112 protein-coding genes, 1 riboswitch and 1 other annotated feature (2 of these 114 only partly in view) are annotated in these 114,032 nt (G+C 51.7%); of the genes, 72 read left to right on the forward strand and 40 right to left on the reverse strand.

What is annotated here, in order from left to right; translation table 11 throughout:
* The 22 genes from ACR9FF_RS08565 to ACR9FF_RS08670 all read left to right on the forward strand — a co-directional run.
* Window positions 1-2,317 carry the 3' portion of a phage tail protein gene (locus ACR9FF_RS08565; protein ID WP_435170350.1) on the forward strand. The gene continues 761 nt to the left of window position 1, outside the view, so only the last 2,317 of its 3,078 coding nucleotides appear in the window; its start codon lies beyond the left edge, outside the window; its stop codon occupies window positions 2,315-2,317.
* The gene (locus ACR9FF_RS08570; protein ID WP_435170352.1) at window positions 2,307-2,957 is read left to right on the forward strand and encodes a LysM peptidoglycan-binding domain-containing protein; all 651 of its coding nucleotides are present in this window, start codon (window positions 2,307-2,309) and stop codon (window positions 2,955-2,957) included. The genes ACR9FF_RS08565 and ACR9FF_RS08570 overlap by 11 nt, the downstream gene beginning before the upstream one ends.
* Complete coding sequence (locus ACR9FF_RS08575) at window positions 2,954-3,916, forward strand: XkdQ/YqbQ family protein (RefSeq protein ID WP_435170354.1); 963 nt, start codon at window positions 2,954-2,956, stop codon at window positions 3,914-3,916. The genes ACR9FF_RS08570 and ACR9FF_RS08575 overlap by 4 nt, the downstream gene beginning before the upstream one ends.
* A 25-nt stretch (window positions 3,917-3,941) precedes the next feature.
* Window positions 3,942-4,430: a DUF2577 family protein gene (locus ACR9FF_RS08580; protein ID WP_435170356.1), complete on the forward strand. Its 489-nt coding sequence runs from the start codon at window positions 3,942-3,944 to the stop codon at window positions 4,428-4,430.
* Window positions 4,431-4,447: 17 nt separating this feature from the next.
* A complete protein-coding gene (locus tag ACR9FF_RS08585) occupies window positions 4,448-4,906 on the forward strand; it encodes a DUF2577 family protein (RefSeq protein WP_127496012.1) in 459 nt (152 codons plus the stop codon).
* 25 nt (window positions 4,907-4,931) lie between these two features.
* The gene (locus ACR9FF_RS08590) at window positions 4,932-5,333 is read left to right on the forward strand and encodes a DUF2634 domain-containing protein (RefSeq protein WP_317979119.1); all 402 of its coding nucleotides are present in this window, start codon (window positions 4,932-4,934) and stop codon (window positions 5,331-5,333) included.
* A gap of 1 nt (window position 5,334) precedes the next feature.
* Window positions 5,335-6,345, forward strand: coding sequence for a baseplate J/gp47 family protein (locus tag ACR9FF_RS08595; RefSeq protein ID WP_127496010.1), 1,011 nt, complete (start codon window positions 5,335-5,337; stop codon window positions 6,343-6,345).
* On the forward strand, window positions 6,342-7,073 hold the full coding sequence (locus ACR9FF_RS08600; RefSeq protein ID WP_317979120.1) for a hypothetical protein: 732 nt from the start codon (window positions 6,342-6,344) through the stop codon (window positions 7,071-7,073). The genes ACR9FF_RS08595 and ACR9FF_RS08600 overlap by 4 nt, the downstream gene beginning before the upstream one ends.
* Window positions 7,074-7,135: 62 nt before the next feature.
* Entirely contained in the window at window positions 7,136-7,651 is a 516-nt protein-coding gene (locus ACR9FF_RS08605; RefSeq protein WP_127496008.1) for a hypothetical protein, read from the forward strand.
* Between the two features lie 11 nt (window positions 7,652-7,662).
* Window positions 7,663-9,723, forward strand: a complete 2,061-nt coding sequence (locus tag ACR9FF_RS08610; RefSeq protein ID WP_435170359.1) for a DUF4815 domain-containing protein — start codon at window positions 7,663-7,665, stop codon at window positions 9,721-9,723.
* 11 nt (window positions 9,724-9,734) lie between these two features.
* Window positions 9,735-10,898: a hypothetical protein gene (locus tag ACR9FF_RS08615; protein ID WP_201004368.1), complete on the forward strand. Its 1,164-nt coding sequence runs from the start codon at window positions 9,735-9,737 to the stop codon at window positions 10,896-10,898.
* A gap of 19 nt (window positions 10,899-10,917) precedes the next feature.
* Complete coding sequence (locus ACR9FF_RS08620) at window positions 10,918-11,091, forward strand: hypothetical protein (protein WP_164775504.1); 174 nt, start codon at window positions 10,918-10,920, stop codon at window positions 11,089-11,091.
* Window positions 11,092-11,094: 3 nt separating this feature from the next.
* On the forward strand, window positions 11,095-11,433 hold the full coding sequence (locus tag ACR9FF_RS08625; RefSeq protein WP_435170362.1) for a hypothetical protein: 339 nt from the start codon (window positions 11,095-11,097) through the stop codon (window positions 11,431-11,433).
* Window positions 11,426-14,212, forward strand: coding sequence for a hypothetical protein (locus ACR9FF_RS08630; protein ID WP_435170364.1), 2,787 nt, complete (start codon window positions 11,426-11,428; stop codon window positions 14,210-14,212). Before ACR9FF_RS08625 ends, ACR9FF_RS08630 begins: the two co-directional genes overlap by 8 nt.
* 35 nt (window positions 14,213-14,247) lie before the next feature.
* Complete coding sequence (locus tag ACR9FF_RS08635; protein WP_164775503.1) at window positions 14,248-14,925, forward strand: glucosaminidase domain-containing protein; 678 nt, start codon at window positions 14,248-14,250, stop codon at window positions 14,923-14,925.
* A 366-nt stretch (window positions 14,926-15,291) separates the two neighbouring features.
* Complete coding sequence (locus ACR9FF_RS08640; RefSeq protein WP_435172068.1) at window positions 15,292-18,843, forward strand: glycosyl hydrolase family 18 protein; 3,552 nt, start codon at window positions 15,292-15,294, stop codon at window positions 18,841-18,843.
* A gap of 201 nt (window positions 18,844-19,044) precedes the next feature.
* Entirely contained in the window at window positions 19,045-20,070 is a 1,026-nt protein-coding gene (locus ACR9FF_RS08645) for an ATP-binding cassette domain-containing protein (protein WP_435170366.1), read from the forward strand.
* The gene (locus ACR9FF_RS08650) at window positions 20,067-20,870 is read left to right on the forward strand and encodes an ABC transporter permease (RefSeq protein ID WP_127496001.1); all 804 of its coding nucleotides are present in this window, start codon (window positions 20,067-20,069) and stop codon (window positions 20,868-20,870) included. The genes ACR9FF_RS08645 and ACR9FF_RS08650 overlap by 4 nt, the downstream gene beginning before the upstream one ends.
* Before the next feature lie 153 nt (window positions 20,871-21,023).
* Window positions 21,024-22,190 (forward strand): FAD-dependent oxidoreductase, encoded by a 1,167-nt coding sequence (locus ACR9FF_RS08655; protein ID WP_435170369.1) that lies wholly within the window; start codon window positions 21,024-21,026, stop codon window positions 22,188-22,190.
* Between the two features lie 168 nt (window positions 22,191-22,358).
* Window positions 22,359-22,559 (forward strand): hypothetical protein, encoded by a 201-nt coding sequence (locus tag ACR9FF_RS08660; RefSeq protein WP_435170371.1) that lies wholly within the window; start codon window positions 22,359-22,361, stop codon window positions 22,557-22,559.
* Between the two features lie 89 nt (window positions 22,560-22,648).
* The gene (locus ACR9FF_RS08665; RefSeq protein ID WP_248757190.1) at window positions 22,649-23,008 is read left to right on the forward strand and encodes a winged helix-turn-helix transcriptional regulator; all 360 of its coding nucleotides are present in this window, start codon (window positions 22,649-22,651) and stop codon (window positions 23,006-23,008) included.
* A gap of 187 nt (window positions 23,009-23,195) precedes the next feature.
* Window positions 23,196-24,362, forward strand: coding sequence for an MFS transporter (locus ACR9FF_RS08670; RefSeq protein ID WP_127495996.1), 1,167 nt, complete (start codon window positions 23,196-23,198; stop codon window positions 24,360-24,362).
* 72 nt (window positions 24,363-24,434) lie between these two features.
* On the opposite strand, the gene pstB is transcribed toward ACR9FF_RS08670, so the two are convergent.
* The 4 genes from pstB to ACR9FF_RS08690 form a co-directional block, all read right to left on the reverse strand.
* Window positions 24,435-25,193: a phosphate ABC transporter ATP-binding protein PstB gene (pstB, locus tag ACR9FF_RS08675; RefSeq protein WP_127495995.1), complete on the reverse strand. Its 759-nt coding sequence runs from the start codon at window positions 25,191-25,193 to the stop codon at window positions 24,435-24,437.
* 14 nt (window positions 25,194-25,207) lie between these two features.
* On the reverse strand, window positions 25,208-26,095 hold the full coding sequence (gene pstA / locus ACR9FF_RS08680; RefSeq protein WP_127495994.1) for a phosphate ABC transporter permease PstA: 888 nt from the start codon (window positions 26,093-26,095) through the stop codon (window positions 25,208-25,210).
* Window positions 26,092-26,994 (reverse strand): phosphate ABC transporter permease subunit PstC, encoded by a 903-nt coding sequence (gene pstC, locus ACR9FF_RS08685; RefSeq protein ID WP_127495993.1) that lies wholly within the window; start codon window positions 26,992-26,994, stop codon window positions 26,092-26,094. Before pstC ends, pstA begins: the two co-directional genes overlap by 4 nt.
* Window positions 26,995-27,087: 93 nt before the next feature.
* Window positions 27,088-28,029 (reverse strand): phosphate ABC transporter substrate-binding protein, encoded by a 942-nt coding sequence (locus tag ACR9FF_RS08690; RefSeq protein WP_127495992.1) that lies wholly within the window; start codon window positions 28,027-28,029, stop codon window positions 27,088-27,090.
* 193 nt (window positions 28,030-28,222) lie between these two features.
* Between ACR9FF_RS08690 and ACR9FF_RS08695 the strand changes: the two genes are divergently transcribed.
* From ACR9FF_RS08695 to ACR9FF_RS08715, 5 genes are all read left to right on the forward strand, one after another.
* Window positions 28,223-29,503 carry an acetylornithine deacetylase gene (locus ACR9FF_RS08695; protein ID WP_435170375.1) on the forward strand — a complete coding sequence of 427 codons (1,281 nt, stop codon included), beginning with the start codon at window positions 28,223-28,225 and terminating at the stop codon, window positions 29,501-29,503.
* A gap of 70 nt (window positions 29,504-29,573) precedes the next feature.
* Window positions 29,574-30,032, forward strand: a complete 459-nt coding sequence (locus tag ACR9FF_RS08700; protein WP_201004394.1) for a DinB family protein — start codon at window positions 29,574-29,576, stop codon at window positions 30,030-30,032.
* Window positions 30,033-30,100: 68 nt separating this feature from the next.
* The gene (locus ACR9FF_RS08705) at window positions 30,101-30,718 is read left to right on the forward strand and encodes a hypothetical protein (RefSeq protein ID WP_127495989.1); all 618 of its coding nucleotides are present in this window, start codon (window positions 30,101-30,103) and stop codon (window positions 30,716-30,718) included.
* Window positions 30,719-30,814: 96 nt separating this feature from the next.
* Window positions 30,815-31,441, forward strand: a complete 627-nt coding sequence (locus ACR9FF_RS08710; protein WP_127495988.1) for a hypothetical protein — start codon at window positions 30,815-30,817, stop codon at window positions 31,439-31,441.
* A gap of 106 nt (window positions 31,442-31,547) precedes the next feature.
* Window positions 31,548-32,321 carry a TetR/AcrR family transcriptional regulator gene (locus ACR9FF_RS08715; protein ID WP_435170378.1) on the forward strand — a complete coding sequence of 258 codons (774 nt, stop codon included), beginning with the start codon at window positions 31,548-31,550 and terminating at the stop codon, window positions 32,319-32,321.
* A 69-nt stretch (window positions 32,322-32,390) separates the two neighbouring features.
* Here the strand turns inward: ACR9FF_RS08715 and ACR9FF_RS08720 are convergent, their stop codons facing one another.
* Entirely contained in the window at window positions 32,391-33,179 is a 789-nt protein-coding gene (locus ACR9FF_RS08720) for an ABC transporter permease (protein WP_127495986.1), read from the reverse strand.
* Entirely contained in the window at window positions 33,176-34,063 is an 888-nt protein-coding gene (locus ACR9FF_RS08725) for an ATP-binding cassette domain-containing protein (protein WP_435170380.1), read from the reverse strand. The genes ACR9FF_RS08720 and ACR9FF_RS08725 overlap by 4 nt, the downstream gene beginning before the upstream one ends.
* A gap of 200 nt (window positions 34,064-34,263) precedes the next feature.
* Between ACR9FF_RS08725 and ACR9FF_RS08730 the strand changes: the two genes are divergently transcribed.
* Window positions 34,264-34,587 (forward strand): YtxH domain-containing protein, encoded by a 324-nt coding sequence (locus ACR9FF_RS08730; RefSeq protein ID WP_127495984.1) that lies wholly within the window; start codon window positions 34,264-34,266, stop codon window positions 34,585-34,587.
* A gap of 104 nt (window positions 34,588-34,691) precedes the next feature.
* On the opposite strand, the gene ACR9FF_RS08735 is transcribed toward ACR9FF_RS08730, so the two are convergent.
* From ACR9FF_RS08735 to ACR9FF_RS08745, 3 genes are read right to left on the reverse strand one after another with little or no spacing between them, the layout of a single operon-like run.
* Entirely contained in the window at window positions 34,692-35,468 is a 777-nt protein-coding gene (locus ACR9FF_RS08735; protein WP_248757181.1) for a sigma-70 family RNA polymerase sigma factor, read from the reverse strand.
* The gene (gene rsbW / locus ACR9FF_RS08740; protein ID WP_127496037.1) at window positions 35,465-35,905 is read right to left on the reverse strand and encodes an anti-sigma B factor RsbW; all 441 of its coding nucleotides are present in this window, start codon (window positions 35,903-35,905) and stop codon (window positions 35,465-35,467) included. Before rsbW ends, ACR9FF_RS08735 begins: the two co-directional genes overlap by 4 nt.
* Before the next feature lie 37 nt (window positions 35,906-35,942).
* A complete protein-coding gene (locus tag ACR9FF_RS08745) occupies window positions 35,943-36,395 on the reverse strand; it encodes a DUF948 domain-containing protein (RefSeq protein ID WP_127495982.1) in 453 nt (150 codons plus the stop codon).
* A gap of 120 nt (window positions 36,396-36,515) precedes the next feature.
* On the opposite strand from ACR9FF_RS08745, the gene ACR9FF_RS08750 reads away from it, so the two are divergent.
* The 8 genes from ACR9FF_RS08750 (at window position 36,516) to ACR9FF_RS08785 (ending at window position 48,362) form a co-directional block, all read left to right on the forward strand.
* Window positions 36,516-39,188, forward strand: a complete 2,673-nt coding sequence (locus tag ACR9FF_RS08750) for a CHASE3 domain-containing protein (protein ID WP_435170383.1) — start codon at window positions 36,516-36,518, stop codon at window positions 39,186-39,188.
* Entirely contained in the window at window positions 39,189-40,058 is an 870-nt protein-coding gene (locus ACR9FF_RS08755) for a CheR family methyltransferase (RefSeq protein WP_127495980.1), read from the forward strand. It abuts the gene before it with no gap.
* A 184-nt stretch (window positions 40,059-40,242) separates the two neighbouring features.
* Window positions 40,243-41,376, forward strand: a complete 1,134-nt coding sequence (locus ACR9FF_RS08760; protein ID WP_435170386.1) for an ROK family transcriptional regulator — start codon at window positions 40,243-40,245, stop codon at window positions 41,374-41,376.
* A gap of 127 nt (window positions 41,377-41,503) precedes the next feature.
* A complete protein-coding gene (gene xylB, locus ACR9FF_RS08765; protein ID WP_435170388.1) occupies window positions 41,504-43,003 on the forward strand; it encodes a xylulokinase in 1,500 nt (499 codons plus the stop codon).
* Between the two features lie 22 nt (window positions 43,004-43,025).
* Window positions 43,026-44,888 (forward strand): glycosyl hydrolase, encoded by a 1,863-nt coding sequence (locus tag ACR9FF_RS08770; RefSeq protein WP_435172070.1) that lies wholly within the window; start codon window positions 43,026-43,028, stop codon window positions 44,886-44,888.
* Window positions 44,881-45,783: an ABC transporter permease gene (locus ACR9FF_RS08775; RefSeq protein ID WP_317979140.1), complete on the forward strand. Its 903-nt coding sequence runs from the start codon at window positions 44,881-44,883 to the stop codon at window positions 45,781-45,783. The genes ACR9FF_RS08770 and ACR9FF_RS08775 overlap by 8 nt, the downstream gene beginning before the upstream one ends.
* Before the next feature lie 12 nt (window positions 45,784-45,795).
* Window positions 45,796-46,680, forward strand: coding sequence for a carbohydrate ABC transporter permease (locus tag ACR9FF_RS08780; protein WP_201004415.1), 885 nt, complete (start codon window positions 45,796-45,798; stop codon window positions 46,678-46,680).
* Window positions 46,681-46,730: 50 nt separating this feature from the next.
* Window positions 46,731-48,362, forward strand: coding sequence for an extracellular solute-binding protein (locus tag ACR9FF_RS08785; RefSeq protein ID WP_435170391.1), 1,632 nt, complete (start codon window positions 46,731-46,733; stop codon window positions 48,360-48,362).
* 57 nt (window positions 48,363-48,419) lie between these two features.
* On the opposite strand, the gene ACR9FF_RS08790 is transcribed toward ACR9FF_RS08785, so the two are convergent.
* From ACR9FF_RS08790 to ACR9FF_RS08820, 7 genes are all read right to left on the reverse strand, one after another.
* Complete coding sequence (locus tag ACR9FF_RS08790; protein WP_201004419.1) at window positions 48,420-48,848, reverse strand: ATP-binding protein; 429 nt, start codon at window positions 48,846-48,848, stop codon at window positions 48,420-48,422.
* Between the two features lie 2 nt (window positions 48,849-48,850).
* Window positions 48,851-49,177 carry an STAS domain-containing protein gene (locus tag ACR9FF_RS08795; protein WP_127495978.1) on the reverse strand — a complete coding sequence of 109 codons (327 nt, stop codon included), beginning with the start codon at window positions 49,175-49,177 and terminating at the stop codon, window positions 48,851-48,853.
* A gap of 38 nt (window positions 49,178-49,215) precedes the next feature.
* The gene (locus ACR9FF_RS08800; RefSeq protein WP_435170393.1) at window positions 49,216-49,761 is read right to left on the reverse strand and encodes a hypothetical protein; all 546 of its coding nucleotides are present in this window, start codon (window positions 49,759-49,761) and stop codon (window positions 49,216-49,218) included.
* Between the two features lie 82 nt (window positions 49,762-49,843).
* Complete coding sequence (locus ACR9FF_RS08805) at window positions 49,844-50,989, reverse strand: SpoIIE family protein phosphatase (RefSeq protein WP_435170395.1); 1,146 nt, start codon at window positions 50,987-50,989, stop codon at window positions 49,844-49,846.
* A gap of 97 nt (window positions 50,990-51,086) precedes the next feature.
* Window positions 51,087-51,488, reverse strand: coding sequence for a general stress protein (locus ACR9FF_RS08810; RefSeq protein ID WP_248757175.1), 402 nt, complete (start codon window positions 51,486-51,488; stop codon window positions 51,087-51,089).
* A gap of 52 nt (window positions 51,489-51,540) precedes the next feature.
* Window positions 51,541-51,702, reverse strand: a complete 162-nt coding sequence (locus tag ACR9FF_RS08815) for a DUF1328 domain-containing protein (RefSeq protein ID WP_127495974.1) — start codon at window positions 51,700-51,702, stop codon at window positions 51,541-51,543.
* A 201-nt stretch (window positions 51,703-51,903) separates the two neighbouring features.
* Window positions 51,904-52,662, reverse strand: a complete 759-nt coding sequence (locus ACR9FF_RS08820) for a glycerophosphodiester phosphodiesterase (protein ID WP_435170398.1) — start codon at window positions 52,660-52,662, stop codon at window positions 51,904-51,906.
* A 271-nt stretch (window positions 52,663-52,933) separates the two neighbouring features.
* Here ACR9FF_RS08820 and ACR9FF_RS08825 point away from each other — a divergent pair, with 271 nt between their 5' ends.
* The 8 genes from ACR9FF_RS08825 (at window position 52,934) to ACR9FF_RS08860 (ending at window position 59,097) form a co-directional block, all read left to right on the forward strand.
* Complete coding sequence (locus ACR9FF_RS08825) at window positions 52,934-53,899, forward strand: carbohydrate ABC transporter permease (protein WP_435170400.1); 966 nt, start codon at window positions 52,934-52,936, stop codon at window positions 53,897-53,899.
* The gene (locus tag ACR9FF_RS08830) at window positions 53,896-54,735 is read left to right on the forward strand and encodes a carbohydrate ABC transporter permease (RefSeq protein ID WP_435170402.1); all 840 of its coding nucleotides are present in this window, start codon (window positions 53,896-53,898) and stop codon (window positions 54,733-54,735) included. Before ACR9FF_RS08825 ends, ACR9FF_RS08830 begins: the two co-directional genes overlap by 4 nt.
* A gap of 71 nt (window positions 54,736-54,806) precedes the next feature.
* Window positions 54,807-56,216, forward strand: a complete 1,410-nt coding sequence (locus ACR9FF_RS08835; protein WP_435170404.1) for an ABC transporter substrate-binding protein — start codon at window positions 54,807-54,809, stop codon at window positions 56,214-56,216.
* Window positions 56,217-56,372: 156 nt separating this feature from the next.
* Window positions 56,373-57,227 (forward strand): alpha/beta fold hydrolase, encoded by an 855-nt coding sequence (locus tag ACR9FF_RS08840; protein ID WP_201004434.1) that lies wholly within the window; start codon window positions 56,373-56,375, stop codon window positions 57,225-57,227.
* 144 nt (window positions 57,228-57,371) lie between these two features.
* Entirely contained in the window at window positions 57,372-57,779 is a 408-nt protein-coding gene (locus ACR9FF_RS08845) for a VOC family protein (protein ID WP_435170406.1), read from the forward strand.
* 99 nt (window positions 57,780-57,878) lie between these two features.
* Complete coding sequence (locus tag ACR9FF_RS08850) at window positions 57,879-58,094, forward strand: cysteine-rich CWC family protein (RefSeq protein WP_435170408.1); 216 nt, start codon at window positions 57,879-57,881, stop codon at window positions 58,092-58,094.
* Window positions 58,091-58,402 (forward strand): DUF1806 family protein, encoded by a 312-nt coding sequence (locus ACR9FF_RS08855; RefSeq protein WP_435170410.1) that lies wholly within the window; start codon window positions 58,091-58,093, stop codon window positions 58,400-58,402. Before ACR9FF_RS08850 ends, ACR9FF_RS08855 begins: the two co-directional genes overlap by 4 nt.
* A complete protein-coding gene (locus ACR9FF_RS08860; RefSeq protein ID WP_435170412.1) occupies window positions 58,399-59,097 on the forward strand; it encodes a PIG-L family deacetylase in 699 nt (232 codons plus the stop codon). The genes ACR9FF_RS08855 and ACR9FF_RS08860 overlap by 4 nt, the downstream gene beginning before the upstream one ends.
* A gap of 16 nt (window positions 59,098-59,113) precedes the next feature.
* Here the strand turns inward: ACR9FF_RS08860 and ACR9FF_RS08865 are convergent, their stop codons facing one another.
* The 4 genes from ACR9FF_RS08865 to ACR9FF_RS08880 all read right to left on the reverse strand — a co-directional run bounded on the left by ACR9FF_RS08865 (window position 59,114) and on the right by ACR9FF_RS08880 (window position 64,471).
* Window positions 59,114-60,271 (reverse strand): acyl-CoA dehydrogenase family protein, encoded by a 1,158-nt coding sequence (locus ACR9FF_RS08865; protein ID WP_435170414.1) that lies wholly within the window; start codon window positions 60,269-60,271, stop codon window positions 59,114-59,116.
* A gap of 99 nt (window positions 60,272-60,370) precedes the next feature.
* Window positions 60,371-62,128 (reverse strand): adenine deaminase, encoded by a 1,758-nt coding sequence (gene ade / locus ACR9FF_RS08870; RefSeq protein WP_435170416.1) that lies wholly within the window; start codon window positions 62,126-62,128, stop codon window positions 60,371-60,373.
* Window positions 62,129-62,184: 56 nt separating this feature from the next.
* Window positions 62,185-62,282: riboswitch (purine riboswitch) on the reverse strand.
* Between the two features lie 85 nt (window positions 62,283-62,367).
* A complete protein-coding gene (gpmA, locus tag ACR9FF_RS08875) occupies window positions 62,368-63,114 on the reverse strand; it encodes a 2,3-diphosphoglycerate-dependent phosphoglycerate mutase (RefSeq protein WP_435170418.1) in 747 nt (248 codons plus the stop codon).
* 112 nt (window positions 63,115-63,226) lie between these two features.
* Window positions 63,227-64,471, reverse strand: a complete 1,245-nt coding sequence (locus tag ACR9FF_RS08880) for an MFS transporter (protein WP_435170420.1) — start codon at window positions 64,469-64,471, stop codon at window positions 63,227-63,229.
* 226 nt (window positions 64,472-64,697) lie between these two features.
* On the opposite strand from ACR9FF_RS08880, the gene ACR9FF_RS08885 reads away from it, so the two are divergent.
* Both ACR9FF_RS08885 and ACR9FF_RS08890 read left to right on the forward strand, forming a co-directional pair.
* Complete coding sequence (locus ACR9FF_RS08885; protein WP_435170422.1) at window positions 64,698-65,885, forward strand: NAD(P)/FAD-dependent oxidoreductase; 1,188 nt, start codon at window positions 64,698-64,700, stop codon at window positions 65,883-65,885.
* Between the two features lie 11 nt (window positions 65,886-65,896).
* Window positions 65,897-66,751, forward strand: a complete 855-nt coding sequence (locus tag ACR9FF_RS08890; RefSeq protein WP_127495959.1) for an RNA polymerase sigma-70 factor — start codon at window positions 65,897-65,899, stop codon at window positions 66,749-66,751.
* Between the two features lie 46 nt (window positions 66,752-66,797).
* Here ACR9FF_RS08890 and ACR9FF_RS08895 read toward each other — a convergent pair whose 3' ends face one another.
* Window positions 66,798-67,898 carry a Gfo/Idh/MocA family protein gene (locus ACR9FF_RS08895; RefSeq protein ID WP_127495958.1) on the reverse strand — a complete coding sequence of 367 codons (1,101 nt, stop codon included), beginning with the start codon at window positions 67,896-67,898 and terminating at the stop codon, window positions 66,798-66,800.
* A 231-nt stretch (window positions 67,899-68,129) separates the two neighbouring features.
* Between ACR9FF_RS08895 and ACR9FF_RS08900 the strand changes: the two genes are divergently transcribed.
* On the forward strand, window positions 68,130-69,122 hold the full coding sequence (locus tag ACR9FF_RS08900) for a Gfo/Idh/MocA family protein (RefSeq protein ID WP_435170424.1): 993 nt from the start codon (window positions 68,130-68,132) through the stop codon (window positions 69,120-69,122).
* On the forward strand, window positions 69,106-70,116 hold the full coding sequence (locus ACR9FF_RS08905) for an AraC family transcriptional regulator (RefSeq protein ID WP_307719640.1): 1,011 nt from the start codon (window positions 69,106-69,108) through the stop codon (window positions 70,114-70,116). The genes ACR9FF_RS08900 and ACR9FF_RS08905 overlap by 17 nt, the downstream gene beginning before the upstream one ends.
* A gap of 43 nt (window positions 70,117-70,159) precedes the next feature.
* On the opposite strand, the gene ACR9FF_RS08910 is transcribed toward ACR9FF_RS08905, so the two are convergent.
* Complete coding sequence (locus tag ACR9FF_RS08910) at window positions 70,160-70,678, reverse strand: helix-turn-helix domain-containing protein (RefSeq protein WP_435170427.1); 519 nt, start codon at window positions 70,676-70,678, stop codon at window positions 70,160-70,162.
* A gap of 328 nt (window positions 70,679-71,006) precedes the next feature.
* On the opposite strand from ACR9FF_RS08910, the gene ACR9FF_RS08915 reads away from it, so the two are divergent.
* Entirely contained in the window at window positions 71,007-72,356 is a 1,350-nt protein-coding gene (locus tag ACR9FF_RS08915) for an MFS transporter (protein ID WP_435170429.1), read from the forward strand.
* A 65-nt stretch (window positions 72,357-72,421) separates the two neighbouring features.
* Here the strand turns inward: ACR9FF_RS08915 and udk are convergent, their stop codons facing one another.
* The 6 genes from udk to ACR9FF_RS08945 form a co-directional block, all read right to left on the reverse strand.
* Complete coding sequence (gene udk / locus ACR9FF_RS08920; protein WP_127495954.1) at window positions 72,422-73,030, reverse strand: uridine kinase; 609 nt, start codon at window positions 73,028-73,030, stop codon at window positions 72,422-72,424.
* 53 nt (window positions 73,031-73,083) lie between these two features.
* The gene (locus ACR9FF_RS08925) at window positions 73,084-74,709 is read right to left on the reverse strand and encodes a xylulokinase (protein WP_435170431.1); all 1,626 of its coding nucleotides are present in this window, start codon (window positions 74,707-74,709) and stop codon (window positions 73,084-73,086) included.
* Between the two features lie 22 nt (window positions 74,710-74,731).
* The gene (locus ACR9FF_RS08930) at window positions 74,732-75,940 is read right to left on the reverse strand and encodes an MFS transporter (protein WP_435170433.1); all 1,209 of its coding nucleotides are present in this window, start codon (window positions 75,938-75,940) and stop codon (window positions 74,732-74,734) included.
* A 36-nt stretch (window positions 75,941-75,976) separates the two neighbouring features.
* On the reverse strand, window positions 75,977-77,161 hold the full coding sequence (locus tag ACR9FF_RS08935; protein ID WP_435170435.1) for a class II aldolase/adducin family protein: 1,185 nt from the start codon (window positions 77,159-77,161) through the stop codon (window positions 75,977-75,979).
* A 5-nt stretch (window positions 77,162-77,166) separates the two neighbouring features.
* A complete protein-coding gene (locus ACR9FF_RS08940) occupies window positions 77,167-78,645 on the reverse strand; it encodes an aspartate aminotransferase family protein (protein ID WP_435170437.1) in 1,479 nt (492 codons plus the stop codon).
* A gap of 287 nt (window positions 78,646-78,932) precedes the next feature.
* Window positions 78,933-79,586, reverse strand: a complete 654-nt coding sequence (locus ACR9FF_RS08945) for a GntR family transcriptional regulator (protein ID WP_435170439.1) — start codon at window positions 79,584-79,586, stop codon at window positions 78,933-78,935.
* Window positions 79,587-79,720: 134 nt separating this feature from the next.
* Between ACR9FF_RS08945 and ACR9FF_RS08950 the strand changes: the two genes are divergently transcribed.
* The 6 genes from ACR9FF_RS08950 to ACR9FF_RS08975 are packed head-to-tail and all read left to right on the forward strand — an operon-like array spanning window position 79,721 to window position 84,172.
* Window positions 79,721-80,101, forward strand: coding sequence for a GntR family transcriptional regulator (locus ACR9FF_RS08950; RefSeq protein ID WP_435170441.1), 381 nt, complete (start codon window positions 79,721-79,723; stop codon window positions 80,099-80,101).
* 52 nt (window positions 80,102-80,153) lie between these two features.
* Window positions 80,154-80,927 (forward strand): hypothetical protein, encoded by a 774-nt coding sequence (locus ACR9FF_RS08955; protein WP_435170443.1) that lies wholly within the window; start codon window positions 80,154-80,156, stop codon window positions 80,925-80,927.
* Complete coding sequence (locus ACR9FF_RS08960) at window positions 80,927-81,775, forward strand: hypothetical protein (protein WP_435170445.1); 849 nt, start codon at window positions 80,927-80,929, stop codon at window positions 81,773-81,775. Before ACR9FF_RS08955 ends, ACR9FF_RS08960 begins: the two co-directional genes overlap by 1 nt.
* 36 nt (window positions 81,776-81,811) lie before the next feature.
* Window positions 81,812-82,207 carry a hypothetical protein gene (locus tag ACR9FF_RS08965; protein ID WP_435170447.1) on the forward strand — a complete coding sequence of 132 codons (396 nt, stop codon included), beginning with the start codon at window positions 81,812-81,814 and terminating at the stop codon, window positions 82,205-82,207.
* 13 nt (window positions 82,208-82,220) lie between these two features.
* Window positions 82,221-83,453, forward strand: coding sequence for a hypothetical protein (locus ACR9FF_RS08970; RefSeq protein WP_435170449.1), 1,233 nt, complete (start codon window positions 82,221-82,223; stop codon window positions 83,451-83,453).
* 2 nt (window positions 83,454-83,455) lie between these two features.
* Complete coding sequence (locus ACR9FF_RS08975) at window positions 83,456-84,172, forward strand: ATP-binding cassette domain-containing protein (protein ID WP_435170451.1); 717 nt, start codon at window positions 83,456-83,458, stop codon at window positions 84,170-84,172.
* A 37-nt stretch (window positions 84,173-84,209) separates the two neighbouring features.
* Here ACR9FF_RS08975 and ACR9FF_RS08980 read toward each other — a convergent pair whose 3' ends face one another.
* Entirely contained in the window at window positions 84,210-84,641 is a 432-nt protein-coding gene (locus ACR9FF_RS08980) for an Lrp/AsnC family transcriptional regulator (protein WP_435170453.1), read from the reverse strand.
* Between the two features lie 122 nt (window positions 84,642-84,763).
* Between ACR9FF_RS08980 and ACR9FF_RS08985 the strand changes: the two genes are divergently transcribed.
* The gene (locus ACR9FF_RS08985; RefSeq protein WP_435170455.1) at window positions 84,764-85,522 is read left to right on the forward strand and encodes an MBL fold metallo-hydrolase; all 759 of its coding nucleotides are present in this window, start codon (window positions 84,764-84,766) and stop codon (window positions 85,520-85,522) included.
* Here ACR9FF_RS08985 and ACR9FF_RS08990 read toward each other — a convergent pair.
* Window positions 85,474-86,301: an alpha/beta fold hydrolase gene (locus ACR9FF_RS08990; RefSeq protein WP_435170457.1), complete on the reverse strand. Its 828-nt coding sequence runs from the start codon at window positions 86,299-86,301 to the stop codon at window positions 85,474-85,476. The two genes, ACR9FF_RS08985 and ACR9FF_RS08990, sit on opposite strands and share 49 nt — an antisense overlap.
* 103 nt (window positions 86,302-86,404) lie before the next feature.
* Here ACR9FF_RS08990 and ACR9FF_RS08995 point away from each other — a divergent pair, with 103 nt between their 5' ends.
* Entirely contained in the window at window positions 86,405-87,142 is a 738-nt protein-coding gene (locus tag ACR9FF_RS08995) for an MBL fold metallo-hydrolase (RefSeq protein WP_435170459.1), read from the forward strand.
* A 120-nt stretch (window positions 87,143-87,262) separates the two neighbouring features.
* On the opposite strand, the gene ACR9FF_RS09000 is transcribed toward ACR9FF_RS08995, so the two are convergent.
* Both ACR9FF_RS09000 and ACR9FF_RS09005 read right to left on the reverse strand, forming a co-directional pair.
* On the reverse strand, window positions 87,263-90,538 hold the full coding sequence (locus ACR9FF_RS09000) for an SNF2 helicase associated domain-containing protein (protein ID WP_435170461.1): 3,276 nt from the start codon (window positions 90,536-90,538) through the stop codon (window positions 87,263-87,265).
* Between the two features lie 19 nt (window positions 90,539-90,557).
* On the reverse strand, window positions 90,558-91,001 hold the full coding sequence (locus tag ACR9FF_RS09005; protein ID WP_435170463.1) for a MarR family winged helix-turn-helix transcriptional regulator: 444 nt from the start codon (window positions 90,999-91,001) through the stop codon (window positions 90,558-90,560).
* A gap of 139 nt (window positions 91,002-91,140) precedes the next feature.
* On the opposite strand from ACR9FF_RS09005, the gene ACR9FF_RS09010 reads away from it, so the two are divergent.
* Window positions 91,141-92,067: an NADP-dependent oxidoreductase gene (locus ACR9FF_RS09010; protein ID WP_435170465.1), complete on the forward strand. Its 927-nt coding sequence runs from the start codon at window positions 91,141-91,143 to the stop codon at window positions 92,065-92,067.
* Window positions 92,068-92,251: 184 nt separating this feature from the next.
* Window positions 92,252-93,226, forward strand: a complete 975-nt coding sequence (locus tag ACR9FF_RS09015) for a glycoside hydrolase family 43 protein (RefSeq protein WP_174806608.1) — start codon at window positions 92,252-92,254, stop codon at window positions 93,224-93,226.
* Between the two features lie 40 nt (window positions 93,227-93,266).
* Here ACR9FF_RS09015 and ACR9FF_RS09020 read toward each other — a convergent pair whose 3' ends face one another.
* Window positions 93,267-95,942: an exosporium glycoprotein BclB-related protein gene (locus ACR9FF_RS09020; RefSeq protein WP_435170468.1), complete on the reverse strand. Its 2,676-nt coding sequence runs from the start codon at window positions 95,940-95,942 to the stop codon at window positions 93,267-93,269.
* A 228-nt stretch (window positions 95,943-96,170) separates the two neighbouring features.
* Here ACR9FF_RS09020 and ACR9FF_RS09025 point away from each other — a divergent pair, with 228 nt between their 5' ends.
* On the forward strand, window positions 96,171-97,292 hold the full coding sequence (locus ACR9FF_RS09025) for a tetratricopeptide repeat-containing glycosyltransferase family 2 protein (protein ID WP_435170470.1): 1,122 nt from the start codon (window positions 96,171-96,173) through the stop codon (window positions 97,290-97,292).
* Here the strand turns inward: ACR9FF_RS09025 and ACR9FF_RS09030 are convergent.
* Window positions 97,266-98,051 carry a helix-turn-helix domain-containing protein gene (locus ACR9FF_RS09030; RefSeq protein WP_435170472.1) on the reverse strand — a complete coding sequence of 262 codons (786 nt, stop codon included), beginning with the start codon at window positions 98,049-98,051 and terminating at the stop codon, window positions 97,266-97,268. The genes ACR9FF_RS09025 and ACR9FF_RS09030 overlap by 27 nt on opposite strands.
* 151 nt (window positions 98,052-98,202) lie before the next feature.
* Here ACR9FF_RS09030 and ACR9FF_RS09035 point away from each other — a divergent pair, with 151 nt between their 5' ends.
* From ACR9FF_RS09035 to ACR9FF_RS09050, 4 genes are all read left to right on the forward strand, one after another.
* Window positions 98,203-98,946: a phytanoyl-CoA dioxygenase family protein gene (locus ACR9FF_RS09035; RefSeq protein ID WP_435170474.1), complete on the forward strand. Its 744-nt coding sequence runs from the start codon at window positions 98,203-98,205 to the stop codon at window positions 98,944-98,946.
* Window positions 98,947-99,043: 97 nt separating this feature from the next.
* Window positions 99,044-99,469 carry a MarR family winged helix-turn-helix transcriptional regulator gene (locus tag ACR9FF_RS09040; protein WP_435170476.1) on the forward strand — a complete coding sequence of 142 codons (426 nt, stop codon included), beginning with the start codon at window positions 99,044-99,046 and terminating at the stop codon, window positions 99,467-99,469.
* Window positions 99,470-99,497: 28 nt separating this feature from the next.
* Window positions 99,498-101,321 carry an ABC transporter ATP-binding protein gene (locus ACR9FF_RS09045; RefSeq protein ID WP_435170478.1) on the forward strand — a complete coding sequence of 608 codons (1,824 nt, stop codon included), beginning with the start codon at window positions 99,498-99,500 and terminating at the stop codon, window positions 101,319-101,321.
* Between the two features lie 3 nt (window positions 101,322-101,324).
* Window positions 101,325-101,900: a DUF1697 domain-containing protein gene (locus tag ACR9FF_RS09050; RefSeq protein WP_435170480.1), complete on the forward strand. Its 576-nt coding sequence runs from the start codon at window positions 101,325-101,327 to the stop codon at window positions 101,898-101,900.
* Here ACR9FF_RS09050 and ACR9FF_RS09055 read toward each other — a convergent pair.
* Window positions 101,884-102,783: an SDR family oxidoreductase gene (locus tag ACR9FF_RS09055; RefSeq protein ID WP_435170482.1), complete on the reverse strand. Its 900-nt coding sequence runs from the start codon at window positions 102,781-102,783 to the stop codon at window positions 101,884-101,886. The genes ACR9FF_RS09050 and ACR9FF_RS09055 overlap by 17 nt on opposite strands.
* 143 nt (window positions 102,784-102,926) lie before the next feature.
* On the opposite strand from ACR9FF_RS09055, the gene ACR9FF_RS09060 reads away from it, so the two are divergent.
* Entirely contained in the window at window positions 102,927-103,253 is a 327-nt protein-coding gene (locus ACR9FF_RS09060) for a hypothetical protein (protein ID WP_435170484.1), read from the forward strand.
* 47 nt (window positions 103,254-103,300) lie between these two features.
* Here the strand turns inward: ACR9FF_RS09060 and cidR are convergent, their stop codons facing one another.
* The gene (cidR, locus tag ACR9FF_RS09065) at window positions 103,301-104,191 is read right to left on the reverse strand and encodes a cidABC operon transcriptional activator CidR (protein ID WP_435170486.1); all 891 of its coding nucleotides are present in this window, start codon (window positions 104,189-104,191) and stop codon (window positions 103,301-103,303) included.
* 109 nt (window positions 104,192-104,300) lie between these two features.
* Here cidR and ACR9FF_RS09070 point away from each other — a divergent pair, with 109 nt between their 5' ends.
* The 3 genes from ACR9FF_RS09070 to ACR9FF_RS09080 are packed head-to-tail and all read left to right on the forward strand — an operon-like array spanning window position 104,301 to window position 106,266.
* On the forward strand, window positions 104,301-104,672 hold the full coding sequence (locus ACR9FF_RS09070) for a CidA/LrgA family protein (protein WP_248757134.1): 372 nt from the start codon (window positions 104,301-104,303) through the stop codon (window positions 104,670-104,672).
* Entirely contained in the window at window positions 104,669-105,343 is a 675-nt protein-coding gene (locus ACR9FF_RS09075) for an LrgB family protein (protein WP_127498272.1), read from the forward strand. Before ACR9FF_RS09070 ends, ACR9FF_RS09075 begins: the two co-directional genes overlap by 4 nt.
* A 26-nt stretch (window positions 105,344-105,369) precedes the next feature.
* Window positions 105,370-106,266 carry a DMT family transporter gene (locus ACR9FF_RS09080; RefSeq protein ID WP_435170489.1) on the forward strand — a complete coding sequence of 299 codons (897 nt, stop codon included), beginning with the start codon at window positions 105,370-105,372 and terminating at the stop codon, window positions 106,264-106,266.
* 34 nt (window positions 106,267-106,300) lie between these two features.
* Here the strand turns inward: ACR9FF_RS09080 and ACR9FF_RS09085 are convergent, their stop codons facing one another.
* A complete protein-coding gene (locus tag ACR9FF_RS09085; protein ID WP_127498266.1) occupies window positions 106,301-106,993 on the reverse strand; it encodes a helix-turn-helix domain-containing protein in 693 nt (230 codons plus the stop codon).
* 123 nt (window positions 106,994-107,116) lie between these two features.
* On the opposite strand from ACR9FF_RS09085, the gene ACR9FF_RS09090 reads away from it, so the two are divergent.
* The 3 genes from ACR9FF_RS09090 (at window position 107,117) to ACR9FF_RS09100 (ending at window position 110,267) form a co-directional block, all read left to right on the forward strand.
* A complete protein-coding gene (locus tag ACR9FF_RS09090; protein ID WP_435170491.1) occupies window positions 107,117-108,013 on the forward strand; it encodes an alpha/beta fold hydrolase in 897 nt (298 codons plus the stop codon).
* A gap of 61 nt (window positions 108,014-108,074) precedes the next feature.
* Window positions 108,075-108,908 (forward strand): nucleotidyltransferase domain-containing protein, encoded by an 834-nt coding sequence (locus ACR9FF_RS09095; protein ID WP_435170493.1) that lies wholly within the window; start codon window positions 108,075-108,077, stop codon window positions 108,906-108,908.
* 55 nt (window positions 108,909-108,963) lie between these two features.
* Window positions 108,964-109,221: a binding site (T-box leader), on the forward strand.
* Between the two features lie 50 nt (window positions 109,222-109,271).
* Complete coding sequence (locus ACR9FF_RS09100; RefSeq protein ID WP_435170495.1) at window positions 109,272-110,267, forward strand: tryptophan--tRNA ligase; 996 nt, start codon at window positions 109,272-109,274, stop codon at window positions 110,265-110,267.
* A gap of 55 nt (window positions 110,268-110,322) precedes the next feature.
* Here the strand turns inward: ACR9FF_RS09100 and ACR9FF_RS09105 are convergent, their stop codons facing one another.
* The 3 genes from ACR9FF_RS09105 to ACR9FF_RS09115 all read right to left on the reverse strand — a co-directional run bounded on the left by ACR9FF_RS09105 (window position 110,323) and on the right by ACR9FF_RS09115 (window position 112,876).
* Entirely contained in the window at window positions 110,323-110,916 is a 594-nt protein-coding gene (locus ACR9FF_RS09105; RefSeq protein WP_435170497.1) for a YdeI/OmpD-associated family protein, read from the reverse strand.
* A 20-nt stretch (window positions 110,917-110,936) separates the two neighbouring features.
* Complete coding sequence (locus ACR9FF_RS09110) at window positions 110,937-111,569, reverse strand: pyridoxamine 5'-phosphate oxidase family protein (RefSeq protein ID WP_435172072.1); 633 nt, start codon at window positions 111,567-111,569, stop codon at window positions 110,937-110,939.
* A gap of 422 nt (window positions 111,570-111,991) precedes the next feature.
* Window positions 111,992-112,876, reverse strand: a complete 885-nt coding sequence (locus ACR9FF_RS09115) for an AraC family transcriptional regulator (protein ID WP_435170499.1) — start codon at window positions 112,874-112,876, stop codon at window positions 111,992-111,994.
* 365 nt (window positions 112,877-113,241) lie between these two features.
* On the opposite strand from ACR9FF_RS09115, the gene yicI reads away from it, so the two are divergent.
* Window positions 113,242-114,032: the start of an alpha-xylosidase gene (yicI, locus tag ACR9FF_RS09120; protein WP_435170501.1), read on the forward strand. It continues 1,525 nt past the right edge of the window; 791 of the gene's 2,316 nt are visible here — the first part of the coding sequence; the start codon lies at window positions 113,242-113,244; its stop codon lies off the right edge, out of view.

Genomic DNA, 114,032 nt, shown 5'->3' on the forward strand with positions numbered 1-114,032 from the left:
GACTGAAGGCCTTAAGGGCTCCCTGCAAAATGCGGGGGTTGCCGCGCTGGATCAGGTGAAGCCGATTATGCAGAAGCTTGTAACCTGGCTTACGAACGGCGGCTTCAAGAAGCTGGAGAATATAGCGGCCAAGACCGTTGATGTCTTGGTGAAAAGCTTCCTATGGCTTGCCGACGTGCTGGGTCCGGTATTTGGCTGGCTGGAAAAGGCACTCGACTGGGTAAGCGCCAACTTTGATTCGCTAAGGCCTGTTCTGAACGGACTTATCGCGGCATTCGCTGCTTTTACGGTTATCTCTACCGTTGCTTCTATCATTTCGGGGATAGGCGTCTTTATTGGCCTCTTATCCAATCCGATCTTCTGGGTGGTTGCCGCCATTGGCCTGCTTACGGCAGCCTGGACGGGCAACTGGGGCGGCATTCAAGACAAGACCAAGGCGGCTATCGCTTGGATTGTATCTGCCTATAACGGCTTTGTTCAATCCATGAAGCAGTTTATCGCGGATACCAAGCAGCTGTTCTCCGACCTTGGCGCCTGGATGAATCACCTATGGTCGAGTGCCGTAACCGGCGTACAGCAGTTTGTGAACCAGCTGGTAACGGGTACGATTACCCGCTGGAACAAGCTCGTCAGCACGGTTACGCAGCTTGGCGCGCAGCTGCAAGCCTGGCTGACCCAAACCTGGAGCAATATCGTATCGGTGACGACGCAGCTGCTCTCGCAGGCCTGGCAGGCGGTCAGCACAGCCTTCCAATCCGTATGGGCAACCGTTTCCGGCGTCATGATGCGAATCTTCCAATTCTACGCGCTTATCTGGAACGGAATGGTGAAGATCGTCGCCGGAGCGGGGTCCTTTATTATCCATACCGTCCGTTCCGCCTTCCAGTCGGTGAGCGGCATCATCACCTCCGCTTTTGACACCATCGTTGGGATCGGGCAGGCGGCGATGGATATGCTGCGGGGCATTTTCAAGGGCGTATGGCAGGGAGCAGCCGGCGATCACCAAGGAGCCGTACAGACGATCCGGAATGCGGTTATGGGAGCAATCGGCAAAGTAGGCAGCCTGCTCGCCGGCTTTGCCTCGAAATCGGTGAATTACGCCAAAGCCTTCGTATACGGTTATGTGTCCGGGCTTGGTCAACTCTATCAGACCGTAAAAAGCGCAGTAATGCCGGTATGGCAAATCGTTACGCAGGTTTGGGGCGCTATCTCGAGCTTTGTCGCATCGGCTGTCCAAACCGCTTGGTCAGCCATTCAAAAGGCATGGGATTCGATATCCGCCTTTGTTGTGAATGCCTTCCATACGGCCACTGATGCGATCCGTCGGGGCTTCTGGAGCATGATCGGCTTTGTGAAGACGGCCGTTCAAGCAATCAAGCAATGGCTGGACACGGCCATTGCGGCGGCTATTGCCTTTGCGATACAAAGCTTTCATTCGTTTGTGGACTTTATGAAAGCCGCGGGGCCGGCAATTGTCGATTTTATCAAACGAACCTTTGAAGCGGTTATCGAAGCCTCCGTCAAAGCTTTCTTTACGGTGGTGGAGACTTTGGGATCGGCTATGCGGGCACTGTGGTCGGTCATTACAAACACGATGACGGCGATTAAAAGCTTTTTTATCGAAACCTGGGGCATTGTCTCCGCGGCTGTCGTGAGCGCCTTTACAACGATGTACAACTGGGCGGCCAGCACGCTCACTGCTCTATGGGGGGTCATATCTCCCGTACTGACAGGCATCGGCGAATTTACCACCTTGATGTGGGGAATCGTTGTTGGCGCCTTTGCGTGGGGAGTGCGAATCGTCTATGACCTGATGACCGGCTTCGTTCAGCAGGCGATGTCCTTCGGGACGCAGTTTATGGAAAGTCTCATTCAAGGCTTCCAATCGATGTGGGGAACGCTTGTCCAGACGGTGCAGCAAATATGGGATTCGGTCAAGTCGATCTTTGGCAGCGCCACGGCAACGGTAAATATGGCGGTTACGCCCATCAACGGCAGCCACCTGAACGGCTTGAACCGGGTACCTTTTAACGGCTACATTGCCGAGCTCCACCAAGGCGAGATGGTGCTCACCTCGGAGCAGGCGAATCAGTACCGCGGCGGTCAGCTTTCGGCCGAACAGCAAAGCGCGATGCTTCAGCCTTACAGCCCTTCCGGCGGAGGCTCGGTGAACAATTCGAAGTCGGTTGAAATTGCGAACCTGGTTGGCGAGATCCATGTGCATGACGAGGCGGACGAGAACCGTTTTATCGACAAGCTGAAACGGATGCTGGAAGAGGATTTATTAACGGAAGGAGAAGGCGTGTATGCCGGTTGAGTTCTGGTTCACCTATAACAACGGAGCGGAATCGCTGTGGCTGCCCGTCAATCCTTCCGAGCTGAAGGTGACGGCAGGCTCCGCGAATGAAACGGTAACCGTTCAGGGACTTGGCCAGGTGACGGTCATTCAGGATCCGGTGCTGAAGACTTACGAATTCTCCTCCCATTTTCCTCAGCATTACGGTCCGTATTGCGCTTACAAGGATATTCCTCCTCCCAAGAAATGCGTCGACCAGCTTGAAACCTGGAAGTTCAGCGGCTTTCCCGTCCAGTTCGTCATTATTAATCCCGAAGGGCAGAAGCTGACCGTGGCGGTAACGATCGAGTCGCTGTCCTACCGAGAGATTGCCGGCGATATCGGCAGCATCTATTATGAACTGTCTCTTCGGGAGTTCAAGTATACAAAGCCTCGTGCGATCGAGACCAAGGAAGAGAACGGGCAAAAGGTAGCGGAGATCAGCAGCAAGGGGCAGCGGCCGAACCAGACCGTAAAGCCTGCCTCCTATACCGTCAAAAAAGGCGATACGTTATGGGCCATCGACCGGATGGTCGGGGTGCCTTACGAGAAGATTGCCGCGGCCAACGGCATTAAACCGCCCTATACCATCTATCCGAACCAAGTGCTGGTGATCCCATGATCCGGGTCATGCTTGTCGACAACGGCAAAACAACGGATGTTACTACTCTGGTAGAAACGGTGGAATGGTCCGGCAGCTCGCAAAAGGCGGTACGGAAGCTGTCGGTCAGTCTGCTTTTTGCCAAGGAAGGCGGGGCCAGCCCTTCGATGGTCCCTAACGGAACCGGCATTATGCTCCACGACGGGGAAGAGGAGCTGTTCCGCGGGATTGTCTTTAACGCCGAATACAAGCCCGGGAAGCTAAGCCTAACCGCCTACGATCAGCTGATTTATCTCTCGAACAACAAGGATTCTTATGTGTTCAAGAGCATGAAAGCTTCGGCAATATTAAGCAAGCTGTGCACGGATTTTTCCATTCCGGCCGGTACCATTGAAGACTCGGAGTATGTCATCCCGTACCTGGTCTGCGATGAAGAGACCTTGTTCGATATGGTGAAAAAAGCGCTTGCGATCACTTACCGGCAGAAAGGCATCCGCTACTCGCTGTATTCCAAGGAAGGGAAAGTGCAGCTCGTGCCTTACAAGAAAAACAGCCGCAACTGGGTCATCGAGACCGGTATCAACCTGATCGATTATTCGTACGGCGAATCCATTGAAGAGACAGTGACGAAGGTAAAGCTTCAGGGCGGCGAAGAGAAGCAGACCATCATTGCTACCGCGGAGAACAAATCCCTGCAGAAGCAATTTGGCGTCCTTCAGCATTACGAGAAGGTGAAGGAAAAGCAGAACCGCGCGCAGCTTCAGGAAGCAGCGGATCACTTGCTCGCTGAGAAGGGGAAAGTCAAGAAATCGCTCAAGCTTGACGAGGTTATCGGGATATCCGAGGTCATCGCCGGTACCGCTATCGTGGTGAAGGTGCCGGAGCTGGGCATTGAGCAGACGTATGCCGTAGAGGAAGACAATCATCAGTTTAACGGGCGTTATCACAAGATGTCCTTGACCTTAACCGAGATGACCTGAGTGGAAGGAAAGCAGGTGAACCGCAGTGTCGCTGGGGGAACTGATCAGGCAGCACAGCATGAAGAGCGCCAGGTCGCTGAAGATGCTGGAGCTCATGGAGGCCGAGGTCACGAAGGCTCCGCCGGAGCTTGCGATCAAGCTGAAAGGCAGCGATAAGCTGATCATTCCGAAAGAGCTGATCGTTGTCGCCGAGCATTTATGCGAGGTGAAGCAGCAAATCAACCTGCATGCGGACGGCCAGACGGAAGTAGGGAAGCAATCTTTTGAAATGACCATTACGGAAGTGCCGCACACGGTGCCGCCTCCTACTCCCGATACATCTCCGCACGGTCATCCAAAGACGATGCTTGAGGTAGCTTTGACGAATAAGAGCTTGGATCTGAAGGAAGGCGAGCTTCACTACATTAATGACGACAAGAAGGATGATCTATTGCAAAAGGGCGACAAAGTTATGGTGATGACCTTTGAGGGCGGGCAGAAGTTTTTCATCATCGACCGGATTGTCCAATATTAACGAAGGCAGGTGCGTCCATGTCGCTTGGGGACTTGATTAAACAGCATAGCGTCAAAAGCATCCAGGCGATGAAGCTGCCGGAGCTGATGGAAGCCGAGGTTGTCTCGGACCCTCCCGATTTGAAGATCAAGCTGAAGGGCAGCGACAAGCTGATTATTCCGAAGGAGCTGATCGTGGTTGCCGAGAGGCTGTGCCGCGTCAAGCGCAAGGTGAATCTGACGAACAGCGGAGCGACAACGATTGGCGCTCAGACCTTTAGCGGTAATACAGAAAATTCGCCTACCTTCGCGCACGTCCATCCCTACTCCGTTGAGGTTAGCCTCAAGGATCGGGATTTCACCTTGAAGGAAGGAGAAATCCATTACATCAATGACGACAAGAAGGATGATCTGCTTAAAAAAGGCGACAAGGTGATGGTGATTACCTTCGAGGGCGGGCAGAAGTTTTTTATTTTCGACCGAATGGTTACCTATTAATCGATGATAGGAAGGCGGAGAGTAAATGGGGCTTACCCCCGATATCGGGTTTCCGGATGTTATCGTGAAGAAAAAGCCGGTCTTGCGCACCTACAGTCTTGATCTGGAGACGGGCGAAATCGGCAGGCAAATCGATGGCCTGGATGCCATTAAGCAGTTTATACATAAAGCGATTCAAACGATCCGCTTTGCTTATCCCATCTATTCGCGGGACTATGGGTGCGAGGTGCAGCTGATGCTGGGCAAGGCTTATACGCAAGGTTTTATTCAAGTAGAGATGAGCCGGATGATAACGGAAGCTCTTATCTATGATGAGCGAATTAACCGCGTCTATGATTTCGAGATTGCCTGGGAGAACGACGAAGTGAAAGCTGCTTTCAAGGTTGATTCAACGTCGGGCTTGATCCGGTACGAAGGAGTGTTGTAGCTTGGTCGGTACAAATACGCTTAGCTTCGAGTCGAAGCTGCAGCAGCTGCTGGACCGGGTGGATAACGGGCTGGACAAAAGCGAAGGCTCCATTATCTACGATGCGCTTGCGCCCATCGCCATGCAGCTATGGATTGAGGAAAGCAAGTTCCGCAGCATACTGGAGCAGGCTTTCGCCGTAACGGCAGAGGGGCGTTTTCTCGATTTAATCGCGAAGGATTACGGTCTTGAACGGACGCCGGCTGCGGCAGCTTGGGTCGAATTGACGTTTACCGGTATCCCGGATGCGGTTATTCCGGAAGGGACAACCGTCGGGATCGAGAACTCGGATATCTCCTTTGCTACGACCGCGGAGGCGGTTATAGGAAGCCAAGGGAAAACAACGGTGACGGCACGGTGCAAGCAGCCCGGTGTAATCGGCAATGTAAAAGCGGATACGATCCGTCTCTTATTCGATCCGGTCAAGGATATTTGGACGGTTAACCATATAGCTCCGGCTGCAGGCGGCTTGAACCAGGAATCGGATGAATCCCTTCGCGGCCGTATTTTGTACCAGAAGCGGAATCCCGAGCATGGCGGTACCGAATCGGATTACAAGCGCTGGGCATTGTCCGTTACCGGCGTAACCTACGCGGAGGCGATCAACTTCGGCCGCGGATTAGGTACGGTGGATGTTGTCGTTGGCGCGGACGGCGATCTGGAGCATGTATGCCTCGAGGTGCGGAAGCTGATCGAGTTGAAAAAACCGCTTGGGGTGGATGTCATCGTGAAGCCGGTTATTCCGGAGCCGATGACCGTAAAAGCGAAGGTAATCGGGCTAAATGAAGCAACGGCGAAAAATGCCGTATACGCCTACTTGAGAACGGTCGACATCGGCGGAACGATTTATCTGTCCAAGATTGTCGCGGCTCTTATTGCGGCGGGGGCGGAGGATGCCTCCATTCTTGAGCCCATTGCCAATCTGGAGCTGCCGATTGACCGGAGCCTTCAGGCGGAGGTGATTATCGTATGACCTCGCCGCTTATTCAATATTTGCCTGATTATTATCACGAGAGCAGGCAGATGAACGCGATTATGGATGCAGCGGCGCCGGATATTCCTGATGTGGAAGGGCGGCTGCTGCATTCGTTGTTTCTGTCCGAATCCCCGGACGAGTGGCTTTATTTGTGGAAGCAGGAGCTGCAGGAGGAAGAACGGGAGGCGCTGCTTGCCAAGCTGCGCTCTTCCGGAACGTTAAACCGGGAGACCATTGATGCGCTTGGCCTGTCGGCGCTCGAGACGTTCCGGTTAAGCCCGGATGACGGGTATACCTTATCGGGCGACGATGCAATGTTTCCGGACGGGGAGTTTTTTGGACCTTTAATAACAGCGATCTATGTCAATCCGGATCAGGTCGAGGTTGTCCGCAAGCTGATTCAGATCAGCGGATTTGCGGGTTTCAAGTATTGGCTCGCCGTTATGCTGAAGCAAACGGTGAAGCTGGACACTGCGAAGGCGGGAACGCTTCGCAGCTTGTATCCGGGGCCGGACCGGGAAACGAAGCTGAACTATGAAGAGGTCAGCGGGTATAAGGTAAGCACGGGATTGGCGACGGCGATTTATGCAGGCAGCAGCAAGGCAGAGGCAGAGCGGGGGGCGTGGTGGTCGCCGGGCGTATTCTTCACCGATGAGCTGTACTTTACGGAAAAGGAGCTGCGGATACAGCAATCCGCTGTTACCATAGCTCCGGCAAATCCATAGGAAATGCTTACGCGTAAGAATTATCGCGGAGAACGCGATATTCTTTTTAGGAGGAATCTAATATGGGAGTCAGTTACACGGCGTCGGTTGCCGGGATGCGGGCGTTTCAGGCGCTTCATCTCGTCCGCACCGACAATATATGGATCGGAATCGGCAGGCAGTCACCGTGGAATGAGACCGACACGGTACCCGAGGTATCGGGCTCCTCGCTGCTTAATGAGCCGATCGGCTACAAAAAGGCGGAGAAGGTACGTTTTGTTATCCCTGACCCTGAGGGGGACATTATCCAATTTGATCAGCGTTGGAAAATAATCTCCGAAGAGGAAGCGGTGTCCGGCCTTGTCCGTTGGGTGTATGTAGCGGCCTGGATTACCGGAACGGAGCTTCCGGCGGTCAGCTATCGGCAAAGCGCTATCGTAACGGATCTGCTGCTGGCGGAAACGACTTTGCCCGGCAAGCTTGCCGTTACCGCGGAGGAAGTCAGCAGCCACGGTTATGCTCTGGTCGTCAATAACCGCTCGCCGATTCACCGGACGGAGGATCAGCGGGAATTTCTCGAATTTATCGTAGAGTTCTAGGAGGAACGTTCATGAGCATATACAACCGTTTCGCCCCGGACAAACGCTGGATCGCTCTGCAGGCGCAAAGCGGCAGACGTTTGCAGTCGGCTGAATTAAACGAGATCCAGTCGCTTTCCCTCTACCGGGATAAGCGGATGGGCGACGTTATTTTTGGCTCGGGCCATATTATCGAAGGCGGACAAATTTATGTCCAGGATGATAAGAAAAAGGTCATTATTTTTCCCGCAACCGTCTATTTCGACGGCGTTATCCACGATATCGGAGAAAGGATCATTCCGCTTACGGGTCATGGGGAAGAGATCATTGGCCTGAAAATTACATACACAACCATCACCTATGAAATGCAGAAAGAGCTGCTGGATCCGGCCGTAGGCTATGCGAATTTTGGTTCCCCGGGGATGGACCGCCTGGTGGCAACACCGGAATGGGTGTTGAACGACGCAGCCGCTATTCCGATGTACCGGCTGGCTGACGGGGAAGTCGTTACGGCCAAGGTCCCCCCGGAGCTGGAAGGCTTTACGCCGGTGCTTGCCAGAAGAACCTACGATGCAAGCGGAAGCTTCCTCGTCTCGGGGATGGACGGGTTTATCGAGCCGGCGGAAGGCGATGATGTAACGCTGGTCATTGAAGCGGGCAAAGCTTATGTGCTGGGCTACGAGATCAATAGACTGGTTCCGACCCGGATTAAGCTGAAGAAGTCGCTCGATTCGCGCAGAGTATCGGATGAGGTGAAAACCTTCGTTGCCGGTACGACCCGTTATTCGCTGAACAGCAAGCCGGTAAAGGCCATTCAGGAAATTACCGCCAGGGTGCAATTGCCGGGTATCGGCATAACGAGAGGCGGTTCATCCCTGCAGGATGCGCTTCCCGCGGATGCCGTCGTTGATATTGTGAGCATCGTGCAAGGGACAAAAACCTATGCGAAAGGCAAAGACTATCAGCTTACCGAGAATAGCGTTGACTGGTCCATAGGCACAGCCCGGCCAGCTATCGGCGAGACGTACCGCGTGACCTTTGAATATATGAAGCAGATGGCGCAGGGCACGGACTACAAGCTGGAGTCCGGTAAAAATGAAGTCACCTGGCTAAGCGGCGATCTTCCGGTTGCCGGCTCGATCTTTAACGTGACCTACGATTACTATTTATCCCGCAAAGACGCCTTCTATTTGACCGCTGACGGGCAGATCCGGATTGTAACCGGGCAATCGGACGTTCACCCGCCTTCGCCGCCTGTTCCGCCGGATGTGCTGGAGCTGGGCGAGCTGCAATATCCGCCGGCAAGCTCCGACGTTGTTGTCGTGAACAACAAGCCGAAACGGCTGACGATGCTTGAGCTTCGCTCCCTGCTGGATCGCCTCGAGAGGGCGGAGTATAACCAGGCGATGCTGGAGCTGGACCGTACGGCGCAAATTTCGGATCCGGCTACGTTTAAGAAAGGCTTTTTTACCGATAACTTCACGAACTTTGAACGTGCTGACCTTGAGAGAGGCTTCGATGCCATGATTGACCCTTCGAATCAAACGCTGCAGCTCCCGGTGAACCAGCTTTTCTTAGAAATGGAAGCCGAAAGTCTCGATTCGGTGCACCAGCATGAACGGCTTTTAACCCTTGAGTATGCGGAGCAGCTCATCATCGATCAGAGCTATGGAACAGAGGCGCTTAACGTCAATCCGTATCAGGTGTTTGGCTCCCAGGCCACGATTCGGCTGACGCCGTCCCAGGATTCCTGGGTGGAGACATCCTACATCTATCAGACCGTTTGGGGCTGGTGGGATGCGTGGTGGACCGGCAACCGTTCGGAGACCCGCGTCATTCTGGATGAGAATATTCCGTTTATCCGTCAGCGGGTTGTAACGGTTTACGGTGAAGGCTTTGAGCCTAACAGCAACAACCTGCAGGCGACCTTTGACGGCGTGGACGTAGCGCTGGTTCCGGCTGCTAGCTATGAAGCGGGAACAAAGCCGGGGACGATAAAAGCCAATGGCGCGGGCAAATTTGCCGCTACCTTTGCCATTCCGCCGAATATCCGGACAGGTACGAGGGAAGTCCGTATTTTTAACTATGTATAGGAGGGGTAGAAGTGGCTCAGATTCAAAATGAATCAAGGACCTCTTATGTCGGCGTCGGCCGCAAGCAGATTATCGAGCAGACCTTCTGGCAGGTGCCCTGGTGGAATCAGATTGATCCGCTCGCGCAAACCTTTTTGCTCCCGGAGGAGCGGTTCGTTACAAGCATAGAGCTTTTTTTCGAAACAAGGGACTTGGATGCATCGGGAGGCAGCGCTTATAAGGCCAAGCCGGTTACAGTACAGCTTCGCAACGTGGTGAACGGCTATCCTGGAACAACTGTCCTCGCCTCCAAAGTGCTGGAAGCCAGCTCGGTAAAAGTATCGCTGAAGGGCGACGTGCCGACCAAGTTTGCGTTCAGCGATCCAGTACTGCTGCAGGCCAATGTGGAATATGCCGTAGTGGTGCTGACGGGCTCAAGCCAATATCGGGTTTTTGTTGCAAAAATGTCCGGGAAGGATCTCGCGAGCGGCAATATCGTCTCGCGCCAGCCGTATACCGTTGGATTGCTCTTCTCTAGCTCCAACGCTACGGCTTGGACCCCTCATCAGGATATGGATTTGAAGTTCCGCCTGTATGCAGCGGAGTTCAAGAAGCCGACCGGAATTCTGAATTTCGGAAAGCTGCCGCTGCCGATTGCCGTCTCCCAGCTGCTGCTCTCGACAAGTCAGGTGGTTCCGCAAGGCAGCAATCTGCAATGGCAGTGGTCGCTCGACCGGGCAAGTTGGTATGCGCTTAACGATGCGGGAGTAACCGCACTTGGAGCGATGACCAAGGATGTTTATGTTCGGGCTTTGCTGTCGGGCAACGCAAAGAGCTCGCCGGTCATCCAGACCGGCGCGATTGGTGCCGGGGCATTGTCCTATAAAGCAAACGGAACGTATGTCAGCAAGGAGTGGTTCACGAACGAGACGTTTACGAAGATAACCGTCTACGTTGACTTTCATACGCCGTCAGGTACTTCGCAAAACGTGGAATACAGCGTTGACGGGGCAGCGACTTGGGTGGCTTTCCCTACGGGGAAGGTAAGCCAGCAGTTAGGCGTCTATACGCAATTTAAATATGAAGCAACGGTTACAGCCTCGCAGAAGGTCCGGATTCGCATTAAACAATCGAATTCGGTAAACAGCCAGGCGGAGACGCCGCGGGCCAAGCGGCTGATGGTGACTTTATCTTAGGAGGAGCGGGGGAGTAGCGATGAGCAAGACGAACCGAATCAATCTGGATCCGGCTGCCCCGGACAGCTTATATGCCGGTGCGCAGAAGGTGAATCAGGCGCTGGATGAGACGGAAGAGCAGCTGGAGCAGCTGAAAAAGGAAATGAACGTTAAAATAAGCAACGCGCTTTGCCTGCATTGGATGGGGGGATAGCATATGGCGTATGAAGTCTATTCCGCGGTGGATTTGTATGCGGGACAGCCGGGCGTAACGTTGACGGATCTTGTAACGCTGCAGCAAAAGACGATTCTGAAAAGCATCGTCATCCATAACACAACAAGCATAGGCGCCAAGCTGAGGCTGTATATTATCCGGCCGGGAAAAACGGCGAATGCCGAGACACAGCGGATCGGTACCAGCATCGGCAGCGAGGATACGGTCAAGTTTTCGTTTGAGACGGTGCTGCCGAAAGGAACAAAGATTGCGGCTTCCCAAGCTATTGCCGGTGCATTGTCGCTCGATATATCCGGAGTAGAGGTGATTCCGGGTGTATAGCTCCTTAAAGGGTTTGACCAGCGGGGGTGGAACGTCCTCCATTAAACGAACCTTCCCTGTTGCGCCGGGAGAGACGATCGAGAAGGATGACGTCGTTACGATTTTTGACAACATGCTTTATAGAAATGCCGAAATGCCTGTTGACGGGCTACCCCGGTTTAGTCCGGATGTGCTTTATTTGAACAGCGAGGAATACAGCAATTCCATTCATCCGATAGGCGGAAACAGCTATCTGTACATCGGGACGACGCAGAAGGTAATTTCTATTTATCGAGTGGAATTGGAAGCAAGCAGGATGTCTGTGTCCGTTGTAAAAAAGCTGCCGATTTATGGAGTAGAGGGGATAAACCAGTTTCAATTCAAACCTCTTTCGGAAGATATGGGTATCCTTTGTTACCTGGAATCCAATACATCGATATGGACGATGCTGACGATCCGGTGGAATGATAGTGGCTTGCAGCTTGGCGAATCATCCCGCATGGAGCTGTACTCGGGTGGTTCGCTTCCGGCGATTGAGAGCTTAAGCGACAATAAATTTCTGCTGGTATGGCATTGCACGAAAGTAGCGCCTTGGAGACTAAAGGCATCCGTATGCCATATTGGCCTTAATGATCTTATAACGCTTGAAGGGTATGCAACCGAGATTGACTCCGCAGCTAATCTGTATTCGGAATTTGCCTTCAGCAAGCTTTCCGCAGGGATGTTTGCGGCCAGCTATTGGGTAAAGGAATCAGATACAAAGGGCTCCTTGGCAACTAAAATGGTCACCTGGAACGGAGAGAGGCTTGCGCTAGGCGAGAAGACTGTTATCCCTACGGCGGGGAGCTGGCAGAGCGAGGTTAAGCATTTGGTGCTGTCATCCGTCCATTTCATTTTAAGCCTTAAACTGGATACTACGTTGACCTTCCATCCGATTACTTTGCGCGAAGCAGCGAATATTCCGGTTAACGGAGGCCCAACCACAGGCAATTTGGCGGATTCCTTTTACGATGCGGTTAAAATATCGGAAAAACGGTTTGTGACAGCCGTCTGCTATAAAGAATCGGGAGCGCTTGTCTTGAATCTCTTTGACACCACGGACGGGAACATTAAGCAGATAGCCGGCAAAGCTGTCTTAACCTCGGTGAAAGGCAGTTCCAATAAGCTGACGCTGACTGCTATCGGGCAATCCTTGTTTGTGCTTGCTTTTAACCATGAGCCTGAACGGGATTATGCTTATACCCAGGCTTTAATGTTTAAGATGGCTCCTGATCAGAATGTAATTGATGATCTCAATTGGAAAGAACAGCTGACAACGATTTGGAGTAGGGACGCTGCTGCTTACGGCTTTATCTTTTGCCCGACTGCAGCAAGCGGTTTTATCGCCGCTGGTCAAGGCAGGCTGAAGCTGTTCCGCTGCGGGTGGTCTCCTACCCGGTTTATCAGCTCAGGAGTTGGCGAATTTAATAGGGTCACCGGCGACCATGACAGAATCTGGAGAACAGTGGCATCGGTCGTATTGTCCAACGGATATGTAGTTATCGCTTATCGGGAGCGGGATACATGGCATGGCAAGCTGTCCGTCTTACAGCCGTTTGAAGGCAGTTATAAGCCGATACAATCGCATACCTTTTCTTACAGTCATGTTGATAATCTATCTATCGTGGAACTGACTCCCGGCGTCATTGCGCTTCAATATAAACAGCGAATTAACCCTTCTTACGACTCCAAGCAGCTTAATAGCGACAATACGTTCGAAGAGTTGAAGTTGCTTACGGGCAGCGTCTCGAGCACGGGACTCAGCGGGAAAATAACGACTGGCTTCAAACCCGAAGAGGCCTATATTAACAGTCAAATTGTGAAGCTGGATAATGGATATTTGCTGCATGTAGGCGTAACTTCGAATTACGTCGTTACAGCCAGAGTAATCCGCTGTGTGATTAATGATGCTAGCGTGACCTTTACGCCTCTCGATCAGGTCGAGTACCTGGATTACCAGCGAATGAATGCTTCAGCCATTCTAATTGGTCCCAACCTGGCTGCAATCCAGACCGATTCTAAAATGATCGTGGTAGAGGTAGGCGAAAACGGCTTATTATGCAAGCTGGCTGATCACTATTTCCAGCTGCAGGATCGGACAACAAGAGGAATCATCGCCGATGGCAGAGGCGGGTTTATCCAGGTGACCACTCATAACATTAATCAGGAATTACTGGAGCTTACCCCGTACCGTTTCGGAAACGACAAGCTCTTTCAATATGCAGACACCAGATCGGTTAACCGGACAACGTTAGATGTTAAAGTCGAAGTTGGCGCTGATGGCAAAGCCGCGTTATTCTATCAGGCCAGATGGCAGAGCGGCAGGAGCTCAAGTCTTGCAGAGCCGCATCAAAACCTGGTGCTTGGTTTACTGGATATGAACGCGGGCTCTAATCCGGAAGACCGCCATTATCCGTTCCCATGCTCGGAAGGCACGTTGCCTGTATTTCTCCCGCTGGACAGTCAGCGTTATTTCTGCATGGGTACCGATCCGGACGGCAATCAGATCTATATGACCGCTTACAGCAATGGTGAACAATTAACCTACGGGAAGCCATGTCTAACCCCGCAGGGGATAGCCGGCTCTAATGGTGCTTCAGGAGAGTATGTAGAGGTAGCGATCCGAGGAATTGCGGAGGTAGAGGTTCCTCTTCGGGCGGGATCAACTTATTACAATGGGCGGGACGGCAAGCTGTCGCTTTATCCGAATGGCAGCAAAGTTGGCCTTGCGATTTCAGAGTATGAGCTCTTACTGGAATAGTCGCTCTCTAAAAGCAGAAGGAGGTGCTTTGCGATATGGCGCAGCAGCTAACGAAACAGGCGTTTTTCGCCTTTCTGTCAGCTACCGTTGTGAAGGTGTGGAAGGAAGGATCGCCGCTCTTGCCAAGCGTGCGAATGGCTCAGAACTGGCTGGAGACCGGCGGGAAAATTCATGAATGGAACAATCTTGGCGGCTATAAGGTTGGCAGCGGAATTCCGAATGCCTATTGGAAAGGCCGGACGGTGTGCACCTCAACCTGGGAGGTCTATAACGGGACCAGGGTGACCCAGAAGGCGGATTGGCGGGCTTACGACTCCATCTATGACTTTTACAAAGACCAAGATCTGTTGTTTACCAAAAACCGTTATGACCGCGTACGGTCAGCCAAGACTCCGGAACAGCAGACGACAGCCCTGTATGCCTGCGGATACGCTACCGATCCCGATTATGCGGCAAAGCTGATGTCGATCATTAGAGCTAATAACCTGACGGCATTTGATGTTATAGAAATAGAGGCCGAAGTAGAAGAGGAAAGAGGGGAAGAGGAAATGGAGCCTATTACCGTCTATGTGAACGGCAAAAAAATAGATGATGGCTTATACGACGATTCCAAAGGCATCACTTACGTGCCAGTCCGTACGTTGGCCGAAGCGCTTGGCGCGAAGGTGCAATGGAACGGGCAGGAGAAGCGGGTTGACCTCACAAAAAAATAGGGCAAAAAAAAGAAGACGTTACTCTCTTTGTTCGAGAGAGTAACGTCTTCTTTTTTTGGATTCAAATAAATTTCTCCCTCTAAAACCTTATAACGTTATAATATCCCCTCATAGTGGAATTTTCCACCTTACCTTAATTCGCTTCCTGTTCCATGATAGATTTACTAGAAATTAACAACTTAATGTCACTAAATACATCGGTGGTGATGAATGGGAGATTGCTTACGTGATGCAGCAAAATGACTTGCAGCGGGGTCTAGCAGCTAGCCGAGGTTAAAATCCAATCCTAATTCAAATCCAATAGAGGTGAAATAATTGAACTTATCGATGATGAGAAGATCTTTATGGAAACTCCCCTTGTTGTTAGTGGTTTCAATCCTCGCCGGAATATTAACTTTTACGCCTAATGCGCATGCGGAGGAGGGGCAGGCTGTACCAGCTGCTCAAACCGGACCTGCTAATTTGCGCATAGCACAAGACGAGAACGGCAAGGATCTCATTACTCATAATACAGCGAAAATTGCATGGGACATGATAGGCGACGAGACCAATAACAATGATATCGACATCTGGAACGCGGATACGAACACTTGGATGACTTGGGGAGACCGAAGCAAACAGGAAATCGGCGGGCTAACGCCGGAAACGACTTACAGGGTCTATATTACCTGGTATGCGGACCGCCCTTCGCTCGACTATAAAAGCAATGTCATCGAGTTTACGACCGCTCCAGATACAAGCGAATATCCCGAGCCGCCGCTTGCTCCTCCGGGACATCTCCGCACCGCCGCGATTACCGATAACAGCATCACCTTGAAATGGACCGGAAGCCCCGGCGCTAACGGTTATGATTTGTATGTTAACGGCGCCTGGAAGCAAGGCATATGGGACGGTTCCAATACGGTAACCTATACGCTTCCCGATGGAGGCAATGCAGCCGGTACCGCGTATAAGTTCGAGGTTGCAGCCCAGAACCTGCCGAAGGTATCGGCAAGCAGCAATGCCGTAACGGTAACATGGGGCGGGCTGGCAGAACCAATTGGCTTGCAGGCGGTTACCGCGACCAGAACGGCGGCTGCGCTTGGCTGGGCGGAGACCCCTGGCGCCACCGGGTACGATATATATGCAAATGGCCAATTTATCGGTTCCAGTCTCGAGAACCGTTATGTGGCTTCCGGTCTTCAAGAAGGAACAAGCTACGTCTTCACGGTTGTAGCGAAAAACGCGGTTTGGCGTTCGGCGGACAGCTCGCCAATTACGGTTGTTCCGGGAGCCGATTACAATATCGTCACGTACTATACGCTTTGGTCTCCGAGCAGTACGGGACGGAACTACCATCCGTCCGACGTGGATGTCTCGCAAATTACCCATGTGAATCTTGCATTTGCGGATCTTTGCTGGAGAGGTTTTGGATCAGGGGCGAAGGCTTGCCAGAATGCCGCTGTTCCAACGCAAACCGATTATGTCTATGACGGCGAAATGATTGTTGGGGATCCGTCGGTGGACTTGGCGCTTTTCCAGGAATGGGCAGCCATTCGGGATGCGAACCCGCATCTGAAGCTTATGATTTCCGTCGGAGGCTGGTCTTGGTCGAACAACTTCTCGAATATGGCCGGCACGGAAGAAACCCGGCGTGCCTTCGCTAATTCGGTTGTAAAATTTCTCCGCGCCTATAAGCTCGACGGAGTCGATATCGACTGGGAATACCCGGTTGAAGGCGGCGAGGACGATAATTCCCGGAGCCCGCTGGATAAGGAAAACTTCGGACTGATGGCGCAAGCCGTAAGGGAAGCGCTGGATGCGGCTGGCTCGGAAGACGGCAAATATTATTTGCAGACGATTGCCTCGGGCCAAGGGGATAATTTTGTAGTCAATTCGAATTTGGGCGAATCCTCGGACAATCTTGATTTTATCAACATTATGACTTACGACTACAGCGGAAACTGGGATACGCTCGCACACCATAACTCCCCGCTTTATTACGATAAGAACCATCCTAAGGATTACGCGAAGCGCAACAACGTGCTTGGCGCCGTGCTTGCCGAGCTGAACGGAGGCGTACCGAACTACAAGGTGAATATAGGCATTCCGTTCTACGGCAAGGGCTGGGTTGGCTGCCAACCGGGCGGTCAATATCAGACCTGCGTGAGCGGAACGCCATTCGGTACTTGGGAAAACGGTATTTTCGATTTTACCGACATACAAGAGAATTACTTGAATGATGAGGGTTACGAGCATCAATGGAATAACGAAGCCAAGGTTTCTTATTTGTACAATGCGGACAACGGCGTATTCCTTACTTACAATGACGAGTCCTCGATGATGTATATTGCTTCGCTCGCGAAGTCTCTTGATTTGTCCGGCGTCATGAGCTGGGATATTAGCGGCGACCGCAACCGGACCCTAACGACAAGGCTCGCCAAGGATCTGCCTATTACAGGAGTACCGGATCCCGATGCGCTGTCCGCGCCAACCGGTCTGCAGGCCGCATCCATCAGCAGCGGAAGCATCAAGGTCAAATGGAACGCTTCCGAGCATGCGACGGCCTACGAGGTTTACCTAGGTAAGGTGTTGGCTGGGACTACGTCGGGTATGGAGTTAGAGTTGACGGGTCTTACTCCGGACACTAATTACGCAATTGAAGTGCTTGCGATTCAGAAAGACAACAGTAAGCTCGTAAACGTATCGGCCTTCAGCAATCCGCTGACAACCAAGACAGCGCCGGTGAAGACAACATCGCCAGAGCCGGTGAAAGGGCAGGAAGGCTTGCATACGCAGGTTGCAAAAGACGGCGATAAGTTAATAGTCAGCCTGCCAAGCGATGCCGCCCTGAAAGAAATTGCTTCGGCTGCGTCCACAACGTTCCCGATTATTGTGGAGGGCGATGGCAAGCAGCTTGAGGTTGCTTTGCCAAAAGAAATTACGGCGGCAATCGCGGCTAAAGGCAGTGATTCGGTTATTGTTATCCGCTGGAGGGGCGCGGCGTTCTCGATTCCGGCAGCCGCTTTGCCGGCGGGCACGGATATCCGGATCTCGATGGAGACCTTGGATACAAAGCTGCTGCAGCAGAGCGGTATCCCGCTTGTGACGGCTCCCCTGTCCTTCAAGATAGAGGGCAAACAGGCGGATGGCGCATTTAAGGAAATAACGAATTTCGGTAATTATTTCTTATCGCATAGTTTTACCGTAAAAGGCTCGGATATCAACAAAGCTCTAACAGCCGGTGTCGTTTATTTGCCTGAGTCGAATGAGCTTCGTCCGGTTCCTGTATGGTTCACGGACAATACCGATGGCACGGTAACCGCGGAATTGAAGAGGAAAGGCAATAGCGTTTACGGTCTGGTGAAGACGACAGTATCCTTTGCTGATACGCTGGCTGCCTGGGCTCAGCAGGAGGTATGGCAGGCAGCTTCCAGGCTGATCGTGAGCGCAGACGCTGACGGCAAGTTTAACGGAGCGCGAGTTCTGAATCGCGGGGAAGTAACTGCTCTTATCGTAAAAGCGTTAGGTATCCTGCCTGACTATTCAAGCGCAGGTACGGCATTTAAAGATGTGGCGGCAAATTCTGCTTTTGCCGCGGATATCGCGGCGGCGAAGAAGGCCGGTCTGGTAAACGGCAAAGGCAACGGCCAATTTGATCCGGCGGCCGCAATCACTCGCGAAGAAACGGCGGTTATTCTCGCGAAAGCATTGGCTTATGCCGGGGTAACAGCGCAGGCGGATTCCGCCGTACTGAACCACTTCGCGGACCGCTCAAAGGTGTCGGGCTACGCGGTGCCTTCACTTGCCCTTCTCGTCGAACGCGGAATTATGAAAGGCGTATCCGCGCATCGTCTTGCTCCGCAAACAACCGTCACCAAAGAGCAGGCAACGGTGTTAATAATGAAGACGCTCCGGTCCGCCGGCTTGTCGAACTAAGCGGTAAACCGCCCGTGAACTCGGGCGGTTTTTTCTTTTTTCCTGCTGCGGGCTATACGTGAATACATCCGCAGACTGATTTACCGGTAAAGGGATTAGCTTAAGATTGAAACATTGATTCGAAATGTAACGATCGTTTAAATTCAGTTTAAAAATGAACGGTAAGATGATGACATCAACAATTCTTGGGAGGAAACAGGAATGGAATATAAGAATGGGAAAAAGCCAAACAACGGCGACTGGGCGGTTGAGGCTAACGGACTAGTCAAAGTGTTTGGAGATAACAAAGCGGTGGACGGCGTCAACTTGAACGTGAAAGCCGGCTCCATTTATGGCGTGCTTGGTCCAAACGGGGCAGGCAAAACAACAACGATCCGCATGCTGGCGACGCTGCTGCGTCCGGATGCGGGCTCGGCCCGGATTTTTGGCCACGATGTGCAGAAGGAATCTCAGATTGTCCGCCAATTGATTGGCGTTACCGGCCAATACGCATCGGTTGACGAATCGCTCAGCGCAACGGAGAACTTGATTATTTTCTCCCGCCTGCTTGGACTGGGACGTGCGGAAGCGCGGAAGAAAGCCGCTGATCTGCTGGAAGAGTTCGGATTGACGGAAGCGGCCAAGCGCCCGCTTAAGAACTTCTCCGGCGGCATGAGACGCCGTCTGGACCTCGCTGCCAGCCTAATCGCGCAGCCGCCGCTTATCTTCCTGGATGAGCCGACAACAGGTCTTGATCCGCGTACCCGCGCTCAAATGTGGGATACGATCCGTCGTCTGGTGAGCACGGGTTCCACGGTTCTGCTCACGACCCAATACCTGGATGAAGCGGACCAGCTGGCTGACCGGATCGCCGTTATCGACCGCGGTCATGTCGTGGCTGAGGGCACCGTAGACGAATTGAAGCAATCGGTAGGAACTTCTTCGTTGCAGCTCAGAGTTCTGGATCCATCCGATATTGAAATGGCTCGCCAAACCGTCGAGCATGTGCTTGGGGTGCAAGCGACCTTATCAAGCGAGGCTGCCAAAATTACGGCCCCTATGGCCAATGCCGACCGGGTTACGGATCTGTTAATCGCGCTTCGCGAGAAGGGCATTACTTTATCCGAAGTCAGCGTTCAGAAGCCAACTCTTGATGAAGTGTTCCTGACTATTACCGGTCATGGCGTTGAAGAGAAAGCGAAAGAAACGGGAACCGAAACAAAAAGAGCGGAGGCTGTAAACGTATGAGTTCATCGGTAAAAACAGGTCATCTGAAAAATCACACGAGTTTTATTCAATCCTTGCGTCATTCGCTTACCATGGCATACCGGGGGATTTTGAAAATCCGCCGCACCCCGGAGCAGCTGTTTGACGTAACGCTGCAGCCGATCATTTTCACCTTGATGTTTACTTACATTTTTGGCGGCGCGATCTCCGGAGACGTGCAAAGCTACCTGCCGGTGATCATCCCGGGTATTCTTGTTCAGACGGTCATCACCACGTCCATCGTAACCGGCGTTCAGCTCCGGGAGGATATGGACAAAGGCGTCTTCGACCGGTTCAAGTCGTTGCCGATTGCCCGGATAGCCCCGCTTGCGGGAGCCTTGTTGGCCGATACGATCCGGTATACGATCGCTACCGTGCTTACGTTTTCCATGGGCTTCATTATGGGGTACCGTCCTGACGGCGGTATCGGCAGCGTTGTTCTTGCGGCTTTGCTCGTTATTTTTGTCTCCTGGGCAATGAGCTGGATCTTTGCGTTCTTTGGCGTTATCTCTCGTACGGCTTCCAGCGTGCAAGGAGTATCGATGCTCGTATTATTCCCGTTAACGTTTATGTCGAATGCGTTCGTGCCTGCCGATACAATGCCTAACTGGCTGCAGTGGTTCGTAAACATCAACCCGGTTTCCCACGTAGTCTCGGCGGTCCGCGAGTTGACCAATTCCGGCACGGTTGGATCGGATATGGTCTGGTCCTTGGTAGGCGCAATAGCTATCGTAGCTGTATTTGCTCCAATTACGGTTCGCGCTTACATGCGCCGGACATAGGAATTGCTTCATTGGAAGAGATGGCATAATCGCCATCTCTTTTTGTCATTATAAGATGGTTAATCCTGAGCGGTTTAAATTCAGTTTAAGTAGCAGCGTTACTATATCTGTGTAAGGAAAAAACAACAAGCATGGGTATGGGAGATGATTAGCATGACAACAAATCATATAAATAACACAAAGAAAATCGCGATTATCGGCGGTGGACCAGGCGGGCTTACACTGGCTCTCATCCTGCAAAGACATGGCATTGCCGCAACGGTCTATGAACGGGAAGCCCAGGATGGGAATGCCCAGCGCGGCGGCTCTCTCGACATACATGAGGATTCGGGGCAGATGGCGCTGAAGGAAGCGGGGCTGCTGGAGCAGTTCAAGGCGATTGCCCGCTATGAGGGAGAAGATTTCCGCCTGTTTGATAAAACCGGAAAAATCTATATGGACGACAGGGCGGAGGATGGAGAGCAAGGCGACCGTCCGGAGATTGACCGCGGCGTATTATGCGATCTTCTGCTGAACGCATTGCAGCCGGGTACGATTCGCTACGGCTATAAGCTGACGGAAGCGGCTGCTATGGAAGGCGGTCGGCATGAGCTTCACTTTGACAACGGCGAGAAAGTAACGGCTGATCTTGTCATAGGGGCGGACGGCGCTTTCTCCAAGCTTCGTCCGCTGCTGACCGATGCGCAAGCCTCATACTCAGGATTAACGATGGTGGAGCTTCATGTGGATGCGGAGGCGCACCCGGATCAGGCGGCTTTTAACGCAAGAGGCAAAGTATTCGCGCTTGATGATAACAAGGGAATACTTGCACAGCTAAATGGGGACGGTAAAATTAAAGTATACCTGACCTTTACGGCCGAGCAGAGCTGGCTGGATACCTGCGGCATCCCGTTTGACCAGCCCAAGGAAGCCAAGCAGCAGCTTCTCGCGTATTTCGCTGATTGGGCAGAGCCGCTCCAGAACTATATTCACAAGTCGGAAGATCTTGTTCTTCCAAGACGTATTTATATGCTTCCGGTTGGACTGAAATGGGAGCATAAACCGGGAATTACGCTTATTGGAGACGCTGCGCATCTGATGTCCCCGTTTGCGGGCGAAGGCGTAAACCTCGCCATGCGCGACGCAGCCGAGCTTGCGCTTGCCATTGCCGGTCATGAGGATACTGATCAGGCCATTCAAGCTTATGAGAAGAAAATGTACGAGTATTCTGTGGAGTCGGCACAATCGTCCGATGATAATTTGAAGCTGATGTTCTCGGGCAATGCCGCTCCGAACCTTAAAGCATTGTTTGACGTGCTCCATGAGCAGTTTGCCCAGTAAAAATAAGTGAGGCTGTGCCGGTTTATCGGCACAGCCTCTTTTTAATCTAACGCGTATATTTCTCAACGAATACGATCTTTTATTTACATGTCCATTTTCTATGCAGGTCTGGATGATTGTGGTAAAGTTTGAGTAGATGCGAATTCCATTGCAAATGGAGAGGATCCATTGAAAAAGATCGTTTGCGTGTTTATCATGCTTATCGTTGTACTGGCGGGGTGCAGTCAATCAACGGCATTGATAAGGGAAGTCGATTCGCATAAGCTGAATCAGAAGGTGAAGTCTTTCGTAGACCGGAATAAGAGCAAGAATGGGATCTATCTGTACTCGGTGGCGGGAGAAAAAGAGTATTTTATCGTGAATGCATGAAGAGGCAAGTAAGATACAGGTTAAGATTAACGGACAAGAGACTCCGATCGATATAGTCGGCAGCTGAGTCAGGTTAGGAGGTTTGTTGCATGGATGGAAGCAATGAGGCAATCAACGAAGAAGATAAAGGCTCGAGCATTTGCGAGGTGCTTCAAATATTGGGGGCGAAATGGGCATTTCTTGTACTGGAGGAGCTGATGAACGGACCGTTAAGATTTAATCAGCTTCAACGGAACGTCTCCATCGTGAAGACCCAATCGTTAACCAATACGGTACGTCATCTGGAGAACAACGGCCTTGTCATGCGCCAGGTATTTCCGACAGTGCCGGTGACCGTAGAGTATTCCCTGACCGAGAAGGGAAAAGATTTTCAGGCTGCGCTTAGAGAGATGGAGAAATGGGTGCAAAAATGGGGCGATTCCCCTAATCCCCGGCTTAGCCGTTCCTAACGGCAATGTTGCAATCGAACCGTAAGAGCTATTAGCTCTTGCGGTTTTTTTGTCCTCCACTTACTTACCGAACGGTTAGTTACTCCAAAAGGATGGATTATGCCAAAATAAATTGCGTTCTTACTAAAAGTAAGCAACCTCGTTATAATCCGAATTAACAAATCGTTTTGGAAAAGGAAGTGTCGTTATGAATCGTGTTGTGATTTACGTCTTGATGATAGCGGTATTTTTTACGGCCACCTCAGAGCTGGTGATTGCCGGAATCTTGAATGTGCTAGCCAATCAAATGAATATATCGGTGAGCTTGGCAGGTCAGTTGATCACGGTTTATTCTTTGGCTTTTGCGATTGGCACGCCGGTTATTATCGCCTTATCCGTCCGAATACCGCGAAAAAGACTTCTGCTCCTCGCCATAGTCGTATTTATAGCCGGCAATTTTTTGTCCATTGCAAGCACGAACTTCATGGTTCTGATGGCAGCGCGGATGCTGCTTGGGGTTAGCTCCGGCGTCTTTATCGTGGCAGCGTTTAGCGCTGCGGCCAAGATGGTGCCGGTTGAAAAAATCGGCAGCGCGATCGGAACGATTATCCTCGGATTCAGCAGCGCGATGATTTTGGGCGTTCCGCTTGGCGTTGCTTTGACGAATATGTACAGCTGGCAGACAATCTTTTTGTTCCTTGGCATAGGAGGCATTGTGATCCTTATCGGTCTTGCTCTCTTGCTTCCGCAAATCGAGGGGGATGCTCCGGTTCCCTTCAAGCAGCAAATGGGGCTGCTGGCTAATCCGGTGATCTTCTACGCCTTGCTGCTTGTGCTGTTCAGAGAAGCGGGCAACTCGGTGATGTTCACGTATATTGCTTCCTTCCTTGGCGACATTCTTCACAGAAGCTCCGCGGAAATCGGCCTAATGATGCTGGTGTTCGGGCTTGCCGGTGCGGTTGGCTCCAGGATCGGAGGCTCTGCCGTAGACAAATGGGGAAGCGCCAAGTTAATACTGATTGGAGTCACGATCCATGTTATTGCCCTGTTACTGCTGCCGTTAGCCGTTCATTCCTTCCCGGTTGCCATCACCTTGTTGTCGTTATGGATCATGTCGATGTTCACCTTAGGACCGGCAACTCAAACGTATTTCATCGAGCGTGCTCCGCAAGCATCGAATCTGATCATCAGCCTGAATATTTCCGTCACTCAGGTCGGCATCGCCGCCGGAGCCAGCGTCGGCGGACTGGTTGTCAATTGGCAGGATACCGTCCTCTACAATCCATTAGCCGCCGGTCTAATCCTCATTTTTGCCCTGACTTCAGCAGCAGTCTCCATCCGAAAAAGCCGGCCATTGAAACTCCCATCGCTCTAAATTCTAAACGATAACAATAAGGGCTAGATGAACCTGACCGGTTCGTCTAGCCCTTATTGTTATGCCGCTTCATTAACCGAAACGGCCCGTAATGTAGTCGTTAGTCCGTTGATGCGCGGGATTGGTGAAGATCGTTTCCGTTTTATCGTATTCAACCACATGACCGTTCAGGAAGAAGGCGGTTTTGTCGGATACGCGCGCTGCCTGATGCATGTTATGGGTTACGATAACGATGCTGTAATCCTGCTTCAGCTCGGAGATCAGCTCTTCGATCTTGGACGTCGAGATCGGGTCAAGCGCGGAAGCGGGTTCGTCCATCAGAATGACATCCGGTCGAACCGCAATCGTACGCGCGATACAGAGACGCTGCTGCTGACCGCCGGATAAAGCCAAAGCGGATTTGTGAAGACGGTCTTTGGTTTCCTCCCAGATCGCGGCTTTCCGCAGGGATTGTTCGACAAGCTCATCCAGCTGCTTCTTGTTCTTAATGCCGTGATAACGCGGACCAAAAGCGATATTCTCGTAGATCGACTTATGAAACGGGTTAGGACGCTGCCATACCATCCCGATTTTTTTGCGAAGCGCTACGACATCCGTTTCCGTGCCGCTGATTTTCTGCTCTTTTAGCCAGATATCGCCGGTAACCCGGCAGGATGGGATCAGGTCGTTCATCCGGTTCAAGCTTCTGAGGAAGGTTGATTTGCCGCAACCGGAAGGACCAATCAAGGCAGTCACTTCTTTTTCGGCGAAATCAAGCGAGACGTCATGAACGGCATGTTTTTCTCCGTAGTGAACATTTAATTGTTTGGCGGCCAATGCGATTTCTGTCATGCTTGTAACCCTCCTTATTTCGAAGCTGTGAATTTATTATGCATGTAACGACCAAGCGCCCGTGCTCCAAGGTTGAAGAGCAGAACCGTAATGACCAGCACGGCCGAAGCGCCTGCCGCGATTTGCGTAGCATCCGGAGCAAGACCTTCCGAGTTGACTTTCCAGATGTGAACGGCGAGAGTCTCGGCCGGACGCATAGGGTTAAGCGGCGAAGCGGAGTGGAGCGGGTTCCAGTCGGAAAAATCAAGACGCGGGCTGCTCATGCCTGCGGTGAACAGAAGCGCTGCAGCTTCGCCGAAGATCCGGCCGGCAGCCAGAATCGAACCGGAAAGCACGATTGGCAGTGCGATCGGGAGCTGAACCGAACGGATAGTTTTCCACTTGGAGATACCAAGCGCAAGACTTGCTTCCTTCTGCTGAAGCGGTACGCTGCGGAGACCTTGCTCGGTAATCCGCACCATCAGCGGCAGGTTGAAGATCGTCAGCGCGATCGCGCCGGATAGCAGGGAGAAGCCCAGGTTGAATTTATTAACGATAACAAGAAGGCCGAACAAACCAACGATAATCGAAGGGAAGGAAGACAATACTTCGACGACCAGACGAATCGCGGAGGTGATTTTGCCGGCTTTTGCGTATTCGCTCATATAAATGCCAGCGCCGATACCAAGCGGCACGGTAATAACCATCGTAAGTACTAGCAGGAACAACGAGTTGAACAGCTGCGGACCGATACCGCCGCCTTTACGAATCGTTTCCGGCGGGGAAGTAAGGAAGTGCCAGCTGATATGGCCAAGACCGCGGAACAAAATGTAGCCCAAAAGTCCGATCAGGGCGAGAGCGATTAAGCCCGTGATGAAAATAATAATGCCGGTTGCGATTTTATCTACTGTTTTGGCACTCATAGCTTCTTCCTTCCTTCCAGCCAGCGAATGATAAAGACGAATACAAAGGTCATCAGCATCAGAATCAATGCAAGCGACCACAGGGCGTTATTTTGAACGGAGCCCATCGCCGTATTGCCCATGCTAAGCGTAATGGCACTGGTGAGCGTTGAAGTCGATTCGAATAGGGAATGCGGAATATGCGGTGCGTTGCCGATAACCATCTGTACGGCTAGGGCCTCGCCAAATGCTCTCGCAATACCAAGCACGATACCTGTCATTTGCGCGGGAAGCGTAGTAGGCAGGACAATGCGATATATCGTTTGCCAACGGGTAGCGCCAAGCGCGTAAGAGCCTTCTTTCAGGCCCGCGGGCAGGGAAGCCAGCGCATCCGTTGCTATAGTCGTAATTGTAGGTAAAATCATAAAGGCAAGTACAAGCGCGCCTGCTGCGATCCCGACGCCTTGGCCAGGGAACAGGTTGCGGAATAATGGAACGATGACGCTTAAACCAACAAATCCGTATACAACGGAAGGAATACCTGCAAGCAGTTCGATAACCGGCTGCATAAATGTCCGGCCCAACTTCGGAGAGAGCTCAATCATAAATACTGCCGCGCAAAACCCGAGTGGAGCAGCAATGATAGCAGCAAGAATCGATGTGCTGAACGAACCAAAAATAAACGGCAAGGCGCCAAACAACGCCGGTTCGCCATCCGGTTTCCATTTGAGTCCTGTTAACAAATCCTTTACGTTTACGCCGTTTACGATAAAGGTGCTAAGTCCTTTTGAAGCGACGAAGTAAACCATCGAAAAAATGGTGATGATAAGAAACAAGATGCAGATGAATGTATATACTTTGCCAACCCATTCCTCCGCAAGATGCGGCGTGGCTACTTCCCGATCATTAGACTTCTTCATCGCGACCACCCTTTACATAATTAACATGTAGGCATGCAGTCAAGAGACGAGCTTGCCCGCCTCTTGACTATGCCTTTATTTATTGGAGATTAATTATTTCGTTACTGCGCCTTGAGCATCGCGTTTAACTTCCATTTTGCTTACCGGAATGTAGCCCATTTCCACTACGTCGCCTTGGTCGCCTTGAACATCTTCGGATACCATGTAGTCGAGGAATGCTTTAGTAGCTGCATCAGGCTCGCCTTTTGTATACATGTGCTCGTAAGCCCATACCGGGTAAGTGCCGTTAGCTACGTTGTCTACATTTGCTTCAACGCCTTCGTACTTAACAGCTGCGATCGAATCGTCCAGGTAAGACAAAGCCAGGTAACCGATAGCGCCAGGAGTTTCGCTTACGAGCTTCTTAACCGTACCGGAAGCATCTTCTTGAATCGAACCTTGAAGGTCTTCTGTTTTAGTGCCAAGCGCGAATTTCTCGAAAGTAGCGCGAGTACCGGAGCTCGAAGGACGGTTAACGATTTGGATTTTCTCGTCTTTACCGCCAACGTCTTTCCAGTTCGTTACTTTACCAGTGAAGATGTCAACCAGTTGTTGCTTAGTCAGGCTGTCAACGCCAACGTCTTTGTTTGTTACGGCAGCCATAGCGACTACGGCTACTTGATGGTCAACCAGCTCAGCTGCTTTGTCGGCATCCAGCTTCTCTTCAGCGAATACGTCGGAGTTGCCGATTTGGGCTTGGCCTTCCGATACTTGAGTCAGACCAGTACCGCTGCCGCCGCCTTGAACTTGAATCGATACGCCGGAGTTTTTGTCCATGAACTCTTTGGATACTTGGTCAACCAGCGGTTGAAGTGCAGTAGAGCCTGCTGCCAGAATCGATCCGGACAGATCAGCGGAAGCTGTGTTATTTGTTGTTGCATTGTTTGTAGCGGCAGCATTGCCATTCTTTGCACCGTTGTTTGTATTGTTATTGCCACAAGCTGCGAGCGATAAAGACAATGTCAGTGCCATAGTGACGATCAGAGATTTTTTCATTTAAGTAGGTTCCCCTTCCAATCTTTTGTTTTTGTTTTGCTTACATGAGTTATTGTAGTTGGGCTACGTAAACGCAAAACGTTATTCATGTTAACGCAATGTAAATTTTTTTGAGAGTTGTTAAGGTTGTCCGCATGATTGTAATCCTCTATAGTAAGGGTGACATTTTCCTTATGAAATGAGGATGTATTAGATGAAGGAAGCAAAACTGAAGCATGTACTCGATCAGGTGGAAAGCCGGCAGGATGAGTTGTTTGCCCTGCTCGCGGAACTGGTTGCTTTCCCGACGGTAAGCCCGCCGGCGCGCAATACGATGCAGGCGCAGCTGTTTATGAAGGATCAGCTGCATGACCTTGGCTTTGAGACGGAACTGTGGGAGGTTTATCCGGGTGATCCGAATGTAACGGCCGTCAGACGGGGAACGGAGAGCGGTTCCTACAAAAGCCTGCTTCTCAACGGGCATATGGACGTAGCGGAGGTGGGCGACAGCACGGAATGGTCCATGCAGCCGTTTCAATTAACGCTTAACGACGGACGGGCATACGGCCGCGGGACAGCCGATATGAAAGGCGGCCTTGCCGCTTTATTGTTTGCCATTAAGCTGCTGACGGAAGCCGGTATCGAGCTTAAGGGAGATTTGCTGTTCCAATCGGTTATCGGGGAGGAGGCCGGAGAGGCTGGCACCAGAGCATGCATGGAACGCGGCTGCGAAGCGGATTTCGCCATTGTCGCGGATACAAGCCATCTCGCGGTTCAAGGACAAGGGGGCGTTATTACCGGCTGGGTTACGGTGCAAAGCCCGGTTACCCATCACGATGCGATGCGCTCCCGGATGATCCACGCGGGAGGCGGGCTGCATGGGGCAAGCGCGATCGAGAAGATGGCGAAGCTTATTGCCGGGCTGCAGGAGCTGGAGAGGCATTGGGCGGTAACGAAGTCCTATCCGGGATTCCCGCCGGGCTCCAATACGATTAATCCGGCTGTTATTGAAGGGGGACGCCATGCCGCGTTTGTTGCCGACCGCTGCGCGCTTTGGATTACGGTTCATTTCTACCCGGATGAAGATTATGAATCGGTAGCCGCGGAAATCGAGGATCATCTGATGCGCGTGGCGCAGGGCGATCCATGGCTTCGGAATCATCCGCCAACGTTCCGATGGGGCGGGAGATCGATGATTGAGGAGCGGGGAGAAATTTTTCCTTCATTAGAAGTTGATCCGGATAATGATGGCGTGAAGACATTGTTAACGAATCACCATGCTGTTCTGAACCGCGAGGCGGAGGTCGGAATGACACCAACGGTTACGGATGCAGGCTGGATCGGGCGGGCAGGAATCCCGACGGTTATTTACGGACCGGGGGAGTTAAGCAAGGCCCATGCCGTAGACGAAAGCCTTGCTATTGAGGAGCTTATTGAATATACGAAGGTGATGGCCGCTTTTATCGCTGACTGGTGCAACCGGGAAAAAGCCTAAAAGATGAAAATGACATTTACAGCCCTTATAATGAATACTGTTAATGACGATTCAGAGGAGAGATCATGAGATGACGAACATCAATGAGTTTATTGCCGGTTGGAAAAGCCATCGTAACGTTCTGCACGACATGCTGACCGATGTAACAACGGAACAACTGTCCTACAAGCCGTGGGAGAAAGGGATGTCGCTTGCCGGGCTTGTCCTGCATATTACGGGCGCGATGGATATGTTCGCGAAGACCGTGCAAAACGGCGTTTACACGCCAGGCGCCAAGCCGGCTGCGCCTGCAACGATTGAAGAACTGAAAAGCGTCGTGGCAACGGCAACGGAACAGACGGAAGCCGTTCTCCGTTCCCTTACGCCGGAACAGCTTGCAGCGCCAATCGATTTCTTCGGCAACTCGCTTCCGGGCGTTGTTTTGCTGCAAAATGCCAAAGACCACGAGATTCATCACAAAGGCCAGCTGTTTGTCTATTTACGCCTGGTTGGCATCGAGAAGCTGCCGTTTTTCGTAAGCAAGGGCTAACGCTGTAAAAGTATAGCACTGGACGGTATAAAGCGCCGGATGGTATGATGCTTGAGGGTGAAAACAATATGAATAATGATATTACGAATGCGAATAATAACGAAACTAACGATAATACCGAGGTCTGGGACGCGCTCATGAAGACGATCTTCCAGAAGGGACTCGCGACTCTAAAGCCGTACTTCCCTCATGTGGAAGGTCTTGTCGTGAACGATGAGAAATTTGGGCAGATCTTTATTTACCGCGTGACGAACGACTTCAAGAAAACGTATGACTGCGGCTTTTTCCTGCGCGAGCTGGCGGAACAGTTCCAGGATGGCGGCCGTGAAGCAGGGGAATGGATGGCTTCCTTCTTCTACGAGCTAATGAAGACGAACAAAGGCGGCAAAGAGCTGCCTCCTCCTCCGGACAGCGAACAGAAGGAAGAACAATTCATCGATGATGTATTGTTCCCGCATTGCCTTAGCGCGGTCAGCGAGGAATTCGCGCCGCTTACGATTACGGGCAACAGAGGGCTTGATGAGAACCATACGCCTGTGCTTGAGCTTGGCTTCAAGGATGTTCCGGAAGAGAAATGCGTTTTCCCGATTCATTATCTGTACAAAATGATGCAATTGAACCGCGACCCTTCGGATACGATTCTCGTCCAATTGGCCAAGCTTCGTCAGAAATACGGCGTAGAGTAAATAGGATTGATGAACCGTCCCTTTGGGGGCGGTTTTTCTTTTGGACTAGACTGATGATTTGTCGGAATGATATGATGATTACGGGTGAAGCGAATAATGAATAATGAGACGACAAACGAAGAGATCCAAGGCAATTCAGAGGAAGAAGCGAAGCAATTCGCTGAGCTTGTCAAGGCGGTCCAGCACAACGGCTTTGTCGCTTTGAGACAGCATTTCGAAGATGTTCAAGGGCAAGTATTGAACCAAGAGCTTTATGGTCCCGTGTTTGTTTACAAAGTGAAGGATGAATCTGGCAGCGATTACGTTTGCGGCTTTTTCCTTCGTGAGTTAATCGCGAATTTCCAAGCGGGCAACGAAGAGGCGACAGAATGGATGGCTTCGTTCTTCTACGAATTGATGAAGACCGAAGGAGGTAAGCCGCTTCCGCAGCCTCCTGCAAGCGAAGATGATGCCAAAGCTTTAATCGATAAAGTTCTCATCCCGCATTGCATCAAGTCTGTTGAAGACGAATTCCCCGAGGAGAAGGTTCATGCAGGCCTTGCCTGGAACGAAGAGCTGAAAGGACCTGTATTCGAAACGGGTTTCCCGGCGATTTCCGACGGCAATAATGTTTGCGCTTTCTCCCTGCATCTCTTGTATACGCATCTTTTGATCAACCGCGATCCTGCGGAATTGCTGCTTCGGGGACTGTACAAGATCCGCGAAGAGCATGGCATGGATTAGAAAAAACAGCTCCTTTATAGGAGCTGTTTTTTTGTTGCCGCATTTTTTGTGATATACTGTTTATTAAGTACACAATTATGGCGTGACCGGTATGGAGGATAATGGGATGGAGCATGGTGACGAGGAAGACGTATTAAAATCCTTGCCGCGGGGAGTTGCATTGGCATGGGGGCTGGTGAAGGAATCGCAGAGAGGGCCCAAGCGCGAGCTGTCTATCGACCAGATTGTGGCTGCAGCGGTTGAGCTGGCGGATAAGGAAGGACTTCAGGCTGTCTCGATGAGCCGGGTTGCGTCATCGCTCGGTTTTACGGCGATGTCGCTGTACCGTTACGTGCAAAGCAAAGACGATTTGCTGCTGCTTATGCAGGAATCGGTCTGTAAGCTACCGGATAGGCTGGAGGACGAAGACGCGGATTGGCGAGAGGGCATGCGGCAGTATGTACGGGATTGCATTCAAGTATTTCTGAAGCATCCCTGGTATGCGGATATCCCGGTATCGGGCGTCCCCCTAACGCCTAATAATCTGTTGTTTGTGGATTTGGCCCTGCGGCCGATGCGGAAGCTTCCGCTTAATGACTTTGAGAAAATGTCTACCGTTCTGTTGTTAAGCAATTACGCGCGCTCCACCGGTCTGATTCAAAGGGACATGGTCCGGGCGATTGAAGGCGGGGCAAGTCCGGGCTCCTTCAGCGGACTCGATTATACGAAGGCGCTTAAGGTACTCGTGAAGGAGGAGAATTATCCGGACCTGCAGCCGCTTATCGCATCAGGCGTATACACGGAGGAAAATCCGGCGGATAATCCGATCGGCAATGATTTCGATTTTGGCCTGGAGCGCATTCTGGACGGTATTGAGCATTATCTTGCTTCCAAAGGTTAGATGCGAAAAAGCCAGCCATCTGATGGATTTTCATCGGATGGCTGGCTTTTTCTGTTTCAGGAAATCCGATTAACGGCGTCCGGCTTTTTTGCGGAAGGAGAAGATGCTCCAGACGAACGCAAGAGTCAGGATGAAAAGGCACCAGCCAACAGCCCACCAAGCGCTATTATCCAGCGGCGTACCCGTCAGCAATCCCCGGATCGTCTCGATGACAGGCGTTATCGGCTGATGATTGGCTACGCCTTGCAGCCAAGAGGGCATCGTATCCGTTGGCACAAAGGCGCTGGACAGATAAGGGAGAAACAGAAGCGCAAAGCCGTATCCGCTTGCTGCCGCCGGACTTCCCGCTACCAGGCCGATTGCTGCAAATAACCAGGTGAAGGTCAATATAAACAGGGTAATCACGCCAATCGCCAGCACCCACTCGATAAAGCTGGCATTTGGCCGGAAGCCGACAAGCAAGGCGACTCCAATAACAACGGCCGTTGCGAATAAATTGCGGGCGAGGCTGGCTGCGACATGACCGGTCACAACGCTGAGGCTCTTGATCGGCATCGTCCGGAACCGGTCGATAATGCCATTGGTCATATCGTTGGACACGTCAACCGCCGTGCTTGAAGAGCCGAACCCCGCGCAGAGCAAAATAATGCCTGGAACCACGTAATTCACATAATCCCCGCCGGAATCGATAGCTCCTCCAAAGACGTAAGTAAACAGGAGCATCAGCATAACAGGGAGCATTATCGCCATCATCAGAGCCTCCGTATTACGCAGGCTGTGACGGAGACTGCGGCCGATGAAGACAAGGTTGGTTGTCAGCATCGATGCCGGTTTTGCAGGTTTAGTTGAAGCGATCATACGCGCTGCACCTCTTTCCCGTTAGTTGTTAAGGCAACAAAAACATCGTCCAAGCTAGGCCGGCGGATATTGACCCGCGTCCCGGACGGAACCGAATGAATAAGTTCATTCAGCGTCCGGCTAATATCCTGAATGCTTCCGGTTGTAGGTACCGTATGAATAACCTCGTCATGGCCGTTTAATAATTCGATGACTTCTCCACCGACACGCGCTTTTAATTGCTCGGCGCTGCCGGTTGCCACGATCCGGCCGCCATTAATGACGGCAATCTGATCGGCCAGCTGATCGGCCTCCTCCAAATATTGCGTAGTCAGAAAGATCGTTCTGCCTTGACTCGCCAGTTCGCTAATGATATCCCACAATGCCCGCCGGCTGACGGTATCCAGACCTGTAGTTGGTTCATCCAGAAAGATAACGGGGCGGTCGACCACAAGGCTGATGGCAAGATCGAGTCTTCGGCGCATGCCTCCCGAATAGGTTTTTACCCGTTTCTTTGCCGCGTCAACAAGATCAAATGCTCTTAACAGCTCTTCCGTACGCGTTCTGGACTGTGAGGAAGAAAGCCCGGACAGCCTGCCGATCATGCGCAAATTTTCTTCGGCGGACAAGACTTCATCCACTGCGGCGAACTGGCCGGTGAGGCTGATATGCTGCTTGACCAGCTCCTGCTCGGTCTGCACATTATATCCTCCAACTAGAACCTTTCCGCCATCGGGTGCAATTAAGGTAGACAAAATATGAATGAGAGTGGTTTTGCCGGCTCCGTTAGGACCAAGCAGGGCAAAGACGGATCCGGCCGGTACGGACAGTTCAAGTCCGCTTAATACGGATTGTTTCCCGAAGCTTTTGCGGAGACCCGATACTTCAATCGCCATTGATTTCACAAAGCGCCTCATTTCTGTGTATGTTGTACACTGATTATTATGTAAACAGTATATGACATAAACATTAAAAGATGCAATGGTTTTTTAAAAAAAAGAACGGGCGCAAACTTTGCTGTTTCAATTAACCTTTAGAGGTGTAATAGATAATACGAGATCGGATACGGTTTCGAATACGAGAACGGAATAAAGGAGAGATAACTATGCCAAAGGAAAACACAGGTAGCGGTCTGCTGGTAGGTACAATTGTAGGGACAGCGGTTGGTGCTGTCGGGGCGCTTCTGCTAGCGCCGAAAACAGGTGTGCAGCTGAGGGAGGATATCTCGAATAAGTTCCAGGCACTCAGCCAGCGTACTCAGGAACTTGCTTCCACGGCGAAGGACAAAACAAAGGATGTTCTGTCCAGCGTAAGGGAAGAGGCGTCGGATTTGACGGATAGGGCGAAGAAATCCAACGAGCATGTCATGGATGCCTTCAGCTCCGCCAAGGACGATATGAAAGACAAGATGAGGTCCACAACGAATTAAGAAGCGGATCGAAGGGAGAGGTTGTCCATCGGACAACCTCTCTTTTTTTGCGCTTGGATTGGCAAAAGAAAACCGCCCGTCTCCTGACGAGACGGGCGGTTCGTTCAGCCTCCTTCGCTTTGCGGCGGATGAAGAAGCTGTCTTAATTTATCGAGCGCGCGCTTCTGGAAGCGGGATACGCTCATTTGGGATACGCCAAGCTGATCCGCGATTTCCCTCTGGGATTGGCCATGCTGATAGACGAGAACGAGCACTTTGCGTTCCTCATCCTTGAGCTGTGCCATGGCATCGCTGAGTGCAATCTGGTTATCGACATGGCTGTATTTATCGCTGTTGTCGCTTATGACATCGCCAATTGTCGCACTGTCGCCTTCGCTGGAGAGCGGGGTGTCAAGCGAGACATACTGATAGGATTCGCGGGAAGACAAGACTTCGATCGTTTCCTCCACCGATAATCCCAAATAAGCGGCAATCTCGTCCATCTTGGGGGAGCGCTCGAGCTTTGTCGTCAGCTCATCGATGGCTTTTTGGACGAGCAGGCCTTTTTCCTTCATATTTCGAGGAACCTGTATGTACCAGGACTTGTCGCGCAAATAATTTTTCAGCTGGCCAATGACGCTTTTCATGGCGTAGCCTTCGAATGGAACGCCCTTGTCGCTATCATACTGCTTGAACAGCCGCAGCATGGACATTTGGCCGACCTGATACAAATCCTCGTACAGATCGGGGCGGTTTCTCGAAATTTTTGACACGGCCATCCGGACCAATGATTCAAAATGCTGCAACAATGCCGTTGCGGCATCGTTGCAGCTCATTTCCTTGTATCTTTGAAGCAGATCATTAATTTGCTGCTGATTTAGGCAGGATGATTGTGATTTCATGCCATCTCCTCTTTCCTACCAAGTCGCTTGGTTAGAATCACCTCGGTGCCTAATTCCGAACGGACCTCAACCTGGTCCATTAAAGCCTGCATCAGAAAAAGACCAAGGCCTCCCACATTCGCGTCGATTAACGGCTTTTCGTGCAGGGAAGCATGCGCAATAACGGTCGGCTCGTAATGAAAGCTGCTCCCCGAATCCTTGACCCGGATTTGGAAGGAGTCTTCCTCTGCTTCAAAGATGACCTCAATAATCCCGAATTCCCCTCCGTTGTAGGCATGCAGGACAACGTTGCTGCATGCCTCCGTAACGGCTACCTTCATATCTTCTATTTCTTCGTAAGAAAAGCCTTCCTTGGCGGCCAGTCCCGACAGGGTCAGCCGCACGATATCAATATATTCGGCTTTCGCCGGTATAGTTAAGCTAGTCCATGGTTTCATCATTGTTCCCGTTCCTCTCCGCTTATCCTATTATAGCTTAATGTTGTTTGAGTTTTCTCCAAATTCGTAAGGAGGAAATAATGCCATCTGTTATTGCGCCTGTAATCCTTCCATTGCTTGGCCGGGGTGTTCCGCTATCGTAGACTTCCCGCTGAGCTTTATTTTTGACAGTGGCAACAAGGCCTGCGGCCGTTTCCTTCATGACGCCTGTAAAGCTGTGCAGGGTCTGGCCGATGTCATGCACGGTTGCGAATACGACATCCAGCGAGCGGAGCTTCGTGCGGACATCAAGGGTCATCTCCGTGGTGTTATGAATCATTTCCTTCACGTCCCCGCTGATCTCGGAGACGTCGGTTCGAAGCTCGCCGACCGTATTGCGTACTTCGTTCAAGGTTGAGGTCAACGCTTTGATGGTCTGGATAAGGAAAAACATCAGGATGACGAAAGCAACCGTAATGACGGCAATAATGATCTGAATGAAAATATCCATTACAATCACATCCTCTTTTTTTCTTTTTAAATACCCTAGAAATATGTAAATGAAACAGCCGTGTGATTGTAAATATAATGGTATAATTAATTTAAGAGATTAAGAGAGAAGGAGATTTCTATGCTGCGAGCATTCAAATTTAATATTAGAACCAAGATTGCAATCGGGTATTTCCTTATTCTTATTTGTTTAGGGGCTTCGATTGTAACGGTGACGGACCGCATAGAGGCACTGCAAAACGAAGTTGAAACGATAACTACCCGGGATGTCGAGGTTCACAACCTGATTGCTTCCATTCAATACGATGCGGTCAGCATGGAGACAGCCCAGCGCGGATATATCATTACGGGCGATGAAAGCTACCTGGATCCCTACGATAAAGGAAAGTCGCAGTGGGAGTCCAATTATAACAGCCTGTATGCTTACATCGCGGACAATTCAAGCACGCAGAAGCAGCTGGAGGAAATCAAGCTGACCATCCAGGAATGGATCAGCAAAGCGGCAGAGCCGACAATCGAGATGAAAAGGGAAGGAAGAGAGGCGGATATTATCGCCTTCTTCCAGAATGACGTCGGCAAGCAGCGGATGGACAGCCTCCGTTCCAAATTCGATGCGATCGGCAATCAAGAGGTTCAGGCGACAAAGCTGCACATTATGGATCTGGAGAACAAAAACCGGATTCTTACCATAGGCATCTACCTGCTGCTGCTGGCTGCAACCATTATATCGTTTATGATCGTGTCGTTTGTGTCCGGTTCGATTGTCAAAACGATTAAGCAGGTCGTGGAGACGATTAAGGAAATCGCTTCTTCCGGCGGCAATCTGGCAACCCGGATTAAAGTTAATTCGAAAGACGAGATCAAGGATCTTGGCGATGCAACTAACGAGCTGCTTGCAAGCCTTGAGGCGAAAAGCTGGATTCAAGCCAAGGTTGCGGAGGTCGCAACGATGACGCAGGGGATTAACGACCTGCAGGTGCTTGCCCGGACGTTTCTGACGAAGGTCGCACCGATGGTTAACGCGTCTTACGGCGTGTTTTACATCCGGAAAGGAGCAGGCGATCAGCAGCGTCTGGAGAAGCTGGCCTCTTACGCCAGCTCCGGGGAGGATGCGGGCAAGTCCGAAATCCGATTTGGAGAAGGGCTGGCAGGGCAATGCGCAATTGAAAAACGCATTTTCCTTATCAATCAGACGAAGGACCATGCTCCGCTTATTTCAACCGGACTGTTTCAGATGGAGCCGCGGAGTATACTAATCGTTCCCGTTGAGTACGAAGACAGGCTGGAAGCCGTTATCGAATTCGCTTCGCTTGAGTCATTCACCACCCAGCACCTGAAGCTGATGGAAGAGGTTGAGAAAGACTTCGGCATTGCGGTTAACAATGTAGCCGGACGTATGGAGGTCGAGCGTCTGCTAAGCGAATCCCAGGTGTTAACCGAGGAATTGCAGATGCAGCAGGAAGAGATGCGGATGACAACCGAACATCTGGAAGAGCAATATCTGGTGGCCGAGCAGAAGACGAAAGAGCTCGAGAAAGCAAAGGAAGAATTGGAGGATTACTCCGAGCAGCTGGAGAAAAGCTCACAGTACAAGTCCAATTTCCTTGCGAACATGTCGCATGAGCTTCGCACGCCGCTCAATAGCATTCTCATTTTATCGCAGCTGCTGGCAGAGAATGAGAACCATACTTTAAGCGAAGACGAAGAAGGTTATGCTAAAGTTATCCATACTTCGGGAACGGATTTGCTCAAGCTCATCGACGATATTCTGGATCTGTCGAAGATTGAAGCGGGGAAAGTCATTTTGACCGTGGACGAAGTGAATCTTACGGAAATTCCGGAGCTTATGAAGCTGACCTTTAACCCAATAGCGGAAAAAAGAGGAGTTGCTTTTGCAATTGATATGGCCGAGAACCTTCCTGCCGTATGGTACACGGATGGCCAACGCCTGCAGCAAATTTTGAAAAATCTGCTGTCCAACGCTTTCAAGTTTACGGAGAAGGGCTCCGTTCGATTGGGATTTGATCATACGGATGACGGTATGCTGGCGATTTCCGTGACGGACACGGGTATCGGTATTCCTAAGGACAAGCAGAAGCTGATCTTTGAAGCCTTCCAGCAGGTGGACGGCAAGACGAACCGGATTTATGGCGGAACGGGACTAGGGTTGTCCATCTGCAACGAGTTTGTGAAGCTGCTGGGCGGGTCCATCAAGCTCGACAGTACGCTTGGGGAAGGCAGCTGCTTTACCGTCTATCTGCCTCTGCTTAGTCAAGAAATGGTTGATATGATTCAGATGGCTCAAATGGAAGCATCGGCGGCCATTGAGATTACGGGAACGGAGCAGCCAGAACAGACGCAGTCCTCTGGAGAGGAAGCAGCGGAAGAGCATGTCGCCGGCTGCGTGTTTGCAGGGAAGAAGGTGCTGCTGGTTGAAGACGACGCGCGCAATGTGTTTGCGCTCGTTAACGCGCTGGAGAACAAGAAGATGCAGGTGACGGTTGCGGGCAACGGCAGGGCGTGCATGGATCTTTTGAAAGATAATAAAGACTTTGATCTTGTTCTGATGGACATTATGATGCCGCTTATGGATGGGTACGAGACGATGAGGGAGATGCGCAAGCAGCCGGAGCTGCAGGCCATGCCGATTATCGCCCTGACGGCTAAAGCGATGAAATCCGACCGTGATAAATGTCTCGAAGCGGGTGCTTCGGATTACATCAGTAAACCATTGCAGATGGATCAATTGTATTCGCTTATGCAGGTATGGCTGACGAAGCAGGTGGGGAGCTAAATGGACAATCAGCAGCACTTTGATTTACCGGATCATACGCTCGATGAACTGCCGGCCAACGAATGGGAAGACATTGAGATCGAACTGTTGATTGAAGGGCTGTTCCGTGCATACGGTTATGATTTCCGTCATTACTTAAGATCCTCCCTCAGGCGGCGGATCCGGAACCGGATGTATATGGACGGCGTGCAGACCGTTACCGGAATGCTGGAAAAGGTTTTGCATGAGCCGGACTATGTTCATAAGCTGACCAATGATTTCTCCATCAAAGTAACGGAGATGTTCCGTGATCCAAGCTTTTTCCGGGCATTCCGCGAACGGGCGGTTCCGCTGCTGGACAAGCTGCCGGAAATCCGGATTTGGCATGCGGGCTGTTCAACTGGCGAAGAAGTATATTCCATGGCCATTCTGCTGCAGGAGCAAGGGCTGCTCGAGAAGGCCAGAATTTATGCGACCGATATGAGCGAGCGTGCCATTGAGCAGGCGAAGGAAGGAAAGTTTCCGCTTAAGCGGATGCAGACGTTTACTAAAAACTATTTGCAGGCCGGCGGAACAAAGGAATTCTCCGCTTATTACACGGTTGAAAGGGATTATGCGATATTTGACCCTTCCTTGGCGCAGCATGTGATGTTCGCCCAGCATAACCTGGCAACGGACAGTACGTTTAATGAATTTCATGTAATCCTATGCCGTAACGTGATGATTTACTTTAATCCCGAGCTGCAGGACCGCGTACACCGGCTGTTCCATGAGAGCTTAACCAAGGCGGGCATATTGGGACTTGGCAGCATGGAATACCTGATCGCTCCTTGGAAGCAGCATTACGAGGAGCTTGCCGACGGCGAGCGGCTGTTTGTGAAAAAGGATTAGACTTATACGGCTCCGGCTGTTGGATGATGATAAATCCGGCAGCCGGAGTTTTGTTGTTTATAGGTTATTCATAGTATGATAAAATTTTTAATTAATCGATTTGTTAAATAAACAAAAAGCGAGTGTGAGCGGATTGAATACCCCAAAAACGAAACAAGGAAAAAACCTGGAGGACATCCAGGAAATGAATCGCTCGCTTCTTATTCGCCTGATGAGAAAGCGGCAGCAGGTGTGTACCCGCGCGGAATTAACGCAAGAGTCCGGACTTAATCAATCTACCATTACGAATATAATCAATGAGCTGATCAACTGGGGGCTTGTCGTGGAGACTGGCGTCATCGAGGGGAAAAAGGGCCGCAGATCCATTGGCATCCGCTTAAACAACGAGCCGTTTAAGGTTGTAGGCATCCGGTTATCCCGTAAATCGATTACGGTTGCCCTTTACGATCTAGGCGGAAAGGAATATGGCAGCAAGCAAGTCCCGATTCGTAATCTGGAGGGGTCCGATACGGCTTTTGCCAAGATGAAAGGGCTCATTGCCGAGATCATCGAACCCTGCAAGGAAACGGTTAAAGCTATCGGAATAGCAACGCCTGGACCGCTTTTCCGCAGTGAAGGCCGAATCGCCCTGATGACCGAGTTTCCCGGCTGGGAAAAGATTAATATACAGGACGAGCTGAATCAGGAGTTTGGCTTGCCTGTTTATATCGAGCATGATGCCAAAGCCGGAGCGCTGGCTCACTGGTGGTTCAGCGAGCCTCATCGGGATCATGGCGTTATGGTATACGTAGCGGCCGGGCAGGGGGTAGGAGCGGGTATTGTCATGGACGGCAAAGTATATAGGGGAACGCTTGGCATGGCCGGTGAAATCGGACATATGAGCATCGATTACAACGGTCCGTTATGCGAGTGCGGCCATAAAGGCTGCCTAGAGCTTTATTGTTCAACAACCGCGCTTCTAAAAAAGCTGAATAAGGAGTATTCCTCTCTTCCGTCCGTTTGGAAAGCGGTACAACAAGATGAACCTGCGACCGTTGAAGCAGTCCGAAGCGCGTCCTGGTTCCTTGGCTTTGGATTAGTTAATATCATCAACACGTTTAACCCGGACCGGATCATTATAGGCGATGAATTGTCTAATGCGGGAGAACTTGTGCTTCGGACGATTAGAGAGGTTATCGATTCCAATGCGCTTCCGGTTGTATCCAGCCGGGTCACGCTGGAATTAGCTTCACCCGCTGTAGACGATATCCTGGTGGGAGCCGCGACAACTGCCATTGACAGCTTACTGGCCCAACCTTCCGTCTTATTCGGGCAATAGACCTTAGTAAAAATGCTAAGGTCTTTTTTTTGATTTAATACTTGATCAAATCAATTAATTGATTTATAGTAACAATAGATCAAGTAAATATTTACATATTCGCCGCAGCGGAGGGAGCTTTGAAGGAATGAGTGTATTACTGGGAATTGATATCGGGACTTCAAGCGTTAAGTCTCTGCTCATGGATGCGGAGGGCAACGTGATTGGCTTCTCGCAGCTTGAATACGATATCAGCATTCCGTCGGTTGGCCGCGCTGAGCAGGATCCGGAAGTCTGGTGGGATCTGGTGTGCCAGGCAACCACGCTTGCGCTAGGTCAAGCGAATATCGAGGCAGACAACATTACGGGTATCGGTCTTTCGGGACAAATGCACGGCTTAGTTGCCCTCGACCGGCATCATAACGTAATTAGACCGGCCATCATTTGGTGCGATCAGCGTTCCTCCGGTCAAACGGAAGAGCTTAACCGGCTATTTAGCCAAGAGGAGCTAGGCGGGCTTATCCAGAACCCTGTTGCAGCCGGCTTTCAGCTGCCGTCGCTTATGTGGCTGAAAGAGCATGAACCAGACAGTTATCGGAAGATCGCGCATGTGATGTTGCCCAAGGATTATATCCGGTTCCGGCTTACCGGTCGGATTGGCGTCGATACAACGGACGCATCAGGCACTTCCGCGTACAACGTGGCGGGCAAGACCTGGGCAATATCATTGCTGAACCGGGCCGGGATAGATGCTTCGATATTCCCGGCAGCAGGCGAACCATGGGAGATCGCCGGACAGGTCAGCCCCTTGGCGGCAGCAACGAGCCCTTTTAAACAAGGAACACCCGTTGTTTATGGCGGAGCGGATCAAGCGATGCAGGCGATCGGAAACGGCATCCTTGCACCGGGTATCGTCTCCTGCACGATAGGGACGGGGGGCCAGTTATTTACTCCGATTGACACGCCGGTGTACGATGCGTCATTGCGTACGCACACCTATGTTCACGCCGCCCCAGGCAAATGGTATCTGCTCGGTGCATCGATGAGCGCGGGGCTTTCCCTGAGGTGGCTGGCCGGCAAGGTTCTGGGCCGCAATGATTACGGGCAGCTCGACCTTGAAGCGGCTAAAGTCGCAGCAGGCAGCGAAGGCTTGTTGTTCCTGCCTTATTTGGCGGGCGACCGTACGCCGCATATGGATGCGTACGCCAAAGGAATGTTTTTTGGACTCACCCTTAACCATGGTTACGAGCATATGGTTCGCTCCGTGCTGGAGGGAGTTGGCTATTCCATGCGGGATAGTCTGGAGATTTTTAAAAAGCTTGGCGTACGGATGGACAGAATCATCGTCTCCGGCGGCGGGGCTCAAAGCCGTTTGTGGAAACAGATAATGGCGGATGTGCTGGGCAGCGAGGTATACACGAGCACGATGAAAGAACAAGCCTGCGTGGGAGCTGCGATAATGGCCGGGGTAGCCACAGGGGTGTATGCCGATGTAGAGCAAGCGATTGCCGCAATCGTACGGATTCAAGAAGAACCCATCCGACCGCTTTCCGAAAACGAAGATGTTTATGCTAGACAATACGAAGTTTATAAGCAGCTGTATGCAAGCAACAAAGCACTTTTTCCAATGCTGGGTCGACACGATTAACCAAATGGAGGGACAAACCGTGATGAATCAATGGGAAATGCCTAGCCTGTTAAGGCTTGAGCAAGGGGAATCGGCAAAAGTAAACGAAGGTGCCGTAAAAACGCTGGCGATTGGACTCGAGCTTTCGGAGCTGCTTGAAGGGGAATGGCTTGTTGCGAAAAATGCAAACGGAATAGCTGCAGTACGCATCTATTCCGCTCGCGGGGCAGAAATGGAAGCGTTATCAGTCTATGCGGATTGTTATACCGATGCAAGAGAAATGCCTATACGGTTATCCGTTCCTTGGAGCGCGATAGGCGATGGCGAGCATTCGATCCTCTGGCAATACGGCGGTCATTTTGCCCGTTTATACGTGGATGGCGTATTGGTTGACGAAGATTGGCCGATGGGCTCCTTGCTGCTGGACGGCTCCGTGCAAGTGCATGTAGACAAAGGGGTGCAGCAGGCAGGAATCTGGCGCGAGCTATCCTCTTCCATTAGCGCTGACCCAAGCTTGGTTGACCGGTATTTAGGGAAGGAACCGGAGTCTATTCAGTATTGGAGACCTAGGGGATTCAATACCGGCGTTGGCGATTGCATGCCGTTCTTCGACGGACAGAAATATCGAATCTATTATTTGTTCGACCGCCGCGGGCATGCAAGCAAATGGGGGCTAGGCGCGCATCAATGGTCGCAGATTTCTACCTCTGACCTGCGCAATTGGGAGCATCATCCGATGGCCGTTGCCATTACGGAGGAAGGGGAAGGCTCTATCTGCACCGGCTCCGTTTTCCGCAAGGATGAACGCAGTTACTATGCTTTTTACGCGGTTAGGGCAGTCGATGGTTCGCCTGCGCAATTAACTTACGCGGTAAGCGAAGACGGAATCAGCTTTGCCAAGACGGGACGAAGCATCGGGCTTTCAGACCGGTATACGCTTCCGTCGGTTCGCGACCCGCATGTATTTCAGAGCGAAGACGGCAAGTACCATATGCTGATTACGACAAGCCTGATCGACAGCGGCAGAAATAAAGGATGTCTGGCGCATCTCGAATCGGATGATCTGGAGAACTGGACGGAGCTCGAGCCTTTTATCGTTCCCGGCTACCATGACGAGCCGGAGTGCTCGGACTGCTTCGAGTGGAACGGCTGGCATTATCTTATCTTTAGCAATGACGGAACGGCCCGTTACCGTTATGCCCGCGATCTGAACGGACCTTGGCTGCGGCCGGCCATGGACGTGTTTGACGGTCCGCAATGGCGGGTGCCGAAGACGGCGGCTTTTCCGGGAGGCCGGCGAATTGCCGCAGGGTTTCTCTCGTCCCCGGGCAAATACGGCGGAGAATTGATTCTGCGCGAAGTGGTGCAGCAGCCTGACGGCTCCTTAGGATTCAAATTTGTGCCGAAATTGATGGAGCAATCAACCGCGGCGCCGAAGCTGCTGGAGCCGTTCCGCTTGGAGGGAGGGGCCGGATGGGCGGATAAGGCTGCCGGACAGCCATCGGAATCCTATCGGCTGTCCTTCCAAGCGAAGCCTGAGGACCAAACGATGTACTTCGGATTTTCCGTAGCCGATTCCTCTAACTTTACCTCTGGCTACGATGTTCGTTTTGAACCGTCGCGGAGAAAAATCGGAATTCACCGCATTCATGCGTCTACCTTGCAAGAAGATGAGCTGTCCTCCATTTACGACGTTGATGGCCTGGACCAACCTCTTTCGGTTGAGGCCGTCATTAAGCCAGGCTGGATCGATTTATGCGTAAACGGTCATCGGACGCTTATATCCCGAATCGACATGCCATGCGGACATCTTCGTTTCTTCGCTCAATTCGGTTCTGCCGAGTTTGCTTCCATACGGATTGAAGGGACAGAGGAGGCAGCCGGGCGGGAGGGGCAGGATGGTTAGGCTGGGGAGGATAGCCAAGGGCTGGAGGCTGTACGTTTTGTTGCTTCCGGCTCTTGCATACCTGATTCTGTTCCAATATGTTCCGATGTACGGCGTCCTCATCGCATTCAAGGACTTTAACGCGGTTGACGGAATACTAGGCAGTCCATGGGCGGGATTCGTTCATTTTCGGGAGTTTTTCGAGTCGTATGTTTTCAAGTCGATATTGACGAACACTCTGAAACTTAGCGTATATTCGCTGCTCATCAGCTTTCCGATTCCGATTCTATTCGCTCTCTTGCTCAACCAGATCCGCAGCAGAATGGCCAAAAAATTCGTGCAGACCGTTACTTACGCTCCTTATTTCATTTCTACCGTGGTATTGGTCTCGATGCTTAACGTCTTCCTTGCTCCCAGCTCTGGAATTATCAATAACTTTATCACTTTGTTTGGCGGCGACGCCGTGAACTTTATGGCGAGGGCGGAGTGGTTCCGCTCCGTCTATATCACCTCCGGCATCTGGCAGACGATGGGCTTTAGCGCCATTATTTATTTGGCTGCACTCAGCGCCGTTAATCCGGAGCTTCACGAGGTTGCTATCGTGGACGGGGCGTCCAAGCTGAAACGGATTCGGCATATCGATATTCCTTCCATCATGCCGACGATCGTCATTATGTTCATTCTTGGGATTGGCAGCATCATGTCCGTAGGCTGGGAGAAGGCTTTCTTAATGCAGCAGGGGATGAACCTGACGGCCTCCGAGATTATTTCTACCTATGTCTACAAGATTGGATTATTGAATGCGCAGTACAGCATGGCTACGGCCATCGGCCTATTTAATTCACTCATTAACTTTACACTGCTGATTCTGTCAAACAGCTTGTCCAAGCGGGTGATGGGAAGCAGCCTGTGGTAAAGGAGGGCAAAAATGAAGGCGCTTACAATTAACGACCGTCTATTTACGATCTTTATTTATAGCCTGATGGCGCTTATCACCATCAGTATTCTATACCCGCTTTATTTTATCGTGGTAGCTTCGTTTACGGATCCAAACATCGTAAATAAAGGCGGTATTCTGCTCTATCCTTCCAAGTTTTACTTTGACGGATATAACAAAATATTCGAATATAAACCGCTTTGGACCGGTTATGCCAACTCAATTCTATACACGGTATGCGGCACATTGGTTAACCTGGCCGTCACGATTCCGGCAGCCTATGCCCTTTCGCGCAGGGACCTTGCCGGCCGTACGCCTCTTATGATGCTTTTTGTCTTTACGATGTTTTTCAGCGGAGGATTAATCCCTAACTACCTGCTCATTTCCAAGCTTGGTTTGCTGGATTCCATGTGGGCTTTAATTTTGCCTACGGCGGCCTCGGTGTGGAATCTTATCATTACACGCACGTTTTTCCAGAGCTCTATTCCGGATGAAATGCATGAAGCGGCAGTCGTGGACGGCTGTACGGATTTCCGGTTCTTTTTCTCCATGGTCCTGCCGTTATCCAAGGTCATTATTGCGGTTATGGCGTTATTCTACGGAATCGCGCATTGGAATTCCTTCTTTGAACCTCTCATTTATCTCACCAGCGACAACAAGTTTCCTCTGCAGGTTATTTTGCGCAATCTGCTTATATCGAATGAAGTAAGCAACCAGATGGTACTCGATCCGATGTCTATGGCTGACCGGCAGAGAATCGCCGAGCAATTAAAGTATGGCGTAATTGTAGCTTCTTGCTTGCCTCTATTGATTGCATACCCGTTTATTCAGAAATATTTCACGCAAGGCGTAATGATCGGCTCGATTAAAGGATAGCAGCTTGTAAAAGGAATCAACCCGAATCCATGGGAAGGGAAGATCGATTAATGAGAAAAACATTGTTGCTGTTAGGTACGATTGCGTTGGCGGGAGGGGTACTGTCAGGCTGCAGCGGCAGTAAAGACAATCAACCGTCTGCTTCGGGCAGCGATGCAGGAAGCGGGAAGGCAACCGGCGGTACGATCAAAATCGTACGTGCCAAGGACCCCCGCAATCTGCCGGCTAAAGACATGATTTGGTACAAGAACTATACGAAGGTATCAGGCATCAACATTAATTGGGAAGAGATTCCCGGTGAGTCCGCTTCCGAAAAGGTTAATCTGATGCTGTCTACCAATAAGCTGCCCGACGCTTTTCTTGGCACGTTAAACACGAATATGGTTATGAAGTATTCCGCCCAAAATCTATTTCTCCCGCTGGAAGATTACATTCAAGATATGCCGAATTTCTCTAAAATGCTGGAGCAAAGACCGGAATATAAAGCGCAAATTACCGCTCCGGACGGTCATATTTACGGCTTGCCTTATATTGAGGAAATGTTTGGCCTCGTAGCGAACCAAGGGATTTTGCATATTTACAAGCCTTGGCTGGATAAGCTTGGTCTGCCGATGCCAACTACGATTGACGAGTACCGGGATACGCTTAAAAAATTCGTGACGATGGATCCGAACGGAAACGGCAAAGCGGATGAAATTGGTCTGGCCTTGGCGAATAAGGATGCCCATTCGGGGATTGGCAGCTTCGGCCGGAACGCTAACGATTTTGGACAATGGTTTGGCTTATGGGGGCAGGCAGACCGAAGCGATAGTCTAAGCGTGGATGCAAACGGCAAAGTGTTCAGTACGGCAACAACCGATGCCTATAAGACCGGCGTTGAATATTTGCATCAAATGTATATGGATGGATTAATCGATCCGGAGTTCCTTATTACGGACGGCCCCAAAATGCAGGCGAAGCTGACGAATCCGGACGTTATTGTCGGTTCGCTTATGACCTTCTCGATCAGCGACGTAGTGGGGGCGGACCGGGCTAAAGATTACGTGGCGGTTCCGTATCTGAAAGGGCCGGGCGGGGAAATGGGCACTCGCGAGAATTACTCGGAAATGCATAATCCCGTAGCGCTTGTATTGACGAAGGATGCGAAGGATCCGAAAACCATATTGAAATGGGCAGACGGTTTATACGATCCATCGTGGTCCGTACAAACCAACTGGGGACCGCTTGGCTATCAATATAAGCTGAACGATAAGGGCGTTATGGTATTTGATACGCTTAAGGATGGATTGGAAACCTACAGCGAAATGCGGGGCCGCAATACAATCGGGGGCAATTCGCCTGTTGCGGTTTTGAAGGATTATTACGACAAGGTGGTTGAATACCCGCAGGATGCTCAAAGGCTTCTGAATGATATGAAGGCGATTGGATTCGTAGACAAACACCTGAATGATCCTTATATTCCGAACACTTTGTTCTATGACCCTGCAACGTCAGACCGCATGGCTATACTTGCCGCCCAAGTATACGGTGTTATAGATAATAACCGACGCAAGTGGATTACCGACGGAGGCGTCGACAAGGATTGGGATAATTACTTGAAGGAGCTGGACAAAGCGGGATGGAATGAATTTATAGGTTATGTCCAGAAGGCTTACTCCACCTATATGAGCAACGTGAAGTGAAAGTATTAAATTCCATTGAGGTAAATACAAAGACCGGCGAACATTCGCCGGTCTTTGTTATTCACTGACGTATTTGGTTAGAATCACTTCGGTGCAGCTGTCAGTTGACTGCACGGATACTTCATCCATGAGAGCCTCCATCAAATAAATGCCGAGGCCTCCGACCGGCAGCTCGCTGATTTCGATCCCCTGCAGGGGAGGGCTGCCAGTTCCAGTTTCGGTTTCGGAATGCTCGAATGGAGGGCCCTCATTTTTGACAGTAATCGTGATCCCTGCTTCCGAGGGCTGAAAGGTAACGTCAATCAGGCTGCCGCCTTCCTTCTCGGAGCCTCCATGCAGCACGGCATTCGTGCAAGCTTCGGATACCGCGACCTTCATATCTTCGATGTCTTCGTAGGAGAAATTCAGCTTGGACGCAATACCGTAAAGGCACACTCTAACGATATCGATATAATCGGCATGGGAAGGGATTTGTAATCTTATCATGATTATCCCTGTGTCCCTTCCGATAAATAACCGGATATGCCCGTCAAATCAAACAAACGTTGAATGGACGGGGGAATATCTTTGACCGAGAATGGCGCATTAATGCCGTCACGGTATTTGAGCACGGATACGATAATGCCGATGCCCGTGCTGTCGATGTATTTCAAATCGCGAAGATTAAGCACGAGACCGCGGTCCGTCCGCTCCATCAGCGGCTCCAACGCGGCTCTAAGCTGAGTAACGACCGATAGGTCGAGCTCTCCGCCAAGCGATAAAATATAGCTGTCGTTTGTTTCCTTTTGCTCAATCTGGAATTGCTGAGACTTCATTTCATCCACTCCGATCCTTATATTAAGATAGTCCTCCGTTAGACGGAGGAGATATGGTAATAAGCGATAGATTCAAGAGTTCCGGTATCGTAGTTGATAAACAGCTTCAGGACATTCTCCCGGCGTTCGTATACAATACCGTCCTCTGCCTTATAATCAGGTTCGCCGAGCGCGTCGACTAACGCTTCGATCGAGACAGGGATTTCTTCGTCATCGATCCAGATGGTGCTTGCGCTGCCGCTTACCTTGATTTCATCCATGATGCCGTCACGGAATACGATGTCCATATTGGGATATTCGTAGGTTTCCATCTCCGTTAACCATTCATCTTGGTTGATTTGGTTCGGTTCGCCGAGCATGCGTTCGACGGTTATTTTATCATCGTAAAGAGAAAGCCCGTTGACGGATTGCAGCCGGAAGTCGGATACCGTATAGTCCGCATGCGAGACGGTCGCCCATTCGGAAGCTGCTCCCGTGGTCGTTGCCTGCGGCTCTTGCACGGGATGGGGAAGAGACATGTAAGCAAGCGGCACGACGCCGATAATTCCTCCTGCAAGGTAACATGCTATAAATGCATTCTTCATAAGTTATCCCTCCAGCCGTTGTCATTTGCTTTACTATCAAATACCCGGGCAGTGGGCAGTTGAAACAGGCTGGAGTAAAAAATTATTTCGTATACAAGGTTACAAGACAAATATCGTCCTTCTGCACGGTGCCGCTATCCTGCGGGATCATGGCGGCTACAAGCTCCGATGGATCTAATTGATCATTATTTCCCATCCAATCGATTAACGTTTCGTTGGAGGGCTCCTCACCGGTTAACGCTGCAATACCGTCGGTTAATCCGTCCGTATACAAGACGATTCTTGCATCCCGCTCATATTGAAGACTGCCTTTGCTTACCTTCAGCTTATTAAATAAACCGATAGCGCTGCAGCAAGGCTCAAGCAAGGCGGGCTGGCCGTCCAGGAAGGCGATTCCCGGGGGATGGCCTGCATTAACGTATTCAATCGTTTTGTTCTCCACGTCAAGCACCAAATAAATGGCGGTAAAATAGTAGTTCATCAGTTCATCCTTGATATGCAGCTGATTCATGTAACGGTTAAGCTCATGCATCACTTGTTCCATATCGTTTATGCGCGTTATCGTATCCCGAAGCACGGACGAAATGTACATGCAGACAAGGGAAGAGGAGATGCCGTGGCCCATCATATCCAGAAGGATTACGCCGTATCGGTTCTTGTCGATCCGATACCAATTATAGAAATCCCCCGCCAGCTCCGAAGAAGGCTGGTAGACGGCGTTAATCCGCATATTCTCATCGTCAATCTCCGTGCTGAGCACGCTGAGCTGCACCTGCTTGGCCAGCTCCAGATTATATCTCATATTTTTGTCGCGTTCTTTGTGCCGGTCGATTTCCTGCTTCAGCCGCATCGCCGAGCGGATGCGGGCAAGCAGTTCCATGCGGTTGATCGGCTTCATGACGTAATCGCAGGCTCCGGCATCGAGTGCTTCGGCCATTTTGTTCGAATCGCCAACCGCGGTTACGAATATGATGGGGATGTCTTTGTAACGGCAGTCCCGCAATACCGTGCGGCATGCTTCGATTCCGTCGATGTCCGGCATCATCATATCCATCAGAATGAGCTCGACATCCAGGTCTGCTGAGGTAGCGGAGCCTCCTGTGCCAAGCATATCGTAAAGCTCATGGGCTGACGAGGCCGTTAATAGATTCCGATAACCGGCCTTATTCAGGATGGTCTGTATGATAAGCTGGTTGGTCGCGTTATCGTCAACAATGATAATACTCATCCGGGAGCACTCCTTTCTTTGCTTCTATTCTTTTAACACTATACCATAGATCAAAGACCTACCCGTAGGAGTAGGCCTTTGATTTTGGATTGCTCGGTTATAAACGGTATTCCGGATAGTAGTAGACGGAGGAGTCGTATTCGTCATCCTTATACTCTTTGCCGCCCCAAGCGATAACCAGAATTTTATCCCTGTCCATCTCTTTTTCCAGATGCTCCGCGTATTGCTTCGAGATCCCAAGCGATCTCATCTTGGCGCGAAGCTCATTGCCGGTGGAGCGGAAAATGTTGGCGATAGCCGTTCCGACGCCCTCCGCCGCTACGGTGATTTGCTCGGCGTTGGTATTTTTGGCAATGCGTTCCGTACGGTCTTTATCGTGAGTCAGTACAAAGATATTCTCTCTCGCATAGCCGTCACGTTCGAAGCGGTGAACCTGCTCCTGTACTTCCAGCATGTTGTTGACCGTGTGTACTCTTGTCGTCATGGTTTGAGTTGTCATTGTAATTCCTCCTCGATTTTAATGAAATTGGTGGTGTTACGATGCTTGCGGGTTATGCTCGTCTTCGTCCCAGTATCAGAGAAGCGATAAAGAGGACGATAAAGACCACGAATAGAATTTTCGCAATACCCGCAAGCGCGGAGGCGATGCCCAGAAATCCGAACAGGCCAGCGACGACTGCGAAGATAAAGAAGAGTAGAGCCCATCCTAACATATGAATCACCTTTCTTTCGATTGGATACTTGCTTGTTTTGTCTGTCTTGCTTGTCTTGCTTGATAGGTATTTAACCATGATAGCGGAAGGTGAAACATCTTCTTTCGCAAAAAGTCGGTCAAGTATTTTACTTCATTAATAGTCAAATAAAAAACAGCCTGCAGGGGATTATCCCTGCGGGCTGTTTGACATGCCAGGCGATTAAATTCGGTTAAGATGCTCGTTCAAGAGACCCGGAAAATCGGTGATAATGCCCGTTACGCCGATGGAAATCAGCTTGTCCCATTCGGCGGGATGATTGGCCGTGTAAGGATAGATCTGAAGTCCGGCCGCGAGGGCGTCCTCGGTATCCCGGGCTCCGATATGGCCATGATGGGGATGAAGAGACCATACCTCCGTCTCCAGCAGCGCCGCGTACGTAGCATGATGAATGAGGTCGGCGGCATAGAGCAGTCCGATACGGAGCTCCGGCTCTGCCTGCTTCAGCCTTAGAAGCAGCTTATGATCGAACGAAGAGACAACGGTGCGCTCCAGGCGGCCTTCGCCGCGGAGATAATCCAGCAGTACCTGGTCGAGAAGGGAGCCTGCGGAATCCTTGACTTCGACATTGATTTCGATCTGTTCGGGCAGCAAATCGTATACTTCCTCCAGGAACGGAACTTTCTCGCCGGCAAAAGAAGGCGAGAACCAGCTTCCCGCATCCGCCTTACGGATGACTTCCGAATGCAGCAAGCGGATCGCTCCGGAGCTATCCGTAGTCCGGTCCAGCGTATCGTCATGGCAGACAATAAGCTTGCCGTCCTCCGACAAGTGAATATCCAGCTCTACCATATGGCTGCCTTGCTCGGCCGCAAGCCTGAAGCTTGCTAGCGTATTCTCGGGTGCTTCTCCGGCTGCGCCTCTATGTCCAATGACAATGGGGCTGCTTGCATGAATATTTGGCTCGATTTCCCTCGACATTCTTAAGATCCCTCCCAGTCTGGCTCCAACGACATCCAATGGATTACCCTATCGCTTGCCTTCATTATAGGTTGGGACGGTTAACCTGTCCCTCATTGATTATAAATCTAAAGAAAATCTTTAGAAAGACAGGTTTATTTTCAAGTAAGCGTTATCACATTTCCTAATCTTAATAAAACGCTGACATAGGAGTTACAAATGGCGGTTATTCTTGGACTTGCCAAGCCATATCAGGTTCAGCAATTTCTTGAAAGGGCGGTTGTAGCCACATATGAATTCGTCACTCTATTCAGACAAATCCAAGCCGGTCTTGTCTCCGGCATCCGCGGCAGCGCCTGGCAGCCGGATCAACGCGGGCATGCTGAGAAGAATACGGGAGCATCTCCTCGGGTACCTGTTTTTGGCGCCAAGCGTGGCTATATTCATCCTGTTCTTCTTCTATCCGATGGCTCGCTCCGTTTATCTGAGTTTTCAACTTACCGACCCCCGCGGCAGGGTGGCCGCCTATGCCGGATGGGACAATTATTCGCGCATGATGGAATCATCCGCCTTCTGGAACAGCCTCTGGATCACGGTGAAATTCACTCTGATGACAGTGCCAGCCGGTCTTATCCTCGGCCTGCTATGCGCCAGCCTTGTTCACTCCGCAGGCAAAGGGAGCAAGCTGTTCCGCTTTATTTTCTCGCTTCCGCTGGCGCTCTCCGTCGGTACGGCATCCATTCTGTGGATGATTCTGTACCACCCGTCGCTAGGCATGCTCAACTATTTGCTTGGGCAGATCGGCTTCGGACAAGTCCAATGGCTGACCGATCCGGGTGCGGCGCTTGATTCCGTCTCTCTTATGACGGTATGGATGAACTCCGGATTTCCGTTCGTCCTGCTTCTGGCAGCTATTCAGGGGCTGGATAACGATATCATGGACAGCTCGCGAATCGACGGCGCATCCATGTGGAGAACGTTTTTCTCGATCAAGCTTCCGCTGCTGTCGCCAACTCTTTTCTTCCTAGCGGTTGTGTCGATCATGAGCGCCTTCCAATCATTCGGACAAATCAATATTTTGACCAGGGGAGGACCGGCGGGTTCAACCGATGTGCTGGTGTACTCCATCTACCGTGAAGCCTTTATCAACTATCAGTTCGGCACCGGCAGCGCGCTGGCGATCGTCCTGTTTATTCTGATGCTTCTGCTGACGGCCGTACAATTTCTAGTCCTCGGAAAGAAGGTGCATTACCAGTGAAGGCTTTCGGTCATCCGCGCAGTCCATACCGCTTATTCAGCCTTTACGGCCTGCTCGTCCTGCTGTCGCTGTTAGTGCTGGCACCGCTGCTTTACTTGCTTGCCCAAATCTTCATGACGCCGGACGAAGCAAGCCAATTTCCGCCCAAGCTTCTTCCTTCGGGTCTTCACACGGGGGAGCTGAAGAACGCCATCGATACCGTGCCGATATTCGGCTTTATTCTCAACAGCTTTGTTCTGGCGGTCTCAATTATGGTTCTTCAGGTGCTGACGGCGGCGCTGGCCGCTTACGCATTTGTGTATATCCGGTTCGCCGGCAGCCGGTTCTGGTTCGCTTTATTTATCAGCACCATGATGATTCCATGGGAAGTTACGATTATTCCCAATTATTTGACCGTCAAAAGCTGGGGATGGCTCGATTCGTTTCAAGGGCTTATCGTACCGTTTGCCGCTTCGGCGTTTGGCGTGTTCCTGCTTCGCCAGTTCTTCATGCAGCTGCCGCGCGAGCTTTTTGAAGCGGCACGCATCGACGGCTGCGGGCATTTCCGCCATTTCACGTCTATCGTGCTTCCCTTATCCGGCCCGGCTGCCGCATCGCTTGCGGTGTATGTATTCCTGAACGGATGGAATCAATACTTGTGGCCGCTGCTCGTTACAAGCAGCGACGCCATGCGAACGGTACAGATCGGAATCGCGATGCTCCAGTTCGAGGAGCTGACAAGCTGGAATCTGGTGCTGTGCGGAGTCGCGCTTGTGTTGGTTCCGTCGTTTGTCCTGCTGGCACTCGGCCTGAAGCCGCTTGTGCGGGGAATTACGGCCGGCGCGATGAAGGGTTGATCTTACCCGGGTACTTGTCCAATCGGACTTGCCATATAGAAAACATTATTTCAAGGGAGAGAAAAGAAACCATGGTTAAACGCAATTGGAAAATGGTATTGCCTGTGGCGGCTATGCTCGTGCTGCCTTTATCAGCCTGCGCATCGAATCCGAATAACGGAGGTAACGAACCGTCGCCTACCGTCTCGGCTTCCAATACGGAGACCAGCGCCAATGCGGGCGCAGCATCCACCGAACCGGCCAAAGAGCCTGTCAAAGTAGTCTGGTGGCATTCCATGAGCGGCGAGCTCGGCACAGCCGTGGACAAGCTGGTCAGCGATTTCAACGCTTCGCATCCCGATATTAAGGTAGAAGGCGTTTTCCAGGGTACCTACGACGAGAGCTTGAACAAGCTGAAGGCTTCCATGGATTCGAAGTCGGGTCCTTCCTTAATCCAGGTGTACGAGATCGGTTCGAAATTCATGATCGATTCCGGCGCCGTTACGCCGGTGCAGCAGTTCATTGACGAAGAGAAGTACGACTTGTCATCGTTGGAGCCGAATATTGCTAAATACTATACGTTTGACGGCAAGCAGTACTCCATGCCCTTCAACACCTCCAATCCGATTCTTTACTATAACAAGGACCTGTTCGAAAAAGCCGGTCTTGATCCAAACAAGCCGCCTGCGACATACGAAGAAGTAGCAGCCGACGCTAAAAAATTGACCGGGAACGGCGTGACGGGAGCATCCTTCGCCATCTACGGCTGGTTTATGGAGCAGCTTCTGGCTAATCAAGGCAAGGACCTTATCAATAACGGGAACGGCCGCGAGAGCGCCGCTACGGAATCGCTCGTAAATCAGGAAGCAGCCGTAAATACGCTCACTTGGTGGAAAGGCATGGTCGACAATAAATCGGTTCTGAATCTTGGACGCAAAACGGATGACACGAAAAAAGCGTTCCTGGCCGGCCAAATCGCCATGACGCTGGACTCGACGGCTTCGCTGCGCGGCATTGTTGACGGCGCGGCGGGCAAGTTCGAAGTAGGCACGGCTTTCCTGCCTAAGCCAAACGCTTCCTCCGAAGGCGGCGTTGTCATCGGCGGCGCGAGCAACTGGATTCTGAACAACAAGCCGGCGGAAGAGCAGAAGGCCGCTTGGGAATTCATGAAATACCTGGCTGAGCCGGCCGTGCAAGCGGAATGGCATATCAATACCGGTTATTTCCCGATTACGACAAAGGCTTACGACGAGCAGATTGTAAAGGATAACCTGGCGAAATATCCGCAGTTCCAGACCGCTGTTGACCAGCTTCATGCCTCCAAGCCAAGCACGGCAAGCCAAGGCGCCGTAATGGGCGTGTTCCCTGACGCTCGTCAGACGGTGGAAGGCGCGATTGAAGAAGTGTTCACGGGCAAGAAGGACGTTAAGGCTGCGCTTGACGGCGCAGCAAAACAAATTACGGAGAAAATCGATATCTACAATAAAACGGTATCGAAGTAATGCAGCGAAGAACAGCTCTGGAGCTAAGCGCTCCAGGGCTGTTTTTTTGTTTTGAGCAAATAAATTCAGAATTGTCTGATAATAATGTTTCAACCCATCGTTAGCTGGTTAAGTAATGACATGATAGCATTTCAAATCGAAAAGGATGTGGGATCGATGGATAAGCATAAGGTAAATGTCAATGGCATCGATATGGTATACGAAGAATGTGGACAGGAAAACGAAAAAGCGATTATTCTGCTTCACGGTTTTTGCGGATCGTCCCATTATTGGCATAATGTTTGTCCGCTGCTGACCGATCACTACCGTGTAATTATGCCGCAGCTGAGGGGCCATGGCGAGACATCGGCACCAGACAATGTGTATACGATGGAAGTAATGGCCGATGATATAAATGCATTGATCGAAAAGCTTGGAATCGAGAAAACCGTTGTATTCGGCCATTCTCTAGGCGGCTATGTAACGCTCGCCATTGCGGATAAATACCCTGACAAGCTGGCCGGTTTCGGACTGATTCATTCCACCGCCCTGCCGGACACGGAAGAAGTGAAGAGGAAAAGGTACCAGGATATCTCCTTCATCCAGAAGGAAGGGATCGAGCCTTACGTACACGAGCTGATTCCGAAGCTGTTCAAGGAATCCAAGAGGCAAGATATGCCTGATGAGGTGGAAAAGGTTAAAGAGGCCGGACTCAACATGTCTGCAAAGGGAGCTATTCATACGCTTGAAGGCATGATGATGAGGCCGGACCGAAGCGCGATGCTGCATGAAGCCAAGTACCCGATTCTGCTTGTCGCCGGCGCGGAGGATGAGGTTGTATCCCCGGACGATACCTTCTCCGTCAATGAAAAAGAGACGCCGAAGACAACCTATGAATATCCGCATATTCAGGAAAATACGTTCGAAGGCGTCGCGCATATGAGTCTGGTCGAAGCTCCCGAGCAGCTGGCCAGGGTTATCGCCAACTATCTTAGAACGCTGAGCGAGAAGGAGCCCGTGAGGGCGTTGTAAAAACGAATAGGACTGCTCAAAACCGTGCAGGCTTAGCGCCTGCACGGTTTTTCCTGTTTTTTAGTAAACCTGCTCGAAAAACAATGAGTTGTGGGTTAGAATAAGTGGGCAAGATCATTATCGACAAAGGAAGTGCATAGTCAGATGGCAAAGCTCACACCGTATTTTTACTCCGAGGACGCGAAAACGCAAGCCGGATTTTACGTGCAGGCTCTTGGCGGTAAAATCATCGATCAAATGACGTATGGGCAAGCTCCGGGTACGGACGAATCGATGAAGGACAAAATCATACATATGGTTTTTCAAGCCGCAGATGTTACCTTCTACATTGCCGATACGATGCACGAGCCTCCGGGACGCAGTACGAGCTTTGATCTGAACCTCGAATTCAAGACGGACGAGGAAGCTCAGCAAGCCTTCGCCAACCTGTCGGAAGGCGGACGGGTGATCATGCCGCTGGAGAAGCAGTTCTGGGGTACGCTGTTTGGCCGGGTAGAAGACAAATTCGGCATCAAATGGCAGATCAGCACGGAGCCGAAGCCGCAAGGCTAATGATGGGAATCCTGACTATCCGCAGCTCCAGCTTGGGAGGAACGCTCGGATAGTCTTTTTACGATAGAGGTTTTCTCATAAGGAGAGGGAAACAAAGCGATGGCAAACGAATGTCCGATCTGCAAGGGGAACAATCAATGCGGCAATCTGCAAGGACTGCCGGCCGGGGAATGCTGGTGCAGCAAAGAGGTTTTTCCGCAAAAGGTGTTTGAACAGATTCCGTCTGAATTAATGGGAAAAGCCTGCGTATGCCAAGCATGTCTGGAAAGGCTGAAGCGGGAATCGAAGGAAGAGTCCGGGGAGATGCAATCATGAATCCGATAAATCCATTAGAAGTAGAGGATTTGCTGCGAACGTTTACTGGGGAAGAGATTTACGTCCATAGCGAAGCAACATCCTACGTTTTTGTGCGGAACTTCAAGATGAAGCTTACGCAGGCTTTTACAGCCGGGGAGGGGCCGTTCCGGATCGCTTTGCGATTCGATGAAATTGGCTGGCTGCGAATGGAAGCGCTCACGCATTACGAGCTTGATGCGGAAGGACGCTTGCTGCTGACCGGCTACGATGACAGAGGACGAATGAATGTTGCGCTGCACCTCGGAAAGGAGCCGTTTGCGGAATGAGTACAGAACCAAGAAAGCTGCTCGCCGTATTTGCCCATCCGGATGACGAGTCTTTTATTTGCGGCGGTACGTTAGCGAAGTATGCCGACAGCGGCGTGGAGATTACGCTGGTCAGCGCAACAAGAGGCGAGATGGGCAGGCGAATGGGCAATCCGCCGTATTTGAACCGCGAGACGATGGCCGCGGCCCGCGAGCAGGAGCTTCGGGAAGCGTGCGAATGCCTCGGGGTCAAGCATCTGCATTTCTTCGATATTCGCGATAAAACGGTGGAGTTCGCGGATCCGGATCAATTGGCGGACCGCATAGCCGGATTCATACGGGAAATTAATCCCGATGCCATTCTTACTTTTCATGAGAAATGGGGCGGGCATCCGGATCATTGCGCAATTGGCAAAGCTACGATTGAAGCGCTTGCCCGCACGGGACTTGCGATAGCCTTGTATTTCATTTCGTTCGGTGATTCGCTGGCCTATCCCGAGGCTTATGGTTACACGCAGGAGGAGATTGCCCGGATTGACGTAAGCCGCTATAAAAAAGCGAAGCTTGCGGCGTTCCGAGCACACCGCTGCCAGACGGAAATCGATGAGTGGGTATGGCTGCCTGACCGTCAGGCCATGGGCCGTTTCGGGGATCATGAATATTTCATCAAAGGAAACAAAGAGGCGCTCAAACTCGGCAAAGCCGATTTGTTCTAGCGCCTCTTGGGGAATCTTATTCGAATTCGCTTAAAGCTGTCGCCGCCAGATTTTGAATGACGACATTGTCCATCGGCGGATTATGCAGTCCGGCCCGGACATCCCTGTAATAACGCTCGAGCGGCTGCTGACGGGATAAGCTGGTGCCGCCGACGATCCGCATGGCCAGATCAACAATCTTGATGGCATTATTGGTAGCCGCGTATTTCGCGAGACCCAGGTCAGCTTTCAAAGCTGGCCTGTTTTCCGTTTCCCGGTCCCAGCGTTCCGCGATCGAATAGAGCATCGTATGGGCGGTGCGAAGCTCAAGCTCCATCTGGCCAATCGTATGCTGGACGGAAGGAATAGACGAGATCGGCTTATCCATCTGGCCGGGCTTATAGGAGTTAGCGAACGACAGGGCATAATCTCTCGCAGCTAGCGCGATGCCAAGATAGCAGGCCGGAATATGCAGCAGCCAGCCGCCTCCGTCATCCTTCCCTTTCCCGGTAAGCCGGTGATCGGCGGGAACAAAGACTTGATCCAGCACAACATCGTGGCTTCCGGTCGCGCGCATGCCAAGCGTATCCCACGTTTCGATGATGGAGACCTGCTCGTCCCGGCTCACCATGAAATCGCTAACGCTGTCCTCGTCCGGAATATAAGCGGTTACGACAAACCGGTCGAGGATGGAGGACAACGTACTAAAGGTTTTGCGCCCGGATATAAGCCATCCTCCCGGGACGGCGGTTGCGGTTGTTTCGGGCCTGCCGCCCCGGCTGGGACTGCCGGAAGCTGCTTCGCTGGCGAAGGTGTTGATCATCGCTCCGTCTTTGACAACGGCCGTGCATAGATCTGCGAAGACAGGCTCCTGCCATTTTCGTGAAGTGCGCAGATGCAGCATTTGTCCCATATGCCAGCCAACCGCAAGTGCGGTAGAACCGTCGCCGTAAGCCAGCCTTTCCTGCAGCATCACCATCTCATAGAGGGAGATTTCTTCTCCGCCGTATACTTTGGGAACCGTAAGCTTCAAATATCCCGCCTCGCGCAAGTCCGCAAAATTATCAAACGGAAACGAACCTTCACGGTCGTGCCGGGATGCTCTTTCCGCGAAAGCAGCCGCCAATTTATCTACTTGCCATACCCGGGCTTGTTCCTCTTCATTCCGGATATATTGATCTACCCAACGAGTCATCTATTTTCGCTCCTCTTATAATGAAAATTCACAAATAAGGGCTGTGCTGCAGGCTGTATGCCTTACCTTATTATAGCAAGCAGAGGAGACGTGTCGCTATCAGGCTTGAACTCCGATATGACGGTTTGACGCGAATTCGAACAAGCCCTTGTCCGTTATCTTGAGCTCGGGGATGACCGGGAGTGCCAGGAAGGATAACGTCAGGAACGGGTTGAAGGCATCCGGTGCGCCAATCGTGCGAAGCGCCGCATAGAGGCCAAGCATTTGTTGATTCACTTCGCTATAGCCTTGTTCGGACAGCAGGCCTCCGACTGGCAGGGATAAGGAAGCAAGAACTTCACCGTCCGCGACAACCGCGAGCCCGCCGTTCAACGCAGCCACATGACCGATAGCAAGCAGCATGTCTTCATCGGTTACGCCTGCGCATATGATATTGTGCGAATCATGGGCTACCGACGATACGATCGCGCCTTTGCGGAGGCCAAAGCCCTTTACAACCGCAAGGCTGATATTGCCGGTCCGGTGATGACGTTCAACGACGGCGAGCTTAAGCTGGTCGCGTTCGGTTGAAGGAAGGAACTTCAGCTGCCCATCCCTTGCTACCTGTTCCTTCAAATGCCGGGTCACAAGAGAGTTCGGAATAATCCCGATAACATGGCAGGTATCGGACGCGAGCGGAAGCTCAAGAGCATCCGGCCGAAGTGGCTTCATTCCCGCTTTTATATCGGATGAATGCATCGGTTCCAGGGAAGCTTGCGCAGCGCTTGAGGAAAAGGCCTCCTCCTGAAGAGTTTCGTTGCGAAATACGCATACGCCTTCCTTAAATACCTGGCTGATCGCCAGCTTCTCCAGATCATCAACGATCACAAGATCGGCTTTATAGCCGGGAGCAATGGCGCCTTGCCGGCGCAGACCAAAGCATTCCGCGGCATTTAGGGTCGCCATCTGAATGGCGGTAACCGGATCAAGCCCTTTGCTCACGGCCAGACGGATGCTGTAGTCGACGCTTCCTTCCTCCAGCAGGTCGTCAATGAGTTTATCATCCGTTACGAACAGACATCTCCGGCTGTTCCCGGTGTTAACGGCAGGAAGGAGCGCCTCCAGGTCCTTGGCCACGGTACCTTCGCGGATCATCAGATACATGCCCAGCTCGAGCCGGTGCCTTGCTTCTTCCGCGTCAATCGCTTCATGATCCGTGCGGATGCCCGCGGCCATATAGAGATTGAGCTGTTCCCGGTCAATGCCGGCGGCGTGACCGTCGATATGCGCATGAAGCTCGTTCGCGTCAGCCAATTTGCTGATCATGCCGGGACTGCCGGCTGCAAGTGCGGGAAAGTCCATCACTTCAGCCAGGCCAAGTACTTTCGGGTGCGCGTAGAACGGGCGAAGATCTTCCGCTTCTAAGGCTGCGCCGCTTGTCTCGAACGGGGTAGAGGGTACGCAGGACGGAAGATTGACGTAAATGTCGAGGGGAAGTCCTGCGGATTGGTCAAGCATGTATTGTATCCCTTTGCTGCCCATCACGTTAGCCATTTCATGCGGGTCGGTCACAACGGCCGTAACTCCATGCTGCAGAACAACCTTCGCGAATTCGCGCGGCGTCAGCATCGAACTCTCGATATGCACATGCCCGTCAATTAAGCCGGGAATAATCCATTGTCCTGCCGCGTCAATGACTTCCGAGCCTTCCGTGTACCGGCCGATTCCCGCGATCACTCCGTCCGCGATTGCGATATCGCCGGACATTATGCTGCCTGTAAACACGTTTACGATTTTTCCGTTTCGTATAATAAGATCTGCCGCAGCGCGTTTGGCTGCTACGTCGATTCGTTTCGTGAGTTTGTCTTTTGTATGCATGACAGCTATTCTCTCCTTTTTTATACTAAAATAAAAAAACTCCCGATTACCGCCGATGCTGAAAGAAGCATGCTGGTAATCGGGAGTTTACGGTTCCCGGTAGAAACCCCCGGCCCGTATTGCCGAGGTTATACGCAATATTGGATTCTATTGTAGAAGATGGACAACGGGAATGCAACTGCTTATTTAGAATTCTCCGGATTGAACGCGTTCCGCCGCTAAAGGACGGCGAAGCCGTTTCACCTTGTCGCAGGAGCGATATGCGTCGGAATCTGGCCGTTCGGATACGGCCCTTCCCAGCCGAGATAGTAATGGCGGATCGGCTTCAGTTCATCATCCAGCTCGTACACAAGCGGAATACCTGTCGGGATATTCAGATCTGCAATGCCGTCCGGCGGTATCTGGTCCAAATATTTAACCAACGCCCGCAGCGTGTTCCCGTGAGCGGCTATAATAACCTGTTTTCCGGAGGAAACAGCGGGAGCGATTTCGGCGTTCCAATACCTCAGAACCCGTGCCTCCGTGTCTTCCAGGTTTTCCGTTAACGGAAACTCGCCTTCCTTGAGTCCGATGTAACGAGGGTCGGCAGCAACGTATCGCGGGTCGGTTACATCGAGTGCCGGAGGACGGACATCAACCGATCTGCGCCATAAATGCACCTGCTCCTCTCCGTATTTGGCGGCGGTTTCCGCCTTGTTCAGCCCTTGCAGCGCGCCGTAATGCCGTTCGTTCAGCAACCAGCTTTTCTGCTCCGGTATCCATAAGAGATCCATCTCGTGAAGGATAATCCATAAGGTTCGGATGGCGCGTTTCAAGACGGAGGTATAGGCGGCGTCGAAGACGTATCCGTGTTTTTTCAGGATTTCTCCGGCTTCCCGGGCTTCATCCAGACCTTGCGTTGACAGGTCCACATCGGTCCAGCCCGTGAACCGATTCTCGACATTCCATACGCTTTGCCCATGGCGGATCAGGACGATTTTTTTCATGAGGCACCTCCTTTCCAAAGTTTGCTTATCTCTATAATGTTTCCAATCGAGAAAAAAAACAAGCCAACCCGGTTAAAATCGGGTCAGCTTGTTCCAAATTTTTATTAACTTATCAATGCGCTTCGGCCTGGTCGACATGCTTCAGATGTTTATGGTTGAATGCAATGAGGATAACGGCCAGGATAACAAAGCCGCCGCCGATATAGAACGGGGCATGGAAATCGAACCATTCGGCGAATTTGACCGCGTAATACGGAGCAAGCGCGCCGCCGATGAAGCGAAGGAAGCTGTATGCCGCGGAAGCGGTTGGCCGTTCGACCGGAGCGGCGTTCATAACGGCTGTCGTGATAAGGGTATTATTGTTGCCAAGGAAAGCCCCTGCAAGAATAACCATGCAGATGACGACCGCTTTTTCCGTTGTCCAATAGCCCATCGCAAACAAGGTGCAAGCGAATAGAACAAGCTGAATGCACATCGATTTGATTGTGCCCGAACGTCTTTGCAGCTTAGGAGCCATAAAGACGGAAGTGAATGCCAGAAGCAGACCCCAGCCCAGGAAGACATAACCAAGTCCGTGAACGTCCAGATGATGCAGATGGCCAAGCACCAGCGCGGCATACACGAGAAGAGTAAAGAATCCGAAGTTGTAAAGCGCCGCGGAAAGGCCAAAGATCAGAAGGGCGCGGTGCTTCAAGGCACGGAACGGATCGAGTATGGAAGCTTTCTTTTTCACCGCAGGAGCAGCAGGAGTTTTGGCCTTCGGCATCATGAAGGTGATCAAGCAGAAAGCGACAATCATTAAGCAGGCGACGCCGTAGAACGGGCTGCGCCATGAGATGGCGCCAAGCTCTCCGCCAAGAAGCGGACCTACGGAGATGCCTAGACCTACGGCAACCTCAAACAAAATAATCGATTTGGCAACGCCAACGCGGGATAAGGAAACAATGGCGGACAGCGCGGTTGCGACAAAAAACGCATTGCCAAGACCCCAGCCGGCGCGCAGCCATACGATGGACATGACATTGTCGACGCTTCCGGCAAGCGCGGAAAATATAGCGATGAGGACTATACCGGCAAGCAGCATTTTTTTCGTGCCAAGCTTGGAGGAAATAACGCCGGTTACCAGCATGGCTACGGCCATGACGGCATTGTAGCTCGTAAAGAGAAGCGTAAGGTCGCTGTCGGACGCGTGAAGCTGATCCTTCATCATCGGCAGGATCGGGTCTACCAGACCAAGGCCCATAAAGGCAATAATGCTTGCGAATGCAATCGCCCATACGGCGATCGGCTGGTTGAACATGGACTCGGCGGATTTAAGCGGAGCCGCGGCTGCTGCTGGTCTAGCAGTTGAAGACATATTCGTGTTATCCCTCTCTTTAAATAAATTGGTATAGTCTCTTTGAAACGGATGCAGTAAACGAAACAATCGTATCGCCACATTAATCTTTACGTCAACGTTAACTTTGTGCTAATGGTTGGCTTGAGACGAAGGATACGTTATTTTTGCAATTGATAAATCCGGTGTCACAAACAAAGACCTCTCCTCGTTCTATTTGCAAAAGCATTTAGAGGAGAGATCATCTATGACGGAATGGACAGTGGTTGTCATTGGCGGCGGGTATGCGGGAATTCATGCGGTAAAAGCGGTTTGGAAGCAGTATGGCGCTCATGCGGAAGGACGGAAGCTTCGCCTTCTATTATTGGATCCGAATCCTTACCATCTGCGCAAGGTGCTCTTGTTCAAGCCGGCGGTAGGGGCTGACAAGATTACGGTACCGTGGAAGCAAATTTTGCCGGAAGCGGCCGAACACGTGCAAGGAAAAGCACGGCATGTGCATGCGGATGAAAAGATGCTCGAATATGAAGATGCGGAAGGCAACTCCGTACGGCTTGCTTATGACACGCTGGTTATTGCGGTTGGCAGCGTAGCCCGCGAGACGGAGTCCGGTCTTGGGGGCATATCCCTTACGGGAATGGAGTCGGCTGTCCGAATCAGGGAAGCATGGGGCTATAATATGCAGGCTACAAGGGTGGAAAACAACGCGGAGGAACGCCGTCGCTTGCTCACGGCAGCCGTGGCCGGAGCGGGAATTACCGGCATTGAGACGGCCTCGGAGTTAGCGTACGCCATGAGAGAAGAAGCAGCCAGACAGGGACTTAACCCGCAAGAAATCCGGGTCCATCTGCTGAATGCCCAGGATCGTTTGTTTCGGGAGGGACCAATGAAGGCAAGCCGCAAGCTGGAGGAGGAGCTGGCGAAATGCGGCGTATCCGTGCATCATCGTTGCAAAGCGGTACGAGAGGAGTACGGCAATCTCATGCTCTCAAGCGGTGATGCCCTACCCGTTGGCCTTACGGTTTGGACGCTGGGTCTTGTTCCGAATCCGGCTATTCGCAGCTTTGGGCTGCCCGTAACGAAGGATGGCAGGCTTATCGTGGACGAATGCTACCGTGTGAAGGATGCCCGTGGCGTGTATGCCATTGGGGATTGCGCGTTTATCGTGGATCCGGATAACGGTGAAGCCGCCCGAATGACCTGCAAAGAGGCGATTCTGCAGGCACAGCGATTAGGCAAAATCATTGCGGCGGACAAAACCGGCAGCGAGGCTCCCCGCCATAAACAGGTGATGGATGGCTTTACGATTGGACTTGGTCCGGGACGGGGAATGACATGGACGCGCAAATGGGGGCTTGATATAATCATTTCGGGAAGTTTATCTTATAAAATCAAACGTTTCGTCTGGGATTACGCGAGTATGCTGAAATCATAAGGAGACGTCATATGATTGAGCTGTATGAACGTTATAAAGGCTTGTTGTTCAGCCTTGCTTACCAGTTAACCGGCTCGGCCGCCGATGCGGAGGATGCGGTTCAGGACGTATTCCTGAAGGTGCAGAATATGAACCCGGATAAGCTGCACGAGCCCAAAGCGTATTTGTGCAAAATGATAACGAATCGATGCCTGGATCATCTTCGTTCGGCAAGGGTTCGCCGGGAGCAATACGTCGGTCCTTGGCTGCCTGAGCCAATAGCACAATACTACGATGGCGGACTGGAGGAAGTGGTTCGCCATGACCTGCTGTCCTACGCGATGCTTGCTCTGCTCGAAAGGCTGTCGCCTTCGGAACGGGCCGTATTCGTTCTGCGCGAAGCGCTTGGGTTCGATTATCCCGCTATTGCCGAATTAACGGGAAAAAGCGAGCAAAACTGCCGCAAGCTGATGAGCCGTGCTAGAGCTAAGATGGGAATAACGGAAGAAGAGCTGCAATCTGGCGGTACAATCGAGCAGGCGTGGATAAACCGGTTCGTAGCGGCCTTATCCGAAGGCGAGGTCGACACCGTGCTGTCCATGCTGGCGGAAGATGCCGTGCTTATCTCCGACGGAGGAGGCAAGGCGTCGGCGGCTGTCCGGCCAATCGAGTCAAGGGAGCGCGTGGCGCAGTTCCTGCTGGGCATTTTCCGCAAATCCCAGATTACGAGCCATATGACGGTAGAGGTAAAGCCGCTAAACGGAGAACCCGCCTTCGTATTCCGGCAGGAAGGAATCGTGGATTCGGTCGTATTTCTTGAGCAGCGCGAAGGTGTTCTTCACCGGTTGTTTATCGTCCGCAACCCGGATAAGCTTCACAATGTATAAAAAAAACGGTTGTGCTTGTTGGAAACAGGCACAACCGTTTTTTTATTTATTTCGCTACTTTTTCGCGATTGAGGTATACCGTCTCGCCAGTGCGGGCGGATTCGTAAATCGCTTCCAAGATTTCGGTTACGACAAGAGCTTGCTCGGCTTTTACAACCAGATCCGTATCGTTCAGGATTGCGTTGATCCAAGCTGCGCATTCCACGTCGATATCGCGCTCCGAAGCGCCGTCATAGAACGCTACGCCGCCGGCGGAAAGGTCGATTTCTTTAACGAACAGACGGCTGTTCTCTTCGCCGTTGATGCGAAGGCCGTTCTTCATGTCCGCGCCGCCTTCCGTACCGCAAAGCGTACATTTTGCTTCGTCGATATCAAGCGTATTCAGCGCCCAGCTTGCTTCAAGCGTGATCGTTGCACCGTTCTCCATCTTGATAAAGCCTACAGCGGAATCTTCTACCGTAAATTTCGCAGGATCCCATGGGCCCCAAGCGTTAGCGGCATTTTCTTTCGATCCAAGCTTATGGAATACGGAGCCCGTAACGGAAACCGGCTTGTAGTTGTCCATCATCCACAGCGTCAGGTCAAGCGCGTGAGTACCGATATCGATAAGCGGTCCGCCGCCTTGTTTCTCTTCGTCGAGGAATACGCCCCAAGTCGGAACCGCGCGGCGACGGATCGCATGAGCGCGTGCATAGTAGATTTCGCCCAGCTCGCCTTGCTCGCAAACCTTTTTGAGGACTTGGCTGTCCGGACGGAAACGGTTGTTGTAACCGATGGTCAGCTTTTTGCCCGTGCGCTTCGCGGCATCCAGCATAGCTCTTGCTTCAGCAGCCGTCTTAGCCATTGGCTTTTCGCACATAACATGCTTGCCGGCTTCAAGGGAATCTATCGTAATAAAGGAGTGCGAGTCATTAGGCGTTAATACATGCACAACATCGATCGACGGATCGGCAATCAGCTCGCGGTAATCCGCGTATACTTTCGAGCCTTCAGCGCCGTATTTTTGGGATGCTTCTTCAGCGCGTTCCACTACAACGTCGCAAAAGGCAACGATTTCAACATTCTTGTTCTTGCTGAGTGCAGGAAGATGCTTGCCATTCGCGATACCGCCGCAGCCGATGATGCCAACCTTCAGTAATTTACTCATGTCCAGCCTCCGATTAATTGGATTTATATAAAAAGGTGTTTATGCCATTACTATAGGTTTGACCGATATTTAGAGTCAATAAGGCTATAAAAAAGTTCTTGTCTGTGTCGTATAATTATAGTCATAATGTCTTTATGTTCTAGTTTTACTTTGGTAAATGGTGTGCTACCTTAGAAATAAGTCGCAAATATGTAGTTATCCCAAATAATCGGTCTGAGGAGTGGAAGTTATATGATTAGAGTCGCAATGTTAAGTTATTGGCATGTTCACGCATGGGATTATACGAGAGAGGCGCAAGCGCATCCGGATACGGAAATCGTAGCGGTATGGGATGAAATTCCGGCTAGAGGCGAAGAAGCAGCTTCCAAGCTGGGCGTTCCTTTCTTCTCCAATCTGGATGAACTCCTCGCTCGCGAAGATATTGACGGAGTGATCGTGGACGCGCCTTCCAATATTCACCGCGAGGTTATGGTCAAAGCCGCTCAAGCCGGCAAGCATATCTTTACGGAAAAAGTGTTGGCGCTTACAACGAAGGAAGTTAACGAGATCCTAGCGGCAGTGGAAGAAGCGGGCGTGAAGCTGACCGTATCGCTGCCAAGACTTAACGACTGGTATACGCCTTCCATTCAGAACGTGCTGGAATCCGGCATTCTGGGCAAAGTTACCTTGACTCGCGTCCGCTTGTCCCATAACGGCGCAACCGCAAACTGGCTTCCTGAGCATTTCTACAACCTGGAGCAATGCGGCGGCGGCGCACTAATCGACCTTGGCTGCCATCCGATGTATTTGACTAGACTGTTCCTTGGCGAAATGCCGGTTCAGGTTCAAGCTTCGTACGGTTACGTTACCGGCAAAGACGTAGAGGATAACGCGGTATCCATTCTCACGACGGCCGGCGGCGCAATCGGTATCGTGGAAGCGGGCTTCGTAAATGCCCATTCGCCATTCACGATCGAGATTCATGGCACGGAAGGCTCGCTCTTGTACGGTACGCCGGAAGACCGCATTCTGGTCCGCAGCAATAAGAACGGCGAATCGGAGTGGACGGAAGCGGATAAGGCAAGCGGCCGCATCAAGGCATTCGAGCAATGGGCTGACCATATCCGGAACAATACGGTTGCAGCAGAGAACATCCGCATGGCGCAGGATCTGACGGCGCTTATGGAAGCATCTAACCGCTCGGTTGCTGAGAAGCGGGCTGTACGTATTGAAGAAATCCGCTAATACGATGACTGGCATGGATGAACGGGAGCAGATCGTGGAGTCAGACAGCAAGGTAAGCGCAAGACCGTATCCTTATGCCATTATGAAAGAAAAGATGGACGCGCTCGAACGGCTTGATCTGCATTTCAGATGGGGACGTTACGGGATCAGGGTGCTCAAATGGCATCTGACCACCTTTAAGCCCGGACAGCTGATCAAATTCCACAAGCATTCGGAGTTTGAATTCCACTTCGTGCCGCGCGGCAAAGGAACGGTCACCTTGATTGACCATATTTACAAGCTGAACAGCGGCATGTTTTATTTGACCGGTCCCGGCGTTGTGCATCAGCAAACGGCGGATAACCGTTCCGGCATGGAAGAGCTGTGCCTGCATGTGGATATCACGCGTCTGCCGGACGGAGAGGAACGGGAAGAATGGGGCTCGGAGTGGGAAAATAAAGAGTCGGAAGCCTGTATTCAGGCGCTGACCGATTTTCCGCTTCGCCCGTTTATGGATCAGCATGATGCCATGACATGCTTCCTGCAGGCTTACATGGCTTGGCGATCCGGCGAGCTTGGGGCTTATACGACGATCCGCCAGTCCTTGATTCAAATCTTGCTGCGCGCCGCCAAAGCGACCGTTGACCGGGATGGCCAGCAGATGCTTCCGGCGCGGGATATACAAGCGCATCGCTTCGAGATGGCGCAGCAATATATTTACGACAATTACGCAAGACCGCTGACCCTGCAGGAGGTTGCGGACCGGATCCAGATCAGCACGAGGCAGCTGCAGCGCGTCTTTCACCGATACGGGGTCAGCTCCTTCAGCAGCTATTTGGAGGATTTCCGGCTGCAGCGCATTTGCGAGGAACTGGTCGAGACCTCGAATACGGTGGAGTCCATCGCGGTTAACCATGGTTTTACGAATACCAACTACCTGTTCCAGGTGTTCAAGAAAAAGATGGGGATGACACCGCTCGCTTATCGTCAGCGCCATCAGTTAACGAGCGTATAAGTGCAAAGGACAAGCCGGAATTGGCTTGTCCTTTTTTTGTTTTTCATCCAATGACGGCCATGTCCTTCTTGTATTGCGAAGGCAGCATGCCGGTCCATTTCTTGAACGTCTTCGTAAAATGAGCCTCGTCGTAATACCCGACTTCCTTGGCAACGGAATGGATTTTCATATCGCTGGCCTGCAGCAGTGCTTTGGCCTTCTCGATCCGGTATTGATGGACATAATCGAGAAAGTTAACGCCAAGCTCCTGTTTGAACAACGTGGAAAGATAGGTGCTTGAGACAAACAAAGCCTTGGCGACTCCGGCCAAAGTCATCCCGTGATCGGCATAGGAGGCTTCGATGGCTTCCAATGCCTGCTGAACCTTGCGCTTTGGCGTACGATGCGGGTTCAAGCTTAGCTTGCGATACAATTTAGAACCTTGATTAAATTGCTGCTCCAAAGCCTTTAACGCTTCTTTATAAGAAAAATACAGCTGATGTACATTTGGTTTGGGCAGGCCGAAGGTAACGCTAGCGATTATTTTCAAATATTGCTGCTCCAAATTTTTTACTTCTTCCATGGCTCCCGAAAGACAATTTGTAAGATGATCAAATAAGTGCTTCATTTCTTCATACGGTAATTCATTCATTGGTAAAGCTGAATGGTTGAGACGGAGATGTTCCTTTTCCGCAACGAACAGCTTTGGCATAACATGCCTCCTCACCGTTTATGGAATCGATTACATTTCACTCTTTACTATAAATTGCAAATGGAAAAATGGCTATGCCCAATGTTTTAGCTTTATAGCGTTTTAATGTTCTTCGTTTTTTTGAGGCGGGGTTGAAACCTTGCTTCGCCTTTTTTTGTGTTATACTGAACAAAGTAAAGTAACTTCGCAGGGAAACAAGGTGGACAACTTGAATGACAGAATCGTAATGCCCGTGTGGATGCTGGGCTTGTTTGTCGTGGTCATGAATACGACCATGTTTAACGTCTCGGTGCCAAGTATAATTAACGATCTCGGAATTACTTCGGATCTCGGCTCATGGATCGTATCCAGCTATTCGATCGGTTATGCCCTATCAACGGTGATTTACAGCCGCTTGTCGGATATCGCTCCCATACGCAGGCTGGTAGCGATTGGGCTGCTTATATTGGGTCTTTCTTCGGTGCTTGGAATCTTTGCCCATAATTTCGCTCTGCTGCTGACGGCGCGGATTCTTCAATCGGCGGGAGCGGGGACGATGGCCGGACTTGGGCTTGTATTAGCCAGCCGCTATATCCCGGTCGAACGAAGAGGCCGGGCGATCTCGATGATCGCGGCCGGCAGCGCAATGGCGTTTGGTCTTGGGCCGATTGTAGGCGGCGTCATCAGCGAATATTTTGGCTGGAACGGCTTGTTTGTGGTCACTTGCCTGGTGCTGGCTATATTGCCGGTCTTGCTGAAGCTGCTGCCGAAGGAAAATCCGCAGCCGGCCAGCTTTGACTATTGGGGGGCCGCATGGACCGTTATTAATGCGACTTCCTTACTGATAGCGGTAACGCAACAATCCGTCATCTGGCTTCTAGTCAGCGTGATTACGATTGTGATTCACGTGCTCCATATCCGGAAGGCGAAGGGCAACGGAACCTTCGTGAATCCGGAAGTGTTCCGCCAGCCCGGTTATATCCGGCTGCTTGTGGTAGGCTTCTGCCTGCTTATCATTAACCTGGGCAACCTGTTCCTCATGCCGCTTGTCCTCGCGAATCTGTTCCATAAATCGGAGATGCTGATTGGCTTCCTGATTGCTCCGGGTGCTATTCTATCGGCGGTATTAACGCCATTTGTCGGGCGCTGGCTGGACCGGTACGGCAATGTCCGGTTCCTGTTTATCGGGACAGCGGTCTTGACGGCCGTAATGGCTTTGTTTATGACGGCTCTCGGAAGCTCGCCTTTTGTTATCATGTGCGGGTATTTGCTGTTCTCGCCGGCATTCTCGGCAACGCTGGCCTCTCTCAATAACCAGACCTCCAGCATTTTGCCAAGGCATTTGATCGGCTCCGGCATGGGGATGATGCAGCTCATTCAATTTTTCGGAGGCTCCTTGTCGGTGGCCATCTGCGGACTATTGCTCCATAAGATGAGCAGCATTACGCTGGAGCACGCCTATAACCATGTCTATCAGCTGCTGTTCGTATGCCCAATCATAGCGATTGTGATGTTAGGCTGGTATTACTCGTCTTACCGTAAAAAAGTACAAGCTCAAAAGCTTGTTTAATGTTTTCGTCCATGCCAATCTGGTAGAAAAGGGCTGTCCCAAAGCGGGACAGCCCTTTCGTATGTTTAGAAATATTTCTCCATAAGGATGGACAGCATCTGAATGCCTACTTCGTTCTGTCCGCCTTCGGGAATAATGATGTCGGCGTATTTTTTGGACGGCTCGATAAAGGCTTCATGCATCGGTTTAACCGTCTTCAAGTATTGATCGTGAATCGATTGAATGGAACGGCCGCGCTCTTCAATATCCCGCAGCACGCGGCGGAGGATGCGGACATCCGGATCGGTGTCCACAAACACCTTGATATCGAGCATCGCGCGCAAATTTTCATCGGACAGCACATGAAGTCCTTCTATAACGATGATTTTGCAAGGTTTCAGCGCAACCGTCTTATCCTTAAACCGGGAGTGGTTTGGAAAATCGTAGACCGGAGCTTCGGCCGCCTGCCCGGATTTCAACTGCTTCAAATGCTCGATTAAGAGCTCGTTGTCAAAAACAAGAGGATGATCATAGTTCAGACCTTCGCGCTCGGCAAAACTCAAATGCGGATGATCCTTGTAATAATTATCTTGCGAGATAAAAGTGACCTTATCTTCGCCAAGCCGTTCAATAACGGAGCGTGCTACCGAGGTTTTCCCCGAACCGGTGCCGCCAGCGATACCAATAATAAGCATAGTTGTTCTTAAAGCCTCCTAAATGTGTAAAGCCCGTCAATTCAAGTATTGTATCATAGCGAGGCACGAAAAACATCTGAATCGCCTTTGAGATTATTTAGGATGCCAAATGCTTTTTTATTTCGGCTGTACAAGGACTTGAATACCCCGAAGTACGTATCATAGATAGCTTTGTTCCTGGGATTGGGCGTATAGGAGGCGCGTACCGGCACGAAAGATTTGGCTGCGTCCAGGTCTGGAACGATGCCAAGTCCAACGGCCGCGGTAATGGCTGCCCCGATGGCACCGGCATTTTGCGGACTGTCAACCGTCTCGATCGTCCGTCCCAGAATATCGGCGAGAATCTGGCAGGTAAGCGGGGCAAGCGCGCCGCCTCCGACAAAACGGATCGCCCGGGAGGTCGTAATCTTCCGGTCTTGCGCTTCGAGCTGCCACCGGAGATGGTAACAGATGCCTTCCAGCACGGCATGAATGAGCTCGGTTTTCCCCGTTTCAATGCTGATATTGAAAAACAAGCCCCGTGCGTGCGCGTCCTCAAACGGACAACGGTTGCCATGCAGCCAAGGCGTAAAGATAACGCCGTTGCTGCCCGCGGGCACGTCTTTGATCGCATGCATCATGTAATCGTATAGGCTGCGGTACATCGTTTCCTGGGAGTCGGATACTTGTTTTTTCTCCAAATAGATGCCGATTTCATCCAAGGCCAGATGGTTTTTGACCCATTCCAGGCATTTGCCCGCCGTCTCCAGCTCGCAGAAATAATGATAATGCTTCGGCCTTGCTCCTACAATGGAAGCGATCATGCTGCCCGCATCGATAATCTGACGGTTCACAACCGTCGATACCCAGCCGGATGTACCCAGGTAAATATGCGTATCGCCTTCCGCAACCGCACCGGCTCCCACGCCGATAAGAGAGGCATCGCCTCCTCCGCCGAATACGGGCGTGCCCTCCGTAAGCCCGAGCTCCGCGGCAGCCCCGGCGGTTAATAATCCGGCCATTGCCGTGGACGGAATCACCTTTGGAAAATGCTCGTTCCGGACGCCGAACATCCGGCACATTTCCTTGCTGAACCGGTTGTTTCTCGCGTCGTACAGCAGCGTAGCATAAGCGGTGTCCTCGGTCATGACAAATTCGCCCGTACATTTGAAGAGCAGATATTCCTTGACGTCCAGCCACTTGTGAACGCGGCGGAACACCTCGGGTTCATGCCGCTGCACCCACCGATATTTCCAGACGGGATCCTTGACGCTGGCCGGAACGGCGCGGGTGATTGCAAGCGACTTAAGCAGCTTGAATACATTGGCCCCGGCAATTTGAATACCATGCCTGATTCCTTTGCGGTGCTCCTCGGCAGCCCGGGTATCCATGTAGCTCATTGCTTTGCGGACCGGCTCGCCTTGTTCGTCGACAAGCACTAGACCTTGCATTTGGGCGCAAAAAGAGATGCCGCTAATCTGCGAGGCTGGGATGCTGCTCGTCTCCAGCACCTGCCTTGTTGTTGCCCTCATCGCCTGCCACCAGTCCGCCGGATTCTGCTCCGCGCCGCCATTGTCCAGAATCGTAAGCTCATAGCCATGCAGAGCGCTGGCCACAAGCGACACGGAGGGGGACAGATCGTAAAGACAAGTTTTGACGCCGGAGGTTCCTATATCGTAAGTGAGCACGTAAGCACTCATTTGCTGCACCCGCCTTTACCTTTTACATGGACTGATTGGTATCTTCCTCCTTGGCCTGGTAGGCCGATTCCGGAATGCGCAGCGTAACGGGAAGCAAAGCGGCCGTCAGCACGACAAACAGCAGCATCGGCCAGACGATAGACTCCAGTGCTTCGTTCAGAACTTCAAACAGATAAACGAAAGCAATGCCGGAAACCTGCCCCATCAGCAAAATCATGCCAAGCGAAGTGCCTTCCCGAACGGGATAAGCAAGCTCCGAGCCATGCTGGAACAAGATCGGGGCAACGCCCATAATGGCGAAGCCCGCAAGTCCGGCAATAACGGTTACCGGCACGAACTGTTCCGCAAAGGTTAATCCCAAGTAGGCAGGAATGAGCAGCGTAATGGCCGCGATAAAAAAAGGCGCCCGAATCCGGTGTCTATCCGACAGGATCGGCAGAGCAATTGCGCCAATAATCCCGGCGACGATAAATACGGCGCCAACAAGTCCGGCTTCCTCGGATGTAAATCCCCGGGGAGTAAGGATCGTTTCCAGCAGGGTAAGAATCGTGTTGAAGATGCCGATGCAGATAAAGCTGACAAGCAGGATAAGAAAATAGCTTTTGTTCTCGACAAGAAGACCAATCGATTGGAAGCGCAAGACCTCTTGTCGGGGGGCTGTGTCGGTCAAGGAAGCGGGAGGTTTCACGAAAACAAACGCAGCGGCGAGACCTGCGGCAGCAATCGCAAACGCCGCGAACAACATAAACAGGCCGGGGATGCCGGAAGCTTCCGCGATTGCGGGAGCAAGCGCCATCGGAACGATAAATCCGATATACTGGGCAAGCGTCAGAATGCCGGCTGCCGTCGATCTCTCCTGCTGCGGGAACCAGTCCGAGGCTACTTTTGTAGCGATATTAAGCAGGAAGGGCTGCCCGATCGCCAGAATGAACTGGAAGATCAGGACAAGCGTAAAATCCTCCGCATACAAGGCGCGCAATAAGCTAAATACGGCAGTCAGACCTGCGCCGATCAGCAGGGAAGCTTTGTATCCCCATTTGTCTATTACCCAGGAGGCGGGCATGGAGAATAAGATAAACATGATCATAAAGCTCATGGAGCATAACGTGACGGACATGCTGCCCACGCCGTAATAGTCTTCCGCCAAGCTCGAGATTGGCGCGAGGGAGAGCCACATCATTTCGGTCGATACGATAACCGGGACGATCGATAAAAGAATGATCCATTTCATGAGGAAGATTCTTTTAATAACAATTCCACCTTTCGGCTAGGAGGTCGCTGCAGCCTGCTTCGAATATTTTTTCAAATACACCACTCGCATCAACAGGCTTTCCAGGTAATGTATAGGCTTGACTTGGCCAAGGAGCTTAGCTCCGATATGTGCCTTGCCGTTTTTCTCCAAAACCATTCCTACCGCTAGAGCATCGTCATAGGTAGCGCCGCAGCATAAAGCGCCCCTTCCGCGGATCAGCACGGCGGAGGAACTTTTGAGAGCGGCGGTTACCTCGGAAGGGGAGAGCGCAGCGTTTCTTGCCGAGGTGCCGATCAGCTGGGCAAAGTCGTCAAGCAGCGGCTTCAGCGGCTGCCCGGTCTGGGACAATGCCGTAATCTCCGGAATACCGCTCCAGCGAATATGGTTAATTTGCTTATGCGTACGGTAGATTTGCTGGTAGACCCAGGCTTCTTCCGGCATGGCGGCATCCAGCTCGTCATACCGGGCAAAGAGCTCGGAGCCGGAATCGTCAAACAGCAGGAAACCATCCTCAGTCCTACTGCTGTGATACAGCATCCGGGACGCAGGTTCCGGTGAAGAGCAGCTCAGTCCAAGCGCAAACCGGCTTAACGCGGCCGCATCGGCTTCTTGCTCGCCAGTCAAGCTTTTGTAAGTACCCTCGATATATTGACGGCAAGCCTGATCCAGCTGCAGGGCCGCTTCGAAGGCTTCCGTATCGTTGGCGCCGTAACAGACGGCACCGTGGTTTTTCATGATAATCGCTTTGTTGGTGGTAAGAGTAAGCGCTTTAGCAACGTTGCGCTGCAGCTTCTTGGTACTCGGGAGCGCGTAAGCCCCGCATAATACCTGGCCTGCCAGCATGCCGCCGGTAATCGGAACGGTATCCACCTTGCAGGCGCTGATGACGGATGCATACTCCTGATGAGTATGGATGACGAAATGGGCATTGGGAAAACGTTTGTAGACCTCGGCATGCACGCCTTTCTCGGAGGAAGGCTTGATATTGCCGCTATAGCTGCAATCGGAGATTTGTACGGTAACGATATCCTCCGGCGTTAGCGAGCGGTAATCCCGGCCGCTTGGTGTAATGACGAACCGGCCGCTGTCGATGCGGTGGCTTACGTTTCCCCAGGTGCGGGCAATCAGACCGGTTTCCATTAGCTTGATTCCGGCTTCGATAACACGCTGCTTCGCTTCCTCGGTAGCTGTCACGGGCATCCTAATTATCCCTCCAATAAGGCTACATGGCTGAAAATACGGTCAAAGCGGACAAGGACGTCGTCAATCATTTCTTCCGTGTAAGCCCCGCTGGTGTACAGCCGGCTGCCTGCCAGAGTTACGATCCCTTCGGCCATGTAGGCCGCGCCCATATGCTCCATCTCTCTTTTCCGTTTGGACGTCTCCGACAATACCTTCGGAATTTGCCAAGGCTTCGACCAGTTGATGGAAAAATGCATCGTGCCTACCGTCTCGAGGTGGCAGATCGATCCTTGGTTAAAAGCGACAAAAGGCAGCTTGTATTTGCCGATTAAAGCCTGCAGTCCTTCGGTCAGCCGGTCGGCCATCCGGCCGGATCTCGGGATCGCGTTCGTCCGTTCAATCTCGCATAACGTATAGTAGCCGGCTACGCAGCTTAGCGGATTCGCTGCCATCGTACCGCCGATTAGCGCCTTCTTATGCTTGCTTCCGGCTTCAATGCCCGCGGACAAATATTTCATGTATTCCTTCTTGCCGCCGAGGCCGCCAGCCCCCGGATAACCTCCGGCAACGACTTTGCCGAAGACCGTCAGATCCGGCGATACCCCGTAATAGCCCTGCGCACCGGACATTCCGATACGGAAGGCCGTAACCACCTCGTCGAAAATAAGAAGGGCGCCGTATTTGCGGCAGAGCTGCTCCACGCCTTTATTGAAATCCGGGTCAACCGGCCTTGTGCCGCTCTCCGGTCCAACCGGCTCGATCAGGACGGCTGCCGTGCCGCCGCGCAGCTGATTGAAGCGGAGCTTTCGTTCCAGATCCTCCAGATCGTTCGGGAAAAACTCCTGGGTATGCTTGAAGATATAACGAGGAACGCCCTGCGCTTGCGTCCATTTGGAGCCGGGGATGCGGATGCCGTAGGCCAGCTGGTCGCTCCAGCCATGATAAGCGCCGCCCATCTTGATAATCTTTTTCTTCTTGGTTGCCAGACGCGCCACGCGGATAGCCGCCATGCAGGCTTCCGTGCCAGAGCCCAGCATGCGGAACATTTCGACGGAGTCGATGCTGTCGGCGATTTTTTTGCCTAGTTTATATTCGTATTCGTGGAAAAGTCCGGTGGAGGGGCCGCAATCGTTCAGCAGCTCGATGACCTTCCGGCGCACCTCGGGCGGGTTGCTTCCGAGCACCGTCGGGCCGCCGGCCTGGAGAAAATCATAATAACGGTTGCCGTCGGCGTCGTAGAGGTAAGCGCCTTCGGCTTTCGTAAATACAAGGGGGAACGGATAGTTAAAGGCCAGGTTATGCTGGACGCCGCCGGGAATAATCTCCTTGGCAACGTCTATCATCTCTTTCGATTTCGCGCATTTCGCTTCAAAATAATCCTCTTCGTATTTCTTCAAAGCATCGGGTCTAATTGAATAAATCGGCTGATCAATGAGCCGGTCCAGCTGGCTTGTCACGGCCTTTACATCGGGGTAGCGGGAAATCGAAAAAGTCCTCTCCATATGTACCCTCCTACAGATAGTAGTCACGCAAGGGGCAGAGAAATTATAATTCAAGTATATATAAACGGTTCGCAAGAAGGAACCAGTTTAGGTAATATCTCACAAAAATATATAATAGAATTAATGCTTTTCTACTAAGAAACGATTACCAAAGGTTTCTTCATAATCGAAAAATAACACCATATGCCGATAAGCAATTTGTTGTGTGTAATGATGTAATGAAAAGGTTGAATATTTGTAAAAGAAATAAAAAAACCGGAGGCCATTAAGGCTTCCGGTTTATGCGTCTATCTCATCAATCCGCCGAGGATGAACTGCTCATGGACCTCGGCGTATTGCTCCGTGACAGCGGCCTTGGCCGCTGCGATATCACCGTTCTTAACCGCTTCGTAAATCCGGCGGTTCGTTTGAACGGAGCGGCTTGGCTGGTATTGCGGATATTTTTTGCGGTAGGCAACGGTATGGAAGACATACCGCCCGCGGTACAGCTCCATAATTTGCAGCATGCTCTCGTTATGAATCGTCCGGAGAATCGCTTCGGTGAACAGAAGGGTATGGTTGTAATAACCGTAGTAATCGCTTTGTTCCAATGCTAACTGCTGCTGCTCGAGTAATTGGCGCATCGTATCCACATCGAAAGAAAGCTGGCGCTTTAAGGCCGTGTCCAGCGCGAACAGCTGCATAGAGACTAGAACTTCATACATTTCGCTGAAATCATGGGCGGACACTTCCTTAACCATGACCCCCCGCCCGCGAAAGGTTCCCACAAGGCCTTCCCGCTCCAGCAGGGAGATGGCTGCACGGATAGGGGTCCGGCTCATGCCAAGCAGTCCGGCAAGCTCATTTTCCGATAACATGGAGCCGGGCATATATTCCGCGCGCATAATCCGCTCCCGAATTTCACGATAAGCGACCGTTTCCAGAGAAGTTGAAGACATCATGATCTATTCCTTTATCTGTTTTTAGTTTAATAGTAACAAATGTCGCGAAAATACTGCAATGAGGAAGATAACCTCCAAGTGCCCCTTGCCAACTCATTGTATTACTGCCATAATACAGTCATAGCAGGAGGCAGGTGAGGGTATTGCTGACGTTTCAGGATTTGCAGTTGAATAATAAAATGCCGGTCTATATGCAGATTGCCCTGTATGTGAAACGGCGTATTTTGCTAAAATGGGCCGTATCCGGCGACAAGCTTCCTTCGAGAAGGGATATCGCGATGCAGCTAAACATTAATCCGAACACCGTTCAGAAGGCGTTTAAGCTGATGGAGGATGAAGGCTACGTCCGAACGAGCAGCACTACGGGAAGCGTGATTTATCTGGACGACGAGATATACGGCCGGATTGAAACCGAGCTGACAAAGGAAATGGTGGCGGCGTTTATCGCGGAAGCCAAGGAAGCGAATCTCTCGTTCAAGAAAACCGTGGAGCTTCTAACGGAATTGTGGGAGTAAGTTTTTTTATAGAGTCATTGTATTAGTCGATTAATACAGGAGGTGCTGGCAAATGAAAGGTTTGTACCGGCTGCATAATATTCAATTCGCGTCCATGCTGCCCGTTTTGTTGATTCTGACGGCGGGGATGATCGTGACGCCGTATCTTCTGCTGCAATCCGCGGCGGAGAAATTAAACGAAAATTCCGTTCATCCAAGATTCGAGAGCTTATATGCTACAACCGGCTGCAAGACGGCGTTGTTCGCGTTTATTGCCGTGTTCTGCGTTTATTTTCTCGTGAAGCAGTACAACGCGTATTGGGGAAGCAAAAGCATCTATACGTACTTGACCCTTCCGGTAAAGCGCGAGGCGTTTTATTGGAGCAATCTGATATCTTTTACGATTGGGCTGCTGCTGCTTTTTGCGGGTCATTTGCTGGCGATCCGCTGGGGGTACTCGGCGTATGCGAGTCATATCGGCAGCTATGCGGATGGAAGGTTCGTGATGCATAACGGGTTGTTCCTCGCTTTTATCCGATCCAACTTCCTGAAGGTTTTATTGCCCATTAGCATCAGCGGCTGGGTGGCTTCGGTCAGCATGCTTGTAAGCCTGGCAACCGGACTCTATTATGCGTTCCTGTGCGAACGGGGAAGACGGCATTGGCACATCATTCTCGTCATTGCCGCGGGGTGGATCATGAGGCATATTCTAAACGCTCAGATTGCCGCGCCGGATTTGGATTGGACAATGGCAAAGCTGTATGCGTATAGCATAGCCCTGTTTCTCTTGAGCGGTTTCTTCATCTGGCATAGCATGAGGCTGGTCCGGAGAGGGGTTATCGCCTGATGTTGCGTTTAGACAAAACAATATCGCGCCATGCGGCCCTTCCGATTTTCATTCTGGCGCTCTTTCTGATCGCGTCGCAATACATGCTGGTTCATGCGGACAAGGATAACGGAGTTTTTTATTTAAAGGATCATGAGGGAGACCAAGAAGCGTTGTCGGATGTGTCCATCAGCGGTGAACTCGGAGACGGCTTTCACAGTACCCGGTTTAATCTGGTTAATGGAGAGGTAACGACGAATACGAAGCTGTTTGATCCGCCGCGGGCGGTTTGGTACAACAGCACGCAGCCCGATAAGTTAAAAGGGAAGTGGAAATTTGACAACGTCTTTTCGCCGGACTCGATAACGGCCAGAGACCCCGAGGACCCAGGATCCTACTGGCAAGCATCGGTACATCCGAATATAACCGAGTATGACGAGAACAAGCAGCCGCGAAAAGGAGATGGAGCTACTTACACGAACCGGCTTGAATACGGGCTGGCCAACATTGGAGATCAGTACTACTTCGTCGTTCCCTCGACAAACAGCTATGCCGGTACAAGCGGAATCTATCGATTAAACTTTATTAACGGCAGGGATTATCGTGGGGAATTGCCGGCATCGGAGGCCTTGGCTACCTTCAGTCTTGATAAAAACAAAGGTGACGGCTCCTCTGAGATACAGGTGCTTGGACTCGAAGCGGTTGGCGACAAGCTAGCATTAGTGCTGGAGGAAGATCATAAGCTGGTGATCCGGAGCTACGACAGCAAGAGCGGGGAGCAGGTAGGGGAAGCGGTCGTAAGCGGCTTTTCCATTTCGGGATCCGATAAGGCTCATGGCCGCTCGTTCTATGAATCTTATGAAGCGTAATCGGATTCCGACAGCGGCAGGTTAAGCCTGGCGTTTATGAGCAGTCCCGACCAAGGACAAGTGCGCAAAACGATATGGAGCTTTGATCTTGCGGACGGAGTAAAGCTGCTGGACGAAACAGCCGTCAGCTACCCGGACGATATGGAGTCCAACCTGCGCAACATGAAGAGCATTCACTATATAGACGGCAAGCTGTATGTCATCTATCAGTCAACGGAAACAAAGGATCAAAACGATATCTTGTTTGATATGGCCCGCCCCAAACACCTGATGATAAGGGTCTACAAGGCAGCGAGGCTTCAATATGAAGGCGAGCTTGTAACGGACCGGAACCAGGACAGCAACCGGGTCGCGCATCTTTCAACCAGTTATAGCTATGATCCGACGTATAACAGGGAATTTGATCATATTCGAATTCGGCCAGTGGAATAAGGAGGGATGTACGATGATGATTGTTCGGAAGCTTTCCCGTCATCTTGCCATTCCTGTAGGCATAATAGCCATCCTGCTGATTGGGTTCTTTTCCTGGCTGAACCATGCCCACCAGAATGCGGGGACCTTGTATATAAAAGATCATTTTGGCGACCGGTCGGCAATTGACCCGATTAGAATCTCCGGAGATATTAGCGATCAGTATGCGAGCACGGCGTTTGAGATAAACAAGGGAAAATTAACGAAGCATACCGAAGTGTACGATCCTCCGTTACTTCTGCCGGATCATTACAAGTACGTCAACGGAGGCAAAAAAAGGATAGACAATCTGGAGTACGAGGTGCACGGAGAAGGCGCGTTTTACGTCTTGTATACCGACAAGAACGTGTTGAATGTTAAGAATAACGGCAAGTCCTCGCTTGTCTATACGAAAATTGCGAAAGCGAATGCGGATGGCAATTATGTCAATCCACTGGAATACGGACTCGCAAAGGTTGGAGACCATCTGTACTTTACCGTGCCTAGCGCCGCGGACAGTACGGGCACAAACGGCATTTACGAGCTTTCTTTTGCAGAGGAAGGAACGACCCGGACGGTGACGGAATTTAGTCTGGACCAAAATAAAGAGGGTGCCTCCCTTGCCGTGCTTGGACTTGCGGCAGCGGGTGACAAGCTTGCGCTTATATTGAAGGAGAACGGGCATGTCGTTGTCAGAGGTTACGATCCGGTAAGCGGGAAGATGCTTGGCAATATCAGGCTTGATCCATCGGGCAGCTCGTATTCGGATCAATACGAGCCCTTTACCAATGATAAGGTGTTGAATCTTGTCTTTCAGAACAATTCCGTTCAAACGGATTATGATACCTTTTATCGCAAAACGGTATGGAGTATCGATTTTCACAACGGCATGCAGCTTGTGGATGCAACCAATCTGGACTATGCAAGCACCTGGAAGGATTATTATCGCAGCCGAATGAACATGCAATACCTGGACGGAAGGCTGTATCTGGTTTATACGTTTACGGAACCTAGACCAGAGGATCGGTTTGAAGGCTACCTGCCGATTCATTTAATGATAAGAGTGTATAAGGCGAATCAGCTTCTTTACGAAGGCGAGCTGGTATCGGATTTGAACGATGACCTGGTTAATACCTTTAACTGGCCGGAAGGAGAGTCTTATGATCTCCAGTTCTACGACTATCGTTTATTCGACCATCTGAAGCTTGAGCGGGGAAAGGGGGAATAGCTATGCTTGAATTAAAGTACGTGGAGAAAACGTTCGGCGATGCCAGACCTATCCTGCATATTCGGGATTTGACCATTCCGAGCGGCGAAATTGTTGGCGTATTGGGCGAGAACGGAAGCGGGAAAACGACGCTGCTCAAAGCGATTATGGGGCTGGGCGAGGTCCAGCATCGGGATATTTTGCTGAACGGACGTCCTGTAGAGGAGCAGTATGAGCAAATTGCGTTTATAACCGAAGAGGGAAGCTACATTCCGAAGCTGACACCGGTTCAATATGCGGAATTTCTCTCCGCCTTTTACCCGCAATTTGACCTTGCGTATTATCATAAGCTGCTGAAATTTTACGAGCTGGAGCCCGACAAGCGAATTCGCACCTTCTCGAGAGGCCAGAAGTCCAAGCTGGAGATCAGTGCGGGGATGGCGAAAGGCGCCAAATACTTTCTGATGGATGAGCCTTTCCTCGGCAAAGATATGTTTACGCGGCGGGACTTCCTGAAGCTGATGATCGGCAATCTGAAGGGGGATGAGACGATTCTGATCGTTACCCATCATCTTGACGAGATCGAGACGGTTATCGACCGTGCGCTCATTATGTCCAGAGGCCGTATTGAAGCGGATCTGTACATGGATGACCTGCGGGAGCAGGGCAAGGAGCTTGCCGCTATCATGGCGGAAAAAGCAGGCTATCGGCCGGACCGTTACAAAAGCGTACTGGAATAAAGCAAAGGAGCCGCGTAGCGATACGCGGCTCCTTTGTTTACTTCATCTGCCCAATAGACAAGCTTACCTTATAGTTGCCGTAGCCAAGCAGTTCGTCGAGAAAGCTTGTCAGCTCCAGCTGCGAGCCGACGCGCACGCGCATCCAATAGCAGCCTTCGCCGCTGACGCGGTGAATTTCGACAACCTGATTGCTGCTGCCCGCGAATTGCTGGAACGCCTGATGCGCCGTATTGGATGCCAAAAAGACGGTGACAAAGGCATGGACGGTCATGCCGATTTTCTCGGGATTCCAATTGACCGTTGTGCCTTCAATAATTCCGAGGTCCTGAAGCTTGCGGACGCGGGCGCCTACGGCCTGCCCGGTCATATGCACCTGCTCTCCAATGGACTTGTGGGACTGGCTGGCATCCGCAATCAGGCAGCTTAATATTTGTCTGTCGATATCGTCAATTCCGTATGAGCTTAGCATGTCGGAAGTAATCCTTTCATTATGAAAATAAAAGCGGCTATATCGTTTCACGAGGTTATTCGTACGCGATGCGGCTTATTTTATAATTGTATCAGACACGATTAGAAATGAGGGATACAAATATGAACATTCAGCTTATCAGGCATGCCACGTTGTGGCTGGACTATGCGGGAGTACAGTTTCTTGTTGATCCGATGTTTAGCGATGCCGGCGTAAATCCGCCGATTATGAATGCAACGAACGACCGGCGGAATCCGCTTGTTCCGCTGCCTTTTCCCATGGAAAAACTGCTGCAGCCCGATGTTATTCTCGTCAGCCACCTCCATCCCGACCATTGGGATGCCGCCGCAATAGAGTCGCTGCCGAAGTCGACTCCGTTGTTCTGCCAACCGGGAGACTTCGCGGCGATCACGGGACAGCATTTTTCTAACGTAACGGAAATCGGCCAGTCCGCCATCTATAAGGGCATTACGATCTCAAGAACAAGCGGCCGGCATGGGACGGGAGAGATCGGCCAAAAAATGGGGCAGGTGTCCGGTTTTGTTCTTCAAGCGGAAGGCGAGCCCACTCTTTATATCGCGGGCGATACGATCTGGTGCGACGAAGTGAAGCATGCATTGGATGCTTTCAAGCCGGATGTCGCGGTTGTGAACGCGGGCGGGGCGCAATTTGCCGTTGGCGATCCCATCACGATGAATGCGCAGGATGTCATCCGGGTATGCCGTTACGCACCGTCTGCGAAGGTGGTTGCCGTTCATATGGATACGATCAATCATTGTCTGGTGACAAGAGACATTCTCGCGGAAGCGTTAAGCGCGGAAGGATTGCTTGGTCAGGTTCTGATTCCTGCCGACGGGCAGCGGTTAACGTTAGACAAATAATGCCGGACGGTCCGGTTAAAAGCTTCCGGCTCATCCGCATTGGCGCAATGACCCGCAGCCGGAAGGGTCACAAGCTGTGATTGCGGCTCCAACCGATGTAGTTCCTCCGCGGCATCGTGGGCCAGCTTCCGGTCATACTCTCCGATAATAAGCAGCATCGGATAAGGCATGGGTTCGGTTTTCTCCGTGTAAAAGGAGCCCATGCCGCTCATCGCCTGAAAGGATTGGCGCCGGAAGTGCCGGATTCCCTGGTCAAACAAGATGCGCCCTTGCTCGGTAGCGCAAGAGGCATTCAAGACATGCTGCTTGAATTTGGGCATGGAGAATAGCAGATATCCAATCCATCTGAGCCCTTCGGCTTGCTGTTCTTTGCGGACGCGCTTATTCGCTTTATGAATGGAGTAACCTCCAACGATAATGACGGACCGTGCCTGCTCGGGATATCTCTCAGCAAAAGCCTGCGCGACCAGCGAGCCAAGCGAGACGCCAAGCAGATGGCAGGAAGCGATCCGGTTGTCCGCGAGAATGCGGCTGATGATGTCCGGCATGTCTGGCATGGTAAGCTTGGATTTCGTTCCCGCGCTAATACCGTGTCCAGGCATGTCGAGAGTGATCAGCCGGTAATGCCCGATCAAATCAGGGATTTGCTCCTGGAACAAGGTGTGGTCAGCAAAAGCGGCATGCAGCATGACGATCGTTTCCTTGTTCTCGTTGCCGCTTATGTGATAGTTAAACTCCTGATCTCTTAGCCTGCCAACCTTTTGGTCTAAAGAAATCATTGAAATTTCCCCCTTTGGTCGGAATTGACAATAAAATCCAGATCCTATTATGATATTGGCGGAACCTTCGGGTACCCATTAAAAAATAAAGGATGATGCGTTTATGTTTCTTCAAAAGCTGCCATGGGCGGGTATTCGCGTATTAAGCGGCGAAACATCGATTGCCATTGACCCGATGTATCATTTTCCCGCCAAGTTTGGTTCATCCCATGAAGAACTGTTTCCATTGGACGAATTCGGCCATGCGGATGCCGTTTTCGTTACGCATCATCATGAGGATCACTTTGATCCAAGAGCTATCGCCGCTTACTACGGCGCATCTATTCCGGTCTACGTTCCGCAGGAATCCGTACGGCATATGACCGATACGCCATTGACCAATATTCAAGGCGTAAGCTTAGGGCAGCAGATAGTAGTTGGCGAATTAACGATTACGGCTGGCTTTTCCGTAGACGGTTTTGGCGATCCGCAAGTTTCCTGGATTGTGGAGGGTGGAGGGAAGAAGCTGATTCATAGCGGCGACACGTTATGGCATGGCTACTGGTGGAAGCTCAGCAAAGCGTATGGACCGTTCGATGCTGCTTGCCTGCCGGTAAATGGAGCCGTTGTGGAATTTCCGGGTATGATCCCAAGCGGCCAGCCTATTACGCTAACTCCGGAGCAGGCGGTAGCTGCGGCTGTTGTTCTGCAGGCTCATGTTCTTGTGCCGATTCATTTCCGTGCGGTTCATCATCCTCCGGTCTACCGGGAGACGCCCGATATTGCGGAACGGCTGCAGCAAAGCGCACAGAACCGGATCAAGCTGGCGATTCTTCAATCAAAAGAAATCTTGCCGTTATAACGGCTTTTTTAACTTACGCGGCATTTAAGGTAGTCATGTCGGAATATAAAAAACGGCTGTGCTAAGGCTAGGTCTGACCCCATTTGCACAGCCGAATTTTTTTGTCTATTCAATTTCCTCTTACAAATCCCGCTCATCGGCGCCAATCGCCAATATCTCGCGGATATCCGCATCGGTAAGCGAAGACAGCTGCTCTTCGCCGGGCCGGATAATGTCGTCGATCATATTTTTCTTCCGTTCCTGCAGCGCGTACATCTTATCTTCAACCGTGCCGTGGGCGGCCAGCCGGATGACCTGAACCACCTTGGTCTGTCCAATCCGGTGCGCCCGGTCAGCGGCTTGCTGCTCAACGGCAGGGTTCCACCACAAATCATACAAAATTACGGTATCGGCGCCGGTCAAGTTAAGTCCTGTTCCGCCCGCTTTAAGCGATGCGAGGAAGATGTCCTTCTCCCCGTCGTTGAACCGGTTGCACAGCTCTACCCGTTCCGCGGCTTTGGTACTGCCGTCGAGGTAGAAATAAGAGATGCCTTGGCGGACCAGTTCTTTGCTGATGAGACCCAGCATCTCGGTGAACTGCGAGAAGATGAGCATCCGTTTGCCGGTGCTGCGGCATTCCTCCACGATCTCGAACAGCTGCTCGAACTTGGCGGAGCTTCCTTCGTAATCGGTAATGAAGAGGGCGGGATGGCAGCAGATTTGACGCAGCCGCGTTAGTCCTGCCAGTATCTTGATTCGGTTCTGCTGGAAGCTCCGGTCATTATCCAGATGCTTGACGGTTTCCGTACGCAGCTTGGCCAAATACGAGACGTACAGCTTCTTCTGCTCCGGCAGCAGACTGGTGGCCTGGAGGGTCTCGATTTTGTCCGGCAGCTCCTTCAGCACGTCGGATTTCAGGCGGCGAAGCAGGAAAGGGCGCGCGCGACGCGCGATGTTTTCCCTCGGCAGGTCGGAGAAAACCTTGCGGGCAGGGAACAGCTCGGGGAACACGGCGCCAAAAATGGACCATAGCTCCTCGACTCTGTTCTCAAGCGGAGTACCGGTTAACCCGAACCGGTTCTTGGCCTGCAAGGCTTTTACGGCCTGCGCGGTTTGAGTCGCATGATTTTTGAATGCCTGCGCTTCGTCCAAGATAACCGTATGATAGAAGCGTTGTACGTACAGCTCGACATCCCTGCGGAGCAGCGGGTACGACGTGATAACGACGTCGATTCCTTTCAGAGACCTGAGCTTGGCCGCTCTTTCCGGTCTTGTTCCATCTGCGATGACGACTCGGATCTCCGGAGCAAACTTCTTCAGCTCGCTAAGCCAGTTGTACATAAGGGATGCCGGCGTAACGATAATGGCAGGCTGCTCCATTTCCCTGATCTCCGGAAGACAGGAGAGAAGGAACGCGATGCTTTGAATCGTTTTGCCAAGTCCCATATCATCCGCCAGAATGCCTCCGAACCGGTAATGGGCCAGCGTCTTCATCCATTGGAAGCCGTAGGCCTGATAATCCCTCAGCACATGCCGCAGAGTAGCCGGTACTTCAAATTCCAGGTGATCCGGGTTGCGGATATGAGCGAGAAGCTTGCGAAGCGACTTGCCGAGCTGAATCGTTCTTCCTTCATTCTCGAAATCCCCGAGATGGAGTCCGCGCGCCACCGGGATGCGGAAGACGGATTGATTCAGGTCCGTACGGAGGAAGCCCGTCTCGTTAATAATCCTCGTAATGGCTTCGTATTCCTTGCCTTCGAGCGGCAGCAGCGCGCCTTCCTGAAGCCGGTGGTATCGGCGCTTCTCCACGATAGAGCGAAGCACGCTTCGGATCTCGTCGTCGGAAATGCCGGTCAGCTCGAACTTGAATTCCAGCCAGTTGGTTCTCTCGTCCACTTCAACCTTCAGCAATGGCGGAGTATTCGGGACAACGATCCGCGTCTTAACGGCCGAGGTAGCATGAACCTGCAGCAGCTTTTCCAGCTTCGGAATGGTATGTCTCAGAAACTCGTATTCGCTTTCCTCATCCTGCATGTAGTAGCCAAGCTCCGTCGTAATAAAGCCGCTTTGCTCCATGATATCGAGGATCTGATTTTCCTTGTCTCCATCCCGGAGAAGAATCCGGTCCTCGGTCTTATAGTCCGTATGGGCCGCCAGCGGGTTAATCTTGATATCCCCGTATTGAAACTCCAGCTCGGCGAGCAGCCGTTCCCGAATCCGGTCCAGATAGAGTCTTGCCTGCAGGGGAGTTTGCACGATTTTTTCCGAGACGCTTCGGGTTACCTGAACCTTTCCAAGCTTCATCAGCTCCGGGACAACCTTCTCCATAAAAGGCTCGATCTGTTCCGGCGAGATGACGACATGCTGCCGGTGCGAGGCGTCCAGCATATTTTTGAAATCGGCCAGCTGTTTGCATGAGGCTTCGGGAAGCTGCTTCATCCGGCCTTCGCTTAATACCATGTTGTAGGCGGTTAAAACGGTAATCTTGTCCAAGCCTTCAACATTTAGCTGAAAGCCGCTCTCGTCCTGCTCGCCGAATTCGAACCGGACGGGGGAGGCATCCTCGTCTATTTGCAGGCCGGCAGTAACGGTACCCTCCTGATCAATCAGCACGGAAGGGCAGGCAGTAAGCAAAGGCAGCACGGTTGGCCAATCCGCAGGAGGGATCATCAGCATCCGGTTGTTTTGCTTTCCGCGCGCCTTCCCGCCAGAAGGCGCGGCCTCTTCCTGATACAGTGCTTCGTTTCTGCTGATTCGGGCTAATTCGCCCAGCAAGGCGTAATCCTCATTACGGAAACGATGCTCAGCGGGGTTAAACGTAAACTGCTTGGAGAAGGTGCGAGTAACGTTCAAAGCGATTCCTTCTATAAATGCGCGGATATCCGGCACCACGTACAGTCTTCCAAGTCCCGTGCGCAGCTCGATTCCGATCCGGTAGTTCCGGTAACCGCTCGAGAAGATCACGCAGGTGAACTGAACTTCAACGGGGATGCGGGTGTCTCTTACATAACGCGTACTGCCAAGAAGAGTTGACTGTCCCCGTTCGCGGCTGCCGAATAAGTCCAATATGCTTGACGACAGCAGCTGGTCGCTTGCCGAGATGCGGGCCAGGTTCATCGCTTCTTCGGGCAGCTCGGGTAGCTCCAACAGATGCAGCAGCATGGCTGCGACATGTTCGCAATATTTATCTTCGGGATCAAAGTCCGGGCAGGTGCAGGTTGCCACGATCTCGCCACGTATGCGGGTAGCCGTTACGATCAGATCGCGGTTCGTCCGGACATTGGCTTCGCAGTACGGCTTGTCCGGGTCATACCGCAATATCGTCACTCCGCCCGCCTGCCAGATGGATTCCCCTTCCTCGAAGGCGAACCGGCCGCATAATACCCGGACATCATCATCGGTATATTGAAAGCTCATAAGCTGTAATCCTTTCCGGCTATTCGCTCAGTTGATGCAGCAAACGCAGCAGCTCGCCGCGGTCCTCCGGCGACATCGAAGCGAGAACCATGTCTGCCGACTCGCTCATCGCAAGCCGCGCTTGTTGGATAAGGGGAGGCGCTATTTCGGACAATTGGATAAAGGTAGCCCGGCGGTCTTCCGGATCAGGCAGTCGGATGATCAGCCTCTCCTGCTCAAGCGCATCCACGAATTGCGTAACGGTACGCGGCTTGATGCCAAGCTTTGCGGCGATATCGCTCATCCGAATTTGTCCGGCTTCGGCGACGGAGACGAGGAAGCGCAGCCTTGGTCCGGACAAATATTCCGGAACCTCGAAGGCGGATAATTGGGCTTCGAACCGGAGATGCAGCCGGTGGGTTGTCCGGAGCAGCGTTTCCAGCAGGTGGCCGGCTGATGGTATTGTTGTTTCGGATGCTGCCATAGTTCCTCCTTGACTTTTGACGCATGAATTCTTATAGTCTACTTATTGAATAATTAGTGAGTATACTCAATATGTGTTCATTCCGTATTTTGATTTTACACGATTCCGCAGGACATTCCAATAAGGAGGGCTAATTCCCATGGCTCAAACGATGCAAGCCATCCGTTATTATCGATTCGGGGGACCCGAGGTGCTGCTGCTGGAGGAAGCTCCAAAGCCGGTTCCTCAGGAAGGGGAGGTGCTGATCCGCATTGCGGCTGCCGGAGTGCTTCCCGTGGATTGGAAAATCCGCAAAGGGATGTTCCCGATGCCTGTTAAATTCCCCGTCATACCGGGGACGGCTTTTGCCGGCGTAATCGAAAGCGCGGGTCCGGGAGTGACCGGACTTATAGGCGGGCAGGAGGTATTCGGAAGGAGCACAAACGGGACCTACGCGGAATATACAACCGTCGCGGCGGATTCGGTTGCGCTTAAGCCTTCTTCCATCGGTTTTGCCGAAGCAGCAACAATCTCTGGAGGAGCAACAACCGCCTGGCGTGCGATCAACAACGCGGGCATTAAGGCCGGGGACCGCGTATTTATCCATGGCGCGGGCGGCGGAGTAGGCTTGTTTGCCGTCCAGTTCGCCAAATGGAAAGGAGCCTATGTTATCGGAACGGCGGGTCCTTCGAATATGGATTTTATCCGATCCATTGGCGTGGATCATGCCATTGATTATACCGCCGGGCCGTTTGAAGCGGGACTGGGGCAGGAGGCGGATTTTGTGCTGGATACGATTGGCGGAGCTGTGCTGGAACGTTCCTGGCCGCTTATCAAGCCGGGAGGGGCTTTGCTTACCATTGCGGGCCAGCCTCCGATAGAGCGGGGACAGCGGGAGGGCGTGCGAGTGCTTCGCTCAGCGCTGGCCTCCAAGCAGGACTTGGAGGATATCGCGGAGTTGATCCGAACAGGCGTTGTCCAAACGCAAGTACAGGCTGTATATCCACTTGGAGAGGCACGCGAAGCTCATACCCGGTCGGAAGCGGGACATGGCCGCGGGCGTATCGTTCTTGCCGTTGGAGAATGATAGTTGTGCAGAAAATGGCAAAAAACCTGTGTAATCCGCCGATTGCACGGTTTTTTTGCGCTGAAATCTTAATTTTACAAACAATGTTCTTTAATTTATGTAGTTTAACGTCGGCCGAATAAAGTTAGAATAAAAAAGGTGTATTAGCATGGTACCAGTTATGCGCGAAAAGGAGATTAAGCACATGTCCAAACCAAATGAACCAATCGTAACGCATATTTTTACGGCAGATCCTTCTGCGCATGTTTTCGAAGGCAAAATTTATATTTATCCTTCCCATGACCTCGATCATGACGGACCGACTAACGATAACGGTGACCAATATCAGATGGAGGATTATCACATTTTATCCATGGATGACGCCAATTCACCGTGTGTCGATCACGGCGAAGCTCTTCATGTGAAGGATGTGCCTTGGGCTTCCAAGCAAATGTGGGCACCGGATGCCGCATTCAAGAACAATACTTATTACTTGTATTTCCCGGCCAGAGATAAAGAAGGCGTATTCCGTATCGGCGTAGCAACCAGCGCAGCTCCGGCAGGGCCTTTCAAGGCAGAAGAAAACTATATTCCCGGCAGCTTCAGCATCGATCCTGCCGTTCTCGTGGATGAAGATAACAGAGCCTACATGTACTTCGGCGGTTTGTGGGGCGGACAGCTGGAGAAATGGACAACCGGCGAATTTGTTGCCGATGCCGCTGATCCGGATGTAAACGGACCTGCTCTTGGTCCACGCGTCGCGGAACTGAGCGACGACATGCTGACCTTCAAATCCGAGGCGAAAGAGATTTCCATCGTGGACGAGGAAGGCAATCCGCTGCTTGCCGGCGACGAAGACCGCCGTTATTTCGAAGGACCGTGGGTTCACAAATACAATGGCAAGTACTATCTGTCGTATTCGACGGGCTCGACTCATAAGCTTGTGTATGCCATTGGCGACAACCCGCAAGGACCTTTTGTCTTCAAGGGTACTATTCTGACGCCGGTAATTGGTTGGACAACCCACCACTCCATCGTGGAATTCCAGGATAAGTGGTACTTGTTCTACCATGATGCATCCCTTTCCGGAGGCGTCGACCATAAGCGGAGCGTGAAGTTTACCGAGCTTAAGTATAACGAAGACGGCACGATTCAAACGATTGATCCTTACAATAACTAATAAGAAAGCACGGAGCCATGGCTCCGTGCTTTCTTTATTGCTATACGATGGTTAATCCCGCGCTTGCATAGCCGGCAACGGTAGTTGCGACATCCACCCCCGCCGTTACGGAAGCCGAGAAGACAAGGAGCAGGCGAGTACCGGCCGTCACGGGAATGGAGAGTCCGGTAGTCAGACCGGAAGAAATTGTACCAAGAGCTAGAGTTCCGGTTAGAGCCGGACTTAAGGTTACCAAAGCGCCAGGGACTGCCGTAAAGGTGTTGTTTGGCGTTGCGGATTCGAAGAGCTGGGCTGTAATAGTGATCGTCGAGCCTACCAGTGTTAAGGCTGCCGTTGTACTGAAGTAAGCGGCTAAAGAGGTGATTGTTCCGGTACGCGGCGCGGAGAATGCCATGTTCAGGAGTAGACCTGCAGAACCGGTCAAGTCAATCGTGCCGCCTGTAACGGTAACCCCCGCAGCGTTGGTTCCGAAAGCGGTCAACGTAGAGGTGTTTAACAGCCCTCCCAGTACAGTAGTCAAGACGGCAGGCGTACCGGAAGCAAAAGGAATAATTGCGCCGGAGCCGGCTGAGCCCGTCGCACCAGTTGCTCCCGTGGCGCCTACGCCAGTCGCGCCGGTAGCGCCCGTAGCGCCGGTAGCGCCAGTAGCGCCAGTGGCCCCAGTGTCGCCGGTCGCGCCAGTAGCGCCAGTGGCTCCAGTGTCGCCAGTCGCGCCAGTAGCGCCGGTAGCGCCAGTAGCGCCAGTAGCACCGGTGGCACCAGTGTCGCCGGTAGCGCCAGTGTCGCCAGTAGCGCCGGTCGCGCCAGTCGCGCCAGTGGCCCCAGTGTCGCCAGTCGCGCCAGTCGCGCCAGTCGCGCCAGTCGCGCCGGTCGCGCCAGTGGCCCCAGTGTCGCCGGTCGCGCCAGTGGCCCCATTGTCGCCGGTCGCGCCAGTAGCGCCGGTCGCGCCAGTAGCACCGGTGTCGCCAGTGTCGCCAGTATCACCAGTCGCGCCAGTCGCGCCAGTGTCGCCAGTCGCGCCGGTCGCGCCAGTAGCGCCGGTCACGCCAGTGGCCCCAGTGTCGCCGGTCGCGCCAGTCGCGCCAGTGGCCCCAGTGTCGCCAGTAGCACCGGTCGCGCCAGTGGCCCCAGTGTCGCCGGTCGCGCCAGTAGCGCCGGTCGCGCCAGTAGCGCCGGTGTCCCCGGTAGCGCCGGTGTCCCCGGTAGCGCCCGTAACGCCAGTGTCCCCGGTAGCGCCAGTGTCGCCCGTCGCGCCCGTTGCGCCCGTCGCGCCCGTTGCGCCCGTTGCGCCCGTTGCGCCCGTCGCGCCCGTCGCACCGGTAGCGCCAGTGTCGCCCGTTGCACCGATAGCGCCAGTGTCCCCGGTAGTGCCGGTCGCACCCGTCGCGCCCGTCGCCCCAGTCGCGCCCGTCGCCCCAGTCGCGCCCGTTGCGCCCGTCGCGCCCGTTGCGCCCGTCGCGCCCGTCGCCCCGGTAGCGCCAGTGTCCCCAGTGACGCCCGTTGCGCCCGTCACCCCGGTGTCGCCCGTCGCCCCAGTAGCGCCAGTGACGCCCGTCGCACCCGTCGCGCCTGTTGTGCCGGTAGCGCCAGTGTCCCCAGTGACGCCCGTTGCGCCCGTCACCCCGGTGTCACCCGTCGCGCCAGTGGCGCCGGTATCCCCGGTCGCGCCAGTGACGCCTGTCGCACCCGTCGCGCCAGTGTCCCCAGTGACGCCCGTTGCGCCGGTAGCGCCGGTTGCCCCAGTGTCGCCAGTAGCGCCAGTAGCGCCGGTCGCACCAGTGTCGCCCGTTGCGCCGGTCGCCCCAGTCGCGCCAGTCGCGCCAGTGTCGCCGGTCGCGCCAGTGTCGCCGGTCGCGCCAGTGTCGCCGGTCGCGCCAGTAGCGCCCGTTGCGCCGGTCGCGCCAGTAGCGCCCGTTGCGCCGGTCGCGCCAGTAGCGCCCGTTGCGCCGGTCGCGCCAGTAGCGCCCGTTGCGCCGGTCGCGCCAGTAGCTCCGGCAGGGTCTCCAGAGAGATATAAATAATCAGGAGAAGAGTCTGGTTCGCCTGTTGGACCCGAGACCAAAACTAAATAAGTATCGCCCTCATAAGCGACAAGTTGGCCAAAAGGATAAGATGAAGAGCTTAGAGGATTGTAGACCGTAATGCCGGCGAGACCCGCCCCGGTCGCACCCGTCGCCCCGGTCGCGCCAATCGCGCCATCTGCTCCGGCTGGTCCAACTGGTCCAGCCGGTCCTGCTGCCCCTGCCGGTCCAGCGGGTCCAGCGGGCCCGGCAGGTCCCGCAATCCCCGCAGGGCCTTGAGGTCCGGTTGACGGACTGATGACGGGGAGGATCATGGCAAGCTGACGGGAGATGGTCCGGATCTGGCCGATGAGGGAGTCCTTGGAGGCCGGAGGAATATCGAATAATAAGGCATCCGCTCCAAGAATATTGATAAGAGATTCCGTTAAAATAACCGTTCCAATCGGAGAGAACGGTACCGTTTCGACAAGGGTAATTTGATTTTCAAGAAGGGAAAGCAGCGCGGACTGTTCATTCGCATCAAAATCAATGCTTAATACGAGAGATCGAAGCTCATTTAATATGGTAATCAGTTGAGACACGCGGCTGGATGTCGGGTTCTCCAGAACATTTGGCAGCAGATTGGACAAATCGGTTAATACATTTTGCATGGAAGCTAATTGTGATGCCGTAATTGGGATTGGACCTGTGGCCATCCTTTATCACTCCTCTGGATGCATGTTTGACTATTGACATTGCTTAGGCTTGCGGCAAGCTATCTCCCTTCCTTCTTCACCTCATCGCACACGCCGGGAAAATGGAATATTGAAAAATATGTTCCATAAATTAGTAATATTCTTTATGGCTAAACGAAAACGAAGACTTGTCTATCGAGAACTGTCGGAACTCGGCGGAAAAGTTCGAATAAGGGAGGGTTCTGGGCGATGATTAGTATCAGCCTTTGTCTCATTGTGAGGAATGAGGAGGATGTTCTGGCACGATGCCTGGATTCGGTGAAAGGAATTGCGGACGAGATTATTGTCGTTGATACGGGATCCTTGGACAGGACCAAAGAAATTGCTTCCGATTACACGCCAAAGATCTACGATTTCGAGTGGATTGATCATTTTGCCGCGGCAAGGAACTTCGCTTTCGGGAAGGCAACCTGCGAATACATATTGTGGCTGGATGCGGATGATATTTTTAAAGAAGAGGATCAGGTGAAGCTGCTCGAGCTCAAATCATCCCTGTCAACGGAAGTGGATACCGTGTCGATGTTCTACAATTTGACGCAGGACGAGTCCGGGCAGGTAATTAACAGGCTGCGCCGCAACCGGTTGGTGAAGCGTTCGCGAAATTTCCGCTGGATTGGCGCCGTTCATGAATATTTGGAGGTGTACGGGGTCGCTAGCGCTTCGGATATTGCGGTTACTCATGCCAGCACGAGACATGACAGTGACCGGAATCTGCGGATCTACGAGCAGCGGCTTGCCAAGGGCGAAGAATTAAGTCCAAGAGATTTGTACTATTACGCCAATGAATTAAAGGATCATAGCCTTAATGAGAGAGCGGTCCATTTTTACGGCCTGTTTCTTCAATCCAATAAGGGATGGGTGGAGGACAATATAGCGGCTTGCGGCAAGCTTGCGGATTGTTATGCGGCATTGGGCAATCAGGAGCTGGCGCTCGAATCCGCACTCCGTTCCTTCAGCTATGGAAGTCCAAAAGCAGACAATTGCTGCCGGATCGGTTATTACCATCTGCAAAAAGGCTCGTATGAAACGGCCGCTTTCTGGTATGAATCCGCTTTGCGGGCGCCAAAGCAGGATGAGGCATGGTCGATGCAAAATACTTCCTGTTCAACCTGGCTGCCTCATCTGCAGCTTTGCGTCTGTTATGACAAGCTTGGAGAATGGCTGAAAGCCTACGAGCATAATGAAATTGCACGCGCCTACCGCCCGGATCACCCGTCTGTCCAACATAATAAAACCTACCTTGAAGGGCTGCTACTACCGGCGCAGGCGCTGGAAGCATCCGATTTAAGCCTTACGCAGACCGCTCCATGATAATTGCCGGAGCTCGGAGGCGGTACGGCCGGTAGCTTGCTTAAGCTGCCTGGCGAAATGATGGGAGGTCTTAAAGCCGCAGCGCTGGGCAATCTCCGTGACGGTTAGACCTGTATTGTTGAGCAGTTCCACCGCTTTCTGGATACGGTAGCTCCATAGGTATTGGAAGGGCGTGGTTTGCTCATATTGCTTAAACAGTCTTACCAGATGCTCGGGAGAAACGTTTGCGGCAGCCGCCATTTCCTTTAAAGCCACCTCTTCGGCATAATGCTCGCGAATCCAGGCTAATGCCGCATAAATCGCAGGATGCTTCTCCTTCTGCTCCAAGGACCGCTTGGATTCAATGGGATACAAGTGCAAAGCGGCTAGTCCAAGCTGCTGCATGACGGGGTCGGTTGGCGATGCATCCCGCTGAAGACGGAGCAGGAGATCCGTAAGCCGATTCATTTCTTCCGTGAGCGGCAGGCATTCCGGCAGCAGCCGGAACGATTCCCGGGTCTGTTCCGCCAGCTCCGGCACATGTACCGCAATCCAGCGGTGCCAGGTATCCTCGGTTCGCGAGAAGACGAACTGCTCTTCACGCCCGGGCATAAGCAGAACGACATGTCCGGGCTGGACGTGGAGCTCCCGGCCGTCGATCGTGACGGACATCTCTCCGGTATATAGCATCACAAGCTGAAAATCCTGTTGGATACGAGGGCCGAATTTTCCTCCAGGGGGATAAACGACCGAGCCGGCTACAGCTGATGCTACGTGCATACAATCACCTCAGAACGATTGTATATCCTATGAACTCGAAATATCAATCACAGATACGAATGTGTAATTCGCAGCCATTGTCCGGATTAGGTTAGGGGGAGTACGATGAGTGTATCGCTCGAGCAAAATGATTCATAAAGGAGAATGATTAGTGAATACGACTTATACGGCTCCGCTTACTCCCCTTACGGACGAACAGATTGCCTTTTTCAGAGAAAACGGATATTTGTTATGGAAGAAAGGCATGTCCAGCGATTTGATTGATGCCTTTAACGGACACATTTACGATATCAGGAACCAGCCGCAGGTGCCGGAGTGGGCGGCTTGCGAGGAGTCGAAAAAATATTCGCTGCGTCTCTTTAACCCTCATAAGCATGACAGCATGTCCAGACAGCTGATGAAGCATGCGCTGGTCCGCGGAGCGCTGGCGCAGCTGATGGGCAAAGAAGCGGTATGCGTGCAAAGCATGTATTTCTACAAAGAACCTGGTTCGCCGGGACAGGCTGCCCATCAGGATTACTACTATATCAAGAATGACCCGATGACGATGATTGCGGCATGGACGGCGATGGAGGAGCAGATCGATGTCGAGAACGGCTGCTTGTGGGTAATGCCGGGCACCCATACACTGGGGCTGCTGCCGCATGGCTCGGTCAAAAACATCGAAGAGCATGAGCCCTGGACCGAAGAGACGGAAGGCGTGGATACAAGCAAGCAGATTCCCGTTGTGATGGAGAAGGGAGACATCTTGTTTTTCAGCGAGCTTCTCATCCATTCGTCAGGCAAAAACCGGAGCAACGATCGCTGGCGCCGCTCCTATGTCTGCCATTATATCCGCGAGGATTCCCATGTGCTTCACCGGGAGGATTTGCGTCAGAAATATCCATTATATTAGGTTCACAAGCAGAGGGCTGGAAGGCTCTCTTCTTTTTGCGTATAATTAGTTTACAACCGTAACGGTTTACAAAGATAACTAAGAAGGTGTTTAAAAGATGGCAGCAGATGCAATGGATATTTACCAGTCTTTTTTCCGGATTACGCGCCAACTGAAGAAGCTGGCTTTTCACAGTGCGGCTAATCTCGGCTTAACCGTGCATCAGATCAATATTTTGGAGTCCGTCCGGCTGAATCCGGGGCAGAAGCAGAAGGAGCTTACGGAGAAGCTGGTATTCGCCAAAAGCCGGGTCAGCGTTCATATTGACCAGCTTGTAGAGAAAGGGCTTGTCGTACGGGAGCCCTCCGAGCAGGACCGGAGAGAGATCCAGCTGTTTATTACGCCCGCCGGCGAGGAGCTGTGCGAGCTGTACAATCAGGTAGCGGCTTCTTATAAAGCCTTGAGCAGCGCGCTTGAGAAACTGTCTACGGATGATGTCGACAAGCTGCATCAGCTTCATCAGCAGATCTTAAGCCATCTCTAAGCGGACGTTTAAGAAAGAAGGGGTTCCGATGTCCAGAATGTACGGAGGACCAGGGGGAATGGGCTTTAACAGGATGAAGTATGATGACGGAGCGAAGCCGAATATTACGAAAGCGATGCTCGTCCGCATCTCCGCTTATTTTGTCCCTTACTGGAAACAAACCGTAGTTGTATTGTTTATTTTGCTTCTATCCTCGGGATTGGGGCTGCTGCCTCCGATTTTTATTCAGCACATCGTGGACGAAGCGCTCCCGAATAAAGATATGAGGCTGCTCTTGGAGCTGGTGCTTATATCGCTTGCCGCAACCGTTGCGTCCGGCCTGCTTGGCGTGCTGCAGAGCTATCTCAATTCCTATATTTCGCAAAATATCGTATACGATATGAAAAACCAGATGTACCGGCATCTGCAAAAGATGCCCATGCAGTTCTATTCCAACGTGAAGCAGGGCGAAGTCATTACGAGAATGACAAGCGATATTTCCGGCATTCAGGGGGTGTTCAACAGCACCGTCGTTAATTTTGCGAGCAACCTGTTTATTCTTGCGACAACGCTTGGAACGCTGTTCGTCATGAACTGGAAGCTGGCTATACTGGGGATGATTGTTGTTCCCCTGTTTCTTTTTCCAACTCGCAAAATGGGCCGTGTCCGCTGGAAAATCGCCAAAGAGACGCAGGAGAAGATGTCCGAGCAGAACCATATCATTCAGGAAACGCTTAGCATCAGCGGTTATCTGCTCATGAAGCTGTTCACGAAGGAACGGAAGGAATATGAAGGCTTCAAGGCCGTGAACGCAGAATCCACCCGTCTGCAGATCAGGGAGTCAATGGCCGGCCGCTGGTTTATGATGCTGCTGTCCACGTTTACAACGATTGGACCTATGCTCATTTATTTGTATGGCGGATACTTGTATATTCAAGGCGAGATATCGGTAGGGGAAATTATCAGCTTTGTTGCTTTGCTGGGGCGGATTTACGGGCCCTTTGGCCAAATGACGAATCTGTACGTCGATATCAACCGCTCGATTGCTTTGTTTGAACGGATTTTCGACTATTTCGATATGGAGCCGGTTATCGTCAATAAGCCGGAGGCACTGCCTGCGGATATTTCCGGGCAGAATATTGTTTTTGAGGATGTAAGCTTTGCTTATCAGAAAGACAAACCAGCTTTGAGGAAAATCTCGTTTACGGCCGAATCGGGGACAATGACTGCACTTGTTGGTCCAAGCGGGGCGGGGAAGACGACCATTACGAACTTGCTGCCGCGGCTTTATGAGCGAAGCTCGGGCCGTATCCGCATTGGCGGAGCGGATATCAAGGATATGACGCTGGAGTCGCTGCGGTCGCAGATTGGCCTGGTCACCCAGGACAGTTATTTATTTAATGGGACGATCCGGGAAAATCTGATGTATGCCAATGACGAAGCCTCGGAAGAGGAAATGAGGGAGGCATGCAAAGCGGCTTATATCCATGACTTCATTATGGAGCTGCCGGACGGCTACGACACGGTAGTAGGCAACCGGGGGATGAAGCTGTCGGGCGGGGAAAAGCAGCGGATTTCCATTGCGAGGGTTCTACTCAAAGATCCGGCCATTATTATTTTGGATGAAGCGACATCCTCTCTCGATACGGTATCCGAGTACTATATTCAGAAGGCAATGAGCGTCCTGCTGCAGAATAAGACAAGTATCGTGATTGCGCATCGGTTGTCCACCATTATGGCGGCCGATCAAATACTGGTCGTGCAGGACGGAACGATTGTGGAAAAAGGCAGGCACGAAGAGCTTCTTCAGCAAGACGGGGTTTACAAAGACTTGCATGCGAAGCAGTTTGAGAGGATGAAGGAGGAGCAATGACCCATGACCGTAAATATTGCGTTGCTGCGGGGCATTAACGTCGGCGGAAAAAACAAAATCAAGATGGCCGACTTGCGCGAGGCATTAACCGCTATCGGATTACAGGATGTCCAGACGTATATTCAGAGCGGCAATATTTTATTCAAGTCGGATGAAGAAGAAGCCGTGCTGCGGAAGCAGATTGAACAGCAGATTGACACGGTGTTTGGGCTTTCGATCAAGGTCATTATGCGGACAGCGGAGGAGATGCGGGCTATCGCCGCAAGCTGTCCGTTTACGGAAGAGCAGCTTGCGGCGGCGGCAGCCACGGCGCAGGGGGAATCCCTGTATGTGTCGATGATGCTGGAAGAGCCTGCAGCCGAGCAGCTCGATATGCTCCGGTCGTTCGAAACGACTGAGGAGCTATTCGGCAGCAAGGTACGGGATTTGTATTTGCTGTTCTATCAAACGGTTCGCAATTCCAAGCTTGCGGTGAAGGCGGAAAAGCTTGGGGTGCATTCCACCGTCCGCAACTGGAACACGATTAACAAGCTGGTGTCGCTTGCGGACGGGATGGAATCTTCTAGGTCTCCGTCATGACCCCGCCGTTCACATGCAGAACTTGACCGGTAACAAACGAGGAATCGTCGGATGCGAGATAAATATAAGTAGGCGCTAGCTCGAATGGCTGGCCGGCGCGTTTCATCGGCGTCTCCAGGCCAAAGCTTTTGACATATTCGGCAGAGTAGCTCGATACGATAAGCGGCGTCCAGATCGGACCGGGAGCAACGGCGTTTACGCGTATGCCGCAGCCTACGAGCTGAAGAGACAAGGAACGGGTGAAGGAGACGATGGCGCCTTTGGTCGAGGAATAATCAACCAGCAGCGGTGCTCCCGCATAGGCCGTAACGGATGCCGTACTAATAATGGAGCTTCCGGCCTTCAAGTGGGGGAGGGCAGCTTTGGTCAAATAGAAATGCGGGAAGATGTTTGTCCTGTACGTATCCTCGAGCTGCTCGTTGGAAATGTCCAGAATGCATTTTTGCGGGAATTGCACGGCTTGATTCAAGACTAGGATGTCCAGACAGCCATAGTGCCCGATTGTTTTTTGGACAACCTCCGCGGAAAATTCCGGCTTTCTGAGATCGCCTTCGATCAGCAGGCAGCGTCCCCCGTATTGCTCCACCATCCGCTTGGTAGCCAGCGCGTCTTCGCGTTCGTACAAATAAACGATTGCGACATCCGCGCCTTCCTTGGAAAATCCGATCGCAACGGCGCGGCCTATGCCGCTGTCACCGCCCGTAATAATCGCGACTTTGCCTTTCAGCTTGCCGCTGCCCCTGTATTCCGGGTTATCCGAGATCGGAGTCGGATTCATAAGATATTCCAGGCCGGGCTGTCGGTCCTGATGCTGCGGCGGAAAGGTCACCGGTACCTGCTTGCATTTGGTTTCCTGGCTGTAATAAGGATAATAGGGTATCATGCTGGGCCTCCAAAACAGAAAAGTTTGCTATAGGGTATTCACCTATTCCCGGGAAGGTGTACGTTTGCCTATACCAACCCCTGGGTATTGGCATACGCTAACGCAGGCATTTAATTACTTTTCTGATAAAGGAGTAATTGCTAATGACGAAATCTAATCGGACATTTGTCCCTGGAGGCTTTCCGCCGGGCTCGCCGGGCGGATTCCCGCCGCCATGGGGCTGGCAGCCGCCGCGTCCTCCATGGTGGGGTTGGGGACCACCGCCACGTCCGCCGTGGTGGGGCTGGGGACCGCCGCCGCGTCCGCCATGGGGCGGGCCGGGATTTGGACCGGGATTTGGACCAGGATTTGGACCGGGCATAGGCGGTCCGGGACCGGGTCCGGGTGGACCGGGCATAGGAGGCCCAGGCGGCCTAGGTGGCCCAGGTGGTCCGCCTCCGGGAGGACCGCGGGTTAGCAGAAATAAATAATGAATAATAAAAGCCGTCCAATTCATGGACGGCTTTTTTCATGAACATCACGGCGCTTGCTGAAGAGCCTCCCGCGCAAAAGAAATCCATTCGCGCGTAGCGAAAGATTGGTAGCTGTCGCGGCGCCAGATCATGGCCAGATGCCAGGGAATACTTGGCGAAGTCAGCGGGATAATGCGAAGCCGTTCCAGATCGAGCTCCCTGCATATCGCCTCGGGCAGCAGCGCGATTCCCAGCTTTGCGGCTACCATCTCGCTGATGAAATCCCATTGGGTGCTCTTGAAGACGACATCCGGCAGAAATCCCAGCTTCTCGCATTCGGCGATGATCCGGTCATGCAGCGTAAATTCCTCATGGAAGAATAGAAACGGCTCTTCCTGAAGCTCAATAAGCGGCACTTCGCTCCGGCTGGCGAGCTTATGCGAAGGAGGGACAACCAGCATCAGGTCCTGCCGCAGGAAGCAGAAGGATTCGAACTTCTCCTCATTCGTCGGCAGCAGAATAACCCCGATATCCAGCGCGCCCGAGCCTACCTCGGCCTCGACCTTCTTAGCGCCGTGCTCAAACAGCTGCATCGTAATTTTGGGGTACTTCTCGCGAAACTTTCCGATGATACGGGGGAAAAAGGTGACCCCTACCATAGGCGGCAGGCCGATGCGGATATGTCCGACCTTTAGCTCCATAAGCTCGGACAGCCGCGAATTCATGTTGCCGAACGATTGGACCATTTGCTGAGCTTGCTCGAGCAGAATCGAACCGGCATCGGTTATTACGATTTTTTTGCCGACCCGTTCGAATAGGACAACTCCCAGCTCTTCTTCAAGATTTTTGATCATTTTGCTGATGGTCGGCTGGGTAATATAAAGGGATTGGGCGGCTTTCGTGAAGCTTTGGAAACGGGCGGCTTCCACAAAATATTGCAAGTGTCTTATATCCAAGCGCAAGCTTCTCCTTATCCATAGATAATTGGAATGAAAACCATTCTGTAAATGTATTTTACCTATGAAAAAGGCTGCTGTACACTTCCATTAAAGGGAGTTGGCCGTTATGCGTTACGCAGTTAAATTAATCATTCAGGTTTTATTCTTTATCGTATTCTCGTGGCTGATGAACCACATGGTTGAATGGCTTCATTTGCCTGTTCCCGGCAGCATTTTGGGTATGCTAATCTTGTTTATCCTGCTGCAGGCGAAAATAATTCCTCGCAAATTCGTGGAGTCCGGCTCCGATTGGCTTATTGCGACGATGCTGCTCTTTTTTATTCCGCCCGCGGTTGGCATTATTGGCTACAAGCAGCTTATTATGAGCGCCGGCGTTCAAATCGCGCTTGTCATTACGCTTGGCACCGTTATCGTTATGTTGTGCAGCGGACTGGTGGCGCAGCGGGTAGCTAAACGCAAGGAGGAATCGCGCATATGATGATGGCAGCCGTAAGTCTGCTAATTACCGTTCTCGTATATATAATGGCCCAAAAAATTTACCGTTATAAACCGATTATGTTTTTATCCCCGCTAATTGTTACGCCTGTGGTGCTGATTGTGCTGCTGGCCTTGACGCGAACCAGTTACGCCGACTACAACACAGGCGCGCATTGGCTGTCCGATATGCTGGGACCGGCAACGATTGCTTTCGCTATTCCGTTGTCCAGACATTTTGAGCTTATCAAAAAGCATGCTGCGCAAATCATAATCAGCGTATTAACCGGCTCGGCTGCTGCCGTTGCTTCGTCATTATGGCTGGCGAAAGGCCTTGGCCTTAATGACAAAATCATTTACAGCCTTATTCCGCACTCCGCGACAACCCCAATCGCCATGAATGTGTCCCAATCCATTGGCGGCATTCCGACCATTACGGCCGTTGCCGTCATGGTGACCGGAATTTTCGGGTCTTTGGTAGGGCCGCCCATTATCCGTCTGTTCCGGATCCGCAACGAAGTTGCACGTGGGATCCTGCTTGGAACAAGCGCGCATGGGGCAGGGACGTCCAAAGCGTTTGAGCTTGGCAGCATCTCGGGCACCGTATCCAGCGTGTCGATGATATTGACGGCTATTATTACGTTATTTCTGACACCGCTCCTGCTGGGACATTAAAGCAATATCAGAGAGGATCAATCATCATGCAAACCTTATCGAAGCGGCAAACCGTATTACTCATCACTTTCCTGGTGCTGGTGTGGGGGATCAACTGGCCGCTTTCCAAATACGCGCTTCATTATATGCCGCCCATCTTGTTCTCTGGGGTCAGAACGTTGCTAGGAGGCGTGCTTCTCCTTGCGGCCGCGGTCCCAAGGTACCGCCAGCTTCAAATTCGGCAGACCTGGCCGATTTATCTCCTGTCCGCAGTCGTTAACGTAGTGCTGTATTACGGGCTTCAGACGATTGGCATACAGTATCTTCCTGCCGGTTTGTTCTCGGCGATTGTTTTTCTTCAGCCTGTACTGGTCGGGCTTTTCTCATGGTTATGGCTTGGCGAGCTGATGAACGGGCTAAAAGTCATCGGCCTGGTTCTGGGTTTTGCAGGCGTAGGGGTTATATCGAGCGGGGCGAGTGGCGCTTCCGGGCATATTTCCGCGGCGGGTATATTGCTTGCGCTTGGCTCAGCGTTAAGCTGGGCACTGGGTACGATCTATGTGAAGAAGTCGAGCGGCAAGGTCGATAATATCTGGCTTGTTACGATGCAGCTCATAATCGGCGGCGTGTTTATGACCGGGCTTGGTTCCGTCACCGAAAGCTGGTCGGACGTGGTATGGAGCGGCCGATTTATTCTCAGCCTGTTATTCATCTCCATCTTTGTTATCGCGCTTGGCTGGCTTGTCTTCTATAAGCTGATGGATTCGGGCGAGGCGAGCAAGGTCGCGTCCTTCACCTTCCTGATTCCGCTGGTTGCGATCCTGATCGGCACCATGTTCCTGCATGAGCCGTTTACCTATTCGTTATTAGCAGGACTTGTTCTGGTGCTTGGCAGCATCTATCTGGTGAACCGGCCTAGGCGCGTAAGCGTTGTCCATTCCTAATGAAAAAACCGCCTGAGAAGAAGGCGGTTTTTTGTTAGTTTGTCCGAATAAAAGGATGATCGTGGATATCGAAAGTTTCGTATGCCTTGCCGACCATATCCCTGTCTTTGTCGAACAGATGGGACGCTTTATCGAAAATGCCGCTTGCTTTCGCTACATGGTTGAGTTGCTCGACCATAAACTCCGAATTGCAAAGCACGAGCACTTTTTTGCTGTAGGAAGTCAGCTCTTGTTGGAATTGTACGGCTCTTTCCGCAACTTCGGGGGAATAAACGACGGGCTCACCGTCGGAAGTGACCATGCCGCGATGATCCACCAGAACGTCCAGCTCGTCTTTCCCGTATGCGGAGCAAATGCCAAGCACAATATTGGACATGTATTCTACGTCCTGCTTACCCGATGCCAATCCGTTTACCTGGAACGACAACAGTTTTTTATCCGGATCCAGCGTGTAATGCACCCGGTCCTTGAAAGGAACGATGAAGTCTTTCGGCTGGTAGGCTTGCTTCGGAGAGAAGCGCTCGCCGGAGAATAGATAGGCAACGCCGATTTGCAGGGCAGAGGCAATCTTCTCGATATTGATAATGCTGACATTCCGTTCCCCGCGCTCAACACCGCTTATGTAACTCCGGTCAAGACCGGCCCGATAGGCTAAATGCTCCTGTGACATTCCGCTCCGGGCACGCAGTTCTTTGATTCTCTGTCCAAATTCGATGCGAATATCCACGTTAGTCCGCCCCCAGAATCTAGTATTCTCCTTTGAGATTATCCGCAATGTGACTTAAAGTCAACAGACGGATGGACGTAATGGCGATATGATAGATGCAGTTCATTGTCGTAGGAGGATTCTATGCCATTTATCCAATTACGGGATATTCCGGTCAACTATCAGATATATAACGCGGAATCCGCTTCGGAAACGATTGTTTTGATACATGGATTGGGACTTAACCTGGAAATATGGGAGCCTATTCTTCCCTTTATCAAGGAGCATTACCGGGTTGTTCTGCTGGATCTGCGGGGACATGGCCTGACGGAGAGAGGCGACGTTCCCTTAAGCTGGGAGTTATTTACCGAAGATTTACTTATGCTGCTGACCAAGCTCGAGCTTGGTCCCGTTCACCTGCTCGGACATGGCTTTGGCGCAAGCCTAGCCGTAAAGTTCAGTATAGAGCATGCTGAGCTGGTGAAAAGCCTTGTTCTGTTGTCGACGCCTGCCTTTTTGCCGAGAAAAACGGTAGCGTCCATTATCCAAGGCCGCAAGCAGCTCATTAGTAAAGGAAACATGCTGAATCTTGCGGAAAGCTTGGTTAACGGAATCTTCAAGCTGACGGAGGAGCATGCATTATACCGTAAAATCATTGCAGGCTATATGGCCGTATCGCCGGAGACTTACTTCGATACATTCGAATTGTATGGGGAAACGCCGGTTAACGAGGATTTCGCTCGGTTGGCCCATCCTACGCTGACGCTGATCGGCTCCGAGGATTCGATCTCCCTGACATCCAATGCGTTGTCCTCACAGCTGCTTATGCATTCATCCGTCGTTGTGGTTCCTAGCGCAACCAATACGTTATTCATTGACCAGCCGCAATTTACGTTTGAACGGATTCGCGAGTTTATTATTGATCCATCGCAGGTGGCAACGGATTACGCCTCCTTCGAATGTCATGTCGCGAAATACGTGATGCAGTATTTCAACGAAGCTTTTGAACAGGTGCTGAACAAAAAAGCGGTACAGGCTTAGGGCCTGTATCGCCTTTTTGTTTTATAATAGAACATTATTGCTAATAAGATTGGTGAGGATCATGGACATAAATAACACGATTCTGAATATTGTTGACCGCCTGAAACAAGTAGGAGGCATAACGGCAATTGTTCTGGGAGGTTCAAGGGCTAGAGGGACGGAGAGCCCCGAATCGGATATCGATATTGGGATTTACTATGACTCCGAGGCAGGTCTCGATATAACCGGGCTTCGTAAAGCTGCTGCCGGAATGGACGACGAGCATAGAGATGACGTAGTGACCGAAACAGGCGAGTGGGGACCCTGGATTAATGGCGGGGGCTGGCTTAAAATCAATCAAATTCCCGTCGATTTCATCTACCGGGATCAAAACAAAGTGTCGCAAGTAATCGAACAATGCATTAGCGGGAATATCGCCATGGATTATCAGCCCGGCCATCCTCATGGATTCGTGAACACGATTTATTTGGCGGAGATTGCGCTATGCCGAGTGTTATGGGATCCTTCGGGAATCGTAGGCAAGCTGAAAAGCAAAACAATTCCGTATCCGGCTGCATTAAAAAAAGCGATTATCCAAAGGTTTTACTGGGAGGCGGGCTTTTCTCTCGAGAATGGATATAAAGGTATTTATAAAAACGATTTAGCTTATATTGCGGGCTGCTGCTTCCGTTCGGTGGCATGCTTGAATCAGGTGCTTTTTGCGGTTAATGAAACCTACTTCATGAATGAAAAAGGGGCTTCCGCTATCGTCGATTCTTTTGCCGTCGCACCAAGCCATTACTCCCGTAGAGTGAATGAAATTTTCACTTTCATTACGGAAGATCCGGATCGCTTGAAGAATGCCGTGAACCTGATGCGGGAGCTCATTGAGGAAACGGAACAACTTATGAAGTAAGTATTTGACAAATCTATGCGTTCTGTTGTAAAAATGGAATAACAAAATCATATGCCAACTTGCGATGATGAAGAGAGTACGCATAACGAATACTCCAGAGAGCTGATGGATGGTGCGAATCAGTGTAGGGATTATGCCGAAGTGGGCTTCTGAGCATCCAAACCGAAAAGAATTTGAGTAGGCTTTGGCGAAAGTCTCGTCGTTACAAGAGACGCGTATTCCAGCATCCAGCATGCGTCGATACGTCAAAGCGAGTCCGATTTGCGCGAATCGGGCTAATGAAGGTGGTACCACGGGGTTTCTCGTCCTTTCCAAGGATGAGGGCCCCTTTTTTATTTCTATGTTGAAGAAGGGAGCAAACACATGAGCACGGTATTGACGGGCATCAAGCCAACAGGAAGAGTGCATATCGGCAATTACATCGCGGCTATTAAGCCGGCGCTGGAAATTGCAAAAAATCGGGATAACACGGCTTTGTATTTTATCGCGGATTATCACGGTTTAACGTTTATTCAAAATCGGGATGAGTTTAACGACTTATCTTACGGGATTGCGGCAACCTGGCTGGCTTTGGGGCTTGATCCGGAGCAGGTTGTATTTTACCGCCAATCCGACGTGCCGGAAATTTTCGAGCTTAGCTGGATTCTGGCTTGCATGGCGCCAAAGGGTCTTATGAATCGTGCTCATGCTTATAAGGCGATCGTGGATAAAAACGAGCAGCTTGGCGCAGACAGCGATACCGGTGTGAACATGGGCTTGTTTACGTACCCGATCCTGATGGCGGCGGATATTTTGCTTTTTCAAACGGATCAGGTTCCCGTCGGCAAAGATCAAATTCAGCATGTCGAGATTGCAAGGGATCTGGCTGAAGCTTTTAATCGCATTTATGGCGATACCTTTAAGCTGCCTAATTACATCGTGGATGAGCAAACGGCCGTAATACCGGGACTGGATGGACGGAAAATGAGCAAAAGCTACAATAATACGATTCCGTTGTTCGAAACCGCCGACAGCTTAAAGAAGCTGGTAAGCAAAATCAAGACCGATTCTACCCCGCCGAACGAGCCGAAAGATCCCGAGGCTTCGAATGTTTTTCTGCTCTATAAAGAGTTTGCCGCGGATGCACAGATTGAGGTTATGCGAGAAAGGTTTCGGAGCGGTATCAGCTGGGGAGAAGCCAAGCAGGAGCTTTATCAGGTTATGAACGCATTCTTGGAGGGACCGCGGGAGAAGTATAATCGATACATGGCGGACAGAGATCAAATCGATGATATTTTGAGAGAAGGCGCAAGGAAAGCAAGAGCGGTAGCTCAACCCCTGCTGGAGCAGGTGAAATACAGGTTGGGGCGATACAGGTAGACAATAAGAGCAAAACTCTACGGCCTCTTTAAATGAGGTGGTAGAGTTTTCTGGTTTAATCATTTAATCCTTTGCCGTCAAGAATTTGCTGATAGTATTTTTCAATTCTGGCTTCGCGCGTTTTGGGTTGCTTGGCAGCGGAGAAATGAAGCAGGTAGGCTCTTTGCCGGCCTGGAGTTAAGGCTTCAAACGCTTCCTTAAACGCAGGCTGGTCATCGAATCTGGTTTGGAGCTCTTCAGGGACCGCATACTCGTCATGCTTTTTATAAGGAATTTCCTGACCGGACTTCTCTACCTCAATAGCCTCATATATATAAGCCTTCAGGATATCTTCCAGCTCTATGATTTGCTCCACATTCGTGAACCGGATTTGGCGAGCAGCCTGCACGTTTTCGGTCTGTTGGATGAGAATGCCGCTTGGGTCCTTGAGCAGAGCACCCTTTTGAAACAGGATGGCGCAATACTCCTTAAAGCCATGGATGATTAGAATGTTTTTGCCCTCAAACGTGTAGCAGGGATGCATCCACTTGAAATCCTCGGTCAGCTCGCAATCAAGCACGATTTCTCTTAGCTTGATATATTCTTCCTTCCACTTCTTGGACTTGTTTATAAAGCCGTCAACTTTGCGGTTTAAAGTACTGTTTGTCATCGAAAAACCTCACATTAAGATTAATACAACCGATTCTTATAGCCATCCTCAAGCCGGGCGGCAATGACTTCCGGGGTTGAGCCAGCCAGGTTGGCATGCTCCGAAATGATTCGGGCGGGGGAGGGCAGCTGCTCTTTGCCGAGCCAGGTTTCGGGCTTCCACAGCCGGGAGCGGAGAAATGCTTTCGCGCAATGCATATAGCATTCCTCGACCTGTACGACGATCCCGATTTGAGGCGCGCGGTCTTTTACGGAAAGCGGCTTTAAAAGCTTCTCCTCTTTCGTTATGTAAGCATGGCCGTTTATTCTTAAAGTTTCTCCAAGTCCCGGAATAAAAAACTGCATGCCGATATGCGGATTCGATAAAATGTTGCGCAAGGTATCTATTCTTTTATTGCCGGGACGTTCCGGAATTATGAGATGCTTATCGTCCAAAACATGAACAAATCCAGGCGCATCGCCTCTTGGGGAGACATCGCAATTCCCGTTGGAATCCGCAGTCGATACAACGAGAAAAGGGGACTTGGCGATAAAATCGCGGCAGTTAGCATCTATTAGGGAAATAACCTTATGCTCGACAAGCTCGCTCGGATAGCCGATTAACGATCGAAGCTCGGCTTCGGAAGTAATCAACTGGCTCTGATCTATTTCTATCAAAACGCAATCACCCTCTCAAGGAGATTCCATTATTTTACCATAGGTTGGAAGGGGTTACGAGGTGCGGTGCTGACTTTTCAGGGCGGAATTTGATAGATATATAGAAGGGACTGACCAAAAGCTTTGCGGCTTACGGGTCAGTCCCTTTCTTCTGCGGCTTAACGATGTGGGACATCGTTAAGCCGTGATATAAGTACCTTTTTAATGCTCTTAACGATACGGGACATCGTTAAGAACGCTGAAATGGGCGGAAAAAGCTTTATTTGAAGTGAAAAGCGGCTGCTTGACGATGCGGCACATCGTTAAGCTTAGGTAAAAGCTAGGTTGGTACTCTCTTAACGATGCCGCGCATCGTTAAGGAAGGATCCTGAACTAGCGCAGCTAGTGCGGCATTCTACTTGTAATTCGCACCGTCCTAGTTACGCGTTTTCCTGCAGCCGGCTTCGGTATTCCCTCGGCGTGCAGCCAAAGCGCTGGCGGAACACGGTGTTGAAGTAGCTTAAGCTGTTGAAGCCAACGTCGAGCGCGACTTCCATGATCTTGGCATCGGATTGCCGCAGACGGCTGGCCGCCTGTTGGACGCGGTAGCTGTTCATATATTCGATTGGGCTTTTTGTGGTCATCCGTTTGAAGAACCGGCAAAAATACGACTCGCTCATTCTTGCCAGCTCGGCGAGCTTCCGCAAAGGAATAGGCTCGGCATAATTCTGTTCTATATATTCGATTACCGTCTTGAGCCGCTCAATCCGGAAGCCTTCCTGTTCGGGCTTTACCCGTACGGACGGTTTTCCCAGGCTGACCAGCTTAGCGAATATGCTGAACAGTAGTCCTTTTATCGTAAGCTCCGAAGAGGTATGTTCGTGACGATGAACCTCAAACAACTGTTCGAGCAAGGCAAGAAGCTCCATGCCGGAGCCGGGTTCCCGGCGCAAATGGGCTGGTACTTCGTATCTTCCCTCAAGAACGGGAGATATATAACGGTCGAACAAATAATCGATGGATCCGCTGCTGAACAAGCTGGAATGGAACACAACAGCCTCGAAAGAGCATGGTTTATCTCCTACAACATACCCGGAATGAAGCTCGCCGGAATTAACGAAGATCGCTTCCCCCGCCTGCAGCTCGTAATCCTGCAGATCGACACGGAATACGGCTGTTCCTTCCGTCACGAGCAGCAGCTCAAGCTCGTCATGCCAATGCAAATCGAGTAACGGAGCATCAGCCGGACAGGTGATTTCGTACAAGCTTACCGGATAGATGGGGGTACCATGCTTGCGTGCTTCTTTCAGCAATGATTTATCCATAAACAAAACTCCTATAGAAAAATAGACAATGTCAAAATCGTGATAATAATGAGCAATATTTAGGCAGAGTTAAAGAGAATAAGACAATATTATTATATCATAACCGTTTACAAGGTACGAGAAGCTACTGAGTACCTAGCAACAACCCAGAAATCCTTGCACGGCAAGACTTTTATGACGTTTCATTAAGCAAACGCTTTCGAAGCTATAATTGCTTCGCAATTATTCAGCGAATGCTTACGAAGTATGAATTGCTTCACAATTCATAAGCAAATGCTTACGAAGCTATATTTGCTTCGCAATTATTAAGCAAATGCTTACGAAGTATGAATTGCTTCACAATTCATTTTAGGAGGAACCCAAACATGAAATTTACCGATGGTTATTGGCAAATTCGCGAAGGCGTTCATATGCAGCATCCGGTTGATGTTCGCGAATTGAAAGAAAAGAACGGCAAGCTGACGGCTTACATGGCAACAAAGCCCGTTGTCATCAAAGGCGATACGCTGAACGGCACGATGCTTACAGCGGAGATCAGCTCTCCAATCCCCGATGTTATTAAAGTTCGCTGGGTTCACCATGCCGGCGTGAAACAAGTTGGCCCTGAATTCGAAACTCTTGTGGATGCAAATCATAGCGTATCCGTTGAACATGACGAGCAATTCACAACCCTGACAAGCGGCGGCCTGCAGGCACGTATCCGCAAATCGCCGACCTGGGGCCTGGAATTCATCCAGAACGGCCGCAAGGTAACGGGCACAGCGCAAAAGGCTGCGGCTTACGTACAAGAGCAAGGCAAAGCGTTCTTCCGCGAAATGCTGGATCTTGGCGTTGGCGAGCAAGTATACGGTCTTGGCGAGCGCTTCACTCCGTTTATTAAGAACGGCCAGGTCGTTGATTCCTGGAACGAAGACGGCGGCACAAGCTCCGAGCAAGCTTACAAAAACGTACCTTTCTATCTGTCCAGCGCAGGTTATGGCGTATTCGTCAACCATCCGGAACGCGTATCGTTCGAGATTGGCTCCGAGGTTGTATCGAAGGTTGGCTTCAGCGTACCGGGCGAGCATCTGGAGTATTTCATCGTAGGCGGCAAAACGCTCAAGGATGTACTCGACAACTACACGAAGCTGACCGGCAAACCGGCATTGCCTCCGGC

The organism is Paenibacillus glycanilyticus (assembly GCF_051200795.1).
Classification (GTDB): Bacteria; Bacillota; Bacilli; order Paenibacillales; family Paenibacillaceae; genus Pristimantibacillus; species Pristimantibacillus glycanilyticus.

Excerpts from the sequence above, each read along its gene's own strand:
- ACR9FF_RS08570 (WP_435170352.1), top strand. The coding sequence starts at position 2,307 with ATGCCGGTTGAGTTCTGGTTCACCTATAACAACGGAGCGGAATCGCTG.
- ACR9FF_RS08575 (WP_435170354.1), top strand. The coding sequence starts at position 2,954 with ATGATCCGGGTCATGCTTGTCGACAACGGCAAAACAACGGATGTTACT.
- ACR9FF_RS08585 (WP_127496012.1), top strand. The coding sequence starts at position 4,448 with ATGTCGCTTGGGGACTTGATTAAACAGCATAGCGTCAAAAGCATCCAG.
- ACR9FF_RS08590 (WP_317979119.1), top strand. The coding sequence starts at position 4,932 with ATGGGGCTTACCCCCGATATCGGGTTTCCGGATGTTATCGTGAAGAAA.
- ACR9FF_RS08600 (WP_317979120.1), top strand. The coding sequence starts at position 6,342 with ATGACCTCGCCGCTTATTCAATATTTGCCTGATTATTATCACGAGAGC.
- ACR9FF_RS08605 (WP_127496008.1), top strand. The coding sequence starts at position 7,136 with ATGGGAGTCAGTTACACGGCGTCGGTTGCCGGGATGCGGGCGTTTCAG.
- ACR9FF_RS08610 (WP_435170359.1), top strand. The coding sequence starts at position 7,663 with ATGAGCATATACAACCGTTTCGCCCCGGACAAACGCTGGATCGCTCTG.
- ACR9FF_RS08620 (WP_164775504.1), top strand. The coding sequence starts at position 10,918 with ATGAGCAAGACGAACCGAATCAATCTGGATCCGGCTGCCCCGGACAGC.
- ACR9FF_RS08625 (WP_435170362.1), top strand. The coding sequence starts at position 11,095 with ATGGCGTATGAAGTCTATTCCGCGGTGGATTTGTATGCGGGACAGCCG.
- ACR9FF_RS08635 (WP_164775503.1), top strand. The coding sequence starts at position 14,248 with ATGGCGCAGCAGCTAACGAAACAGGCGTTTTTCGCCTTTCTGTCAGCT.
- ACR9FF_RS08645 (WP_435170366.1), top strand. The coding sequence starts at position 19,045 with ATGGAATATAAGAATGGGAAAAAGCCAAACAACGGCGACTGGGCGGTT.
- ACR9FF_RS08650 (WP_127496001.1), top strand. The coding sequence starts at position 20,067 with ATGAGTTCATCGGTAAAAACAGGTCATCTGAAAAATCACACGAGTTTT.
- ACR9FF_RS08655 (WP_435170369.1), top strand. The coding sequence starts at position 21,024 with ATGACAACAAATCATATAAATAACACAAAGAAAATCGCGATTATCGGC.
- ACR9FF_RS08665 (WP_248757190.1), top strand. The coding sequence starts at position 22,649 with ATGGATGGAAGCAATGAGGCAATCAACGAAGAAGATAAAGGCTCGAGC.
- ACR9FF_RS08670 (WP_127495996.1), top strand. The coding sequence starts at position 23,196 with ATGAATCGTGTTGTGATTTACGTCTTGATGATAGCGGTATTTTTTACG.
- pstB (WP_127495995.1), bottom strand. The coding sequence starts at position 25,193 with ATGACAGAAATCGCATTGGCCGCCAAACAATTAAATGTTCACTACGGA.
- pstA (WP_127495994.1), bottom strand. The coding sequence starts at position 26,095 with ATGAGTGCCAAAACAGTAGATAAAATCGCAACCGGCATTATTATTTTC.
- pstC (WP_127495993.1), bottom strand. The coding sequence starts at position 26,994 with ATGAAGAAGTCTAATGATCGGGAAGTAGCCACGCCGCATCTTGCGGAG.
- ACR9FF_RS08690 (WP_127495992.1), bottom strand. The coding sequence starts at position 28,029 with ATGAAAAAATCTCTGATCGTCACTATGGCACTGACATTGTCTTTATCG.
- ACR9FF_RS08695 (WP_435170375.1), top strand. The coding sequence starts at position 28,223 with ATGAAGGAAGCAAAACTGAAGCATGTACTCGATCAGGTGGAAAGCCGG.
- ACR9FF_RS08700 (WP_201004394.1), top strand. The coding sequence starts at position 29,574 with ATGACGAACATCAATGAGTTTATTGCCGGTTGGAAAAGCCATCGTAAC.
- ACR9FF_RS08705 (WP_127495989.1), top strand. The coding sequence starts at position 30,101 with ATGAATAATGATATTACGAATGCGAATAATAACGAAACTAACGATAAT.
- ACR9FF_RS08710 (WP_127495988.1), top strand. The coding sequence starts at position 30,815 with ATGAATAATGAGACGACAAACGAAGAGATCCAAGGCAATTCAGAGGAA.
- ACR9FF_RS08715 (WP_435170378.1), top strand. The coding sequence starts at position 31,548 with ATGGAGCATGGTGACGAGGAAGACGTATTAAAATCCTTGCCGCGGGGA.
- ACR9FF_RS08720 (WP_127495986.1), bottom strand. The coding sequence starts at position 33,179 with ATGATCGCTTCAACTAAACCTGCAAAACCGGCATCGATGCTGACAACC.
- ACR9FF_RS08730 (WP_127495984.1), top strand. The coding sequence starts at position 34,264 with ATGCCAAAGGAAAACACAGGTAGCGGTCTGCTGGTAGGTACAATTGTA.
- ACR9FF_RS08735 (WP_248757181.1), bottom strand. The coding sequence starts at position 35,468 with ATGAAATCACAATCATCCTGCCTAAATCAGCAGCAAATTAATGATCTG.
- rsbW (WP_127496037.1), bottom strand. The coding sequence starts at position 35,905 with ATGAAACCATGGACTAGCTTAACTATACCGGCGAAAGCCGAATATATT.
- ACR9FF_RS08745 (WP_127495982.1), bottom strand. The coding sequence starts at position 36,395 with ATGGATATTTTCATTCAGATCATTATTGCCGTCATTACGGTTGCTTTC.
- ACR9FF_RS08750 (WP_435170383.1), top strand. The coding sequence starts at position 36,516 with ATGCTGCGAGCATTCAAATTTAATATTAGAACCAAGATTGCAATCGGG.
- ACR9FF_RS08755 (WP_127495980.1), top strand. The coding sequence starts at position 39,189 with ATGGACAATCAGCAGCACTTTGATTTACCGGATCATACGCTCGATGAA.
- ACR9FF_RS08760 (WP_435170386.1), top strand. The coding sequence starts at position 40,243 with ATGAATCGCTCGCTTCTTATTCGCCTGATGAGAAAGCGGCAGCAGGTG.
- xylB (WP_435170388.1), top strand. The coding sequence starts at position 41,504 with ATGAGTGTATTACTGGGAATTGATATCGGGACTTCAAGCGTTAAGTCT.
- ACR9FF_RS08770 (WP_435172070.1), top strand. The coding sequence starts at position 43,026 with ATGAATCAATGGGAAATGCCTAGCCTGTTAAGGCTTGAGCAAGGGGAA.
- ACR9FF_RS08775 (WP_317979140.1), top strand. The coding sequence starts at position 44,881 with ATGGTTAGGCTGGGGAGGATAGCCAAGGGCTGGAGGCTGTACGTTTTG.
- ACR9FF_RS08780 (WP_201004415.1), top strand. The coding sequence starts at position 45,796 with ATGAAGGCGCTTACAATTAACGACCGTCTATTTACGATCTTTATTTAT.
- ACR9FF_RS08785 (WP_435170391.1), top strand. The coding sequence starts at position 46,731 with ATGAGAAAAACATTGTTGCTGTTAGGTACGATTGCGTTGGCGGGAGGG.
- ACR9FF_RS08790 (WP_201004419.1), bottom strand. The coding sequence starts at position 48,848 with ATGATAAGATTACAAATCCCTTCCCATGCCGATTATATCGATATCGTT.
- ACR9FF_RS08795 (WP_127495978.1), bottom strand. The coding sequence starts at position 49,177 with ATGAAGTCTCAGCAATTCCAGATTGAGCAAAAGGAAACAAACGACAGC.
- ACR9FF_RS08800 (WP_435170393.1), bottom strand. The coding sequence starts at position 49,761 with ATGAAGAATGCATTTATAGCATGTTACCTTGCAGGAGGAATTATCGGC.
- ACR9FF_RS08805 (WP_435170395.1), bottom strand. The coding sequence starts at position 50,989 with ATGAGTATTATCATTGTTGACGATAACGCGACCAACCAGCTTATCATA.
- ACR9FF_RS08810 (WP_248757175.1), bottom strand. The coding sequence starts at position 51,488 with ATGACAACTCAAACCATGACGACAAGAGTACACACGGTCAACAACATG.
- ACR9FF_RS08815 (WP_127495974.1), bottom strand. The coding sequence starts at position 51,702 with ATGTTAGGATGGGCTCTACTCTTCTTTATCTTCGCAGTCGTCGCTGGC.
- ACR9FF_RS08820 (WP_435170398.1), bottom strand. The coding sequence starts at position 52,662 with ATGTCGAGGGAAATCGAGCCAAATATTCATGCAAGCAGCCCCATTGTC.
- ACR9FF_RS08825 (WP_435170400.1), top strand. The coding sequence starts at position 52,934 with ATGAATTCGTCACTCTATTCAGACAAATCCAAGCCGGTCTTGTCTCCG.
- ACR9FF_RS08835 (WP_435170404.1), top strand. The coding sequence starts at position 54,807 with ATGGTTAAACGCAATTGGAAAATGGTATTGCCTGTGGCGGCTATGCTC.
- ACR9FF_RS08840 (WP_201004434.1), top strand. The coding sequence starts at position 56,373 with ATGGATAAGCATAAGGTAAATGTCAATGGCATCGATATGGTATACGAA.
- ACR9FF_RS08845 (WP_435170406.1), top strand. The coding sequence starts at position 57,372 with ATGGCAAAGCTCACACCGTATTTTTACTCCGAGGACGCGAAAACGCAA.
- ACR9FF_RS08850 (WP_435170408.1), top strand. The coding sequence starts at position 57,879 with ATGGCAAACGAATGTCCGATCTGCAAGGGGAACAATCAATGCGGCAAT.
- ACR9FF_RS08855 (WP_435170410.1), top strand. The coding sequence starts at position 58,091 with ATGAATCCGATAAATCCATTAGAAGTAGAGGATTTGCTGCGAACGTTT.
- ACR9FF_RS08860 (WP_435170412.1), top strand. The coding sequence starts at position 58,399 with ATGAGTACAGAACCAAGAAAGCTGCTCGCCGTATTTGCCCATCCGGAT.
- ACR9FF_RS08865 (WP_435170414.1), bottom strand. The coding sequence starts at position 60,271 with ATGACTCGTTGGGTAGATCAATATATCCGGAATGAAGAGGAACAAGCC.
- ade (WP_435170416.1), bottom strand. The coding sequence starts at position 62,128 with ATGCATACAAAAGACAAACTCACGAAACGAATCGACGTAGCAGCCAAA.
- gpmA (WP_435170418.1), bottom strand. The coding sequence starts at position 63,114 with ATGAAAAAAATCGTCCTGATCCGCCATGGGCAAAGCGTATGGAATGTC.
- ACR9FF_RS08880 (WP_435170420.1), bottom strand. The coding sequence starts at position 64,471 with ATGTCTTCAACTGCTAGACCAGCAGCAGCCGCGGCTCCGCTTAAATCC.
- ACR9FF_RS08885 (WP_435170422.1), top strand. The coding sequence starts at position 64,698 with ATGACGGAATGGACAGTGGTTGTCATTGGCGGCGGGTATGCGGGAATT.
- ACR9FF_RS08890 (WP_127495959.1), top strand. The coding sequence starts at position 65,897 with ATGATTGAGCTGTATGAACGTTATAAAGGCTTGTTGTTCAGCCTTGCT.
- ACR9FF_RS08895 (WP_127495958.1), bottom strand. The coding sequence starts at position 67,898 with ATGAGTAAATTACTGAAGGTTGGCATCATCGGCTGCGGCGGTATCGCG.
- ACR9FF_RS08900 (WP_435170424.1), top strand. The coding sequence starts at position 68,130 with ATGATTAGAGTCGCAATGTTAAGTTATTGGCATGTTCACGCATGGGAT.
- ACR9FF_RS08910 (WP_435170427.1), bottom strand. The coding sequence starts at position 70,678 with ATGGAAGAAGTAAAAAATTTGGAGCAGCAATATTTGAAAATAATCGCT.
- udk (WP_127495954.1), bottom strand. The coding sequence starts at position 73,030 with ATGCTTATTATTGGTATCGCTGGCGGCACCGGTTCGGGGAAAACCTCG.
- ACR9FF_RS08925 (WP_435170431.1), bottom strand. The coding sequence starts at position 74,709 with ATGAGTGCTTACGTGCTCACTTACGATATAGGAACCTCCGGCGTCAAA.
- ACR9FF_RS08930 (WP_435170433.1), bottom strand. The coding sequence starts at position 75,940 with ATGAAATGGATCATTCTTTTATCGATCGTCCCGGTTATCGTATCGACC.
- ACR9FF_RS08935 (WP_435170435.1), bottom strand. The coding sequence starts at position 77,161 with ATGCCCGTGACAGCTACCGAGGAAGCGAAGCAGCGTGTTATCGAAGCC.
- ACR9FF_RS08940 (WP_435170437.1), bottom strand. The coding sequence starts at position 78,645 with ATGGAGAGGACTTTTTCGATTTCCCGCTACCCCGATGTAAAGGCCGTG.
- ACR9FF_RS08945 (WP_435170439.1), bottom strand. The coding sequence starts at position 79,586 with ATGATGTCTTCAACTTCTCTGGAAACGGTCGCTTATCGTGAAATTCGG.
- ACR9FF_RS08955 (WP_435170443.1), top strand. The coding sequence starts at position 80,154 with ATGAAAGGTTTGTACCGGCTGCATAATATTCAATTCGCGTCCATGCTG.
- ACR9FF_RS08960 (WP_435170445.1), top strand. The coding sequence starts at position 80,927 with ATGTTGCGTTTAGACAAAACAATATCGCGCCATGCGGCCCTTCCGATT.
- ACR9FF_RS08965 (WP_435170447.1), top strand. The coding sequence starts at position 81,812 with ATGAGCAGTCCCGACCAAGGACAAGTGCGCAAAACGATATGGAGCTTT.
- ACR9FF_RS08970 (WP_435170449.1), top strand. The coding sequence starts at position 82,221 with ATGATGATTGTTCGGAAGCTTTCCCGTCATCTTGCCATTCCTGTAGGC.
- ACR9FF_RS08975 (WP_435170451.1), top strand. The coding sequence starts at position 83,456 with ATGCTTGAATTAAAGTACGTGGAGAAAACGTTCGGCGATGCCAGACCT.
- ACR9FF_RS08980 (WP_435170453.1), bottom strand. The coding sequence starts at position 84,641 with ATGCTAAGCTCATACGGAATTGACGATATCGACAGACAAATATTAAGC.
- ACR9FF_RS08985 (WP_435170455.1), top strand. The coding sequence starts at position 84,764 with ATGAACATTCAGCTTATCAGGCATGCCACGTTGTGGCTGGACTATGCG.
- ACR9FF_RS08990 (WP_435170457.1), bottom strand. The coding sequence starts at position 86,301 with ATGATTTCTTTAGACCAAAAGGTTGGCAGGCTAAGAGATCAGGAGTTT.
- ACR9FF_RS08995 (WP_435170459.1), top strand. The coding sequence starts at position 86,405 with ATGTTTCTTCAAAAGCTGCCATGGGCGGGTATTCGCGTATTAAGCGGC.
- ACR9FF_RS09000 (WP_435170461.1), bottom strand. The coding sequence starts at position 90,538 with ATGAGCTTTCAATATACCGATGATGATGTCCGGGTATTATGCGGCCGG.
- ACR9FF_RS09005 (WP_435170463.1), bottom strand. The coding sequence starts at position 91,001 with ATGGCAGCATCCGAAACAACAATACCATCAGCCGGCCACCTGCTGGAA.
- ACR9FF_RS09010 (WP_435170465.1), top strand. The coding sequence starts at position 91,141 with ATGGCTCAAACGATGCAAGCCATCCGTTATTATCGATTCGGGGGACCC.
- ACR9FF_RS09015 (WP_174806608.1), top strand. The coding sequence starts at position 92,252 with ATGTCCAAACCAAATGAACCAATCGTAACGCATATTTTTACGGCAGAT.
- ACR9FF_RS09020 (WP_435170468.1), bottom strand. The coding sequence starts at position 95,942 with ATGGCCACAGGTCCAATCCCAATTACGGCATCACAATTAGCTTCCATG.
- ACR9FF_RS09025 (WP_435170470.1), top strand. The coding sequence starts at position 96,171 with ATGATTAGTATCAGCCTTTGTCTCATTGTGAGGAATGAGGAGGATGTT.
- ACR9FF_RS09030 (WP_435170472.1), bottom strand. The coding sequence starts at position 98,051 with ATGCACGTAGCATCAGCTGTAGCCGGCTCGGTCGTTTATCCCCCTGGA.
- ACR9FF_RS09040 (WP_435170476.1), top strand. The coding sequence starts at position 99,044 with ATGGCAGCAGATGCAATGGATATTTACCAGTCTTTTTTCCGGATTACG.
- ACR9FF_RS09045 (WP_435170478.1), top strand. The coding sequence starts at position 99,498 with ATGTCCAGAATGTACGGAGGACCAGGGGGAATGGGCTTTAACAGGATG.
- ACR9FF_RS09050 (WP_435170480.1), top strand. The coding sequence starts at position 101,325 with ATGACCGTAAATATTGCGTTGCTGCGGGGCATTAACGTCGGCGGAAAA.
- ACR9FF_RS09055 (WP_435170482.1), bottom strand. The coding sequence starts at position 102,783 with ATGATACCCTATTATCCTTATTACAGCCAGGAAACCAAATGCAAGCAG.
- ACR9FF_RS09060 (WP_435170484.1), top strand. The coding sequence starts at position 102,927 with ATGACGAAATCTAATCGGACATTTGTCCCTGGAGGCTTTCCGCCGGGC.
- ACR9FF_RS09070 (WP_248757134.1), top strand. The coding sequence starts at position 104,301 with ATGCGTTACGCAGTTAAATTAATCATTCAGGTTTTATTCTTTATCGTA.
- ACR9FF_RS09075 (WP_127498272.1), top strand. The coding sequence starts at position 104,669 with ATGATGATGGCAGCCGTAAGTCTGCTAATTACCGTTCTCGTATATATA.
- ACR9FF_RS09080 (WP_435170489.1), top strand. The coding sequence starts at position 105,370 with ATGCAAACCTTATCGAAGCGGCAAACCGTATTACTCATCACTTTCCTG.
- ACR9FF_RS09090 (WP_435170491.1), top strand. The coding sequence starts at position 107,117 with ATGCCATTTATCCAATTACGGGATATTCCGGTCAACTATCAGATATAT.
- ACR9FF_RS09095 (WP_435170493.1), top strand. The coding sequence starts at position 108,075 with ATGGACATAAATAACACGATTCTGAATATTGTTGACCGCCTGAAACAA.
- ACR9FF_RS09100 (WP_435170495.1), top strand. The coding sequence starts at position 109,272 with ATGAGCACGGTATTGACGGGCATCAAGCCAACAGGAAGAGTGCATATC.
- ACR9FF_RS09105 (WP_435170497.1), bottom strand. The coding sequence starts at position 110,916 with ATGACAAACAGTACTTTAAACCGCAAAGTTGACGGCTTTATAAACAAG.
- ACR9FF_RS09115 (WP_435170499.1), bottom strand. The coding sequence starts at position 112,876 with ATGGATAAATCATTGCTGAAAGAAGCACGCAAGCATGGTACCCCCATC.